Below are 115,343 nucleotides of genomic sequence, written 5' to 3' on the forward strand. Positions count from 1 at the left end.
AAAACGCGGCTCCTTCGAAACATTCACTACTCCTTGATCGGATAAAATATAGTCTATAATCTCAGCCCCAATTTCATTCGGTAAAAAATCAATCGTTGAAAAATCCAATAATTGACTGTACGGAAGATTTCCTTCTCCGATCATTCGATAATCCTTTTTATGAACGAAGCCCAACTCCTGTAATCCCTTAATTATTCCTGCAGCAGTATCATCAGCATTCGCATAGATGACCTCAGGAATCGATAGCTTTTTAAAGGTCTCCTTTGACCAATGATAGCCGCTCTCAAAGTCTTCGATACCTGTAAAAAAGTTCTTGCCTTCAATCACTTTTCCGAAATATTTTTCATAACATTCTGCTTTATCTTTCGCACTAGTACTTTGTGCAATAGCACGCTTATTTGTAAAAAGAACATTGGAAATCCCCTGTCCCGCTAAATCACTGAACAATTTTTCATACGCTTTTTTTCTATCAGGAAAAATCATCGGGATTTTAGACTGAGCGACTTTTTCGGTAGAAACAATTCGACCTTTTGATCTTAGCTTAGTCCAGTTAGACAAATTACTTGCCCGTGCTGTTAATACCAGACCATCTATCATTCTTCTCTCCAATAAGGTGTAATACTCATTTTCCGTCTTTTCATCATAATAAGTAGGCAAAAGTAAGACCTGATACCCCTTTTCCTTAGCATGAAATAGCAAACTATTCACTAACTGATCATAACAAGAACTGTTATACGGAAGGGTTACACCTAAAGTATAATTTTTTCCCATACTCAATTTGACCGCATTGCCGTTAACAACATAACCTGTTTCTTCAATCACCGCTTGAACTTTTTTTCTGATGTCTTCGGAAACATATTGATGATGGTTAAGCACTCTTGAAACAGTCGTTTTCGAAACACCAGATATTTCAGCAATATCACGAATATTTACCACAGCTATCCCCTCACTTCTCACACTTACAGTATAACTATAATTTATGGGACGCGTCCCATGTCAAGTATATTTCCACAAAAAAACATCGCAGCTATTTACATTAGTTCTGCGATGTCTCACAATCATTCTCTTTTCGCCCAGATGCATTACTACTAAACGATTCCCCCTTTAATCGCTATTCGTACAGCATCCGAACGATTCATAGCACCAAGGTCACTATAAATATTTTTGACGTGTGTTTTGACCGTGTTTTTAGAAATCTCACGTTTTTCTGCTATTTCATTAACCGAAAGACCATCGACAATATCTCTCAAGATCTCTCTGCGGCGAGCAGTTAATTGAACAGGGTTTCTTTCAATTGTTCGCTGCCTTCTAAGTTGCTTCACTCTTCTCGAAAAGCTATTTGCTTTCGTATAAATCACGTCTAGCCAAGCAAAATCTACTTGATCCGGATACTCTTTCCGAATGAGCTCAATCAGGTTACACGTATCTCTTCCATACTCAATATATGGGGTGATGATGTTGTTTCCATAAGTCATTTCGTATACAACCAACATATCTGATGCAGCCTCGGTCGTTTCTCCACGTTTAAAATAAGTAATTGCTCTCAAAAGTCTTACATAAACAGTATTTAACCAATGACCTTCATATGCTCGATAAGCTTGCTCCAAATAATTCAGCAGCGCAAGCGACTCCTCAAATTTCTCTATTTGAATTAAGTAACGTGACTGAGTAATGCCGTTTCGAGTAACTTCCCACTTAGAGGACTGCTCAAGACTGTTAATAACGATTCTTGTAGGCATCTCTTTTAAATCATTTAAACAAAGATGGATTAAACTCGTTAATCGTGCATAAAACCCATTGTATTGATAGAGTTCAAATTTATGAATCAAGTCATAAATAACTTTCGCTTGCTTCTTAGCCTCTACTACATTCCCCTGAAACAACGCAATTTTTACCAAATAATACCGAATGAGCATCTGTCCTTCATGTGCCTCTTCAAAATCATTTAAATAAAGCAATTCTAAAAACTTCACCCGCGCTGCTTCTAGGTCATGATGATAGTAATCAATTTCAGCGGCGCTTACCTTATCTATATGAATATTTTCCCCCCCATAAATCTTGGTATAATAAGGATTCGCTTTTTTAAAAAGTTGCTTTGTCTGTTCCAACTGATCTGTAGCCCCTTTTACATAGCGGGGAAGACGAACCCATGGAGCCCTTAAAATTACTGGTATCGGTTGCCCCCAGTATTGACTTCCTTTCGGTAAATAAGAACAAGCCAGTCGTAAATTTTCCAAATGATCCGCTTTTCCAGTGAGACGCGCAAACTGTGAAAGTAAAAAATGCGCCTCCCCTAAAATTTCAGTATCTGGTTTTTCCATTAGTTTAATTTGTGCAATTAAATCATTTAATGCGAGTTCAGCTCTCTCAGTTTCATTTAATAAACAAAGGAGGTAAATACGCAACAATTCAGCATTTGGATGATGCACAAAATAATCACTAGGTACCTCTGCCATATGATGATAAAGAAACTGTGCTTTAGAATAATCCGTAAATAGTGAAATCATCTCCCAAACAAGTTTAATAGCTAGATCATACTCTTTACATTGCAAAGAAAGCGGCAAAGCCTCCTCCAATTGTCCCCGCTGACTAAAAATCTCAGCACTAATTTTTAAGAATTCTCTTCGTTCTTCCTCAGCTAGTGAATGTTTCTGTTCATTCAAAAATTCGTTATAGGCATTATGAAGAGCCACGCTATTCGATTCAAATTCTTGGAAAATAAACGGATTATGGAGAATTACTTCCTTTTCGAAATCAGATAATTCTAAAGCACTAAAGATTTCTCGAGGAATTTTGTCCAATAAAGATAATTTGATCAAGGTACTTCTGATTCGTTTCGGATAATTCTCGTAAAACTGTGTATAAAACAGTTCTTTGATTGGTCTTAACGGATTTGGACTGGATAAGATTTTCTCTACAGACAAACTGTCATCGACAATGGTTGTCAACGGCAGCGGCCAACCATGCCAGCGATTATCGATCCTATTCAATTGTTCATCAGATAATTCGCAGCTATTCTCTTTGAATAGTTGCCTAGTCTCTTCTAACGTAAAACGAAGCTCCTGATCACCAATGTAGAAGAAATCAACATTACTTTGTTTACAAATGGTGGGTAGGTTGGTTTTTCGACTACTGATAATGATCAATGTTAGGCTAGAAAAATCCGCTTCAATCAGACTTTCATATAGAAATTGAATATGCTTGTTTTGTAAGATGCTATAGTCATCAATGACTAACACTCGCTTTTTATTTCCAAATTGTTCAATTAATTCAATCAGCTCTGCAATTTGACCCACTGTAGTAGGAACTTCTAATTGCAAAAACTTTTGCGACGTGGGCATAATTCTTACTAAAGATTTTATCAACTGCTTCCAGTTGAAAAATAGCCAGTTGTCCATTTGCCGCAAACGCAGCCAAGAATAGTCGAATGAATATTCCTTTAAAAATTGACGTACCAATACACTCTTTCCATAACCAGGTGCTGCTTCAATTAAAATCACTTGTTTTTTTATTCCTTTTTCGATTAAAGCATCTATTCTATTTTTGCGTCGATTTATCACACTCAAGAACCCACCTTTCCCTTGTTATATTTTAGCACAATAAAAAAGTAGAAATGAATCTTATCATGGACGAATTTATTTTTTTCTCGAATTAACTCGTTCTTTCTTACGATTGATATATAAGTAGGTACCGACAAAAAGTAGTCCAATCAGCCAAAAAGCAATAGCCTTCATTGTAAACGCCGCATGTTGCCCAAAGCCCCCCGTTGCAGGCAAATAGCCGCCTGCAGGTTTGTTTATAACACCTAAAAGACCGTTAAATTCGCCTTCCTCGATCAGTTCGAAAGGCGGCGGTAAACTGTTATTTTGTCCGCCGATTCCTGTCAAAGCATTATTTGCGATGTAACCATTCTCATCAAGTGTAAAACGCCATTGTCCCTGTGGTTTCGCATATCTGTCAGGAGCCTTTGTTTCAACTATTTGGAAGTGTTTTATTTCTTCACCTTCTTCATCATCATGAGGCACATAGAAGTCCACACGCCCATTATCCTGACTGGTTTGAGTATCGAGTAATTCCCATTTACCTCCAGCAATTGACTCTTGATTGACCAAATCACTTTCCGATGGGTCATTGGCGCCTTTCCATGCGTAAAGACTAAATTCAGCCCCCGCTAATCCCTGCTTACTGTCATTAAATTTAATAAAGCTAAAATCATAACCCTTAAATTGCCATCTTCCCACAAACGTTACATCTGCACCGTTGATTGTTTTATCATTCTCGTCCCAACCAAGAAATGCCCAAGCGCGACCATCTGCTGTCTTTACTTCATTCGGAACGGTATCATTAGCCACTACGTTACGATTATTTCCATATCCCCCCGTAGATTTTGGAAGCAGATCCTTTATCTCTTTAGGCAAATCTACATTTGGGTGTGTCGCATTTTCAAAGCGATAATGAGCTAAATAACGTTCTAGTTTCGGTTGTTCATTAGACTCAATACTGCCATCAGTAGCTCCCATCGAATCATTTGTATCCAAGATACCCGTAGCTGTCAATTCCGTTCCCTCTTTGACTTTTACTTTAATTTTTAACGTATGGGCCACCCCTTGCTCACAACCTCTTAAGTCCCAAGTAAGCTTTTGACCGTCAACTCTGACTTGACCGCCATCAGGAGAAAGTTCAAAATCTGCTTGTCCACCACTAAGAAGTTCGAATTCTTCAGACAGAACATCTTCGATCTGCACTTCTAACGGTTCCGCATGATTGATGACGTCATACAACACTTCTTTCATGATTCTTTCAAATGAGTCTGTATCTTCAGCGACATAGGCGGTTTGTCTGTCATAGGAGATATTCTTTAGAGCTTGTGTGGAAGTGTTATTATCTTTAGTATAGATTGCAATAGGATAAACATTTACCCCCATAGACCTTAGTGTATTGGCTTGTGAAATCCCGGTGAATTCTTCCGGATAGGGTAACCCGTCACTTAAGAAAATGACTACAGGCATACGCTCATTACTTGAATGCTGATCAAGTATATCTATTGCACCTTGAAGCCCAGCATTATAATTGGTTTGTCCAGTAGTGATATTTGGATGCTTAATTAAAAAATCTTTCACGACTTCCGTATTTTTAGTAAACCCGTTACTTCTAAATAGAGGCTCATTCAATCCTTCAAATCCTACCATCGCCACCTGATTATCATAGCCCGGTATAGTGCTATCGATAAGCATTTTCGAAGCGTCATAAACGATGTCATTTGTCAAAAAACCTCGTGGGTAGCTATGCGTGATTCCCTGCTCATCCTTTGTCGTCGCGGGAGCAGTCATAGATCCACTATAATCCATGACAAAAACGACATCTAAATTTGCTAAACGATCAAAATTATATCCATAATCTAAACGAATCTCTGCTGTTGTCCGTTCGTCATTCGTCCACTTTGCCGCCTTGTGGAGTAATGTTTTATCTTGACTGCTGTCTACCTTGCTTTCGTAATTTTTGGCTTCTTCAGGCACATCAATAGAGGATACCTGTAGGCTTGGAAGTTCTCCTGTCACACTCGCGATTTTTTTATGATGAACCTCTGAATAATATTTATTAGGGACAGCGAATGCTCCATACTCAATTGTCCTCACGCTTTCAGGAATTTTTAATATACTTGTAGTTAATCCAGCGCAATCATAAAAGGCCGTTTCTCCGATTGTTCGTAAACTGGATGGATTAGGAAATTTTAGTGAAGACAAATTTCCGCACCCGTGGAATGCATTTTTTTGAATCAAATTAAGCTTGTTACAATTAGTAAAATCGACACTTTGTAAATTATTGCATTCATAAAATGCACCATCCTCAATCATAGTCAAATTACTACCACTAGCAAAAGATAATTTTTTGATTGTAAAATTATCTTTAAATGCCTGATAATAAATATGAACAACGCTATAAATATCCCCGGCATGACTGACTGTAGCAGGTATCGTAACGTTCTCAAAAGAACTCCCATAAAACCCTCTTACACCCGCTTTTCCATCAGGCCAAACAGTGTATTTTATGCCCCCAACATCAATATCAGTAGCGGTACCCACAGCAAATGGAGAAATTTCATTTTTACTGCTTGCTTTCTCACTCTCCTCTTTGACTGATTCTTTTTTCGAACTCTCTTTCGGATCTGAAGAATCGTCATTCTCTATTTTTGACTGCTCTCTTTGAAGCTTAATCCCCTCTTTTGGTCCATTTACGCCCTTATCAGTCAAGGAGGTACTTGTTTTATTGTCTAGTAAATAGATACTCTCTGAACTTCCGGTAGTCGTTTTCTTAGCGAAGGCTTCAAACGGGAAAGAAAGCAATGTTTGTGCAGCAAGTAGCAGCGCTACCGCTACAAGAAAAGACTCAAAAAAACAGTTTCTCCTCTTTCTCTGATTCATTTTTCATCCCCTTCTTTCTAACATTTTTATTCCTTATCTAAGCACAGTATAAGAAAATAGTAATGTTAATCCTTCATCCTTTAAGGTGACAACCTATTACTTTTTCCGCGATAAGGCTTTATAACCGCCTTATTTAGCTATTCTTTTTTTTAAAATAAAAATTGATTTTTGAGTACAATGTAGTTCAAATGATAATTAAATTGTTTTTTTATATTGATAAATTAATATTCAGAAAGATTATCTTGTATGATATGCCAATAATGAACAGTCCCAATGGTGCCTAAAAGTAAAATTAGCTGCCTTAGCAGTTTAAACAATTCTTCTATTATACGTTATTATTTAATTGAATTTTTCGTCTAAATGCGTGTTCTAATAATCTAAAAGCAGAAGATCGAGCTATCTTATTTAGACAACTCGATCTTCTACTTAATGAGTTAAAGCAAGTCAAAAATTTTCTTAGACCTATTCATTTTTTCTATTAATTAACGGAGTTTTGTTTTAACGAAAATCTGAACTATTCGTTGTTTCTTTTTTTAAAATTTCATTATTAAGAAACTTTAACCAGAAAAGTCCTAATCTGTCATAGCAAAAAAATTTCATCAAGCAAGAATTAGATTCAGCGCTATTATTCATTCACTACTTTCCTACTAAACCCCTTACCATGACACTGACAGATAAATCTTAAGCACATCCAACTTAAATTGTTTATTTCTTTAAAATTATTTTCCAAACAGAAATACTCTGGTTCTCGCTTCACATAATAATCGTATCATTGAGCATAAAACAACAATCGTCATTTATGAAAGAAAAACTAAAATGCTTTTTTTTAAGACTTTTACCCATTTTAGAAATATTATGATAACAATGATGAGTTTCTACTGATCCACATATATTTTTTTTAAAAGGTGCATCATTCCTGAACTTCTACAAATATTATGTTCGAGAACAGTTCTCATTCTCATCTGTAATTTTTATCACAAACTCAACTTCATTTTTGATATACTTATTCTATATATATTAGATTTTATTGAATAGTCTCATGATCAACTAGAAGATTTGATAATGCAAAAGAAAGGAGGATTTAAAAACCTATGAGTACAGAAGTAGCATTTGAATTCATCGAAACGGAAAGTCAACATCAAGAATTTCAAACTTGCATTGAGGAATTAAAAGGACAGCGCGGCGCTCAAATGCCGGCTCTGCAAGAAGCACAAAGAATTTACGGGTATTTGCCAATCGAGATTTTGAAAAGGCTTTCTAGAGAGTTGGAGATACCGATGGAGGAACTCTACAGCACTGCAACCTTTTATGCACAGTTTACCTTCGTTCCAAAAGGGGAATACACGATTAGTGTATGCATGGGAACAGCCTGCTATGTCAAAGGAGCGGGAGATATCTTAGATTCGTACGCGACCGAATTAAAGATTGCACCAGGCGAAACGACGATTGATCGAAAATTTACTTTAGAATCGTGCCGCTGTATTGGAGCCTGTGGTTTAGCCCCCGTATTGACAGTTAACGAAGAAGTCTATGGACGTTTATCTAAGAAGAAAGCAGATAAAGTTCTAGTAACCTACCAGAAAAAAGAATAACTGTTGATTAATCCTCCCTCTTCCAAAGCTTTGATCACTGATTTAAATCAGCAATCAATAAAGAAGAGTTTTGGAAATTTGTTGTTGTCGGACAATGCCTCAAGAGTCAGGAGTAAAAAATATGAAAGATTGGAATGAGCTAAAAGATCTTCGAGACACTTACCGTCAAACAATTACGATGCGGTTAGAGACGGATCACACCGAAGATCATCAATATGAAAAAGAGATTCTTGTATGTGCCGGAACTGGTTGTATCTCATCTAAAAGCGGCGAATTTGTCGATGCTTTAAAAGAAGAGTTAACTAAAAATGATTTGATAGACAAGGTTAATATCGTAAAAACAGGCTGTTTTGGCTTGTGTGCACAAGGTCCAATTGTCATTATTTATCCAGAAGCTGTATTCTATCACCAAGTCCAACCAAAACACGCCAAAAAAATTGTTTCAGATCATATAATGAACGGAAAATTAGTTGAAAAACTACTCTATCATGATTCCGAAACGAAGGAAATCATCAACAAATTAATGGATACCCCCTTCTATCATAAGCAAAAACGGGTGGCTCTTCGCAACTGCGGACGGATCAATCCCGAAAGAATTGAAGAATATATTGCTTTTGACGGCTATCAAGCTTTAGCCACCGTTGTAAATGACTATTCTCGTGATGATGTATTAAGCACATTAGAAACTTCCGGGCTACGGGGACGTGGTGGCGCTGGATTTCCTACCTTCATGAAGTGGTCTTTTGCTAAAGCTAGTCAGTCAGATCAAAAATACGTCATCTGCAACGCGGATGAAGGAGACCCGGGAGCATTTATGGATCGGTCTGTATTAGAAGGAGATCCTCATGCGGTTATCGAGGCTATGGCAATCGCAGGTTATACGATTGGTGCAAACCAAGGTTATATTTATGTTCGAGCAGAATATCCGATTGCTGTAAACCGTTTGCGCATTGCCATCAAGCAGGCACGTGAAGAAGGTGTATTAGGCAAACACATTTTTGGTAGCGATTTCTCATTTGACTTAGACTTACGTTTAGGTGCTGGAGCATTTGTTTGCGGTGAAGAAACGGCGCTACTAGAAAGTATTGAAGGTCATCGCGGAGAACCTCGCCCACGACCTCCATTCCCTGCAGTAAAAGGTTTATTTGGAAAACCAACGATCGTAAATAACGTCGAAACATTGGCAAATATTCCTCAGATTATTCTTAAGGGACCAGAGTGGTTTGCTGGCTTCGGAACTGAGCAATCAAAAGGAACAAAAGTCTTCGCCTTGGGTGGTAAAATTCAAAATACAGGTCTAGTGGAAATTCCAATGGGAACGACTTTACGCGAAATCGTTGAAGATATCGGCGGCGGTATTCCTAATGGTAAGAAATTTAAAGCTGCCCAAACAGGCGGTCCCTCAGGTGGTTGTATTCCTGCCGAGCATTATGATGTTCCGATAGATTATGAAAACTTGAAGAAGATCGGTTCGATGATGGGCTCAGGCGGATTGATCGTCATGGATGAAGATAACTGTATGGTAGACATCGCCAAGTTCTTCTTGGAATTCACCGTAGAAGAAAGCTGCGGAAAATGTGTGCCGTGTAGGGTAGGAACGAAACGCCTGTTAGAGATTTTAGACAAGATCACAATGGGTAAGGCAACGCTGGATGATTTGGATAAGATGGAAGAACTTTGTCACCACATCCAAGAAAATTCACTATGTGGACTGGGACAAACAGCACCAAATCCAGTGCTCTCTACCCTGCGCTATTTCAGAGAGGAATACGAAGCCCATGTTTTAGAACGTCGTTGTCCATCTGGCGTTTGTAAAAACTTGATCCAATATCGAATTCTGCCAGATAAATGTACGGGCTGTAGAGCCTGTGCCAAAGGCTGCCCAGTAAGTGCAATCAGTGGTGAAGTGAAACAAGTTCATGAAATTGATCAGTCGATCTGTACGAAATGTGGCTTATGTATTGATACTTGTCGCTACGATGCGATTACGGTCATATAGGAGGTGGAGCAAGTGAAAGAAGTTATGATTACCATTAATGGAAAAATCTGTACTGCTCCAGAAGGATCGACGATTCTTGAAGCAGCACGTGTTAACAATATTGAAATACCTACCCTTTGTTTTTTAAAAGAAATCAACGAAATCGGCGCTTGTCGGATGTGCGTAGTGGAAGTCAAAGGCGCTCGTAGTTTGGTAACAGCTTGTGTCTATCCGATCAGTGAAGGCATGGATATCAAAACCAACTCGAAAAAAGTCTTTGAATCAAGAAAAACAACTCTTGAACTGATCCTCTCGACTCACGAACGAAAATGTCTCTCTTGTATCCGTAGTGGAAATTGTGAGCTGCAAAAATTATGTAAGGAATTTAACGTTGCTGATGAAGACTACTTCAACGGCGAAAACTGTGAATACGCGTTCGATGATAGTGCGGTGCATATGGTTCGCAACAACAATAAATGTATCCTCTGTCGACGTTGTGTCGCCGCTTGTTCCAAATGGCAGGCAGTCGGTGTGATCGGACCAAACAATCGTGGGTTTGAAACGCATATCGGTAGTGCCTACGAACAAAATCTGAGTGAAGTCCCTTGTATTTCTTGCGGACAATGCATCGTTGTTTGTCCGACAGGGGCAATCCATGAAAAAGATCAGACGCAGGAAGTTTGGGATGCCTTAGAAGATCCAACTAAACACGTGATCGTTCAAACTGCTCCTTCTATTCGAGTGACATTAGGTGAAGCATTTAATATGCCGATCGGTAGTAATGTGGAAGGCAAGATGGTCGCAGCTTTACGTCGAATCGGCTTCGATAGAGTCTTCGATACCAATGTAGCTGCTGACTTTACCATTATGGAAGAAGCCAATGAATTCTTAGAACGTGTTGGTAACAACGGTCCCTTCCCGATGTTCACTTCTTGCTCCCCAGGCTGGGTTAAGTATTGTGAGCACTATCATCCAGAGCTAATTCCGAACTTATCGACCTGTAAATCACCACAGCAAATGTTTGGTGCGTTAGCTAAAACTTGGTATGCGGAAAAAGAAGGCATTGATCCAAAAGATATTTTTGTTGTCGGTATTATGCCTTGTACCGCGAAAAAATTCGAGGTCACTCGTGAAGACGAAGCTGCTGCAGGCTACTCTGACTGTGATGTTGCGTTAACCACTCGCGAATTAGCACGTATGATTGATAAGGCTGGTATTCGTTTCGTAGAATTAGACGATGAAGCCTTTGACAATCCGTTAGATGAAGCAACAGGTGCTGGGTACATCTTTGGCGCGACTGGTGGTGTAATGGAAGCCGCTTTGAGAACAGCCGCTGAAACATTAGCTGGTCATTCCTTGGAACAGGTTGAATTTACTGAAGTTCGAGGAATGTCAGGTATCAAAGAAGCTACCTACGAAATGAGCGGTGCGACAATCAACGTTGCTGTCGCATCTGGAATCGGCAACGCGAAAAAATTATTAGAGCAGATCCAATCTGGTGAAAAATTCTATCACTTTGTTGAGATTATGGGTTGCCCTGGTGGTTGTATTAACGGTGGTGGACAACCCGTCCAACCTGCTTCCGTTCGCAACTTCGTTGATCTGAAAACCAAGCGAGCAGCAGCACTTTATGCTGAAGATAAAGGCAAAGGCTTACGTAAATCAAACGAAAGCCCCATTGTTCAAAAAATCTACCAAGAGTTCTTGGAAAAACCAGGTAGCCTAAAAGCGCATCACATTCTCCATACAAGCTACCGTGATCGCACAAAAGTAAAAGTTTAACCAATTAGACTATCGTCGATACTCGATGATAGTCTAATTTATTAATTAAATCCTTTCATTTCTGCTGTTATTTGCTTAAAGAAATCGTCGCTTAGTTTATAGCCCTGACCCCAAACCGTGATAATCGATTCTCCTTCGATTCCTTGATTGCTAAGTTTCTTTCTCAATAATTTTACTAGACAAGATAACTGGGATAAATTTGATGCATTGCTAGGACGGTTCCAGAGAAGTTCACACATCTTGTCTCTAGTAACCCCTCTATTAGGTTCTTGATATAAAATCTGTAAAAATCTAAGTTGTGTTGAATTTAAAGCTAAGCTACTCAAAGATCGCTTCTCAACCATTTCATTACTGAAACATACATTGTCTTCTGACAAATCGGTATATGCTGCAAGTTTTTCTCTCAAATCTTCTATTAGTATATCAGCAGTAAGCCACTCGCTAATCCCTCTTTCACTCCAAAATTGCCGTTCTTCTTCTGTGGGTTCTTTTCCCACTTTTCGAAAAATAGTTAATTCCTGATTTTGAAAATAATTTAATAAAAATGTCACTTCTTGATTAGTCAGAGTGTCGCTCAAAACAATGATCTTAAAAAATTCAGTTAAGGAAGCTGTTTTTGGTTGTTTAACGAGTTGATTTAAAAATTGATCAGAAAGAAAAACCTCGTGTCCTAATTGTCGAAAGAGCTCCTCGAAAAAACGTTCTCTATCAATGTATTTCGTAACAAATAATATCCGTTCCATTCCATTACTCCTTTAATAATAAATAGTTTTAGCCCTGCGCCTGTTTTACATACCTAATGTTTCTCTTTGTTAAAAATATAAGAAAGAAAAAAATAGCTTTCATCTTCTAATTGCTAGTCTCTACCCTCTTGTTTATTTATTAATGAATCAAAGCTAACAGATAAGTATTTAGTTATTTACAACAAACAATTAACTATAAATATATATATCATATAAAAATAAGTAGCTATTACGATTCCTTTTCTAATAATCCAAAAGAAGCCAAAGAAAGCTTTCATTATATGATTAATAAATGAGAAAAATAAAAAAAGAGTGTTCTGCTAAACACTCTTAATGTTTATTTTCTACAGACAGCAAGAGATCTTTGCATATTTTTAGAAGAAGAACTACTAAACAAGCAACTTTTCAGCTAAAAAAGTTTTCGTTTTTAATATCTCTTTTTATTTTCCGATATTTTTCATCCGCAATCTTCGTTAATGACTCTTGAATAAGTTCGTTATCCTTAAGACAATAGGCTTCGTTTAAATAGATAATCGGAATTTTCCTGGGTAAGAATGTTTTTGTTTGTACCGATAAGGCGATATCTGTAAGAATCAAATCTACTTCTTCAGAGAGATAATCAACTATTTCTAGATAAAAGTAGTTGCCAATCATTTGCAGTTTCGTGCTTATTAACCGTTCCGGCGTGCGATTACTGAGAATAAAAATACGAATTTTAGGGTGAAATAATTGGCGATCAAGTTCAAAGAATAGAATTTTATAATACGCCACACAAAAGTACTCAATATATTCGGATTCGGCTGTGTCCAAATTCTCGCTACATTTACTCATAAAAACTTGGTAAAATGTTCTTTCACGTTCTTTGTTCGCTGGAAAATCAAAAGGGTGATAAACAAAGAGATCAATAAGCTGCTGATGCAGAGCTTTTTGATAAATCAGCACTTGATAGAACACCCCCACTAATCGAGCAAATATTTTATCGCGTTCTTCAGTTGTCATTCTTCTCAAAGCAAATTTTTCAACCATATGTACTTTCTCTTTTACTCTATGTAGAAAATCAATTTTTTTCAGCTCCGGTGAGTTCTTAAAAAAATCAGAAAGATGTCCGTCATGATGACCAAGATCACAAGCAATGATACAGCTAATTGTGAATTTGGCTTCTCGTTTCAAAACGCTTGGATGAATCATCGCCATCTTTTTTTTAAGTAGCAACAAAAAATTATCATACATCCTCTTTTCTTGACTATTAGAGGGTGCCCAATAGTATTTATTATTAGGAATAGATCGTTTATTTGCTCGCAACAATGAAATTGCTAATCCATAATGAATACTGACAAATCGTGAAGAAAACTTTCGATATACCCCAATGTTCAGGCTCTCCAGCAAAGTTATTATTTCATGCGTGCTGATAAAGCGAAAGGGCCACTTATAGCCGCCGTAAACCTGCTGAAAGATTCCTGTATAGAATAAACGAATAGTTATTTCGTCTCCTAATAGTGACAATTTGCGGTCTGTTTTCAAGCGAAGATTTCTAGCATTAACATGGATAAATCGCTTTAAATAATCAAGTTCTTTTTTGACCATCGCATAGGTAGTATTTAGTTTCTTCGTGATTTCACATATTGTCCATTCTTTAGGTTCTAGAAACAGCGAAAATAGCTGAAAACGATAGGAATTTTCTAGATAATAGAGACGAAAAATTGTCGAGGAAAAATTCTTTTTTACATTCCAAACGACGCTCTTCTGTTCCGGCAGATCAATTAACTCCACGTGATCACTATACCCCAAATCAATAATGTCCAACTTGATATCAGTAATGATTTTTTTTACGGTTGGGTATGAAACATGGGACAGCTTTACTAATTCCATCAATTCAACGGGATGGTTTTGATTGATATGTAAATGTTCAAGTAATATAAAACGTTTTAAATAACGATTATCCATCAAATCGCGAATCATAAGCATCCACCCCCTTCAAACTAGAAAATTCATTCTTATCATATTCTACAAAAGATAAAGATATTATTTATTGCATTCTTTTCTTAATATTAGGAAAATAAATTTATTTCTAATCGATTTTACCTGTCAAACAACTGACTAAAGCGACTTCCACAAGATGATTTTTATCCAAATAATCTACTTTTCAAATTATCATTGTGTTTAGGTTACAACATTTTTCCTTTATAATTTGTTCATTTTTTTGTAATATACTTTGAAAAAAGACCATTTAAAAATAACGGTTATTATCCAAATTAAGAATTTTTTCTTCTAATTATTTCAGGAATAAAAGAGGCTGTACTGTTTTGCGTTGAAAATTATTATGATTACAGGAGTCTCAAACTGAATTTCTATCACTATTGAGCGTTCTGTGCTATTCTTCAAATAAATATGCTGATAAAAGGAGTACAAAATGGATTTTATCGTTGATAAACTGGATAAAAAGAAACTGCTCTTCATACAGACGATTTTTGAATCAGACCACCATATATGTACCTTAGAGACATTGTTGCACTCAGTTAATATCAATAATCAAACAGCTATCTCTATTTTTCATTCGATCCTTGAAGATATTCGCCTTACCGATCTGTCAGAATCGATTGATTTAAGCTACTCTCAAACAAATCGACTATTCAGATTACAGCTTTCTGATTCCTTCACTATTCAAAACTTTATGAACGTTTATATTCTAAGATCGACTAAATTTAAGTTAATCAAATCGTTGTTGACAACATCTTATGACACACTACAAGATGCAGCAGATAGTCTACATGTTTCGTATTCTCACGTTCGAAGGATGATTGCAGAATTAAACCTTTACTTTGAACCTATGGGTTTACGCATTCATTCACGTCGTAAAGTAAATCTGGATGGCAACGAGATCAGCTTAAGATTTTTTTATACCGCCTTATATCTGACGACTTATGGGATCGAATATTGGCCATTTGCTTCATTTAACTATTTGGAGTTGTCTGAACTCCTGGATGATTGTCCAACCGAAGTTTTCGAATCAAGATCACTAGACAAAAATGTTCTTACGCATTATTACCTTGCGATTCATCTTTTAAGAGAACGACAAGGTTTTAGCATTGATCAAGAGAAGACCTTGATTTCTCTTTACAAGCCGTTTTCACCTTCTCATCAAGAGGCTTTCCAACGTTTTTCCGTCTCTCTTGGAAAATACTTGCCTTATCATTCAGTGGAAAAGCTAAGGAAAGAAGCACAATTAATTTGTAGTAGTTTATTGGCTCTAGGCAGTTTTTCTTCTATAGAAACAGCCCCTGATTTTTTTCTTTTGGACGAGCAACTTAATAACCAACAATTCACTCATAAGGCATTGCGAATTATTGATCGAGTAAACCACCATTTATACATTCCGTTAACAACCAGAGAGCGTAATAAAATTCTCTACTCTGTTTTGTGCCTGCATTATCGAGTCGCCTATATTGGTAAACCACTAAATTATATTCAAACGCTTCTTCCGTACTATTCACATCAAGCAATTGATGCACGAAAAAGGCATAAAATTCAACACATTCAAGCACTCGTTGAGAACGAAATGAAATCAAATGAATTTGATTGGGGAAAAGACTTTTATGATTATCTTCTTTCACAATATTGCTTGATATATGATAAAAACATTGAATTCGAAAAACATACGGCACCCATTACAATCGCATTCCTATCAATCATTTCAAATCAGACGTTGCAAAATGATGTATGTCAATATTTCTCCTCTTATTTCAATTTGAATGTAGCAAATAGTCTCAACGACAATGTCGATATTATCATTAGTGAAGTTCCCGTTTCTGTTGATACGATCTCAGCTCTTCGTCTGCATCAACCGATTATCCATTGCCACCAAAAACTGGTTCAATCGGATTACGAAAAGATCACTGAAGCTTTAGCCAAAATTGCTAGGAAGAACTTTAAATCATCCAATGAGTAATTCTTATGATCATTCATGCAAAAAAATCCTCTCAGCTAGAAAATCTAATAAGATTTTCTAGCTGAGAGGATTTATGCTGAAATGACTAACCGACGATGATTAACTGACTCTTTGACGATTTAACGCTTTAGAAAGAACTGGAACAACTAAAATGGACAGCCCGCCACCGATCAACGCCGTGATTAATTGTGGAAAGGAGAAGGCACCTGAAACCATTGCCGCCTTAGGAGCGGGCATTTTTAAAAGGATTGGAACGACAAATTGAACTACTGATAAATAGAGCACGCCAAATTTACATATAGCACCAACTACTGTTGCCATTACAAAATTCGGAATCCCTTGCTTCTTATTCCTTCCCGCCATTAAATGCCAGACAGTCACAATTACTGCATTGCCGAGCATTACGCAGAATACAATTTGTGGAAACGCGGGGCCGATGCCAAACATAAATGCAAAAATTGGTGATAATAACGCAATTGATAGTCCACTGGCCAATCCACCAGTAGTCACAGCCACGATCAAAATTAGATTGACTAAAGAACCTGTAACTAAAGTATTTCCTAACCCCGATGTTACTGCTTGAACAACGATCAATAATGCCAACAAAACTCCTGTTTGTGTAACCCAAAGTGCTTTTCGATCCATATCTTCGGAACCTCTATTTGTTTAAGTGTTCACAAATAGTTATCCCTTCACTTCCTTTCTCATTTTTATTTAAATACTTATTTTACTAAAAATAAAATACGCAATCATCAATAAATGCTCTTTGTTTCTATATTAATTGTATCAGATTTGCCTCAAAGATAGAAAACCAATTTGACTCGTCTTTTATTATTTATTTGCATAGAGTATTTATATTTCCTGCTATACTTAATTAGCGGTTAAAAAAAGTGAACAACTTTTCCGCTGTCCACTTTGATCGTTATCTGATTAAATCAATCCCTGGATTTTCTAAAATCGTAAGGACCTGCTCTTTTGTCGTCAATGGGACATCTCCATGAATTGTATGAGCTAGCACAGCATTCATTGCCGCAAATTCGACTGTTTCCTTTAAATGCCAACTTTCGGCATATCCCGTTAATATTCCGGCAGCATAAGCATCTCCTGCGCCGATCCGATCTAGGATCGTCAACTCATGCTTCCTACTAACCACGTGTTCTTCTCGACTATAGAGAAACCCTTGTTGCTGTTTTTGAGTCTTTTCTGAGAATCGTTTTGTTCCTGCAAACCAATCAATCTGATACGTTTCCATGAACTGAAGAATCAGTTCATCTTCTGTATCCGTCTGTTCTAACTGAAGCAGATCCGTCAAATCGCGAACACTACCAAAAACAATATCACAATAAGGCAGAATTGCTTCATACTGCTCCTTCATAAAGGCAAGCTTATTCGGCTCAGTGTTTAGACTAGGGCGGAAATTAAAATCAAAACAAACCTTTTTTCCTGATGCTGCGGCTTTTCTCGCTAAGGCATGCGCCGCATCTCGAGTATTATCTGTCAAACTTAGAGAAATTCCACAAATTTGAATCAAATCTGCTGATGTAATGACCTTCTCAAAATCATAAGCTGTCTGATTGCTTAAACCAAAGGAACTGTGATGGCGATTTTGATAGGTCACTTGCGTTGGGCGGGCGCCATACCCATTTTCCGCGAAATAACTACCTATATGATGATGAGCGAACGTCAATAAATCCGTTTTGATCCCATATTTAGCTATTGCTGATTTCGCCACTTGTCCTAATCGATTTTCTGGCAGCACTGTTACTAATGATGTTTCATAGCCGAATTGTGCCAGGTTCGCCATAATGTTGACGCCTGTTCCTGTGTAATCCATCCGCAACTCATTCGTTTGATCCAGCAAAAGGTATTCTGGCGGCGATAACCGTAGCATCACTTCACCGAAAGCCGCAAATCTCATAGACAATCTCCCTTCTAAGGCATAAGTATTCTTTTATCATATGAAAATGTTTCAAATTTCGTTTCTCTGCGGATACTATTTGCAAATATAGAATTGACAAATTACTTCAACGCTTTCTTACACATTTCAAGTAATCCTTTGACATCTTCAGGTCGCGTATCTCCTGTTTCTGAATCAATGATTGAACTATACACATGAGGAATGATTCTTTTGACACCGGCATCTACCGCGATCTGCAGGATCTCTTCAAAATTCTCCAGATCAATACCACCGGTTGGCTCTAAATAAAAATCATACTTGGCACAGGCCTCCGCCACTGCTTTGAACTCTTCTTTATGAGCTAGCCCCTTCATAGGAAAATACTTGATCGAGCTGCCACCCATATCCTGCAATAATTTGATCGCTGTTTCAATGGGAACCACACCTTCTGCGCCTTGTGAACTCAATGGTCCAGTCGCGATATTTACATAACCGACTTTACCAGTTGGTGAAACCAAGCCGTTGATGACTGTTTCCGATTGACCTAATAACGCTCTTGAGGTTCCCACGCCAGTAAAGACTTGGTTGACATGCTGCGGCTGCAGCTCGCCTGAGATTCTTGAAACCATTTGACTTTGATTTGGATCCCCAGCACCAAGACCGACAGACAACGCATTATCCGTTGCCTCTTGATACTTTTTCATATCAGCAATCGCTTCTTCGTCGCTTTCATAATTTTTTGATAGCACACCTAAGACCACATGTCCCTCTGCAGCCTCGTAACAGGCTTTAGCATTTTCCACTGAGTTAGCCAAAACATTTAAACAGATGCGATCTTCTAAGTAATTCGGTTGTAATGACATTGTTTCATCTCCTCTTATTCCATAATATCGCGTAATCGCGTGACGATCATATCCATTTCCTTTGCGTTCACAGAACGGATATCAAATTCAATGATGCCATTGTTGGCTTGGTATTCTCTCGTATAAACAGCCGGCGATTCCTTTTTCAGCTCGGCGATCACTTCCTTCGCCGTATGGTCACCTGAAACTTGAACACTTGCACGATAAATATCGCGACCTGCACCATCTTGAACGACCTTCGCAGTTAAATTGTTGATCTGATTGACTGATTCAATAAACGGCGCTAATCTTGTCTGCATTGAAGCCCCAGCTTCACTGCCATTTGCTAAATAGTCCTCGATCGCCTGCGTAAAGCCCAAAATATTGTCCTTGCCAATCTTCATCGCTCTGCCAATCCCTTTGCTTTGAAGACGAACCCACGCGATTTTGTCTTTCTTGCCGACCACCAATCCAGCACTTGGTCCTTCGATCGCCTTTGCCCCTGAGTAGATTACCAAATCCGCCCCTGCTTTATAATAGAAGAATAAATCTTCCTCTGCAGCCGCATCTACGATCAACGGCAACTGATTTCTTTTTGCTACAGCGGCCGCTTCCTCTACAGTCAGCATGCTTTTTTGGACCGTATGATGGCTCTTGATGTAAAGAATCGCCGCGGTTTTTTCCGTGATCATCATTTCCAAATGGTCTGCTGAACACATGTTAGCATATCCTGCTTCCACGACTTTTCCGCCACCTTGTTCCACCATCACTTCAACAGGCGTCCCATAATCGACATTGTGTCCTTTGGGTAAAATAATCTCACGTTTTGTGATTCGACCCGTATAAGGATGGTAGGCATGATAGCTATCCCCTAGACCGATCACCGCCGCGACACTTTGCGCAATTCCTGCTGAGGCGGAGGAAACGATCTGTGCATCCTCTGCCTCTAATAGTCCAGCAATGTAAGCCCCCGTTTTTTCACTTAGGTCCGCCATCTCAAAAAAGTGCTCACCGCCAAAACGCTGTGCTGCGATTACCGATTCCGACACCTTTGAAACACCCAGAATTGTCATACGACCTGAAGCATTAATGACTTCCTTTAATCCAAGCTTGTCAAAATTAATTGTCATAGATTTGACCTCCAATGATCGTTTCTACAGGAATAATCTCCTGCTTTGCTTTACGTATATTCCCATTAGAATCAATCAATTCCTTTTCTGAATTCTTGATTGTAAAAATCGTCATATCCGCATCGTAACCAACAGCTAATTTCCCTTTATTTCTCAAATGGAAATTCTCGGCCGGTCTTTCGGTCACTTGCTTGATGATCTCTTCCCAAGAATACCCTACCACAAAGAGTTTTTCCATCGTCGTTGCTAGATCATATACGGGACCATTTTCTCTATTGCGAACATAAATATCTGAGCTAATTGAAGAGCTGGTCATTCCTTCACTCAACGCTTGTTTTGCCACCTCAAAGTTAAAACTGTCAGTTCCATGACCGATATCAAAAATAATTCCTTTATTGTAAGCTTCCCAGACAAAATCCTTGATTTGACGTTTTTCACGATCAAAAATACCATTGTCTTTCCCATTGAAGCAATGGGTCAACACATCGCCCTTATCCATCAGCTCCATGATTTCAGACAGTTCCGGCGGTGCAGAACCGACATGAACCATCAATGGCAGTTCACCATATTCCCTTTGGAAATTTTTTGCCAATCTAAGCGGCTCAATTCCGCTTGAACCAATCACTGTTTTACTCATTCGGGCTTTCAAACCAACAATGAACTCGGGAAATCTCTCAATTGCCGTTCTGACTGCGTCACGCTGAACTTTAGTCAGGTCAGCTAGTTCATCTTGTTCCACGATGCCCCATTTTGAGATGTTCAAAAGAGCATATACATTGGTCTTGGATTTGCTGGCTAACTCGCAAAAATCTCCAATATTTTCAGCTCCCGTCGTTCCGGCATCAATCACCGTTGTTACACCTCGCTTGACTCCCACTTCATCAGGATAATCATAATACAACGTCATCTTTTCATAGCAATGTACGTGATCATCGATCCAGCCTGCAGAAATGTATTGATCGTCATTTAGGTTCATCTCTCGACGGGATTCTTTAGAAATTTTATCGCTAATTTCAACTATTTTCCCATCAGAAATACCGATTTCGACCTTCTGTCCATCAATCGTTTTGCCGTTTCTTACAACTACATCCAACATTTTGCGTTCCTACTTTTCTGTAAATTTGAATTTTGACCAAGCATGAATAAAGGGTAATAAGATTTGTTCATCTGAAAGAATCTGCCCTACTTTGTTCTTACGGGAATCCTTGTGTGCCTCCAAAACGACCTGCAGCTCATTCTTGTATTTACCAAAGCCATCATTGCCGATCACGATATCTCCTGGTTGGAATTCAATCTCGTTGTCATGGGGCGGATTCGCCTCTTTGCTATATAATTTTCGAACATTCGTCGAGCGAACCATTTGATCCGTGATATCCCCTCGACGGTAATGCTGTTCATTTAGCACGATTTGTTTTTCAACTTCATTCACATTAGGTACAAATTCAATAGAAAGCTCAGTTTGATAGCGATCAACTTCACCCATCGCCCTTAACTCTTCTTCTGAAGCATACGCATTCCCGATAATCACATCATCGATTAGCTTCGTCGCAAATAAATGCTTTGTCGCAACTTCTACTGGCAAGTGACGATGCATCTCTAGAGTAGGCAAACCATCATTGATATCCCACGGACCGATCTCACCCACCTGAGAAGTTACGAAGGCTGCGGTTCTGATACCATGAGCTTTGAACCGCTCGCTACATTTTACAAAGAAATCAAATGGCAAAGCTGTCCCTTCCTGTGGGTAAAAATTATGACACCCATACAGGTACGGTGTATTCGCTTCGTAAGTCAAAATATTATCTAAATAGGCAACATCATTGCTCATGTTTAATTCAATCGCAACACCAAAGGGATTATACGTCAGCATTGCTTCCTTACTACCATCAAATCCCAAGTCTAAGCGAATCCCATCTGCACCCAACTCATGGAAGAAACTCATGTCGTCATAAGAGATTCCTAACTCTTCAAAAATATTCGGTGCAACATCTAAAATGGTTTCATAGCCTAAACCTTTTGCAAAGAAGATTAAATCCTTAAATTTCTTTTTCACCACTTCTTTGCCTTCTGTAACCTCTAACATACTCATAAAAATCCGACTGAATCCGTATTGATGAGCCATTTTGATATATGCTTTATCCTGATCAATATCACTATGATCGGGGTAGACTGAAATTCCTAATACACGTTTCATACACTTTTCCCTCGTTCCATTTCATCAAATTTTGAGCGATATTTGTAAGCAATCAGCGATGCCGCACACACAGTGACAGTCATAACTAAAAATGAAGCAATATGTAATATTATTCCCACTACAATCGCCACGATAATCGCTCCTAAAGAGCCCAATAAAATATATCTAAGCTTTAATTCCTCCAGCTTTTGCGGGAGCTTACCCTTCTCTAAATAGATATGACTCACGAAAAAGAGCAAGATAACATAAATCAAATTCATCCTATCACCGAAGAGGATAGTCACCCGACTACCCTCTCTATCCTTTCCTATATAAAGAAGAAATTAATTAGAAGTCACACCTTGTAATGTCGCTTCTTTTTTAGCCTGTTCTTCTGCTTCCAGCTCAGCCGCTTCACGAGCTAATTGTTGTTTTTCAAAGACCTTGAAGAATGGATAGTAGATGCCCATAGAGATCAAGAAGTTAACAATAACTAAGATCGCTGCGCCAATACTCCAGTCGGTACTCATCCAAGCAGCAATTGGCGCTGGGATCGTAAATCCATAACGAGCGACCATCATTGGGATTAAACCCGAAACAGTCAAGAAGTAAGATAAAGTCGTTGTGACCAATGGAGCGACGATAAATGGAATCCCAAGTAGTGGGTTCATAACGATCGGAGCTCCAAAGATCATCGGCTCATTAATGTTAAATAATCCTGGTAAGAAAGACAAACGACCTAAGCTCTTCAAGTATTTTGATTTCGAGAACATGAAGAAGACAACTAACGCTAACGTCGTTCCAGCTCCACCGATCCAGATAAACCATTGCAAGAATTGCTCAGTAAAAATATTTGGCATTGCTGTCGCACTAGCACCGTCAGCGAAAGCTTCCATATTTTCAGCGATGGACAATTCCCAAAACGGACGGATCACTGGTCCCATAATCGCTGGCCCATGAATCCCTAGAACCCAGAAGAAACAAATCAAGAATACAGTTAATAACCCACCAAACAGACTATTTCCTGCCAAGATATCTTTGAAAGGCATCAATAGGTTACTCAAGAAGCCGTTAATATCGAAACCAATCATGTGTCGAATTACCCAGAATAAAACAAGAATTGCCCCGCCAGGAATCAACGCCATAAATGAATTCGTTACTTCTGGAGGAACACCATCAGGCATTTTGATCGTAATGTTTTTTTCGATGAAAATGCGATAGATCTCAACAGAAATGATTGCCGTCACGATCGCTCCAAAAAGTGAAGCGGCACCTAGATTGGCAATGTTAATATAACGACCGGCATCAATTACACCCTCCACATTATCAAACACACGCAACGGTGGAGCCGCAGTGACTAGAAAAGCCATTACAGACAAAATACCGGCAGTCAGTGAATCTACCTTGTAACTTTTTGCTAGCTGTGATGCAATTCCAAAAGTTGCATATAATGCTAAGATACCAACAGTGTAACGAAAAGGAATGTCTAAAATTGCTAAATACGGTTCAATCATTGCCGCAATTGATGGGATTGGAAAATTTAGAAAAATAGTGAAAAATGATCCTACAATTGTCAACGGCATCGTTGCTACAATTCCCTTTCTGATTGCCATCATGTGTCGTTGAGTGCCAATCTTATTCGCGAAAGGCATCAGTTTTTGTTCAATTGCGCTTACAAGTCTATCCATTTTTTACCTCCGTTTATAACGTTATAATGTTTACAGTTGAATAATAGCATATTGACTTTTGTCTGTAAACGTTTTTCAAGAGATATTTTTTAAATAATGTATTTAAAAACGGAGAAATTAAGTTAATATTAATCGATAACTCTACATAAAGCCGCTAAAAAGCCTATTCGCAACTCTTTTATAAATTAATTATATTAAAAGCTGTGATGAGAAATTCATCACAGCTTCAGTATTACGTTTCGTATTCAATTTGATACGCATGATCCGAAGTATTATACAACGCTTCGGAATATTCAATAACCTTGTGATTGTAGTCATACGATTTACGAATTCTCTTCAAGGCGATTTTTTCAGTTGTTTGGAGCAGCCTTTGTTCTTCAGTATTTACCGTAATCGCAACAAAATCGTCGATAAAACGATCAATATCTAACCCATTTTGATACAGAATACGATAGAGCGATTCTTTTTCTAAATCTTCTTTCGTCACTCTTTCTAAACCAACGGGTAAGTAATGTTTGAAGTAGATATACGGCTTGCCCGCTAATAAGTACATTCGCTCAAAACAAATAGCTTCCGTGCCAAAATATTCAGAGGCCTTTTCATTTTCAGTCAGTTCAACCTTTTTAACAGCCAAGATTCTTTTTTCTACATTTAAATTCGAATTCTCTAAAATTTGGGTAAAGCTAATAGCCTTCGATAATTTATTATAAGGACGCTCGCTAAGAACCGTTGTTCCCTTTCCACTCTTCTTTTCCACGTACTCATCAGCGGCTAAAAGCTCTATCGCTTTTCTCACGGTGATCTTGCTGACATCAAAAAGCTTTTCTAACTCGGTTTCAGTCGGCAACATGGTTCCCACCGGATATTTACCAGAAAAGATATCTTCTTTGAGCTTTTCTGCAACTTCTAAATACAGTACTCGTGTCTTCTTCATACGTTCCACCTTTCCCAACGATTATCTTCAATAATTAGAATAGCATTTAGCCGAGCGTTTGCAAAGTTTGATTATGTACTCTTGGGAATTATCGTTCTTGATCGATCTTTCCGTAGATTACCTGTCCACTTTTTGATACTCTTTTGGTAGGACAAAATCAAATGGAGGAAAAAAATGAATTTACAGAATTTTAACTGGACACGCTTTCCAGAGAGCTACGAATTATTTAATAATGGCGTAGAAATCGTTACTAAACCGTACACGGATCTCTGGCAAAATACATACTATCATTTTCAGAATGACAATGCGCCTGTTTTTCAAATGGAAACGGATGAACTTTTTTTTAGCTTTGTTGTAAAAACAGACTTTGTTGAAAGCAAGCATCGGTTTGATCAATGCGGCATAGTGATGTATTTAGACAGTGAAAACTGGTTAAAAGCTTCCGTCGAATATGAAAACGGAGAATATCAACACTTAGGAAGCGTTGTTACTAATCATGGCTTCTCTGATTGGGCGACAACCGAAATTGACGCCGAAATCAGCTCTATGTGGTATCGCCTAAGCAGACGCAAAGACGATTATTGCATCGAATCCTCAGTTGACGGCAAAACCTTTCAACAAATGCGAATTTGTCACATGTTCAACGGTGCAGACAAAATTCGGTTTGGGATTTACGCCTGCTCACCAGAAGCTTCCTCCTTTAAAGCGATTTTTACAGAAATGCAGTTGCTGGATTGTCAATGGCCGGCACATGATGGACAACAGCCAGATTAGTCCAGAGTGAGCCTTTATAAATAATAAAGAGTAAAAAAGATCGCTTCAAAGGAGTAGTTTTTTATGGATACGAACATTCAAAAATATTTCGCCTTGGTGAAAACTGTCGAATTAGGCAGCTTCACTAAAGCAGCAAAAGCATTAAATTATTCTCAATCTGGTATTAGTAGAATGATTAACGATTTAGAACAGGAATGGGATATTGCACTTTTGGAAAGAAATCGTTCCGGGTTACGCTTAACCTCCGATGGAATGAATATTTTTCCTCTTGCAAAAAAGTTATGTGAAGAATATGACGCTGTGCAGCGTAGAGTAGAAGAATTGAGTGATATCAGTTCTGGAGTCATTAGAATTGGAACATTTTCAAGTGTAGCAACCCATTGGCTGCCGCAAGTGATCCATGATTTTCAGGTAACGTATCCAAACATAGCTTTTGAACTATTACTAGGTGATTATGATGAAATAGAGAAATGGATTATTACTGGCAGAGTAGATTTTGGATTTCTTCGCTTACCAACCCTTCCTGAGCTTCAAGTAATGTCCATAGAACAGGATGAATTGAAAGTAATCCTGCCTACTGAACATCCCTTGGCCGTATTAAATAAAATTGCTTTACAGGATCTTCAACAACTCCCTTTTATCCTTTTAGAGAAAGATGGGAATTCAGATGTAACGCGATTATTGAATAAATATAATTTTTCGCCCAATGTGCAGTACACCACTTGGGATGACTATGCCATCATGGCAATGGTAGAAAAAGGACTAGGTGTGAGCATTCTTCCTCATCTAATTCTGCAAAGACTTTCTTATGATATCGTAATTAGAGATTTAGATATTCCCGCTTTTCGAAAAATTGGTATTGCTTTCAAGGATAAACGTGTCTTATCTATGGCAAGTAAAAAATTTATCCAGGCATTCGACTCATTTATCCAGTAGTCAGTCAACCCTATAACAGTGAGAATCCTGCTAAAAATATCTGTCTCCTATTTTTAGTATTTTCGAGAACAAAAGAAAAAGCCCTTGATAAACAAGGGCTTTGATTCATCTGATAATAAAATATTAACGACGAATTTCTTTGATACTTGCGAAAGTCTTATAAAGACTGATATATCAACATTTTGAAAGGGACTGACTAAATCTTGACGACATAAATTGTTCCAATCACGATATTCATAATTCGCAAGAACCTTTTTCAGACAATCATAGGAAGATTATCTTCTGATCTCTTTGATACTTGCGAAATACTAATAAACGCTTATATATCAGCATTTTTTTTAAAAATTTTGACTACACTCTGACGAATATAGTAATTCTAGTTTATGCAAATTTAAGTACAATTAACTTTCTAAATCGCTAAATGCGTTTAGTGGTTTAAGCCGTTCATCGGCTGTTAAGTGACGATATATCTCAGAAGTTGATTTGTCAGCATGACCTAATCTTGCTTTTAAAACATCCCAACTACAATGATCAGCGACTAGACTAGCCATTGTGTGTCTAGTTAAATGAGTATGAAATGGTTTCGATATCCCACATCTTTTGACACAATTCTTGATATGATCGTTGACGTACTCTCTACGAAATGGAACTCCTCTTTTGCTAGGGTCTAAATAAACAAACAAGTAAGGTTCTTCAATGACAAAGTTTAAATTTGAACGCATCTCATCAAGAACATTTATGAGAGTTTTCAATTTCTCGATCACCAAAGGAGTGACTACGACTCGTCTAGCTGAACTAACACTTTTAGTCGTTTCAATTTTGAAATTGATTTGCTTACCTTTAACTGCTGTTTGTTTATAAAAAAGAACTTCATTTTTTTCGAAATCGATATCTTCTGGTTGCAATGCTAAAGCTTCACTGACGCGACATCCTGTATAAAACAGAACGTGAAAGAGAGTGGACAGGGTTAAATCCTCATGAACGATTGAATAATTCAACAACGTTCTCAATTCATCTAACGTCAAATACTTTTGATCTAAGCTTTCTAAAGACTGCTTCAAACCTTGTACAGTTTGTTGATATTTAGGAAGGCTGACACCCTCTAAAGGATTCTCACTTAACATTTTATTTTTGACACAGAACTTAAAAATCATATTCAGTGTTTGTTTAAAACTATAGAGTGAATTTTTAGCATATCCTTTATCCTTTAAATCGAATAAAAAATCAGTCATAAAATCTGAATCGAACGAATTAAGTTTTTTATCACCTATCCACAACGATAAAGTTTTAATTGATTCTTTTCTTTTGTCATAGGTGCTTTCTTTTTGTTCTCCCAATTCCTTATAGTGATAAAACCACATATCAGCTATTGAAGAGAACTGTTCATGACTACCAGCAATTTTACGTTTTTTCTCGTTAAGCTGTCTTAACTCCAAGTAGGCTAGTTGTGCTTCACGTTTCGTTTTAAATCCTCGTCTGGTAGTTCGGAAAGCATGAAAATACCAAGTAATCTTTCCAGAAGCATTAAGTTTTTTTTTGAATCTATCTTTTGTTTTCATTATTTCCTCCCAATATTTAGGGAGGTTGAGCTTAAAGCGATTTTATCGAAGTTTACTACATTAACCATTATACTATGATTTCCTCCGAAAATAAATTCTATAGAGAGCGAATTGCTCGCATTTTTTCTACGTATAGATCGTAGTTTTTGTTCCGATACCATTGCATAATATCTTCTTTCGAATAATGACCACGAATACCATACCAACATTTTGGAAAATCCGCTAAATTAATTAATCGATTTAATGTACTATCACTAACTTGGAATTCTTCCTTTAAGTTTTCATTAGTTAAAACCAAAGGTAGTCGACGTAGCGATAGAAGTTTGCCAGTATATTCTTCAATACTTTCCTGAATAATAGGAAACATCTCATTCTTAAAAAAGGTTTCAAATTTTTCATTATTCATTAAATACACCTCTTCTATGACTATTCTTTCTTTTTTTTGTAATCTGAAAGTTGCTTACCTTTTGAAATTTGGGCTTTTGAAATTTTTTATCTCCCCTACTATTTTTATATAAAAACCAAAAAGACCACTACAGTACCCTGAAAAACACTGTTTAACCACTGTAGTGGTATGCTATAATTATGATAGGAGGGAGATTAAAACCTATGTCTAGAGAGATTGCTGACATGAATATCATTCGTAAGATTTTGGATCAAACCACCGCAAAACAGCTTTCTGAAGCAACAAACATTAGTTTGAGTACTATCAAAAAATTGAAAAGCGGGGAACGTTCGATTGAAAAAATGAATCTTGCTGATGCAATTAAACTAACACAATATGGTGTTAGCCATTTATCAGCAGAAATTATTGTTTGGAAATCTTAGTTGACTTAAACAGATAGGACTATATGATTGGTTTCTAATGAAAGTCATTCATATAGTTTTTTACTTCCATTCATCTATTTAAGTAATTTACTTTTTGCTATTTTCTGGATTCTGCAGAAGTATTTTTATTTAATCTGTTTATCTGAACTAAACTCATTATGGCGATACCAATGAAGCCACCTGTAAAAAATAGTAATAATCCAATAATAACGTTCATAGTTACCTCCGAATTTTTTGTTTTCTATTTCATTTTTACTCTAATATTTCTTATATAACGTTAGGTTACCTTTTTGTTACCAAAGGTACATAGGAATCTCACCTCTCCACTATTCACGCCGAGCTTTACAGAAGTATCATTATCATCTCAAAAATCCTCGCAATCACTGTAACAATAAATTAGTGATTTGTCGCAATTGAGTTTCGCTCATCTTTTAAAAGATATCCTGGCGTCAATTCGACATGGGCTCCTTTTGAAATTAAACGTACCTAACGCTATTCTATTCAATTTTCAAAGATCAATTGTTTCTCACTTATTAAATAGTCTGTTGCTTCACTTTTGAAACTACTTTTTTTCAAATTTATTCAAATCAAATTTGCTAACGGCTATAATAAACTTTACTGACAATTCCTGGTAGCAATCTTCATCGATTCTATTCGAATATTTAGTAGCCAACTTTATTAACAAAGGTTCAAATTGTTTTATCAAAATTATCATTGCTTGTTCGTTACCACTTTTCGCCAAATTAATTAGGGTACGCATATTCTCCAAAATTATTTCCTCCCAGAAAATTCATTTTTTTGGAGGAGTAAGTGTCCCTAAATATTTTTACGAATCTTTTGAACTATTTTTCTCTTTCGTTTGGATACTGCTTGGCTTGAGATCCCAATCAAAGTTCCAATTTCTCTATCCGATTTTTTCAAAAAATATTTCATATACAAAATAGCTAGTTCTTCATCACTGAGATTAGTTAGACTATAATTCACTATTTCATATATTGATTTTTCTTCGAGAATCTCTTCTGGATTAAAAAAATTTTGTCTATCTAATCCCATAGAATTTTGTAATAACACCTCAGTTACAGATTCTTCATATGAAATCAAATGTGAATTATTGAACTTATTTTTATAGTACTTCCCTGCGTGATTCACCAAGCATAAATGAATGTACTTTATGAAGCTATAGGTTAACTCTTCTTCATTCAAAATTTCGCACCTGCTTTAGAAAAATTTAACAAGTAAGTTGTTATCTTCTATATTGCCAATAGCCTCTGTATGCTCTATATACTGGAATAGAGTCATCTTTATGCATTCTTGGCAAGATATTACATGTTAAATTTGAAGAAGTAAGATGTATCTCAAATTCACTAGTTAACCGTGAAATCAGTTCCTTATTACTTAAAGGAATTGGACTATTCTTTAAAATAAATACAACACTATTTGCAATTCTTTCAAAAGATACGTGATGTGCTGTTCTGTTTTTTCTAAAATAATTTGCCTCCTGAATTTCTTTTTCCTTTTTTAAAGTAGAAATTGATCTTTTCTTTTCGATTATTGGATTATTTCTATCATGCTCTTCATTAATGGTTGGTGTGTTGATCTTTCTAATTTGCTCCTTCAAATCAAAGTATAGTTTAGTCAATATTCTCCTTTCTTCGATTATTTCCCTCATCAAGTCATATAAAATTTTCTTTTCTTTCTCGATTGCCATACTAATCCTCCTTTCATTAGTTAAATAGTCTTTAAAATGGATTTTGAAACCTTGAAAATAAAAAATGGAACAGAGCAAAATAATTAGCACTGGAAGTCAATTGTTGAATTTAAAAATTATCGTTTATTATGAAAAAGCCCAAGGAACAATTAGATGTTCTTGGGCTTTTCTGAGTCTCTTTTTTGGTTATATATCAAAGTTAATAAACCTAGCAATAGAGCAATGATTAGGTATATTAAACTTATTTGATAAAAATCTAAATTATTTGTAAACCTTCCTAAAATATAACTTGGTATTGTCGCCTCTCCATATGAAATAAAACACTGATAAAACTCCAGCTTTTTCCTCTTCTTGGCATTTATTCAGTAAGACTTGTATAACATTAGAATAAGAGATATCCTGAGCTATTCCAGCAGCAATTGATTCGATTAAAAAAACGGGAATAATTTAACCAAGAAAGACAAATACATCATCATTATGCTTAGCATAAATATGAAAATCCCCATGTTTTAACACTTAATTTGATTGAATCTTTCACTTAACATACCAAAAAAGACTAGTAAGAACATTTGCAACTAGTCTTCATTTGGGATTTTCTGCATAATAATCTAGACTTTTCTGATACCAAATAGTTAATCATCTATTTTTTATTCAGAATAATTTTATATTTCCGGATATTAGCAAAACAACTCACAAAAAAACACTTGCTTTCTTTCTAGCTTTTTATAAACTACAAAGAATTGAAGAACTCTACATCAAGTATGAAGCTCCTCTGAGCAAGTGAAATTAAAATTTTTACCATTGAAAAATCATAGTTTTACATATTATATGATTAATTCTCTTAAACAATAACTAGGCTTGACCTTCCCATCCACCTCGTGTATTTACATTTGATGCGATAGCTAAGGATTCAAGATATCTGATTTCCTCTTCTGGTAAATTAAGATTTGACGATTGAACAGCATCTTCAATTTGTTCAACTTTTGTTACACCTAAAATAGGTGTAGTACCTCGCCCAATTGCCCATGCAGTCGCAACCTGTGCTGGAGAAACTTCATATTTTTTAGCAATATCGCCTAACCCATTTAAAAGCTCAGTCAATTTTGGAAAAAGGGGGTTATATGTCTTACCTCTATTAGAATTTACAGGTAATAAATTTTTTTCGTTATATTTCCCAGAAAGAGCGCCTTGTTCGAGAACCATATAAGAAAAGAATTGAATTTCGTTTTCTTTACAATAGTCCAGTAATCCCGATTCAATTGATTCTCTGTACAACAGACTAAAATGGTTCTGAACAGCAGATATTTGGATGCCGGAAGGTTTCAGTATCTCTTGTACTCTTTTTACTTGTTCCAGATTATGATTTGAGACGCCAATCCTTCCAACTTTTCCAGACTCCATAACATCAACTAAGTATGGAGTCCAACGTTCAATATCTGCAGAGTTATGAATCCAATAGATATCAATAAAGTCTGTGTCTAGTTTATTTAAACTTGTTTCAAGCATCTCAAGTACAGGATTTTCAGCATTATCATTTTGCATTCCTGGAGAGAACTTATCTGAAATGACAACATCTTTTCTATCATATTGAGCGATTAATTCACCTAGAATCCGTTCAGACTCTCCATTGGCATAAGCATAAGCAGTATCGAACAAGTTTAGGCCTTTTTCCATTGCTTTATCAAAAACATCTTTCAAATCATTAGTGTCCAATTCATTACCGAAAACAACATTTCCACCGGCAAAGCCACCAACTCCCCACGACCATGTTCCGATTGCAATTTTTGCTATATTTGACATATTTCATTCTCCTTCAATATCTAATAGTTTTTTTTAGATTCAGTACTAGAGCATAGACTTAATAAAAGGGGTAATCTACTCTGACTTCTTTCAAGCTTATTCTTGATTTTTTTAGTGACAACCAACCGTATAAGGATTTAACCTGAGTAAAAACAAATATGTGAACTCTACCTGCTCTTTATCTCTTATTACCTTTATGGAACTTTTAATGTTCTTCATGATTACTAGAGAGAACGTCAGCTCGATACCATCAATCTTTTCTGTATTTCTACTTTCATATAAGGTTTTATCTTACATAAGAATCTCAATCAATTTTTGTTCATGATATTTTTCTAGATTTCACATAGATTTTTTTTTCATCTTTGTAGTACTTCGATATTTTATAATCTAATCGGTCTAAGGTTAGTTTGATATCATTGATCTTATCTAACAGGTTTTGCCGTTCTTTCAACAAAATTTCTTTTCTATCTTGGTAGGTCTCCTCGCCTTCTAGGTAAAGAGCATTATATTCAATCAGGGAATCAATAGATAAACCAGCTTCGCGCATGCACTTGATAGTAAAAATCCAATCGATATCTGCTTCACAATAAACTCGAATTCCACTGGATGTTCTTTCGATTGGCGGTATTAATCCAATTGTTTCATAATACCGTAACGTTGTCGGAGTTAGATCTAGTTGTTTAGCTACTTGCGAAATATTCATAATGATTCTCTCCTTACTTTCTTATGGAAAAGAGCTCATTCAAAAATGAGCATGAATGTAATGACTTTCCTATTTAACTATGGCTCTTCCTAATGTCAACGATTTTCACACTAATGGTGTGAGACGAGTAAATTCTTCATTGAATAATTCGGATTTTGGTTGCGTTAACAGCATCTCAATTTATTTTGCTTTCTTTCATCCAATTATTGAAATAGTATCTTTAGCAATTGCCCAAGCACCAAAACCAAATTTGGCTTTTTTCAAATTATTTTGCATTTCATTCATAGTTAGATTTCTGCTTCTCACTCAATTAGTTTGAATTATGTCGATCGCTTTGAAGTAAGCCACCAACGCCAACATTATCTGCTTCATTTTCCTTAATAAAAATGTAAAACGCATCTGCTGGCAATCCGGTCACTTTTACTGCCGTTTCAGTAAACTCTTTAACAACTTGTCTTTTTTGTTCCTTTGATAATTTTCCAATTTCAAAATTAATAACAGGCATTTTATCACTCCTTATTCATAATCGTTTAAAAGTTCCATTTCGTCCCTTAATAAATATTCAACATATTCTTTAGCGAATTGGTCTAATACAGCATCCTCTATGCTAGAGGCTCCTGCCACTATAAACGGTTTTACAAAACGTGTTCCGATTAAATTACTTGTTGCTTGAAATGGCCGTAGTAAATCTGTTACGGTATATTTAAAATTTATATTATGAACATAACTATCCGATGGCGCACCAGGAGTTACAGCAATCAATAAATCCTTTCCATGCAATTTATCCCCTGTACTTCCGTATGCCCATCCGTATTCCAAAACAACATCTTCCCATTGTTTTAATAATGCAGGTGAACTGTACCAGTACATTGGAAATTGCAGAACAATGCGATCTACTGCCTCTAATTGACGTTTTTCTTCTTCAACATCGATATCAAAGTTAGGATATAATTGATACATATCTCGAACAATTATGCCTTCTTTTGTATTTGCTGCTTCCGCCAAATGGCGATTTACATTTGAATTTTGAATATTTGGGTGAAATACTAAAACTAGTGTTTTCATATTTAACTACCTTTCTTATAATTATTTATTTTGATCTTTTTTTATCATATGACGCAAGTAATCAATTCTCTGAAGTTTTTTCTCCTGTAAATGAATGTCTGCTAATTTTTTTTGCCGCTTGCTTGTTAAAATTCTAATTCTTTTTTCTTCACTATTTTTGTCTTCAAGTAGAAGACGCATATAAATTTCGATTTCATCATGAGAAAAATCTAAGTCATGTAGAGCCATGATAGTACTTAGGCGTTCTATATCCTGATCGTCGTATTGCCACTCTCCCATTACAATTTTGACAACATCACAAAGCCCCCATGATTCATATTCCTTCAAAATTTCAACGGGAATCTTATATAGACTACTCACCTCAGCTTGCTTCATCAATTATCCACCCTCCTCAAAAAAAAACTGTAGATGTCCTTTAGGAACATCTACAGTATGCATCCGAATCTCTATTATGTCTAATGCTTATTTTATTCATTGTGAAATGCTTTTTAAGTATTTCTTTGAAAAGTCAATAAATTTAGAAGTAGCAGGTGAAAAAACCTGATTGGACTTCCAAACTAATACGGAAGTTAATTTTAATTCGGGTTCTAAGGGAATAAATGTTAATCCCTCATATTGTGAGTGTAACTCCAATGATAAACCTAATCCTATATTTTTGCGCATCAGCATCGCGCTATTATATAGCAAATTATATGTGTTCACGATGTTCAACTCTTGTCCGAAATCCCCAAACCAGCTTTTCAACTCACTTCTCATTGATGAACTTTTTGAAACGATTAAAGGTTGATCTTTTAAGTCAACAGCAGTAATTGCAGAAAGTTTGGCCAATTTATTATTATCTGGTATTAAAACTCCCCATCGTTCAGATTGTGTCATCCTTAAGAAATCGTACTTCTCAATTTCAACAGGCTCGATTAATAGTCCCAAATCTAATAACCCTTGATCCATTTGAAACTTTATACCTTGAACATTGCCACTATACAGCTCAAACTCAACTTTAGGGTATTCTTCATGAAATTCTGCAATAATATCTGCTAACTGATCCATACTCTTCAATTCTCCTGCTCCGATTGCTACTTTTCCAGATAATTCCTCCCCAGCCCCAGAGAGTTCGTCTTTAATTATCTCTGAAAGCTGCATCATTTCTTGCGCACGTCTACGCAATAGGACTCCTTCCTCAGTCAATTCAATATTATGACTTTTTCTGTTGAAAAGCTTAACACCAAGCTCTTCTTCCAATTGCGCCATTTGCCGTGATAGTGTTGGTTGAGTAACGTGCAGAGCGTGGGCCGCTTTTGTTATGTTTTCTTCCCTAGCCACCATTAAAAAATAGCGTAATACTCTTAATTCCATTGGTCCACCTTCTATTTGAGTTATTAATTATGCTAACTGTTCACTTGACTTCCAGTTCACTCGAACTTGTATACTTATTATACATTAATATAGGAGGTATAAGAGATGAAAAAAGTTACAGCCGGAAAAGACCAATTAGGAGACTTTGCCCCTCAATTTGCTGCACTAAACGATGATATTCTGTTTGGTGAAGTTTGGGCGCGAGAGAATGAATTAGCTCCAAGAGATCGCTCTATTGTTACTATTACTGCATTAATTTCTGGATCAAATTTTGAACAATTACCTTTTCATTTGCAAAAAGCAAAGGATAATGGAGTGACCAAAGAGGAGGTCATTGAGATTATTACGCAACTAGCCTTTTACTCTGGATGGCCGAAAGCTTGGTCGGCATTTAATCTCGCAAAAAAAGTTTTTGAAGACTAAATGAAGTGAATAAAAGATTCTGCTACAGAACTCGCAGAATCTTTTATTTTGCAAAATTTAGATTAATTTTTCTTTTTATCTGTAAAATACTTCAGTTTGGTTACGATCCTGCACAGTTTTCCAATAGACTTCAGCAATATTGGCTGGATCAAAATGAGTATTCGATTTTATTCCACCGCAAATTGTTATAGTACTTACGAAAACATTTGAATTCTCAAATTCTTGCGCCAGTAAGAAAACTAATGAACGCAGTCCTGCCTTCCCAATTGACAAAGATGCCATACTTTTCTCAGGTGAAATAGATATACCTCCACCAGTAAACAATATATCTGAATTCATTTTTGGATCATTGTTTTTGTAAATAATCTGAGTTGATAATAACCCACTTGTTACATCCATTTGGAGAGTCTTTAAAAGTTTTGATTGAGTCAACTCCAGTATTCGATTTGGCTCCAAAAAGCCAATATTGTAAATAAAGAGATCAATATGTCCTTGATCCGCACATAACTTTTGAAAGACTTTTGATACAGATTCTGCACTGGCAGCATCTGCAATATAATAACTAGCCTTGATATTTTCTTTTAACAGATCATCACAATATTGTCTTAAAGATTCTCGAGAACGAGCAAGCAAAATTATTTCATAATTATTAGCGCCAAATTTTCTGGCTAGGCTCATACCTAGTCCTGGTCCAACTCCAAAAATGACCATTTTTTTCATTAGAAGACCTCCTTAACTTTCTTCAAGCCAAGTAGCAATTAGCTCATTTGCCTGATTTATGTCATTATCCGTAAGGCCTATTCCTTCACTGACTATTGAATTTTCAGCTAACTGCCCTATTTCAGAACTCGCTGTTCCAATACCACTACTTCCACTAGTAAAAAAGGGATGGATCGTTTTTCCATGTAGTTCATTCTCTGATAACCATTGTTGAACTGGTAATGAGCTAGAACCAAACCAGATCGGTGATCCAATAAAAATAGTGTCATATTTTTCTAAATCGATATCCATAGGCTGTAACTCAGGTAATTCTCCATCTTCTCTTTGTTGACTAACAACATCAGCAACTTCTGAGTAAACATCGGGATATTCCTCAACTGTTTCAATTGAGTACAAGTCCCCATTAGTTTGAGCTTGTATTTCATTTGCGACATCCTCTGTTGTTCCTGTTAATGAGTAATAAACTATTGCAACATTTCCATTGCTAGCATCATCACTAAGCATATTAGATTCTGCATTTTTCTCAAAACTACTGTGTGAATTTTCTGTTGAAGAATCTGAAATAGAGGTTTGATTATTTTGACTAGTAGTACTGCAACCTCCCAAAACAAATAGACCGATGATACTTATGCTACTTACTATTTTTCTCATTGATATCTCTCCTTCTATGTCCATTTTCCTGTTAAAATTTCCCCACGGTCAGTTGCTGGCTGTGGAGTTATTGATAATTCATTTAAAGCTCGATAAATTTCAGGCGTCATCTTAAAATCTATAGATTCAAGGCTTGGCTGTAATTGTTCAACATTTCGAGCACCTATAATTGGGGCAGTGATAGCCTCATTATATTTTACCCAAGCTACGGCTAAGGTTACTGGTGAAATCGCTAACTCCTCAGCATAAGCTATAAACCTTTTGGCAACCAATTGGTTTTCTTCTTGACTATACCGATCAGCATAGCGACCTTCTTCTGTCAAACGGCCAGTAGCTTCTTTATTTTTCAAATACTTTCCCGTTAACAAGCCTGCTCCTAATGGACTATAGCTGATAACTCCTAGATTTTGATCTTTAGCTAGAGGTAAAATTTCAACCTCTGCTTGACGTTTTACTAAGCTGTACATTGGTTCGATTATTTCAAAGCGAGTGAGAAATTCTTTGATTTGTATCCCTAAACCTTTAGCAATTTGCCAAGCAGCCCAATTACTTACTCCAGAGTAAAGAATTTTTCCATCTCTGATTAGTTGTTCTAATGCTAGCAAAGTCGTTTCGATAGGCGTATTAAGATCGTAATCATGAAGAAAATAGAAATCAATGTAGTCTGTGTTTAGCCTTTTCAATGATTGTTCAACATTTTGAATAATACTTTTTTTTGATAAACCAGACTGGTTTTTGTCTGGTCCCCCAGGCCAGAAAACCTTTGTAGTAATTACAAACTTATTCCGTTGTTTACCAACAAATTCTCCTAAAAATTTCTCGGATTGCCCACCACCGTAAACATTAGCAGAGTCAAAAAAATTAATCCCATAATCAACTGCTTTATCAAAAATCTTTTTTGATTCACTTTTGTCAGCAGTTGTTCCAAAAGACATCGTGCCAAGAGCCATTTCAGATACTTTGATGCCAGTTCTACCTACTGTTGTATATTCCATATCAGTCACTCCTTCATCAATTTAATCCATTCTACATCTTCCAGTGAACTCTAAGTCAAATTAATAATCAAAAACATCTTTGATTGAGCTTTCTAAGCCCAATCAAAGATGTTTTGACTATACTTTTACTTCTTTTTTTCCTATTGAGATATTTTCGCTATCCAAATTTTCTCCGTTAGAGCTAATAACTTGTTTGTACCAATAAAAGGACTTCTTCTTAGAACGCTCCAAGGTACCATTTCCTTTATCATCTCGATCAACATATATATATCCGTAACGTTTACTCATCTGGCCTGTACTAGCAGCAATCAAATCAATACAGCCCCACGAAGTGTAACCTAAAAGCTCTACACCATCAATTTCGATTGCATCATTCATTGCTTTTACATGCTCACGGAGGTATTCAATACGATATTCATCATCAATAAAGCCTGTTTCATCAGGCTGATCGATGGCTCCTAAACCATTTTCAACAACAAAAAGAGGTTTTTGATACCGATCATATAATTGATTTAAAGAATTTCTAAGACCTAACGGGTCAATTTGCCATCCCCATTCAGAGGATTTCAAATAGTCATTTTTGATTGAAGGAATAATATTCCCGGTAGCTTTTTCACTATCCTCTGGATGTGCACTAACTGTTCGAGAGCAATAATAAGAGAATGTAACAAAATCTACTGGTGAAGCAGCTAATATTTCTTCATCCTGTGGTCCCATAATAATATTCAGTTTTTCACGTTCAAACTTCTTCAAAGCATAGTTTGGATACTTTCCTCTTGCTTGAATATCAATAAAGAAGTACCCTTCACGATCTCGATTTATGGCTTCCTGATAATCTTCTGGACGACAAGTATAAGGATAGTGACTTCCCCCGGCAAGCATACAACCAACTAAATTGTTCTTATCTATGTCATGAGCAGCTTTTGTAACTAACGCACTTGCTACTAACTGATGATGGGCAGCTTGATAAATAATTTCTTGACGATTATCTTTTTTCTCAAAAACGATTCCCCCGCCTACAAAGGGCTGATGAACCAGAACATTAATTTCATTAATCGTTAACCAATAGCGAACCTTTCCTTTATATCTATTGAGAACCGTTTTGGCATAGTTAAGATATATTTCAATCAGCTTACGATTCTTCCAACCGCCATACTTCTTAATTAAACTTATAGGAACATCAAAATGAGCAATTGTTACCAAAGGTTCAATTCCATATTTATTGAGCTCATCAAAAACTTCATCGTAGAAATTTAACCCTGCTTCATTTGGTTCAGTATCTTCGCCTGTTGGAAAGATTCGTGACCAAGATAATGACATGCGAAAGACTTTAAACCCCATTTCAGCAAATAGCTTAATGTCTTCTTTATAATGGTGATACATATCAATGGCTTCTTTGGCAGGATAATAATAATCATCCTGCCAATCAAGCATCTCCTTTTCTCCTTTTTGCACAGCTAAGCGGTCTTCTCCAAAAGGTAAAACATCAATATTTGATAGGCCACGCCCATCTTCTAAGACACCACCTTCAACTTGGTTAGCAGCTACAGCACCGCCCCATAAAAAATCTTTACTAAATCCCATTTGAATCCTCCTAAACTCTTACTAATAAGACATCATCATTTTCTTTACATGAGCCTTTTGCTAAATTTTCAATTGTAGAGTATTGATGGGTATTAGTGATAACAACTGGAACCTGTGTGACATAGCCTTCTTCTCTTAATTTTGCTAAATCAAAAGTTACTAACAACTGCCCTTTAGTTACAGGCTGACCTGTCTCAACAAAAGCCTCAAAATACTTTCCATCAAGTTTCACTGTATCAATACCAATATGAATGAGTACCTCAACTCCGGTGTTTGAGAGAAGTCCTATTGCATGCTTAGTTGGAAAAATTGTTACTACTTCTCCGTCAAAAGGAGCTACTACACGTCCATCACTTGGTTCAATCGCAAAGCCTTTTCCCAATGCTTCCGATGAGAAAGCTTCGTCATTTACTTTACTTAAAGGCAAAATTTCTCCTTCAATTGGTGTCATAAGTGTTGTATCTTCTAGTGTAATTTCAACGCTTTCTGGAACAATAATGGTTTCATCGTCTTTTTCAAATCTAAAACTTAGAAAATAAGTAGCAACTCCGGTAACAACAGAAGCAATAACAATCGCGATTAGGATATTAATTAAGTTACCAATGTCTTCCCCGATGTACAATGGAATTGCGGGTAAACCACTTGATCCTGTAGCAAATCTAACTGTTCCAGTAAATCCTGCGTAGAAGCCACCAATACCTCCACCAATCATAGCTGCAATAAGTGGATATTTTTTAGGTAAAGCAATAGCGTACAAACCTGGCTCAGTAATGCCCATTAATGCGGTGATACCATTAGCCGAAGCAAGTTGTTTAGTGTCTTTTGATTTTGAACGAAGCCCTGCAACTAAAACTGCAATCCCTACTGAAATATTTGATACCATCACTCCAGGTCCCCAGATACCTTCATATCCAAGAGAAGCTACTTGCATTGTTCCTAGTGGAGCTACACTGTGGTGCAATCCAAACATTACCATAATAGGTAGAGTCGCTCCCACAATTGTTGGAGTAATCCAAGAACCAGAGTTTTGCAAAGTTTCAAAGGCCAAAGCTAAATATTCTCCAGCGTATGAACCAATAGGTCCTAAAATCAATAAACCCAATAACCCTGTTACAAAAATAGTAACCATCGGTACGAATATAATTTTCACTGCATTTGGAGTAATTTTCCGCATGAAACCTTCAATGTAACTTTGAGCAAAAACGATCAAAAGAATCGGAATTACAGATGTTCCATAAGATACTAGACGCATCGGAACTCCAAAAACGCTAACTGCATCGCCGGCTGCAACTAAAGCAGAGAAATTTGGGTGAAGCAAGATACCCGCTAGACCTACAGCTAAATAAGGGCTACATTTTAACTTTGTCGCTGCTGTATAAGCTAATAAAACTGGTAAGAAATAGAACACAGCATCTGCTATAAAACTGATAACATAGTATGTTTGTGATTCGTTCGAAACAATATTGAATAATACCAAGATGGCTAGCAATGCTTTAACCATTCCTGCACCAGATATTGCTGGAATAATAGGACTAAATGTTCCGGAAATAAAATCGATCAATTTGCTTAATAGATTTCGTGTATCTTTTTCTACAGCTTGAGTATCCTCAGTAGGACTAATGAACTTTACAACCTCTTCATAAACTTCTTCAACATGAGTACCAATAACTACTTGAAATTGTCCACCACTTTCGATAACATTGGCAACTCCATTTAGTTTTTTTATCCCTTCTTTATCGGCTTTGTTTTCGTCCTTTAAAACAAAACGCAATCTAGTTTGGCAGTGAGCTAACGTTGAAACATTATCGGAGCCACCCACTTTTGCAGCAATTGATTCTGCAAGCTTCTCGTACTTTTTACTCATTTTCCTTTCTCCTTTTGTAACTGATTTTGTTTTTCGTCTTGCTATGTATGTAATTTAACAGCAAAAGATAGCGGTTCCAAGCGAATATAAAGAAACTGAAACAAGTTTCAGTTTCTTCACTCTTTTTTTTGTTTTAGCTGAAACAAAGTAACGTTTTTGTTTTTACTCTGAAAGCTCAATTGCTTCTGAATGTCGTTGAATTTCCATCAAAGATGAAGAAGTGATTTTATTTTGTTCATACCTTTCAAAATCTAAAGAGAACACAATGCTATATAAGAGATTCAATAATAAGATAATCGATTGTTCAGTTGCGTAATTAGATATTTTTGAATACAATTTTTCTTTGCTTGAAATAAACAATGTAGTATCGGAATATTTAGTTAAAAGATTGTCTCCGGCACTAGTAATGCCTATGATTTTTACTTTTCTGTGAACTAAGTATTTTAGGTTTATTGTTGGTTCTCGGTGAACATTGTTACCTGAATATGAGATAATTATGGCAACATCATTCTCAGAAAGAGTTTGTGAGATAACTCCAGCTTCTCCAAGTTCAGCAAAAACAGCATTTTTTCCTATACCCAATAACTTTCGTTTAAAAATTCCTCCGTAATAATTATTGGGACTAGTCCCATAAATCGCTACTCGATGAGCCTTATGAACTAACTCTGCTGCTTCTTTTAAACTTTCCATATCTAATTGTTGAATAGTGTCTTCAATACTTTGCATTTGAAGACTTGTAATTTTTTCAACAATCTCTAAAGGATCGTCAGATTGTGTAAATGGGTAATTCGCATTAATGCTAAAGTATTCTACATCTCTCAAGTTGACTGTTTCATGAGAAAAAGCATATACAAACTCCTTCCAACCAGGGTACCCCATTAGTTTTGCAAATCTCGAAAGTGTGGGTTTAGATGTATAGGTTAATTTTGCCACGTCCTCCATTCTAAATTCAGTGATTTTATCTCTATTATTTAGCAGGAATTCTCCGACATTCCTCCTGGTCTCATTATTCTGTAGAGTTACCTCTTCTATTTTTTGGAAAATGTACATATTGATATTCTCCTTTAAACTTCATTTGATATAAAAATTTTCTTGTTAAAAATTAAGGTTAAAAAACCTAGTACTCCGAATCCAAACGCAATGAAAGTGAGCAAAATAGAAGGTTGAATACCCGAAGAAAAACTTTCAAATATCCTAATTACATACGGAGATAATGTTGACCCTAAATTGTAGGCTATCAAAACCACTGTTGTTCCAAATTTGCTACTCGCTTCATTTCCAGTCGTATACAGATGATTAAAATAGGGCATAATATTGCGGAACGAAAAACCTAGTCCTGCGGAACAAACAAGAGATACTCCAATAGAAGATGAGATAGTGGTAACAAATATACACATTCCTGCCGTGACAGCAGCCACTGGCACAATATAATTTTTCAATTGACCGTAAGTTCTTCCAAAAAAATTGCCGGCTATGAAAGCACCAATTGCAATTGCTGCAATCATATTGCTACCTTGAGTTGCATCGCCTATACCTTGCTGAATCAGCAAAGGTGTGATCTGAAGATTATAGATGATAAAAAATGTAACAATTATGAAAAGTAAAAAAGAAAGTTTTATCATCCTTTCTTTTGCATCCTTTGACACACTAGTTAAGTCTGGGATCGGTTCAGTTTGAAAGTTTTCTCTTTTATCAGGAACAAAAAGAAAAATTAATACAAAACCCATAAAAGCTAAACTATATACTACAAAAGATAATTGCCAAGATACTTTAACAATTTGTCCAACAGTAAAAGTCATTAATATCCCACCTAAACCTTCAAAAGCACTTTCTAAACCTAGTGCTCGTGCCTTCTTCAAAGGTTCTCGTCGATATAATAATCCTATCATCTGAATCACCAGACGATTAAACAGCCCTATCCCTATACCTAAAAGGCACCTAGACACAAACAGTATCAAAAAAGATTGATTATACCATGATGGGAGACTTCCAAAAACTCCAACCATTAATAAACCTGTTAGTATTGTTCTTTTCTTCCCAATTCTCTTCTCTACAATATTCGCTAAAAAAACACCTAATATCAAAAATAGAGATGGTATAGTAGTAAAAAGACTGATGTTAGTTGCAGAAATATTAGGAAATGCTTTACTTATTGCCGGAATATTTGCTGATATAGCGGGAGCAGAAGCAATGACAAGCGCAGCAGACAACAACCCTATTAACGGAAAACTCTTTTTGTTCATTTTACTCTCCTAAATAAGAAATTCTTCAATTTAGATTGTTTCATTTTTATTGGATATTACTCTCTTTTCAGGAATAAGCCTTCAAACAAAACGAAATTATCTATAGTAAATGTACTCGAAAATTCATAATACTGCCAATGCTTATTTCAATCTAATGAAATGCCTTTGAAGCATTGCATGGCAATTAGATAGTATACAAGCTTTGCTCAAATCCTATACAAATTCACAGCCTTCTTTGCTGACGTGAACATAGGCAACACAAAAGAGTGATCTACTTATATTTAATAAGTAGATCACTCTTTTGTGTTTACCAGATGTATACGAAATGTTTTTTATGCTTACTCTTTTATTGGCAAAGAATCTATCCAATCATTTATTATGTTTTCGACATCATTCATGTCTTCACGATAAATTCCTACTGGTTCAGCCAAAGTTGTGGACTCTGGTAACGCATCCCTTAGATCATCAATAGAACTTGCAAGTCCACCAGTACCGTGAGCACAAAATGGAATGACAATTTTATTAGAAAAATCATTTGATTCAACAAAAGAATGAATTGGCATGGGTAAATGATACCACCAATTTGGGAATCCCAAAAAAATGACTTCATATTGTTCAAAGTTTTCTACATTTCCGATTAACTCTGGACGCTCTTGATTTCTTAACTCAACATCAGCTTGATCTAAACATTCATCATAATCCGGCGAATAAAGATTTTTAGTACGTATCGAAAACTGATCACCAGCAATTCGGTTTTGAATTGCAGCAGCCATTATTTTTGTATTTCCTGGATCAAGAACACTAGCTGATGTAGTTGCATCAATATCAACCGAATCTGGATTCTCTACTGTGGTATTATCTGCCCAAGTAAAATAGGCAATCAGAACCTCAGAAGAGGTTACATTTGAAGGATCATTATCGCTTTCTGAGTTATCATTAATAGTAATTGAAAAATCAGTGTTCTCCTGATTACTAACACTCTCTTCTTGAGAACATGCGGTTAATGGCAGCAACATAGTAGTTAACAATAGTATAGCTCTTTTCATTCTCTTTTCCTCTTTCTTATCAGACTTTTTTTTAAATAGTTCCCCATTGTTGCAAAACAAATAAATAATGAAAAATACTCAATAAGGTGAACTATTGATGCTTTTGTTGAGTCGTGAAAAGAGAACTCTGTTAATCCCAAAAGATAGACATAAGTTTTGCTATTCACAAAAGTAAAAAATCCATATACCGTGATTCCTGCTATTATGAAATTCAATACTTTAAGATTTAGTTTTCTTTGTAAAAAACGAGATATTTGATCCCAATGAAAACCAAGATGGATGGCGGTTAGTAAATAAGTCCAGTAGGAAGCAATCATATGAGTTTTTCGAGCTAATCTCATCCCAGCTCTAACATCAAAAAAAGCAAAAAGGTGTCTCGACATATAAACACCTGTAAAAATCGTCAAAACCACACTGATAATCATGAATATATTCAGAATGGTCTGTACACATTTCAATAAATTGTACTGACCATTAAATATCCTTTTCCACCAAATTCTATTTAGTAGGTTATGATAAACAATCAGAATAAATACACTTACTCCAGCTATTTCGTGCATGATACCTTCAGTTATGTGAAATAGCATCAGTATTACAAAAAGAATAAAAAGTAGCAAATCAATTGCATATTTCTTCTTCACAAGCATACTCCTTTAAAATTGATACATCTTAGTTAAGAAAACTTTAGCAGTTAAAGTGAACTGGAAGTCAAGTACAAATATAAAATATCTCTTGTTGGTCAAAAAAAAAAAAATTATTCTTCTCTTGACTTCTAGTTCGCTCTAACTTATATCATAAAAAAAATTGATACAGGAGGACTGCAAATTATGAAAAAACAGTCTATAAACAAAAAAGATAGAATCATCATTATTTTTTCTTGCTTAATTGCTATAGCAATATTGGTGATAGTAATCAAAACAACGGGGTATAGCTCAGTTGCTCAGTCAAATACTACAAAATCAAACAAGAATGATGATAAATTAGAACTAGTGTCACCTTCTGATGAAACATCTAAAGAAACAAAAATTAAAGATAGAGTACAATTGGATGTACCATTATTAAATCAAATGGACTCACCTAGACTATACAATGGATGCGAAGTTACTAGTCTTGCTATGATTTTAAACTTTCATGGAATTTCTGTTTCAAAAAATCAGTTGGCCGATAAATTAGTAAGTGTTCCTGTCCAAGACTCTCAAGGTTATTATGGAAATCCCAACAAAGCTTTTGTCGGAGATATTACGGCGAATTATGGAGCGGGCTATTTTGTCTATCATGAGCCCATTTTTAATTTGGCAACGGAATTCGTTAATGATCAATTTGAAGTTATTGATTTGACCAATAAGAGCTTTGAAGAGATACAAAGAAATCTATCCAATGGAAACCCCGTTTGGGTTATCACCACCACCTCTTTCAGTCGCAATGGAACAAATACTATCTGGGAGACACGAGAAGGGGCTGTATCAGTATCGATGGTTGAACACAGCGTCGTTTTAACTGGATACACCGAAGAAAAAATCTATCTTAATGATCCATATGGCTACAAAAATTATGAGACAGACCTCGAAGATTTCATTGATTCATGGGATCAAATGGGCAATCAAGCAATCGTAATACAATAAAATGGACCAGATATCAAAAAAATAAGAGAACAAGATATCATTATATCTCGTTCTCTTAAATTCAAACCAGAATTCTCACGGGGATAAGTTTTCGATTAAATCACTAAATGACATTTATTTTAGAAAATTGCATGCATTGGCTATTCTTCTAAAATTTTCAACCTGTTCTTTATCCTGTATTAAATCATAGTATTTACTTAGTTCATAGATAACTGTAGAGAGGTATGTTTCGATAGCTAAATAGCATAAATAGGTAGGAAGGGTGCCATTTAATTTGAACGTAGAATCGTTTATCTCAAGATTTCCTATCGCCCCCATTGCATGAACATCGACAGAAGTTAATCCATAAAAAAAATGATATAACGGTTCATTCATCCCAACAGCTAACATCATATCTTTAAAATTATTGTACTTCCAGTTCAAAGAATACCATTTTTTATAGTATTTTTTCTTCTTACCTTTTCTTTGAAATGGAGGTGAAGAAAATAATTCACTCCACTTTTTTTCATAGTAACCAACATAGTCTTCTAAACTACTAGCTTCTGGAAGTTCTTTTCTCAGTACTTTTAATTCTGATTCTGTCAACGATAGTTTATAACTTGGATCAGTTTTGGGCATAGCTAATAATTTCTTCATGGATTGAATTTTTTGATTGTAAAAGTATGAAGTAGCTAGCTTTTCCGTATCCTCTAAGAGAATAAATCGTATACTGACATTCAATTCTAAAAATGCTCGTGTAAGTATACTTATTGATTCTTCTCTGTTTGATTCAGACAAAAGTTGAATAGTTTTTACTCTTTCAATCAGATTTTTTGTCATAGTTACTAAGACAATATCAACGAGTTCATTTCGGTCATTTTCATTAAGATAACCAATCAAATAATCATATGCCTTTTCTATTTCAGGGATAAATTCTTTTTTTAATCCCAATTTATCAAATTCCATCTTTTCACTCCTTTAAGCTATTACTATCATTTTTTGACAGAATACTATCATAATTCTTGATTAAATTCCCGTAATATCGATTCAAACATTACACCTATGTGAAAGTCACATAAAAAAGAACAATAGTTCCTAGAAAACAAATAAAACCAAGAAAAATGAAGATTGAAAAATACAGAGGTACTAATACTAACCTTTTTGTCTTTTTAAGTTTTACATAAAAGAAACACATCGCAAAAAATATCAATAACCATGCAACATAAGTATGCGTATGCATTTTCCTTTCCTCCTAAAGTTTGTCTTAGTTAAATTCTACCGCATATTTTCAAAAATGTATGCTTAAATCCCGGCTTTTATAATCCAATTTCCATCCATTTTATCAAGTGTCAATTCATAGTCAAAACTAAATATCGCCTTTGTCTCTGGATCAAGATACTCAGTGATTAATTTTACTTTCACACTCTCTTCCAACTTAAAAAAATGGATGGATTTTATGCCTGAAAAAATATATCCTTTTTGTATTTCACGAATTTCTTTGTCACTACTGATGTAATAAGCTAGTTCTGTTTTCTTAGCAGTCGGATAAACATTAAAGAATGTTTCAAGAAATATTTTAATCTCATCTTTGGTATTTTGACTAATTTCCATATCATCTTGGTTAACTTCATTTTTTTGTTCCAATTTATTGTATAAACTAGCCATTTGTGGGTTGGATGCAATCACTACATTTTTTTCATTATCGGTTTTCACACGAATGTAATAGGCGGATTCGATTTGTTGATTACTCTCTCCTTCAATCACTTGTTGAACAACAGAAAATAAAATTTTATACTCGTTCGATTTCATTTCTTCTATATTCCAGATACTAACATTTTGAACAATAGATTGTGTAGGAATATCTGAACGAATCATACCAGAATTGAGACTTTGTAAATCTTCATTCATGTATTTTTTTATCTTTTCAGTGCGTTGTTCCAAGTGCTCTTTAGTTGGTTCCCAGGCAAAATAAACTCTCGCAAATTCTTCGATATAGCTAGATACAAAGTGAGTATCCGTTAACTTTGTTTCAATTACTTTCTCTTCATGAATCGTGTGTTGATCAATCGCAGTAAAGTTTTTATAGACACCAAAAAGGACACTGCTAATCAACAATGTCCATAGTGTGATGGTGGTTACTTTTCGTAACCCAATCGATTTCACTTTTGTTTTCTTCATATAGATTCTCCTTCTAGTTTACTCTTCCAGCACCGATTAGATGTGCTTGCCAATAAGCTTCATTCAAGTCTGCATAGCCGATTGGATTGCCTGCATGATACATGCGATTATTACCAACATAAATTCCGATATGTGTCACATAATCTGAGGTCGCATAGGTGGAATGGAAAAAGATTAAGTCCCCTGGTTTCGCTTCACTTAAAGACAAATGTTGGGTGACGTTGTACTGCATTTGAGCCGTTCGAGGCAAGTTAATTCCTGCTTTGGCAAAACACCATTGCACGATCCCACTACAATCAAAGGAAGTTTGCGGATTACTGCCACCAAACACGTAAGGATAGCCGTGATATTTCAGGGCTTCATCCATGATCAGTTGGACAGTTTCATCATCAAATTTTGTCGTATTACTTGTTAGATAAGGTTCAACCAACTTCAATAGCGATAGGTAATCCTTTGATACAATCTCCAGATTTTCCCCCGCTCCACACCGTACGCGAGACTTTCACCTCATACGGCGTTCCATCAAAGTTATGTTTATAAATTATGTCGTTTCTTTAATTGACCATTAAAACACTGTTGTTTGCTTTTATTCGTAATTGATTGATTTTATCAATTTGAAGACTGGATAACTTAAATCGTTTCAAATAGTGAGTAATTATGGATAGATTTTTGGCATGGATTAACCGATGAATATCTTGATGAAGAATAATTAGATTCTGATATTTGTCAGAGCCACCTAAATACTTTGGAACAATATGATGGCAATGAATATCTAATATATCTAACATTTCACCTGTTATACCGCATTTCCCTCGCTGGGAACTATACTTAGAAATTCGATTATCAACGTATTCAATACTTCTTTTGATTTTTGATGTACCCATCATCTGGGTTAGACTTGCTGGGTTAAAATCAAGTGTCTTATGAATGAATTGACGTCCTTCTTTTGTATACTTATTTATACGAGAATTCAACGACATAACCTTTCGATGTTTTACATACCCTAAGGGTATGATGGGGTACTTCTGTAACCATCGAACTTGTTTGCTTTTTCCATAATACCTTTTGATGAAAAGATTAAAGATACTTCCCTCTTTTTTAGTGGGTAGCCTTCTATAAATAACCCGACTGATTAGTTGATTGATTCTTGCAAAATCGGCACTAACCTGTGTAGCGACCCGATAATAAAAGTGAATACCAATAACCATGGAATTGTATTTCCTTAACTCATCTAGTTGAGTATTTTGATTTATTGGCTTCATTAGCTTTTTCAGCTGATTTTTCAAGTTTTTACTGATTCTTTTTAGTGATTTTTTGCTCACATGTGACTCGACTACATATTTTCGCTCTTTGCGCATCAATTTTATTTCAAACCCTAAAAACTCCGAAGATTTCTTCTTTAAATTAATAATCTTAGATTTATCTTCATTAATTTCTAGGTTCAATCTGTCATGAAGCCATTGCTTTACTGCATGATAGATGGCATTGGCATGTCCTCTTTTCCTACAAAACAATTTGAAATCATCTGCATAACGAACAATGTATATTTCTTTTAAATTTGATTTCCGCAATTCTTTATACTTGTTCCCCTTGTCTAGGCCTTTACCTTCAGCAGTTCTATCCAGTACTCTTGCAGATTTACTTTTGCCAGGCATATCTTCCCATTGAGAAACTATCCACCAATCCAATTCATTTAGTACGATGTTGGAAAGTAGGGGAGAAAGAATTCCTCCCTGTGGCGTTCCTTTTTTAGGATGAAAAACCTTTTTATTTGGTAGAACAATAGGGGCACGAAGCATAGCTCTAATGATTCCAAGTAACCACTTGTCCTGAATACCTAGCGTCCACATTTGCTTAATTAACTTAGAGTGATTGACATTATCGAAGAAACCTTTAATGTCTATATCTACTACAAATTGCAGTTTGCTAATATTCATCAATCGGTAGCACTTAGCTATAGCGTGATGAGCAGAACGGTTTGGTCGAAAGCCATAACTGTTATTGTGAAATTTAGCTTCGCACACGGGTTCCAACACTTGAAAAATACATTGTTGAATCACTCTGTCCATAATAGTTGGGATTCCTAAAGGTCGTGTTTCTCCATTTGGTTTAGGAATTTCGACTCTTTTGACCGCTCTAGGTGAGTAGGAAGAAAGGCGTGCTTGGACTGTTTTAACAAATTCATTTTCTTCCATGGCTTCTATGTTTTTAATCGTCAATTTATCTACACCTGCGGTGTAACTGCCATGATTCTTCTTAATATTTCTGTAGGCTAGTTTGATGTTATTATCTTTCATCACAATGCTCATTAAATCAGTAAAAACCATCTTATTTTCACTTTTAAAATAGAGTTCATCAAAATCATCAGTCATGTCATAGTATTCCATGTGACGAAGTGTTTTATTGGTTTTAATTTCTTTCATAGCACTACCGCCTTTCTTAATGTTAAGGGCAAAAGGTAGTGTTTATTTAGTCATACTCGATTCTATGAATAACATTCTATATAAACATTGTTTCTTTGACTTGTGGCTATCCCTCCACTATATTTCTATAATTTCATAGGTACTGTGCCACTACTCTCACTGGCATAAACAAGCTTATTTATTCGTCTTGAACGATTCATAGGAATATAGTTTCCTCCACGTTGCCAGCTTTCCACGTTCCAATATTTCTATCTATTTCATATCTATTTTTAGGTGCTTACTTTGAGCCTGTTTATATCCAGTACCTGTAATACTGCATGGTTGTTCATATCTACGCATCTTACTTAACCACTACAAACATTCATTCCCACTGATTGTGGTAGAATCCGATACATTTCTATACCGTCCAGTTATAGACCCTTTCATTCGCAAGTTCGTCAGTTATTTTTCAAACATTCTCACCTTGAATAGTTTATAGACTCCCGATCTATCAGTTACACCATCCACCTCTGAATAGCTTTCGTACAACGGAATTGTTTACGGTAACTTTCAACCGACTTCACCGAGCTTCTAACAACCATTTAACTATCTTATGATTGCTAGTCGGAGTATTAGAGGAGCGTTTCAGGGCGTTACTCCATCATTCCACTTCTCGAAATATTAGTTCTCCTTCACTAAAATTTGATTCACGTTTTTTAGTATAAGTGCCTAACCTTTTCAGTTAGAAACGTGTCGCACCATAAAATTGATTGCCGTAGTTATAACGCCACCCACCATTGATCGGTACTGCCACTGGATTTGTATAGGTGACTCGTTTTCCACCAGATTTCTCCCTTGAAAAACTCTCCGCAAGTTCATAGGAGTACGTGCTCCCACGACTTGCGACATAATTGATAAATCCTCCACCAAAATTATAGGATTGAATAGCTGTGTTCACATCACACCCGTGTTGCTCAATCCCTCGGATCAACTCAGAAAAATACTTACAGCCCTGTTTGATCGAAGCCTCCGTATCTAATGAATTGGGCGGTAAGCCTAAACTTTCTGAACTTTGCATCACATCAGCAACCTTCCCTCCACTTTCCACTTGCATAATCGCAAGAATCGTTTTGACATGATCTGTAATGCCAAACTCCTGGCAGTACTTCTCTACTAAAGATTGATACTTTAGGACATCGGGAGATAGATTCAATCCAATCAGGTCATTTGAACTCGCATTACTTTGATCTTCCTCACCCATTAGGACGATTCCAGACAGCAATGAGCCTAAGAAAAGAAAGAAGATTAAAAAAGGAGCCGCTAATTTTAGGACACCTTTCATCGTCGTTTACTGCCTTTCCCTGACATGGTATTCTTTTTCTTTGTAGATAATCCTTTCTGGACAGTTGGTCGTTTCTGTTGATCCAAGGCTACTGTTCGCTTGATCCCTTGACTATTGTTTAACGGACGAGGCTTCTTATCAGAAACCGTCTTTCGATTGGATGTATCAATGGGTGGTAAAGGTTTAGATTCTCTGTTTCCCTTGTTTGTTTTTTTCGGCAATGGTTGACCGGATTTCTTTTCTTCGCTTCTTGGAGCAAGTGAGGGCACTCGTTTCTCTTTTGGCTGACGTTTTGGTTTTTCCAACGAACGAGTTGGCGCATTTCTTCGTTTAGAATTGCTTGTATTATCGAATTGTTTCTCTTTTGGCTCAATCAATGGAGAGGAAGAACTGCCTTTGAACTTCGCTTGTTTGTATTTTCTAGATGCCTCTTTTTTCAGTTGTTCTGCACTTTTTTCTTGGTTATTTATCCGATGATCCAATCGTTTATCCTTCGCTTTTGATTTATTTTCATCGGAAGATAGTTTGGATGGCAGTGTATTTGGTGTTCGTTGTTCTCGTTTTTTTGTCGACGGATTTTCGTTTTTCTCCGGCCGCTTGGGTTCTTTCTTCGTTTCCTCCGACTTTTTCTTACTACTTTCTTTTCTACTAAATCCTAACCCTTTCATGACCAATCCTCCTACGGCTAATTTCCGAATCGCCCGAGTGGCTGTTTGCTTCGGTCGACGCATGACACGACCACCAGTGCTTTGTGAATCGGCACTATTGAGGGCCATCATCCCCATCAAATCATTCAACTTAAAGTAAATACCGGCAAAGATCACAATTTGCATAAAAGCCACGACGAAAAAGGGTTGAGTTGCAGTTAAGCTATACACCATTGCAGAAAGTGAAAAAGAAATTGTTAGAACTAGCGTTATACCCGCTCGCATCATGATGACATTAAATAAGCGCATGATCGTTGTCTTCATCAAATGATTGAAGCTTGGGATCATAGAAAGTAAAAAGCTGATCGGCAGAAACACCGCAAAGATAATGAAAAGAACTTGTGAAAAAATCAAGATCCCTGTCAGTATAAATACAAAGATAGTAATCAGTATATTAAATAGAAAGATAAAAACCGTCACACCTAGTCGGTTAATAGTTTTTGTAATGGTCATATTGTCGTTTTCTCTATCGTTGATTTCTTCTTTGATAATCTCAACACGGTCTTTTCCTTTGTTGGCAAAAGGACTAGTAGATTCTAAGGCTTCCACCCGTTCTTCCCCCACCGTTTCAAGTTCAGAATCCCCATATTGCAAAATCATCCATGGCTGTTTCACTTGAATCTCAAATAATGAATCTCGGATCGCATCCACACTGCTCTTTCCACTTGTTTCTGAATTGGGCATGGTCATACTGGAACCGACATCTAAGGCTGCATTGCTGATATCAGCAGAAAATTCATTGATTCGCGAAATGTAACTGGTGGAATAAGCAATGAAAGAAGAAGACAACACAAAAATTGTGAAGAAACTGACCAGCGCCCCTGTGGCTTTAGTTGTTTCGCGCTTGATTAAGCCTGTATAGGTGACATAAATTCCCATAATCAGAATCAGTAAAAGCAATAGACCTGGATAAAAGCCTTTGGACATAAAACCTTGTTCGTTGATCCCTGCTAAGGTTTGAATGTTTCGACCAATCGCTTCAGTGGTATCACTGATAAAATCCAATGAATAGGCTTCGCTTACTAAATAGCCTGTTGCATTGGACAGATAGACACTAATTATCCAAACGAAATTTGTGATCGCATAGATGCCATACGTTACTGATTTACCAATTCCATCTCCCCAATTCCAAGGCAGCCAATCCCAACTAGAGTCTACAAAATAATCCAATTGATAGTTCTCTAATGGATACTTGGAATAGTTGTTACTTGTGTCAATTGTTTCATCGATTAATCCAGCCGCTTGCGAAGTAATAGAAATGACGGACAACAAAAAAAAGATACCGACGATTGCCAATAGTATCTTGATGAATCGCTTTTTCGTCATCTACTCACCTCCAAGTACAGGTGGTCTCGTATCAAAGGCATGGAAGAGATGTTCAAAGATGTAGTCAAATTGCACCACACCCGTTCTTCCCCAAATATCTTGGAAGAGGGCTTGTCCATTTTCTAAGTTCCGTAAACGGTTTTGGTTGCTTTCGTCCTCTTTATCCAATCCAAAGAATTCTAATGTATTCTTGATTTCATTGATATCCGTCGAACGGAAGGCAAATTTCATACCGATATTGTTCTTCATTTTTTCATCTAATAGATCATTCGCATTTTGAGTGACAAAATAAACACCTGCATTCATTGCTCGGCCTTCACGAACCAGTTTCATCGATAAGGTTTTTCCTTGTGCGACTTGAAGGACAGACCACGCTTCATCCAAGTCTACGATTTTAAAGATAGACGTATCTGAATGGATAAAGTCTAAGGCAAAGGTACTGATTACCATCAACATGGAAACACTTAACATTTCCATTGTGGTATATTCTTCCATTGTGGTATTGGCATCCGGTAAGATTAAATCTGCCACTTGGATCACATTCAATTGTTTATCCAAACTAATTGTATTGTCAATATTTCCATCACTGAATAATAGTTGAGCAAAATCATAATCTACAAAGGATTCAATATGATCAGCGATACTATTGGAAATCGAAGAATTCTCATTTCGTAGTTCTTCAATCACTCGCAATAATCCTCGTTGATCAGAATGCGCCACTGTCCGAATAGCTTTTCGAAGCGTTGGAAATTTCTCACCATCCCGTGAAGAAATACCTGTTAAAAAGGTCAAGGTATCAATCGCTAAGCTTTCGGAGTCTTTGACATTCTCCAAAATCACAAACGGATCGAGCAAGCCACGATTCTTTTCCTCACTCGTCAGATTGATAATATTGATTTCCTCTTCAATATGAACCAGGTCTTCTTTCCAGTTCCCTCGTTCACTTTTAGGATCAAGAATCACCGCTTTACCACCGAACAGCACGGCATAATAAACCAATAAATTATTGGAGAAGGACTTTCCACCACCAAGACTCCCTAAGAATGCCGCAGCTAATGCATTCGTGGTGGTACCTTTAATTCCTTGTGCCGCCAAGTCAGGTTGAATAAAGACATTCCGTCCAGTATCCACATTGAAGCCAACATAAATTCCTTCTCGCTCTCCCAAACTTTGGGTGGCACCAAATCCTAAAGATGAGATAAAATCACTGGTCACATACTGAATGTAATCATTCATGAATCGCTTGGCGGACGGAATAAACTCTCCTTGAAGTCCTAACATATCGCCAAATGGACGCACCAGTTTGACATTGAAATCATCGTAAAAATCTTTGACTTCATTACAGCGTTTCTTTAGTTCGTCTAAGGAGGGCGCTGATACACGAATCACATAACTCAGTTTGTACATGGATTCTTTGGTTTGATCCAATGTTGTTTCCAATTCATTCACCGAATCCAATGCTTCCACCACATTATTGGCGGTTTCATTGTCGCTTTCCCAGGCATGATTATCTAAATCTTTCAATTCTTTCTTTTTGTTTCGTACTGTTGATAAGGCTTTTCGGTTAGGGACAACCTCGACATTCATTGAGGTATCGATGGGAAAAGAGAATTGTTGTTGCTGGTAATAAAACAGTTCACTGTGAGGAAAATCTAGTTCACCGACAATCGAGTTGATAGTAAAATAGGAAACGTACATTTCACTGTCCTCATTCGTGATTTTCAAATAGCGTTGCTTTTGTTCAATCATACAGCGCGTCGGTTTGATTAGATCGTATTTCTTGATTCGTTTTTGTCCATTCAATTCTTCTGTAGGCAAATGAAATTCATAATCCTCATAAGCCATCCCATCTTTGCCATGTAGATGTTCTAGAATGTAACCGAAATCATCTTTGTCTAATGGACGAAAATGAAAACGACGTAACAGCTTATTCTTTAAAAGCCGCTCTAGCTTTTGGTATCGATCCACTTCATCCGCACTCATTTGGACAAAGTCGCCCATCAAGTTGGAATTAACGCCGTGGACAAAATCTTGAATTCCTAGAATAAACTCATTCCAATAATGCCTTAGATTGACTTCCTGATCATGCAGGATCAACTTAAATCCAATAAAAAAGCGATAATCTACTTGGTTCTCACCAATCAAATCGATTAATGCTTCTGTTTGTCCGTCGATATGTTGCAGGGCGGCTTCTTTTAGTTTTCCTTTGACTGTTGCTTTAGACCGTTCCTGGACCTCTTTAATACTGGATTCTGCACTTAATTGAAGCGCATGAATTTTTCCTTCCCGATATTGTGCAACCAATTGTCTAAAGTTGTCATGTACCTTGAATTTTTCTTCTGGGCTTAGAAACGAATAGTTGAAGGGAATCAACTCATAATAGGCAAAGCATTCGCCTTCATGATTAAACACTAGATTATTTTCGATATATTTAATTGGATAGTCCAAGCATTTCACTCCTTACATAGGTGACATTGACTTCCATGACAACCTTTTGTTCACTTACTTTTTTCTCACTATAGATCACTTTTGGGTTTGTGTAGTAGCGATAAATGGAGCGAATGAATCCCACTGGTTTTTTACCATCAAATGACTTCTGAGACATAAACCAAGCAGTAAAGCCTGGTATTCCTAAATACTTCAATAAAGCACCCTCGATCAAAGACAACGGCGGCACATTAGCAAGAAAAATCACGAAGAATAGGGACAACACAAACCACGTCATTTGGTTAAAAGTAATTGGAAATGGAAGCTTCAAATCATTGATAGCATAAATCACCTTTTCAACATTCCAAATACTGGTGTAGCTGCGAATCTTTTTCATGCTGCTTCCTCCTTATTCCAACGTGATCCAAACATCTTGTCGATTATCATCTAATTGACATCGATAAAGGATAAATGTATCGTAGCGAGCAATACCCTTTCTAAATTCCGGATAATTGACAGTATGAAACCAGACACCAAATTCTTTTTCCTCAAACAATTTTTCTGGTGTAAGGTAGTCACAATTTTCTTTCGCATCTGAAACAACCGTTTCAAACAGTTTTTTCTTGATGCTTTTCTTCAACAAAGGGAAGGACAATAAGTTGTCGATCTCCTCTGATAAACGTTCTGAATTTCTAATTTTGTAGTTGTACATGGGTTCCTCCTTGTAAAAAGGCAGACCGAGTAAACGATCTGCCTTCCATAGTAAAGTTATCCAGTGTATTCAAAGACGCCATGCGAGGTCACTAAATAATTGCCTTCAATTTCCATGTCTCTGCCAAGTGCGGCATAGTCAAAGTAGTTTCGTAAATTTTCGGGCAAGGCGCTCAACATGCCTGTTTCTTCAACATAGTATTCCGCTACGTCTCGCATGGATTCGCAATCGGAATAACAAATGATGTCATCGGCATGTTCCAATAGTTCCTCCATATCCTTGAACCAAAAACTGAGAATCTCTCCAAGTTCGTCATAGATAGGGGTTCCTTCAATTTCTTGAATCAAGTCATAGAGGTGATTCAACCGATCAATCGATTCATACTCGCTAATCGGGAAAGGTGCTTCGTAATCGTGAATGGCAAATTCTTCGTACTCTGCATTCAAGCCAATTTTTTCAGCTACTTCTTCTTCATCAATGGGAAAGGAGAACCACGCACCAACGAGTTCTCCTTCGTTGTATTTTCCCAAATTCGCAATGTAGACCTGCATACCACTTACACTCTTCGTCATTCTATCCACCAATCACGGTGTTAAAAATATTCAACAAGACATCTTTCACACCAGCAGTATTGAAGACGAGCCCGACTGCAATGGCCGCAACGATCAGGAAACCAATCAATTTGGAAAATTCACGTTTGAATCCCAAATAGACACCAATTACCGCAATCGCCAGTAAGACTAACGATTGGGCATTACTCGTAAACCAATTGAATAAATTGACACCAAAATTCATCAACATTCCTTCTTTCTTAAGATTAGCCTGTGGGAGTCTCCTTCATAAAATTTTGGTTTTTCTGCTCAGGTAAACCAACGACCTGCCAATTCTTTGTTTAGTTCTAAATAGAGCGCGAAAGATTCTAAGCGTTTCACCGCAACCATTAGCGGAACACGATCACAGTAGACCTTGAAATACGTTTTGCCCGTTGGCATACACCTCATTTTATAGAAACTGTAAACAGCTTCTTTTCCTTTCTCGTCTCTCTCTGCTTCAAAAAACAAGGTCGTAAACTTCCCAAGTGTTCGATAATAAACAGTAGTTTCAATCCCACATTGGAAGCCACTTTTTTTTAATCGCTTCGTTAGGTTACTTTCGAACACGATTCCTCCATTCTCTTAATTCAAGTTTCAACGTACGTCGAGCCTCCTGCATATAAGCTCGATAGATTCTATGTGATGGGTGCTCTTTTAGGAGAGCATTCCCTTTCACATCTAACAGGTAGCCAAATCCAATTTTCGTCATTCGCCAATCAAAATAATCACTTGGTGACCCATATCCCTCCATTTCAAAAAGTTGAAGGTAGGCCGGATCTTCTTCAATTCCTACTAGCTTTCCTTGGTAGCAATAGATATTGAACACATAACCATCCTTTTTTTCTTTAATACTGAAAAGAGGCTCATTCACTTTCATCAACCAACAGTTCCTTTATCATGAGGGTGTGTTGTTCAATCATCTTTTCATGCTTCTTACTTAAATTGGTCTCATTCAACAATTCATTGATTTTATTGGTGTTGTTTTCTCGATCAATCAGCAACAACATTTTCAACGTCGGTGCTACTTGTTTTCGTAACCAAGCCATCGTTTGGCTCAATTCGACAGGCTTCGGTGCCGTGGTCAGTTTCAATTTTTCTCGATTCTCTCCCATGAATTGTGCCCACATCGGGTCCATCTCCCAGTTGGCTTTCTTTTTGGTTTTTCCAACTTCTAAAAACACAATGTAGGCATGGATGATGTTGAAAATCGTTTGTTCACAGTTGCGATAGATTAATAAGTCCTGTATCGCATGATAAGCACGGTCATTTTTCAAGCGCAGTTCATAACGATTTTTGATCTCTGCTTCTTCTAAAGAAACGCCTTTTTTGATCATCTGTTCAATGTTCTTTTGATAAAAGCAGAAATAGATATCGCTTTTCAAAGAACCAATGTAAAGTGTCCGACCAATGAATAATTGTTCCGACTCATTTTCTAATTTTCCCGAACTGAGTTCTTGAAAAGAGCGAAACTTGGAAGTTAATTCTCTTCGCTCACATTTTTCAATCAGATAAGGAATGGACAGTATCCCGATTTTGTCATTAATCGCTAGATCAATGCGTTTGTAATGGACCTTTTCCTTTTCGCATTGCACAAAGAAATCAAACCAGCTTCGACCTTGTGCCACTAATAGACTTTCAAATTCCCGACACCCTTGTCCCTTCATCTCAATCAATGTCCCTTTTTCGTCCTCTTCAGGTGAAATCATGACTTGGATATGACTAAACACATATTTAGCAAGATAGCCATAAAAGGCATAATCTTCATACAGCATGTATGTCATCTTGATTTTCAAGAGATTCTCAATCACATGTTTGACATCGTGGGTATCGAATCGTAGGCGAACATAATCAAAAACCAATTCCAAATCCCGATTTGGATTTAGTCGTTCCACAGCAGCCATAATCGCTGCTTGCATCTTTTCCGATGGTTCATATTGATCCGTTTCAATCATACTGATATAGCGCCGAGAACAATTGCTTTCAACAGCTACTTGTTGTTGGGATACTCGATAGTCTTCACGTTTCTCTCGTAACCACTGTCCAAAATTCAACGTTTTCCTCCAAACAAAAAGGATGAGAAAAAATAAAGGCTTTTTTCTCATCCATCATTTCTAAGAAAGTACTTGATAATTCAAGCATCTTAGCGATTATTCAGTTGTGAATCAGGTATTTACTACCCCCCTAGTTAGATACTGGGGGTTTCTTCTTTGGGACGCGCAAGCGCGTCCCAAAGGCAAGCTGCCAGCTCGCCGCTAAGCACTAAGGTGCCGCGTCGGCTGTTGCTTGATTACAACACTCTTTTATGCAAAATTAACGTTCAATTGATAATAATCGTGAGCTATACATCATCAATCAGTCCGCTTTGGCCATTTGATGAAAATTCTAGGATAATGTCTTCTCTAGGTAAGAAATCTGGATAACCATTATTAATGACTATCAGTTGGATTTGATCTGGAAATTCTTCATCTAACTCTATAAAGTATCTGATAATTGAATTGTAGATTTCTTCATCTTGAAATTCTTCACTAGATGAAGAAATACCTAAATTTTTTCTTGGTGTGTCTATCATTAGTAAGTTTAAATGATTTCCTTGGTTATTAGTATTTTCAACTAATATTGAAAGATAGTAGGCCATGGTTATAAGGGTTACAGCACCTAGGCTTCCTAAATCATTATACTTTCTACCCCTAACATAGGGTAAATAATTTTTAGAATTGATATAAGCTCCTTCCAACTTAGGAAACCTAAAAATTCGTAGGATTTCTTCGAACTTAATTGATAGATTTTCCATGACTACCGATTTATCATTCAAAACAGCTTGCTCTTCAATTTGTTCTCTTAAACTACTTACTTCTTTACCTTTATCCATTAAAAGTAAAGCTAATCTATTCAATTCTTTAATAAACCTAAGACTATCATCAAGTTCATCTAACTCTTTATAATACTTTCCTAAATTCATATTAATTAAACTTATTTCTGAAACAAAAGGATTTACGTATTTCTCAGTTAATTCATTTAACAATCTTTCTTCCTGTAATATTTCTTGTGATAAAACATCAATTTCTTTAGAAATTTTTCTTCTTCTGTCAACTTCGAATAGTATATGTTTATCTAGCTCGTTCTTTTTCCTTACGATATTTTTCCGATCATTTTTTAAAACCAAAGTATTTTCAACAAGTTCCTCCATATTTCCTCCACAAAGGCTACAATCCCCATGGCTAATATGATTTTCAATCGGTTTTAAACAATTAGGACAAAGAACGAAACCATATTTATTTATCTCTTTGATACCCATAATCGTTGCGTCAATCTTTTCTATATCATTTTCATATTGATTAAAAAGTAAACGAAGCTTTTGGATATATTGATCTTGATCTTGAAGATCCTCCATGTGCTCTTTTTGCACTTTCTTTTTATCTAAAGTTGCCTTACTAAGATTGTTAACCTCACTTTTCGAGGTTTGTTTTTCAACGAGCTCTTTATTATTTAACAGTACCTTATTTAATTCAGAAATATGTTCTTCAATTTCAACTCTTCGTAATCTAACAGACTCAAAATTTTCAATACCAGAACCCTTAAGAAAATCATCAATACCTTCATATTTCAATTTTTCTTCTTTCAGCTCTTCTTGTTTCTTTTTCAGAGTAGCTTTCAATTCACCAAGTAAAGTATCGTAAAAATTGAAGATAATTTCAAATGTTGCCTTTTCTTTATTGAACACAGGCCAATTTTTTTCAGAAAGCATATCTTCACTATCAATCTTTGTTTGCTTCAAATAAGAGTACTTAAATAAATCTCTAAAACTGAAAGTTTGATTGGAAATTTTGACACCACTAAGACCTAACTTGGATAAAAGAAAATTTGAGAGTGATTTTTCATTACTAGGATCATCAACACTAAAGATTCCAAACTGTAAGAATTTTTGACTCTGATCATCAAAAATTTCAACTAAAACTGGCAGGGTAAATTCAAATAAGGTTCTTTTAATCCTATAAAGAGTACCTTCTAGTATAATTTCTAACTCAACATCAGTGCATTTTGAACCTACTTCAATATATGACTTATGTTTATCAGCTCCTAGAGCGTAATCAATCAACTCCAAAATAGTAGTTTTGCCAGTAGAAGTTGGGCCAGAAATAAAATTCAAACCCATCTTAAAATCAAACTCATAATCCTTTTCAATACCAACTAATCTAAAAGTTTTCAAAAATAGTTTCACATCAAAGAACTCCTTTTTCTCAACAGTATTTTGTCGATATCAGACATAATTGCTTTCTCACTAAGTTTAGATACATTCTTAATCACATACTTGCTTAATTCAGTAACTGTTTCAATATAAGGAGTATCCAAGTTTGAAACAAAAGATATCCCTTTCTCTGAAATATAGTAGCACTTTTTTTCTAAAGAAAAACTAATTAGATTTCTACTGAGCAGATCAACAAGTACTGCAGAATACAGTTTATAATTTGGCTTCCAATGAAAATAGGAATACTTAGTGTCGAAATCAAATTTAGGGTTATCTTGATTTATTAACTCTGGATATTTTAGGTAAAAATCGTAGAGTACTAATCGATTTTCAGAAGTGTTCTTTTTATGTTCTAGTCCAAGTGATTCTAAAAAAATTGATAGTCGAATAATTGTTAAATAGTATTCTTGAAAAGTGACTCCTTTTATAATCTCTTTCATTACCTGTTCTCCATGTATTCAATCAATTTTGTCATATAGTCTTCAATCCATCCAATTTTCTTATCGTTTGCTAGATGATGAAGAATACCCTTTTTTGATAATAATGTATATTCATTTGTCGAAGCCAAGGTTGTAGAATCTAAATCTTCAACTCTAGTATACATTTTGTTCAATAAGTTATTTCCATCAAATGGATGTTTGTGTTCACGATACTGTGTTTGCCAAAGTGAGAAAATTTTAGATTTCAAGTTATTGTAAACTCGTATTCCAGCGACCTCATCTTTGCTTATGCTTTCTTGTCTTGATATTTCTGCATTGAAGAATTCTACTTTGCAATCATTAATCCCAGTAACATTGGCACTCTCAAGCATTTTCACAAATATGAAGTCATTGTATTCTTCTTCCAGATTTTCAATATCGTCAATTCCATAAAGGATTTCTTCCATAACCTTTTGTCTCTGAGTAATTAACTCGGACAAAATAGCATCTAGTTGAATTCTTAGGTCGTCATCGAAAACTTGGGTATAAAGTTCATGTTTCTTCAGATTATTAATTAAATAGCTTCCATCACAAAGCTCAATCTTTACTCCTGTTTCTATTTCCTTCTCGTTTTTCCACTTAGACCACCAAAGCAATTCTTTTTCTGTCAAAACAGTTGGAAGGCATAAGTACCATTCAGAAACATCATATTTTTCGTTAACAGTTTTAAAAGATTTTCGTATTTGTTGTTTTTGAGAATCCTCAAGCTTCTCCAAAAAAAATTTACACTGGTAGACTTTTTCGATTTCGGGGATATCTCCAACAAGCACATCAATTCCACCATCACCTTGGGAAGGCTTGACTGTTTTGGCTTTTGGACCATGTTGACATTGGAATAGACTTACACATATCTTTTCAAAAATCTCTCTTGCACCAGCTTCACCATATTTAGCAACAAGATACTCAAAATTACGCTCCATTAGGACACCACTTTTCTGATTCTTTCTCATATAACTAACTTTATTTTATCATACTATTTTAAAATAGATAAAAACAAATCCGTTTTTATAACAGAAAATTGGTGGCGTTAAATAATTTCGTCTCATCAGAAAAAAGTTAGATTTGTTTGTCGTCTAAAATTTTTTTAGTTATTTCGAACAGTAAACTACTTAACTTTATTATTATTGATAGTGTTCATCTTTGCAATAAAATCATAATCCTTTGGTACTAATGGTGTATAAAATTCGCTGATCACACTATTTCCAGAATCCACATAACCTCTACCTCGAATTCTCTTTTGAAAAAAATCTTTATTCGTTTCGCCGAACATCATACCGTACCCGAGTTCACTCATCCTCCCTAATGCAACACGAAACATAAACTGATCTCGAATTCCATCACCAAGATATTTAGCATCTGGTCGCTGGCAGGACAAAATAATGAAAAATCCCATTTGACGCCCCAACATGACAATTTGCTTAATTTTACTCATGACTTCTGTATTCTCTCGACCAATCATATCCATAAAAGCCACGTATTCATCGAAAATTAAGAAGTATGGCTGCAAACCTAAATAAGCATAGTTTTCTCCAGTTTTATATCCTTCCATTTGTTTCATGGTCTCAGTGCGTGCCATCATTTTTTCATAGAACTCATTAAGAGCTCGTAGCATCTCTTCTTTTCGAAAATATACATTCGGTAGTACTACAGACAAATCAGCTAAGTCAGAATTTTTTGGATCAAGAATGTAAAGCTCTGCATTTGTACGTAATAACGTCTCAATCAAAGTCAAGATAAAATAAGATTTTCCTCCGCCGGTTCCACCAGCGATCAACATATGCGGTAGTGAATCATAGCTCCAATAAACATTTTTCATCAAGCGTAGGCTACCATTCCTAGCTTCAACATCAGAAATACTGATACGATTGGAAATGGTGTCATACAATAATGTGTAAACAACAAAAGAGTCTTCGAGTTCCTTTTCAACCAACTCACAATACAAACCACTTTCAAGTTTCTTTTCTAAGTGTAATAATTGATCTTGATAACTATTTAAAGAAATCTCAACTGAAATAATCAAATAACCATCAACCATTTTGTAAAACACTTTTGGGAAGTAAGTAATTCTTTCTTTTGATTGATTGGATGATAAATCTTTAAAGAAACCTTCTCGCTGAACGGTTTCAATCTCATACCAATGGTTCTGTAAAATCATTCTAGTAATTTTTTGACGATGTTTTTGTTGTCGATACCAGTCAGGAAAAATCACCATCAAACAATATGCCATACTAAGACATCCCAAAATGGAAAACAAACTAACAAATCCCAATTTTAACCAGTCCATTTGTTGTATCGTTTGACTCATTCGTTCCAATACTGGATCAGTGCTCCTCCAGAATGCTAAAATCTTCTCTTGGTAGACAGCAAACAATATCCCACAAAAAAATGGAAAAAGAATCCAGAAAAAGGAAGTGAACACTAAGTTTTTATCTTTTGGACGAATTCGTTTTCCTCTAATTTTGATGTGATGAATGGGGTTCAAACGTTGAAGCCAATTAGACATCCATCCAACCATCGTATTGCATCGCATCTTGGTAATCATCGTTTACACGATAAAAACGAAACATACGTCCTTTACCATCAATAGTGAGCTCTTCTCCTACAGAAATAATAAAGACTTCAATATCTGACTCTAATTCACCAAATTTCTCTAGAATATCGGATTCACTTCTCTGAAATTCCGTTTTTGTATAACGTCTATAATCATCTAAAAACTGATCAAACCAAATAATAGTTAATTTTCTCATTATCTAGTAAAGAGAGCGCCCAAACAAATAGGCTCTCTCTTTTCCCTTCATCTTATTTATTTTGGTGTTCGTTTTGGTTTGTAGTTAATTTTTTTGCAGGCAAGATATCTGCACACTTAATGTACCAATCCACATCGGCACCTCGAAAATTGGCATTCGCAACTGTATCAATAACTGGATCAACTAACACGACTTCTTCATTATAAGAGAACTCTTTTAGAGATACAGTGGATGGTACGCTGACCTGTATCATCTGTTGTTGACCAGAACTTTTTAAATCATATGTTCGTTCTTTGACAACTTCAGTGACTTCTCCATCGTCTCCTCGTTCAAAAACTTCGCGACGCAAAGCGGAAAACTTTAAAGTTCCAAAAGTTTTTTTATTATCGACTACAATTCCTTCAGCTAATCTCATAAATAATCACCTTCTTTCTTTAGGCTTTTACAATAGTATCTGCAGACAATACATAATTCGTAAACCCACTGTCCCCAATTCGATATCCTTCAGCTGTAATTCTAGGTTCAATCAATTTCACTTTCGTTTCATAGGGCAAATCAATGGCCCCTGCAATCGCTGGAATGATTACTTGAATCGAATCAGCTTTTTGAATAGAAGAGTATAAATTATACGTACGAGAAATCACTTTCTCACGCCCATCTTCTCTTCGTGTTAGAACAGAAGCTTCACCGGCGAATTCTAACGTGCCGAATGTTTTTTCCATATTTGGAATAATTTGTTTTAAATCCATATTAGGTTCCTCGCTTTATCATTTTTCTAAATCAAACCATCGTTTATTTTTTTCATAGGCAAATCGGACGAATAAAACGATTCTATTTTTTTCATGGGTTACTTTTCTCACATAAAAACTTCGAAACTTGGTTTGATTATTTCTAGTCATTTTTGGAGAAAAATAAGCCCATAACAGATCATTTTCTTGTATATGAACAGCCTTTTTCTCATTGAATAATCTTTTCGCTAATCGCCGTCTGTCTTCTGTTGCATAAGCAGCCGTTTGCAATGCTTTTCTTGTTTCCTTTAATAAATCAGCTGAATCTTTCAAAATGTCTTCCAATTCAGCCTTAATTGATTGTTCATCTGAAAATTCAATCTCATATAATCTTCCAATCCTTCTTTTCATCTGTCTTCCTCCCAAGGATTGAACGCTTTTTATCGTATTCAGCTAAAGTTGCCGATAGCAAATAATCATAAAAATCATTTTTAATTGGATGACTCACTCTATTACCCTCACTCTCAGGAAATTTCAGATAGTAGTTCCCATATTTGTTTTGACAAAGGCAAACGTTTTTTATGACAAGCTCATGATCTAACACAAATTCCCCAACCATTTTGATGATTGGGGAATCTGAGGTTTCCAGCGTCATATTTAGTTGTGTGAGATGCATTTATCCAATTGACCGTTTCTTTTTAAACCAATACAATGTACCTGTGATTGCTACTAAACTTACTCCTAATGCCATTAAGATTAGAGAAGATTCTTCTCCTGTTTGAGGTAATGACTTATTGCTTTCCACTTTCACTTCTGGTAATTCCTTCTTCCTATTTGTCATTTCGCATTTGACGATTTCGCCATTTTCTTTGATCTCAAATTCATGCAGAGAATCATCTAGTAAATAACCTTCTGGTGCATCAAATTCTTTGAAGAAATACTTGCCTTTTGGAAGTTTTTCAAAAGTAAACACACCTTTTTCATCTGTGCGACCTTCTACAATAACGTTTTTATCTGCATCTAAAATCTGAATACCTGTATTTGGTAGTAATTCACCAGTGCTGATATCCTTTTTAGTCAGTTCAAAAGAACCTTTGATTAGATTGTTCTTCACTTCAAAAAGAATCGTATCTTCTTTGTCATTTAACAATTCATTGTCTTTTTCATCAAAGGCTTTGACACCTTCTTTAGTAGAGACAATTTTAATGATTTGATTAGATAAAACAAACTGATCGCTAGAAGTTTTTGTTTCTTTCAAGTAGAAAGTTCCTACAGGAAGATTTTCTACGATTCCGATTGAATCTTTATTGATTGTAATCGTTTGAATGACCTCGCCTTTTTCATCTTCGAGAGTAAATAACGCATCTTTGGCATTGTCTTTGTACTCGAATAAGTAACCATTCTCTTTCAATGTTGCACGCTCATTGATTTTTTTGAACTTGAACTCATTTAAGTGCAATTCATTAACAATTGCAGTTCGAGCTATCTTAGAATTAATTTGCTTAGTTCCATAAAGTACTCGATCTTCCCAAACACCAATCTCTTGAACCTTTTTATTGTCTTTTGCTTCAAAAGTGAAATCGTACTCAGTTTCATCAAGAATATGTGACTCACCTGCATCTAGTTCTTTCAAATAGTAGTCACCTTCGGGCAATTGAATCTCAAATGTGGCAACACCATTTTCCACTTTAGCAAAAGATACTAAAGCATTTGCTGGCACGGAAATTTCATCGCTTAATATTTGTTCATTTCTAGTGAAAATCCCGAATACTTGCCCTTTTCCTTCGTTCCAGATGATAGTAGGAAGATTATTTTCCCAACCGTTAATCCCTTCTTGATTTTTATAAAGCTTGATTAGAAGTGATTGGAAATCATTTTGAACAGTTAAAGTTGTAGAAGTCAATTCAACTAGTTGACCGACATACTTAAGTTCGAATGGAATCGGTGTGTCGTCAATAACCAAGCCATTTGGAGCGCTTTTCTCAATCGCTTGATATTTACCCAAATAAAGCTCTGGTGTCATGAATTCGCCTTTTTCATCCGTTGTCATCGTTGCGACAACTTCACCTTTTTTAGCCCGAACGGTACCATCGTTAGTAACAATGTCTTCGGTAGCTTCAATATCAAAAGTAACGTCACCTATTGTTTTGTCATCAAAAATAAATTCATACATGTCCCCATATTCTGAATCCTTTTTCTCAACGCCAAGAGGTGTTTTGACATGTTTGGTTAGAAAGGCAACACCTTTTTGAGATTTATCCTTAAACTCGATTTCAATCAACCCACCATGAGAGCCATCGACTTTGAACGGAATAGGTTCTTTTGCTAAAACATATCCTGCTGGTGCTTGGACTTCGATTAATTCATATTTTCCGTAGGATAAAGCTTCTGAAAGAATTAAAAAGCCTTTCTCATTCGTTAAAAAAGTATCTGTTGTTCCTTCGTCATTCAGATTAGGCATAGTGACAAAATTCTTCGTCTGCAAATCTTTGATTTTGAAAGCCGCGTCACTTCGTGGAATTGTTTTTCCTGTTTCTTCATCCACCTTGACTACTTTTAATTTTTCTTCAATTACCTTGTTTTCAAGTGCGTAGTGATGTGTTTCATTTTGCGTTTTGACAGTCACTTTGAATTTTTCAACAGGTTTGTATCCTTCGGGTGTCTTAGTTTCTTCTACTGTATAAGTGTCATAAGGAAGATCAGTGAATTTCAAGTAACCCTCCACATCTGTTTTACCATTTGCAACAACTTGTTTAGTCGTATCACTTGTAACAGTAAACTCGACACCCTCAAGAGGTTTGATTTTTTCCTTATCCTTGTTCTTCCAATCGTAGTTACCAAATTTAATTAAATCGAAACCACCAGTAATTACTTTTTCTTTCGCAATTGTGCGTTGGGTAGCTACTGCTACAGTTTGTCCAGCATAAGAAATTTTGAAAGGTAGTTTTGTTTGATCCAATTGATAGCCCTCTGGTGCTGTTTTTTCAATCCAGTAATAATCATCCAGTGGAATGTTTTCAACTTTCGCTTCATTATCCTTGGTGGTGACAGTAGCAATCAACGCATCATTCGCGGCGCGTCTTAACTCATAAACAGCCCCATCAAGCGTAGCTGCGCCCTGTGGTTTTTCTCCTGTTTTTTCATCTTCTTTTCGGAGAATGGCTGCTCCTTTTTGCTCATTGTCAGTTGCTTTAATATCCGTATGAGAGATTTCAACGGATTGACCAGCATATTTTAGCTCAAAGTTAATTTTTTCAGGGTTTAACACATAACCTTCTGGTGCTTTTTCTTCTAAAGCATAATACGAACCTAGCTTAAGATTACCTAAGCTCGCTTTCCCCTCAGAATTGGTCGTCATACCTCCGATTCTTATTCCATCAAGGGTATACACGCCATATACGGCACCGTTCAATTTATAGTACTGGTTAAACATGTTAGAACCGTACTCACGACCTACTTTAGTCAAGTTTACCTGTCCTAATTGTTCTTTATTGTTCAAGATCACTTCGATAGTTTTGTTAGGTTCAATGACTACTTCTTTTAATTCACCTTTATTCACGTAACCGTTAGGAGCAGTTACTTCAGTGATTCTTACTTTCGTGCCAGCTTTGATATCATTGACTTGTGCAATTCCGTCGCCGTCAGTCACGATTTCTTTTGTTTGTCCTGCATATTCAAATTTTAGTTTAGCGTTAGGTAAGGCTTGACCAGAGTCTTGATCAATTTTTTTAGCCTTCACATGTCCATTCAAATTTACTTTGATATTAAGATTGAAAGAACCGCCATTCGCTAATTTGAAAGTGGCTACTTTTTGTTGAGAACCCTTTTGGTAGACAAAGCTTTGACCGATATTTTCATTGCTTGCGATACTATATCCGATCTTTCCATTTTCTTTCGAATCAGCTTTTGCCGTCAGCTTCAACGTATTTCCATTTTTCTCCACTTGTAGGTTTGCGCTATTTTCAACTAAATGTTGATACTTACTCAATACTCCAGCGCTATCCGTTAAAGTGATGGAATCACCTACATTTAATTCGATAGTTTGTCCATCAAAAGATGGTTTAGCATTGTGTCTACTCACTTTTGATAAAATTTCGTTTTTTAATCCAGCGTAGTTTGGAACATTTGTAGTAAGAAGCTGATCTCCTAACTCTTCCCAAACCATATGTTGAACAACCGTATAGTTCAAAGCAGTTGGATTTGTTTGATAACCGTAGTAAGCGATAAGTGATAATTTATCCCTTTCAGCTATGGTAAGTTCTGATGGTTCAAAACCACTACCCGGAGTCAAGTCTACGCCATGCTCAATACAAAAAGCAGTAATGCCATCAACCCTTTTCATAAATACAGAATCGTCTGTCCAATGCAAACCACCGAAGCGAGCAAGATGCCAAGTTGTCGTATAATTTGCAACTGGTACGTCTGTCACTGTAGCAGCTAATGCAGTGATGGGGGTAATTAAAAAAGCAGCTACAATTGTCATAAGACTAAAGATTGTAGCTGCTGTTTGCAGAGTTTTATTCATTTCTTTTCTCCCATTCTAAAGTTTAAATACCTTAACTCTTCATTATCAGTAGGAGATCGTATTTTCGTCTTCATAAATCAGCTCCATAAATATGACTTTGAGCGGCTCATTTTGAAGACTTTCACAAGTTTTATAGTTTGGAATAAAAAAAGAGCTAGAAATTTTATTCTAGCTCAGAAATCATTACGCATTTTGTTTTAAGTTTTTTGAGATTCGTTTTACCTTCATTTCTCTATAATTGAATCCGAGTATCTCCATTAATTCTTCCCATGATTTCCCAGTTTTTCTGACAATGGTTGATGGAGAGGGGATTTTCGAATTGTCGTACAACTTCTCAAATGAAGTTCTTGAAAGTGATGATTCTAATTCAAGTCTCTCTATTTCTTCCTTTAGTAAAGTCAGTAATTGGAATGTGTTCATATTTTCTTCGTGTTCGATTTTAAAGAAGAAGGAAATATCTTCAAATCTTTTTTTTAAAGTCGAAAGACTAGGTAGATTTTTTCCACCACTTATTTTTTCATATTTCCTTTGAGAACGAATATTATTGTCTGTGACAAAATCTGAAACGATCTTTTTAAGTTCACTATCATTATAAGAATCCCATTTATATCTTTCGTAAGTTTTCATACCTAAACTCAAAAGCATTTTGTCCCAAGAACCGAAACGCTTATTAATTAACCATAAACTCGGCACTTTCATGGTATCTTCACGCATTTTCGTTTGATAATCTCTTACTGTCTTAATATCGTACTTAGTGATGAAACTATTTAATAGTACAAGCAATTCTAAATCATTTTTTTCTTTCCAAACTATTCTTTTATCAGTTGATTTCATCTAGAACATCCTCTCGAAGTTTTGTAGAAACCGCGCTATTGCTCCATTTGGTCGCCCGTGATAAGTGAAATGGTATTTCTACCGGACAAGTGCAAGCCCAACCTCATAGCTGCACAATTCGGTAATCGTTTTGGTATTTTCCAGATTAAAAATGTCGTCAGTGATGCGACTTAATTTACCCCACGTTTGACGACACATGTCGTCAATTTGGGGAAATCAGGGAAAATATAGGAAAAAAAGCACCAAAAACTGATTATTTCGTCAAAAGAGCAAAAAGAAAAAGCCCTTGATACCAAGGACTTTCGCAGTTATCACTTCGATAAAGAATCTCAGAAAGCTTATCTCCTAATTTCTTTGATACGAGCTGCTTTTCCGTGTAATGCACGTAGATAATAAAGTTTCGCACGACGCACTTTACCATAACGGACTACTTCGATTTTGGCAACACGTGGTGTATGTAATGGGAAAGTACGTTCCACACCCACACCGTTAGAGATTTTACGTACAGTATAAGTTTCGCTGATGCCAGCTCCACGACGTTTGATAACAACGCCTTCGAATAACTGGATACGTTCGCGAGTTCCTTCGACAACTTTCGCGTGAACACGAACAGTGTCCCCAGGACGGAATGCTGGGATATCAGTACGTAATTGTTCTTGAGTTAGTTCTTGAATCAATGGATTCATTTTTATCATTCTCCTTATTCCAAACATTCATAGGACCCCTTGTCCCAGCGGAATATCGTATAATAGATGAGCTTTACACTCACCTGAATATTCTAACAGAGGAATATCTATCTGTAAAGATAAAATTCTTGTCAGTACGGGATTATTTCAATTTTCTCCGTGTTTTTATAAATTGATTCTCTGCTACATCAAATGTACCTTCACTAATATCTATCTCCAATCGGCGACTAAGAAACTCTTCTTTCGTGATATTAACTAAGTAATTGATTTCTTTTTCTTTCACTAAATAGTATTTACTAGAATCTCGCCAATGATCTTCTACTTCATGAATTCCGGGAAGCAAGAAAAAATCAACAATCTTTTCTTTTTTTGTCAATTTCCTTTTTCGATACAGTTCACAAATCGTTTCTGCATTTGGAAATTTCTCTAATACAATTTGATCTTCTAATAAAGCATTTCCCTTTGGCATAGTGTAGCTTGAATACTCAATAGGAATTTTGATCAAATGATTTTCAATCGATTCTTCGTCATTGACTAAATAATCGATACTCACATCAAAAACCTGAGCAATTCGTTTTAAATTTTCAATATCTGGTATACCGCGATTGGTTTCCCATTTGGCAATTGCTTGTCTAGAAACTTCTAATTTCTCAGCCAACTCTTTTTGTGATAAATGTTGTTCTGTCCGCAATCGCTTGATTTTTTTCCCACTTAACATTTGCTCTCCTCCCATTTTTTACTACTTTCATCATACAATCATTCAAATACTCTTGAAAAGAAACTCTTTGTGACAACTAGGTTACGCATCGTAACACACTTGATAGATCAATAAACCAGCCTGTATAGCAGATAAACTATTTTTCAATAGTCCTATAAAAAACTCTTCTTTCTCACTTAATTTTAGCTGAATGTATATTATGAAAAACAGAAAAAAAAGCCCTTTTGATCAAGGACTTTTCATTCACTATTGTTCTTCTTGTTTTATTTCTGCTAAAAGCTTTTCCATTTCGGGTGTTAAATCTACTTTTTCCAGCATATCAGGGCGACGTAGATACGTTCGCCTTAAGGATTCTTTCAGTTGCCACTCCTCAATTAAACGATGGTTGCCATTCATCAGAACCTCCGGAACCTTCATTCCCTCGAATTCAGCAGGACGAGTATATTGCGGATGTTCCAACAACCCGGTTGAATGAGAATCCGTTTGGGCCGACGTTTGGTTACCCAATACTTCCGGTAATAAGCGGACAGTCGCATCAATCATTACCACAGCTCCCAATTCACCGCCAGTCAAGACGTAATCCCCTAATGAAACTTCATCCGTCACTAATGAACGGATACGTTCATCGTAGCCTTCATAATGTCCGCAAATAAAAACTAATTGGTCCTCTTGTGAAAACTCTTCCGCCATTTTTTGGTTGAAGGGTTTTCCTGCAGGATCTAGTAAGATCACACGTTTTTTTTGATTACCGGTTTCTGCTTCGATGGCTTTTAAATTGTCATGGATAGGTTGCACCTTCAACAGCATGCCAGCACCACCACCGTAAGGATAGTCATCTACTTGCATATGTTTATTATTCGAATAGTCTCGAAAATCATGGACCTTGATCTCCAACAACTCTTTCTCAATCGCTTTACCAATAATCGATTCTCCTAAAGGGCCTTCAATCATTTTTGGAAAAAGTGTCAGCACATCAATCCGCATCGTCCAACAACCCTTCTGGAATTTCCACATGTACAGTGCCTTCGGTCAAATCAATCTCTTTGACTACTGATTCGATGTAAGGAATCAAGGCGTCTTTTTTTCCTTTGCGTTTAACTACCCAAACATCATTCGCTCCAGGAGATAAAATTTCAGTAATCATACCGATTTCTTGCTCCTTCTCATCCACAACTGTTAACCCGATAATCTCATGATAGTAGTACTCATGATCCCCTAATTCACTCAGTTGTTTTTCCGAGATTTTCAAAATACCATCGCGAAAAGGTTCGACGTCATTGATATTGGGATAGCCTTCAAAGCTAAGTAAATCAAAATTTTTATGCCGACGATAACTTGCAATCGTTAGCGGAAGAACATCCTGCTTATCGCGGAATAGAAAAAGCTGTTCTCCAACTTGATAACGTTCCTCCGTAAAATCAGTTGTAGAAATCACGCGGACCTCGCCACGAATTCCGTGAGTGTTGACGATTTTTCCAACTTTATAATAATTAGTCACGTAGTTTCCTCTTTCTGTTTCTTTTTATTTTGCCATTGAGACAGCCATCTTCAGGGCGCTCATTGAGTCAGCATTCATGATTGTATAGACTGTTTGATTATCTTGCCAAACCACACGATTGGCTTGATAATCGCCTTTTGCTACCCGCAATGAGATTTGTCCGACATCCTGCGGAACTGGCAAGAAAGCTTCCTCTAAATACTCAACAGTTTGTTTGGCTAATGGAACCGGATCTTCTTGTTCAAGATTATTTGCCTGTACAGCTAAGCTCCAATTGCCCTCTTTCCACATAATAAAACTAGAACCCGCACCAGCACTTCGATAACCAGTGATAGTATGCCCTAAATCAACCTGCTGACCATTTGGATCATACGTTTGTCCAACTTCATTTTGAGCCGTTTCTTTCGAATCAAAGGTACGGCGATGAAATTGTGCAATAGGTGTCTGCGTATTCAAAGACTGATCGTTAAAGGGAGTTTCTTCATTTACAACGTAATAGTTAACCTTCAAAAGCCCTTGCTCTTCAGAAGCGCTGATCCCAATTTTCTTCCCGCCGCTGATGGTTGACGGATCAGGAAAGCTATCATTGGGATAATTAGCCTTCAATTCATCAATAGCCGCCATCCCATGATTGCCATGAGTGGAATCTGTGCCAGATGAACTCGTTGTAGTCTTCGTGCCTGAAGTATCTGACGAATCCGTACGTGAATCGCTTTTTCCCGAACTCACTGTACTGGTTTTCTCAGTGGCAGCAGCAGTCGATTTCGTCGTGCTATCTTTTGAATCATTATTTCCTGAATTACATGCCGATAGAACAAACAATGCGCCTAATATAATAAAATATTTTTTCATGATGGAACACCTCCATCCTCAGTTTACCGTACTTCTAATGAAAAAACACTCGAATCAAACTGACTCGAGTGTCCTTACTTTATTTACCATCCACGATGTTGAGACGAACTTTTTTCGGTCCATTTGTTCGAACACTATACACGATCGTACGGATCGCTTTTGCTACTCGACCTTGTTTTCCGATAATTCTGCCGATATCTTCTGGTGCAACAGTTAAGTTGTACTCAAAAAATTCTTTGGATTCTTCAATCTCTAACTTCACTTCTTCAGGCTTTGTCACCAACGGGTGCACAATGGTCAACACAAGGTTAGTTAAATCTTGCATAATTGATCACCTTACTTCTTAGCGAATTTAGCGTCGTGGTGTTTTTGCATGATGCCTTCTTTAGAAAGAATGTTACGAACGGTATCAGAAGGTTGTGCACCTTTTTGTAACCAGTCTAAAACATTTTCTTCTTTTAATACGACTTCTGCAGGGTTTTTCAAAGGATTGTAAGTACCCACAGTTTCGATAAAACGTCCATCACGAGGAGAACGAGAATCAGCAACAACGATACGGTAGAAAGGTTTCTTTTTAGAACCCATACGTTTCAAGCGAATTTTAACTGCCATTGTATAACTACACCTCCATATAATTAATCACAAGATGTAGTCTAACACGCTTTTAGCTAGCTGTAAAGAGTTTTTTCTTTACAGCTCTATTTTTCTTTTGGAGCATATCTTTTGCGTCTTTTACTTATTTTTTGTAAGATAATAAATGTAGATAACAACAGCGATCTCAATGATCGAATTTAGGAGGAATTATGATGACAAAAACAATCGGTATTTTAGTCGGCAGTCTGCGTAAAGATTCTTACAACAAAATTGTAGCAAAACAATTTGCAGAATTACTGCCTGATGGCTTTGAAGCAAAATTTATTGAAATTGGCGATCTTCCATTTTACAATGAAGATCTTGAAGTGGAAGGCTCTGTTCCTGAAGCTTGGACACGTTTCCGTAACGACGTAAATAGCGTCGATGGATTATTCTTCGTTACTCCAGAGTATAACCGTTCTGTTCCAGCAGCGTTGAAAAATGCGTTAGATGTTGGTTCTCGTCCAATGGGCAGCAGTGTTTGGGGTGGTAAACCTGGTTTAGTTGTGACTGTATCCCCTGGTGGCCCTGGCGGTTTTGGTGCAAATCATGCATTACGTCAATCATTGGTTTTCCTAGATGTTCCTACTTTGCAACAACCAGAAGCTTACATCGGCGGCATTATGAACTTAGTCGACAATGACGGACATATCGCTGATGGCACCGTTGAATTCTTTAAAACAATCACAGATAAGTATATCGAATTCTTTAACAAATTAGTTAAATAGTTTCATTCAGAAGACTGTAGATATCATTCCTTCAATGGATGCTGTCTACAGTTTTTTTCGTTCATTTTTATGTCTCTTCCTGTGCTATACTTAATTAAAAATCAGATTGGAGAGAATTAGTTGACTATTACTATCAGACTCGAAGAAGAAAAAGATTATCGAACGGTCGAAGAAATCACGCGTGATGCTTTTTGGAATTTATACACACCTGGTGCTGAGGAACATTACCTTGCACACACGCTACGTAAGCATCCCGATTTTATTCCAGAACTGACCTTTGTCATTGAATTGGATGGAAAGATTATCGGCAGTATTTTTTATAGTAAGGCGAAAATTGTTGACGCAGATGGCAATGAATATCCCGTAATTTCTTTTGGTCCTGTTAGTATCGCGCCTGAATATCACCGACAAGGTTATGGTAGAAAGCTGATTGAACATTCTATTGCTGAAGCAAAGCGCTTGGGATATCAAGCGATTGTAATTGGTGGGTTCCCTTATCATTACCATACTTATGGATTTATCGGGACGAAGAAATATAACATTTCCATGCCCGACGGAAAGTTTTATACTGGTATAATGGCTTTACCATTAAAAGACGGCGCACTTGAACAACTTAGTGGGCATGTTTTCTTCTCAGAAGGAATGTATCCTGATCCGACTGGACTAGAAGCCTATGATCAAACCTTTCCCGAAAAAGAAAAGAAAGTCCTACCTTGTCAAGCAAAGTTTGAAGCTGCTGCAAGCGAAATCGATAAAAACGAGTATTAAGGCAAAACGCTCCTACTCTTTCCAATCGGAAAGGAATAGGAGCGTTCGCTTTTATTTTGTAAAGGAGTTTTCCATCAAGCTTGCTTTAAGTGCAATTGCGCAAACTGACCGAACTGTTCTGTTTCGATCAACTTTAGTTTTTGTTGGTTGGTTTGTGGTAAGAAAAGCGGAATGCCCTCGCCTAATAGTATTGGTACAATTTGAATCCACCACTCTTCAATTAAGCCAGCTTCAATCACCGGCTGCAATAGCGCACCACCACCTACCACCCAAATCGTTTTATCGGCTGGTAAAGTTTGAATGAAAGTTACAGGATTTTCACTGACTACTTGCAGATTGTCATCCACAGCAATATCCGAGTGACTAAAGATAAAATTTTCTTTTTCCGGATAAAGAATTCCTAACTGTGCATCACGTTTTACTACTTCATAGGTTCTTCGTCCCATCATTGTATAATCAATCGTTTGATAAAAAGCATCATAAGGGACTAATTCGCCACCTTCTTGATGATACAACCAATCTAAACCATCTTCCTTATCTGCTAAATACCCATCTAAACTCATCGCTCCGTAAAATACTGCACGTGCCATCCGCTGTCACCTCTTTCCTTATTTATTCTATCAATGACTAGACAGATACAATTTCCTTGCTTGTTTAAAGCATTCTCACTTCAAAGCATTAAGCTCTTCATGGCGAAAACACGCCGTCTCATGATCGTTTACAATCCCAACTGCCTGTAAAAATGCATAAATGGTTGTACTGCCGACAAATTTAAACCCACGTTTCTTTAAATCTTTCGCAATTTGATCTGATAATTCCGTTTTAGCAGGTACTTCGGAAGCATCCTTAATCTTATTATCCACTACCTGGTGATTTGTAAAGCCCCACAAATAATCAGAGAAATCGACACCTTCAGCTCGCATCTCTAATATTTTTTGTGCATTGTTAATCGCGGCTTCGATTTTCCGACGATTCCGAATAATTCCTGCATCCTGCATCAAAGACTCGATCTTTGCTTCATCAAACGCTGCAACCTTTTCAATCTCAAATTGTTCATAGGCGTTGTCAAAATTATCCATCTTATTCAAAATCGTTTGCCAGCTTAATCCGGCCTGATTCATATCCAAAACCAACTTTCGAAAAAGACGTTGATCATCGTATTCTGGCGTTCCCCATACCGTATCATGATACACCTGCATATTTTCATTATTTCCTGACCATTGACACCGATACATCCTCATCACTCCTGCTTTTAGATTTTAAAAAACGAACATACGCTCCCCTTTAGTATACCAGAAATTGAAAAAAAGTCATTGCTTAACCAAAGTGCACTATGTATACTAGTACACACAGAGACACGGAGGTGAGTGAATGGTTCGTATCGATAAAAATAGCAGTCGGGCCTACTACGAGCAATTAGTATTAGGAATCAAAGAAGATATCTTACAGGGCATTTTACAACCAGGTGACAAAATTCCTTCTGTTAGAGAAATGGCTAAACAGCTATTAATAAACCCGAACACCATCGGTAAAGCCTATAAGGTTTTGGAAACGGAAAAAGTTTTAGTCACGGTCAAAGGCAAAGGCACTTTTGTACGAGGGATTGAAGAAACACCTAGAGATGAAATCCGTGTCAAAGAACTGAAAGACACTCTGAATGATTTAGTCATCGAAGCGCGACATTTACAGATTACCCAAGAAGAATTGTTCGATTGGATCAAAGAAGCAGAAAAAACTTGGGAGGTTAACCCCTATGAGGATTAAAAATTTAACTAAAACGATTGAGAGTCAGTCCATTCTTAAAAGTATCGACTTTCAATTATTTGATAATGAAATCGTTGGTTTAGTTGGTCGAAATGGTTCTGGAAAGACCACCTTATTGCGCGTGATTGCTGGACAATATTTACCAGATAGAGGAGATATATTGATCGATCAAACATCGATTTATCAGCAACCAGAATTAAAACAGAAAATCTTTTTTATTGACGAAAAAGAAAACTTTTTCCGTCTCTATACTCTTAAAAAAATTGCGAGATTCTATCAACTAGCCTATCCAAAATTCGATTTTGTCTCATTTGAAAAATTAGTAGGAATGCATGATCTTCCATTAAATAAAAATTACCGCCAACTTTCTAAAGGGCAGCAAGCATTATTTCAAATTATTTTAGCTGTGTGCTCTAATGCGCAATATTTATTATTAGACGAACCTTTTGATGGCTTAGACATTATCGTGAAAAAAGAAGTGATTGGTTTACTGATGAGCCATTTAAGCGAAAATTCTTGTACGGCATTGATCTCTTCTCACAACTTACTGGAGCTAGAAAATTTGATTGATCGTGTATTGCTGCTAAAAGACCAATCGATCATCAAAGACTACTGTTTGGAAGATATGCGAGAAACAGCGAAAAAACTTCAGTTGGTCTTTAAAACAAAAAAAGTCCCTATGATAATCAAAGAAAATTCTAAAATGCTGGATTTTCAAGGTCGTGTCGTTACTGTTGTGTTCGAAAATTTCACAATAGAACTAGAAGCAGCCATCAAAGAATTTGATCCGTTAGTATATGAAGAATTGCCTTTAACTTTAGAAGATCTTTTCGAAGCCAACTTAAAACCACGTAGAAAGGAGATTTTGAAATGATCCGTGCTATTATGTTCGAGCGTTATAAGAAAGTATTGATCGCCGCGTGTCTACTGGTGATTGGTGTGGGTGTGTTTAACGCCTTAACTGAAAATAATCAATGGAAAATGATTTATCATGAACCTCATGCTAAAGAAAACTTTGAAAAAAATCGCGATGAAATCACCTATTGGGATGAAAAAATGGAAGAAAATGTTCACTATACTTCTTATCACCAGTTTCAAAAAGCTCAACTGAAATTTTATCACTCCAATTCAGACGACTTTGAAACACTTGGAGCCTCAAATTATTCTGAGAAAAATTTTTATTATTCAAATTTTTCAACCTATTTTAATGGTGCTTTATTGCTACTCGTTCCCTTACTAGGATTCCTGCTCTTCTTTATTGATCAAAAAACAGCTTTCAATCACTATCTTTTTTCATTAGGATGCACACGAAAGATTCTATTTCAGAGTAAAATCCTCTATGTCGCTCTTCCTTTTTTATTGGCGACCCTGATTAGTCAGTTTGTGTATGCCTTGCTGATCCATGCACTGATTCCAGCACCGTATATGAATGCGACCTTAGGACAATTAGTTACTTCCGTAATTAGTCATTTTTCATTACTCTTCTTTCTATTTTGTGCAAGTGCTTTTATTGGGTCTATGGTTGGAAATGTATTTTTTGGCCCCTTGACCTTATTGGTATTTCTCTTTTTGAGGAGTTGGCTGCCAAATGCGATCTATTCACTAAGTGACATTTTGACCTTACTAAAAGGGTCAAATCATTCCTTATTACCAAGAACTTTATTTGTTGACTCTGTTGGAAAAAATGGTGGCAATATGTTGGTGAATTGTATTTTAGTAGTTGTTGGTCTGCTTTTGATTTTTTGGGCCTATCAAAAATTCCAGACATTATCATTAGAGAACGACAATGCCTATTTGCTTCATAAAAAATCACGCTGGCCGATTTGGGGAATGATGACGCTGTTTACTTCCTTTGTCCTTATTTTTAATTTCTTTAATCCTTGGATGATATTTTTAACCAACCGAATGGGTGGAATTAAAATGTCGATTAGCCAACCGATTCTATCAACTGTCCTAGTTACTATAATAGTTGCCGGAATCTGCGGTCTTGTACTGTTTTTCGGCGAAGTGACGAAACATTTATCAAAGACTCTTAACAAGTTCAATCATCAAACGAGGTGATTCTATGATTGCTTTAGATATTTTATTTTCTCTTTATCGAATCGGATGTGTCTTTCTACCTTGTCTGATTTATCAATATTTTTCACTGAGAAAGAAACAGGAGAAAATTTTCATTTCATCAATGCTTTGGCGCTTTATTTTCTTGTTTTATCTCTATTTAGTGATTGATGTGACCGGTGTTGGTACATTGGAGGACCTTTTAAGCTATCCAGAATTGATTCGTCCCGAGGAAATCAATCTGGTTCCCTTTCAATCAGGCGTTGGTATGTTGAATTTTTTGAATATCATCATGTTTATACCGTTAGGCTTTTTATTGCCATTAATTTGGAAACAGTGTCGCAAACTTGCGGCGACAGTTTTATTGGGCTTCCAATTTTCATTGATGATCGAACTGCTCCAATTGTTTAATCGTCGAGCAACTGATATTGATGATTTATTAATGAACACGTTAGGCACATTTGTCGGTTTCCTAATTTGGCTGCTTTATCGCAAATTATTCGATAAAACCCCGAAAGAAATCCAGTCTTTCTCAAAACGAGAACCGCAGATTTATCTCGTTTTGAGTCTTGCCGGCGTCTTTTTCCTGTATCATTGGCGTTTCTTTTTGTAATTAGTTCTCTTAAACGAGAAAAATGGACCTTCTCTTTATAACTCTTCTCTTCGAATGAACATAAGGAATAAAAATCGCAAAAATAGCGTCTATCTCAACTCGAGACAGACGCTATTTTTTCTGTTATTATTTGCGTTTCTTTTTTCTCTTCTTGTTTTTCTTGACCATCCGGTTCATTGCCATCTTACCCATTTTTCCTTTGATGCCATTGCCAAACATTTGGTCCATTCCAGCAGGCATGCTGCCTTTACTCATTTGTTGCATCATCTTCCGGGATTCTTTGAATTGTTTGATCATGCGATTGACTTCGACAACTGAGTTTCCTGAACCAGCAGCGATCCGCCGACGACGGCTAGGATTTAATAAGTCTGGGTTTTCACGCTCAGCGGGAGTCATGGAATAAACCATCGCTTTTTTACGTTCGACATCCTTTGGATCAACCTTGACATTTTCAATCCCGGGCATTTGACTCATCCCTGGAATCATCTTCAGTAAATCTTCGATTGGTCCCATGCCCATCACTTGGTCCAGCTGCTCAATGAAATCATTGAAATCAAAGCTGTTTTCCTTCATCTTACGAGCAAGTTCTTCCGCTTTCTTTTCATCGTAATCTTGCTGGGCTTTTTCGATCAGCGTCAACATGTCACCCATACCTAAGATTCGGCTAGACATCCGATCTGGATGGAAGACTTCTAGGTCGGTTAGTTTTTCACCAGAACCGATAAATTTGATTGGTGCTCCCGTCACAGCACGGATTGAAAGTGCCGCACCACCACGAGTGTCACCATCCAATTTAGTAATCACGACCCCAGTAATTCCTAATTGTTCGTTAAAGCTTTGGGCCACGTTTACCGCATCTTGCCCCGTCATCGCATCAACAACTAATAGAATTTCATTTGGTTGGGCAATTTCTTTGATTTGTTTTAACTCATCCATTAACGCTTCATCAATATGCAAACGACCTGCCGTATCGATCAGCACATAATCATTTTTATTTTCACGGGCTTTTTCCATCCCTTGACGAACGATCTCAACAGGACTGACTTCTGTTCCCATATCAAAGACAGGCACATCTAATTGTTGGCCCAATACTTTTAATTGGTCGATAGCCGCTGGACGGTAAACGTCTCCTGCGATCATTAATGGACGGGCTTTTTCATTTTTGATCAATTGATTAGCAAGTTTTCCGGCAAAGGTTGTTTTACCTGCCCCCTGTAAACCTGCCATCATGATAACTGTTGGGATTTTTGGTGATTTCTCAATTCCAACTGCTTCAGATCCTAATGTTTTGGTTAATTCTTCATCCACAATCTTAACAATTTGTTGAGCTGGAGTTAGGCTATCCAAGACTTCTACACCCAAAGCACGTGTCCGCACTTCTTTGGTAAATTGCTTCACAACCTGCAAGTTAACATCGGCCTCTAATAAAGCGAGACGAATTTCTCGCATCATTTCAGTAATATCAGCTTCGGTAACCTTTCCTTTTTTACGTAGTTTCCCCATCGCAGCTTGTAGGCGCTGCGTCAAACTTTCAAATGCCATTGCTTATTTTCCTTTCTATTCATCTAAATCTTGTAGGCCGGTAATCGTTTCGGCTAAAAACTCATCCTTGGGATAATGCTCGGTCACGTACAGTGCCAGTTTATCTAATTGCTCTTCTCTTACAATATAATCAGAGAACAAATGGAGTTTACACTCGTAATCCTCTAATATTTTTTCTGTTCTTTTGATATTATCATAAACCGCCTGACGACTCACTTGATATTCCTCAGCAATTTCTCCCAAAGAAAAATCATCGGCGTAGTATAACTCCATATAATTCATTTGCTTCTCAGTTAATAGCGTCGCGTAAAATTCAAACAACGCATTCATGCGATTCGTTTTTTCGATCTCCATTACGTTATCCTCATTTCCTGCCAATTTTCTTCAGAGTAAACGGGTAAGCCTTGTTGAATAAAATATGCTGTTGCCACGCCCATTCCTTTGATCCGAGTACCGGAAAAGCTGCCATCATAGATCAAGCCGCTGCCACAAGAGGGACTTCTCTCTTTTAAAATTAAGCCCGAAATCTTCAGCTTTAGCATTTCCTCAAAGGCCTTGATCGCTCCTTGTTTAAAGGCTTCTGTCAAATCATTGCCTTCTTTATCTAGAACTCTTGCTCGTCCTTCCCACACATCGAAACCATCACCGCCCTGTATCTCAGCAGGATGTCGTGGTGTAGGTAATCCGCCCAACACTTCTGGACAAAGCATGATTGCTTGATTCGTATCAACTAGCTTTTTCAACTCTGGAATTTCATTTGATCCACCATCATAACGACAAGCTATGCCGCCTAAACAAGCACTGATCCCTAGCATTGTTATTTCTCCCATCAAATTAATAGAAAATAGGTGACAAAACCGCCTTCCCATTATACCATTTATTCAGGTATGGAAATAGTCTTAAACAAATGTTCTTATAAAAAAGGAGACACATATGAAACGTGTATTAGTTGTAGACGATGAGATTTCAATCGTAAAGTTATTGAGCTTTAATTTAGAAAAAGAAGGCTACGCTGTCACTACTGCTGAAGATGGCAAAGAAGGCTATGAATTGGCCTTAAACGAAAAGTTTGACTTCATCATTTTAGATGTGATGCTGCCATCAATGGATGGTTTAGAGATTGCCAAAAAACTCCGCCAAGAAAAAGTCGATACTCCAATTTTAATGCTAACCGCAAAGGATGATGCCATTGATCGGATTTTAGGTCTAGAAATTGGCGCGGATGACTACTTGACCAAACCATTTTCACCAAGGGAAGTTCTAGCTCGGATGAAGGCTATTTTTCGGAGAGTCGAACCTCGCCAAGAACCCGTTGAACATGAATTTTTGACTGCCGGTGATATCAAAGCAGATCTATCGAACTACCAAGTAACCGTGCGAGGTAAAAAGATCGAATTAACACCAAAGGAATTCGAACTATTGGTCTATTTTATGAAACGTAAAGAGCGCGTCATTGATCGCGATACGCTATTGGATCGAATTTGGCAATATGATTTTTCTGGGCAAAGCCGCATCGTGGATGTTCATGTATCACACCTGCGGGAAAAAATCGAAGTCGATCCTAAACATCCACAGTATCTGCAAACCGTTCGTGGTTTCGGTTATAAGTTCCAGGTGCCTGTTCAATGAAACGTAAACACCTAGATTATCTTGTCCCACTTTTGCTTATTTGTTTACTCTTTTTCGGCAGCTGGAAATTAGCCAATCATTTTTACACCAAAGAACTGCTGGAGCAACAAGAGGAGTTTTTAACCAGTAATGGTGAGCTTATGATTCATAGATTAGATCTTGATCAGCTTGATTCTGAAACGAATAAGAAAACTATCGAAACGTTTGCTAAAGAAGCCAATGATCGAATTACATTATTGGATGCTGCAGGCAAAATTATTTTTGATAGCTTTGAACCCCATCTTTCTGGAAGTCGCGAAAATCGACCTGAAGTGAAAATTGTTCTAAGCAGTAACAATGTAGGGTCTTCTGTTCGTTACAGTAACACATTAAAAACAGAGTTGTTATACACTGCGCAACCTATCAGATCTGATGATAAAACCGTTGGTATTTTGCGTGTAGCAAAAAGAACTTCCGCCTTTCAACCGAAAACGCGTAACTTCCAGCGAACAATTTTCGTTATTTTAATGCTTTTTTATGCCTTTATTTATTTGATCATTTGCTATTTGACCTATCAACGAAATCGGCCTATCGAGACTGTCTTACCCGTCTTGCAACGGATGTTGAAGGAACCGGAAAAAAGCAATTATGTCATGCAGAATTCACCGCAATGGCAAGAACTGTATGTCACAGTAAACCAAATTAGTGAACAATTAAATGAAACCTATGCTGCTTATACATCGACGGAAGAACAATTTTCGACGCTTTTCCATGAACTGACTATCGGTGTCTTCATCATTGATACCGAAGGACGATTTGTCATGATTAATCCTGCAATGGAAGAACTGTTGCAAATTGGCGGGGCCAGTCAGCATTATTACTGGCAAGTGATTGAAGACAATAAATTCATTCAGCTGATTCAACAAGTATTAGTCGATAAAAATCAAGTTCATCAGGAAATTTCAACAAAACTCCCAAGCTCGATGAACCTAGATATTCGTTTACGTTATATTGAAAACGAGAGTAAAGGCGATCAGATTATGGCCACTGTTTATGACTTGACTCATGTTCGCCGTTTAGAAAAAATCCAAAAAGATTTCGTTGGTAATGTCTCCCATGAACTGAAAACACCTGTTACTTCATTACTAGGATTCACCGAAACGCTATTAGACGGTGCGAAAGACGACCCTGAACTGACTGAAGAATTTTTGACGATCATGCAAAACGATGCGAAACGATTGCAGCGATTAATTCAAGATATTATCGAATTATCTAAAGATAGCGAGGATCTAGCTGAAGATCGACAAACGATTGAACTGAATTACTTCTTACAGCAACAAATCGAACTGTACCAACATTTGTTACAGCATAAAAACATCACCATCACGATTGATGGTGCAAAAAATTGTTTCTATCAAACTCGATTAACTTTCTTTCAACCGATTATCAAAAATCTTTTGGAAAATGCCATTCAATATTCGCCAGAAGAAAGCCAAATCGAAGTGAACTACCGCTTAACCGATCATTTAGAAATAACCGTAACTGATCATGGTATTGGAATATCAAAAAGCGATCAAAAACGAATTTTCGAACGTTTCTATCGAGTAGACAGAGCTCGCGCACGCCACTCCGGAGGGACTGGATTAGGTCTTGCCATCGTCAAGGAGTATAGCGAGATTCTCGGCGGTACAATCGAAGTCGAAAGCCATCCAAAACTAGGTTCAAGCTTTACAATCAAATTACCAAATAAATAATCTTTAATTATTGAAAATATTAAACAAAATAAAGTCGAACCTCGATATTACTTTACATTGTAAAGTAATATTGGGTTCGACTTTTCAATTGTTTCCTTTTATTGATTTATTACCTAACCTAATTAGGATAGTTATTTCACCGTTCCATCCGAAGAACGCTCTACCTTCATGGAAGTGATTGGCAGATAGCCCAATTCTTTAACTGGTCCATTTTGCACATCCTCACTAACCATGTATTCCAAGAAATCGGCTAAAGCTTTTTCAGGTTTGCCATTTGTATACATGTGTTCGTAAGACCAAATCGGCCATTTGTTTGTAGTGATATTTTTATCATTCGCTGTAACACCATCCAATTTTAATGGTTGAAGGCTGTCATCAACGTAGGAAAGAGCCAAATAACTAATTGATCCTGGTGTTTCTGCCACAATTTTTTTCACCGTTCCTGATGAATCCTGTTCTTGTGACTGGATTGGTTCTTTTCCATCTAAGCCCCATTTTTCAAAAGTCGCGCGTGTTCCACTACCGGAAGCACGGTTAACTACTTGGATTGCTTCATCTTTACCGCTAAGTTCTTTCCAGTTTTTGATTTTTCCTGTAAATATATCAATCAATTGTTGTTTAGTAATATCTTTTACACCCACATCTTTATTCACTACTGGAACAAAGCCTACGACAGCTACTTTGTGATCCACTAATTTGCTTGCATCTACACCCTCTTTTTCCTCAGCGAAAACATCGGAATTTCCAATTTCAACTGACCCGCTCTCAACTTGACTCAAACCAGTTCCGCTGCCGCCTCCTTGTACAGAAATTTGAACATTTGGATGATCTTGCGTATAGCTTTCTTGCGCTGCATCAACTAACGGTTGTAAAGCTGTTGAACCTACCGCTGTAATTTTTGCCGTATCCTCTTTGGCTGAACCCGAATCCTTCGTTGCATTTCCAGTACCACACCCTGCTAAAAGAATCCCTGAAAATGCGAATGCTAAAATAATTTTCTTCATCATGTACACTCCTCAATTTAGATGGTCAATTCATTTTTATAAGAAACCTACTAGCCGTTTTCAACCGCGTTCCTTATGTTTAGTACATCGTTACTTTACCAATGAAACGTAAATATCTGATTGAAGGGATGTAAATGAACCGTAAAGAACTGTAAATATTAGGTAAAGACAAAATCTCTTACTTTATGATAGTTTTGTTGTACAATACTTTTGCAATAAAAATTACAAATGAGAGAAGCGAATCAAAATGTTAGTGATTACTTATGAATTGAATGACTCAGAAAAAGAAAAAACGTATAAAAGTGCCAATGATTTTATTGCTGCACAATTAAAAGAAGTCCCTGACCTACCGGATTATTACCATGTTCAAAAAGCCACTGTTGATGGAAAAGAAATTGACTTAACGGATAAAACGATTAGTGGACTATTTAATTATTTGAATAATTAAACCGTTCCGATACCAACAAAAAAAACGATCAAACCTTTTCGATTTGATCGTTTTTCTTATTTTCCTAAATACACCGCTAAGCGATTCATCGCTTCCACTAAATTTTCCATCGATGCAGCATAGCTGATTCGGACATACCCTTCACCCTCTGGTCCAAAGGCAATTCCTGGGATAATTGCTAATTGATTTTTCTCTGCTAAGTCTATACAAAAAGCCATCGAATCCTGCTCATACTCAGCTGGAATCTTCGCAAAAATGTAGAACGCTCCTGATGGACGTGCCACCTCAAACCCCATTTTAGTCATTGCCTGATAGACATAATCCCTGCGTTCACGATATTCCTCTCGCATAACTTCTGCATCAGAAATCCCTTGTACTAATGCTCGAACCGCAGCTTTTTGCGAGATTGTTGAAGCCGCAGTGACTAGGTATTGATGGACTTTAATGATCTGCTCTACTAATTCAGCTGGAGCAAAAATAAATCCAATCCGCCAACCAGTCATTGCATGCGATTTTGATAACCCATTGATCACTATAGTCTGCTCACGTAGATATTTACCAAATGAAACGTGTTTTGTTTCATAATTCAATTCACTGTAGATTTCATCACTGATGACAAAAATCGGATACTTCTTCAATGTTTCACTCAACGCTGAGACTTCTGCCTCATTGTAAGCAACCCCCGTAGGATTCGAAGGTGAGGTGATGATAATTGCTTTCACCTTATCCCCGTGCTCTGCCATCGCCTGATCAATTTGCTCAGGCGTCAGAACAAAACCTGTATCTCGTGTATCGATATAGACTGGCTCTGCACCCGCTAATAGGATTAAAGGTTCGTACCCCGGATACGTTGGCGCCGGAAGCAGTACTTTATCTCCCACTTCCAGAATCGATAATAAACTTGCTGATAACGCTTCTGTTGCTCCTACCGTGACTAAAACTTCCGTAGTCGGTTGATAATTAATCGTATATTTTTCAGATAAAAAACGACTTGCTGCTTCTCGAACGTCAATTAGACCAGACATACCGGTATAATGACTGAAATTATCTTTGATCGCCTGTTGCCCTGCTTCTTTCACGTGCTCAGGGGTATTAAAATCCGGCTCTCCTAATGTCAATTTCAACATGTTAGGAATTCCAGAGACTTTTTCATCAAATTGACGAATCAATGAGACGGCGATTTCATAGACATTTTTGTTAAATCGATCTTGCAATTTATTCATATAACCCCTCCATTTCTAATCATATTATCACAAAAGTCCAGATAGTAAAGAAAAAATATTGGCTTTGCTATAGTCATTTGAAAAGAATCTCTCATTTTTCAGTAATTGTTGGATGCCTCTCTTTCATTTTTATGAATTATTATATCTAATAAAGCTTTCTTTTTTATTATCGAAAATGTAGATTCAAAATAAAAAAATTTCATTCCAAACAAGTAACGATTTATTGATAACAGTATAAAATAACTTTCATTATCCACTCTTTTTTTAATTTTATGTTGTATTGACTATTTATCAATCATAAAATAACCATACACGAAACAATGCTCGAGGTGATCTTAATGTTGAGAAAGAGAATAATTTTATCTCTACCTTTTATTTTCTATTTAATTCCTTACGTCCATTTGTGCTTAGCAATCGATTACCTGTTTGATTCAATCGTAGGCATCTTTCTATTCTTACTCCTTACAGTAATGATTGGTTTTTATGCAAAAGTTACTCGTCAGCTTTCTTTGCTGATCTTTGGTAATCTAATCAATATTCTATTGAGTTGCTCTTTAATTATTTTCAAGAGTCCATTAGTCAGTTTATATCACTCTTCTTCCCCATTTACAGCAGCCATACCGTTGATTTTTCTTTTTTTAATCACACAATTAACGGGAATTTTTTGGGGCTATATACTTCACAAAGAATCCGCTCTTTCAGTAAGTAAAGAAAAAGACAACTAAAAAACTTCGGATCGTTGAAAAATGATCCGAAGTTTTTATGTTAATTTTTTACCAGCCCTTTTTTTGGTTTGATCCAAATTTCTACCTTTGGATCGTCGGTCACATTCACATATTTTTGAACCAAGAATGGCGCCATATCCTCCATTCCAATTCCGTGCCCTTTGAGCCAAGTATCAAAAAAATAATTATTTGCTTTGTATAAAGCGTCTTCTACTAAATAGTTGAAATTCTCTGCTTCAAATGAACAGACATAATAGTTTCCAGCTTCGAGCTTGAACTGCGTGTACTCTGCTAAACGCTGATGATCGGAGCTTCCACCAACAAAATACTGAACCTTTCCGGGAACGATATCCTTCTTAAAGCAGTCGATTACCAATCCATCGGTTAATAAATTGGGGATAGACATTTTTTGTTTATGAAATTCATCCCATAGTTCTATCAGCGTATTAACGCCCACGCTGTTCATTTCCTTTGATTCAACTTGTCGGGAAATCCCTGTATAATATTCCGTCTCGACGATTGAGCGATAAGTAACTTCTAGTACCATATCATCCACTAACAATGGGACACTCTCATCTACCATTGTATAATAAAGCGATAAATCTGGTTTTAAAAAGTCTGTTAATAGCAGATCTTTTTTTCGATAGTCTTCTGGTGTCACACCATAAATTTCTTTAAACGCCCTTGTGAACGTTGCATGACTACTAAAGCCATATTCAAGTGCAATATCAGCAATCCGCCGATCCGTCATTTTCAGGAACGGTTTTGCATTTGCAACTCTTCTCGCTTTAATATACTCATTCACTGTTTTTCCGACTAAGCGATTAAACAATTTCTGAAAATAGTAGATTGATAAATATGAAACTTTCGCCAATTCTTCGATTGTTAATTTTTCTTTGATATTTTCTTCAGCATAATCTATTGAATTTTGAATCGCTTCCCAAGCGTGCATTCTATTCACTCCTTATCCATAGTTAAGAATATTAATAGTCCCTATAATCTTAACCCTTTATAATAAAAGTTTAGCATAAGATTTTAGCGCAAGCTTGTTTGATAATGCTGTTTTTTTAATACGCATCTTTTGACGGATAAACTCAATCAGAAGGGGCAGTCAATCTCTTGATGACTTGAGCATGGTCTTGCAAAAAATTATCGGTCTAACTCTTCTACTGGAGTAATTATTGGTTTGCCATCCTTATCCAATAAGGGGGTTAAGCCACCCGCATAACCAACTTTGTTGAACATATAGTTCACTCCTGTTTCACGATCAACAAAAATCATAATCGCATCTAGCTTTCCCTGAGAATACACTCTTACAAAACGATCTTTTGCCATTCTTCATTCCTTCTTTCTCTATTCGATGTAACGCTTTCATAAAATCTAAATCTAGCGTAGCATAATCAAACCCATCGAACAATTACTTATGATCATTATTCTTCAAAAAATCACAAAAAAAGAAATCTTTATGCAAAGATTTCTTTTAAATGTTTATATTTTTCTAACTGGAATCTGAATCTCCGTTAACCAATCCTCTTCACAGTCCTTATTCCAAATCCCATCAATATAATTTTCCCTAGCTGAGTCAATAATCTCATACCCATTATCTTCGACAAACTTGATTGCTGCAGCATAGGCCTTAGGAATGCCCTTATAAGAACCTTTGTGCATTGTACAGACTGCTTCGGGAACTTCATCGATTTGTTTAAACTTCAAATCACCGACAGCCTCTTTCATCTCAGTTACTGCTTCACATACTTCTATATCAATATTCTCTTCCTTGTATTCATTATCATGATAGATATTGAAGCAATATTCTGGAACCGCACAGACGCAACCCGCTTTCTCCATTTGTGCGCCCATTTCAGGAATCGTTGAAAATAGTGCATTAAAATTTGGAACAATTTTTCGCATGGAAGCGACTATTGCCTCAGGTAATTTTTTTATTACCATGTGATAATTATCTTCATTTTGTTGTAAATAGCCCTCAATTTGCGAAAGCATCGACATCCGATCAGAAATTTCTTTTAGTAACTGCTGCTTCTTTCGTTGTAAAATTCGTTGTTCACTCTCACCATCTTGGACCTGCTTAATTTCTTCAATGCTATAGCCAATTCGGCGAAGCGCTAATAACCGATGCAGTGGTTCTAACTGACTGGAGCTATAATAACGATAGCCATTATCTGGATCGATGAAGCGCGGCCGTAACAGCCCCACTTCATCGTAATAGCGCAATGTCTTAATCGTCACCTGATTCATCTTAGAGAACATTCCGATTCGATAGAGTTTTTCTTCAATTTTTTCGCATTCAGGTTCCATATGATCCTCCTCCCTTCTTAATCTATTCCCAACGGAAGAATTTTACCGCTAAACCAAATCCGAGAATCGTAATCATGACTAATAAAATCAACACAAATTGCGGATTCCCGATTGGTTGATCAAGACTGACACTTTTTAGTAACTTCACTCCTTGGGTCAAGGGAAGAATATTCGCTACTTTTTGCATGCCCTTCGGAAAAATTTCAAAAGGGATCACTGCTCCTGATAAAAAGAGCATAGGAAAATAGACAAGACTGCAAACTAGATTCGCAATCTTAATATTTTTACATACGCTGGCAATCAATAACCCTAAACTATACATCGCAATCATAACTAAAAAATAGCTTGCAATCAATAATCCCCAGTTTCCCTGCATCCTGTAATCAAGAAAGAGGATGGATACCAATGCGACGAGGCTCGCAGAGATTATCGCTGTGACCATAGCGACTAATACTTGCGTAGCGATCAAGTGCCCAGGTGAAGCGGGAGTCACGAAAAAGTGCTTCAATATTTTCTTATCACGATAGTCGCAGATCGTTAAGGGTATCCCCATGAATGCCGTGGCACAGATACCAACGACCAAGAGAGAGCTGAAACTGCTGTCCAAAAAGGTATAAGACATGTTTCCCGCCTGTTTATTTCCGGCAATCATACTCGTCAGTATCAAGACACCTAAGGGCATCCCGATTCCAAATAGAATACCGTCAATCGAACGAATCGCTAACTTCCCTTCAACTTTTGCCAAATTGATTACTTTACGCATCATTTTCCTCCCCTACGTACCAAAGATAAGCATCTTCCAAATTACTTTGAGAGCTCTCGGACAATAATTCTGGTATAGTTCCTTCAACAACCACATTTCCATTCTTAATGATGTAGATACGATCACATAGAACCTCAGCTTCCTCCATAAAATGTGTGGTCAAAAACATCGTTAAGTTTGTTTTCTTGAGCTTGAGCAAGGTCTGCCAAACATTTCTACGCGCCTCTGTATCTAACCCTGTTGTCAATTCATCTAAGAAAATAATCTCTGGATTAGGAATCAAAGCTAACACGATTGAAAGTTTTTGCTTTTCTCCACCTGACAGCTTCTCTACATATTGTTTTTCAAACCTTTCTAATTTAAATAATCTTAGAAGCTCACGATAATCCCTAGGTTGTTGGTACAAGCTGGCCAGTTCTCGACATAATTCATTTACGCGAATATTATTTTGATAACTAGAAGATTGCAATTGAACTCCAACCTTCTCAAAAACTTCCCGTCGCCGCTTTCTAGGATTCAATCCTAAAATTCTTGCTGATCCTTGATCGGGTCTTTTAATACCTAGAAGTGTTTCAATAGTGGTGGTCTTCCCTGCTCCATTAGGCCCCAACAGACCAAAAACTTCACCTTTGTTGATGGTGAAGGATAGTTGGTTGACGATTCTTTTACCGCCGATTTCTTTTGTTAAATGGTCAGCTACGATAGCTATACTCACGTATGATCCTCCCCTTTCATTAACAGAATACTGTCTCCTGTTAAGGGAGAGTCAACAGAAAGGTGATACTTTTATTGTGGCTTCACAATAAAAATTGTTCCTTCTTTTTGATACCCTTGCTTTTCATAGTAGGGGTCCACATCACTCATGACATACACCGTTTGGTCAAGAAAATCCTTGCATGCTTGTTCCATTAAATAGCGTCCATAGTTTTTTCCGCGACAATCTGCATCCACTAATAAATCATAGACATACATACCGAAGCCATCATCCTCACGACATCGTGCATACGCACAAATTTTTTCATTCTCAAACAGTAGATACGTGATAGAAGTCAATAATGCTTTTGAATACTTTTGCTTGTTCTCATCATTACAGTACTCTTCCCAATCAGGTTCTTTTTTCATCATTGTAAACAGTTCATCGGCATCCTCTTTTTGATAAGGACGGATATTCCATATTTCTTTCATTTAAAATCTCCTTTTTATATTATGATAGCAAACAGTCGAGAAAATACTAGAATAAAAATAAGGGACTGACCCAAAAGTCGTTTAGACTTTCGGATCAGTCCCTTTTCACAATTAAACGGCATCTCATAAGTAACGTCTGCGGATACTAAGCCAAAAACGCGCAAAGATTTGAGAAATACTGAGTAGATACCATTCTACAGCAGCTCCTACGCCACTATGTTTTTCAGGTAATTTCTTCCTATTCATTTACACTGTAGGCTTATAAGTCTGCTGCTGCTATTCAATGTTTAAAATATTCCCTTGTTGCTTGCTCGTCAGCTTGTAACTGTTGAATCAGCCCATCCACAGATTCGAAAGCCACCTGTCCCCGCAACATATGATACCAACGAACTTTCACTTTTTCACCATAAATTTCTTGATTAAAATCTAGAATATTTATTTCAACAGTTAACAGGCGATTTGTTCCAAAAGTATCATTATGTCCTATCGAACCCATTGCTGGATACCATTGATCCCCAATTTGGATTTGATTCACATAAACACCTTCTTTAGGTAATTTCATGTCCTCAGGTACTTGAATATTTGCAGTTGGATAACCAAGTTTTCTTCCTCGTGCCTCTCCATGAACCACAGTACCACTGATCTCATATATATAACCTAATAAGTGATTCGCCTCATCTAAACGTCCCTCAGATAATAGTCGACGAATTCGAGAAGAACTAATTTTTTCAGTTTCATACTCTTCAGTTTTTTTTGCCACAATCACCACTTCAAAACGATCTTTTGCGTATTTTGGTAATTTTTCAGCATCCGCCCTTTGATCTTTTCCAAAATTATAGTCAAAACCAGATACAGCAACACTAGCATGCAGGCCAACAATGTACTGATCAACAAACTCTTGCGGTTCTAACGCGGCAAATGATGAAGTGAAAGCTACTTCATACAGCAAATCCACTCCCAGCTTAGACATCCGTTCTTCTTTCTGTTTCAAAGTAGAAAGATATTGAATTGGTTTGCTTTGGACCTGTTGAAAGACAACCGCTGGATGCTGGTTGAAGGTCATAACAGCTAATTTTAACTTCTTTTCTTTCGCAATTTTTTTTCCAGTATTAATTACTTCTTGGTGTCCACGATGCACACCATCAAAAAATCCTAATACTAAAACACAATCTCCTGCAGGAATTTCTTCTGGTTTATAAGGATGCCGTAATTTAACAATTTCCATTAGTTCTAACTCCTAATTTATAGTCATGTATTTATTCTTTTAAAAAAAGATTGTTCTTCATGCCGGATATTCTCAAAAATAGGATACGTTGTCCAAACTCTAGCCTAACCGAAAAAGCTAATCAATATCATTTCGTATCACTTTGCTCGGCTTTAACAACCAGTCTTTTTCTGGATGGATCCCATAAAGGCTAACTAAATGATCTTTGTAGAAAAATGCAATTAACTCTCCCGGCATCTCTTTTATTCCAAAAGCCTTCATAGGTAAAAGCTGTCCGTTTTTCACCTTTTGCCAATCAGTGTCAGTCAAATCAATTCGAGGAAATTCTTTCATCGCCTCCTCAATTGGTTGCAATGCACGATCAATTTGATTTTGCTCCATTAACTCTTTGACTTGTGCTAAAGTGACTGCTTGTCCAACTGAGAATCCACCACTAGATAAGCGGGTCAAATCAGACATATGAGCGGGATAACCAAGAGCTTCTCCCAGATCTACAGCGAGTGTCCGAACATAAGTCCCTTTACCGCAGGTGACTTGAAATCGCCAACTTTGCGTTTTCGTTTTTTCATTATAGACCGGTGCCGTTGTCCGATAAAAACTTTCGATCAAAGCTTGTCGTTCAGGTCGTTCAACAGATTCACCAGCACGTGCGTATTCATATAAACGCTTTCCGTTAACCTTAACTGCTGAATACATTGGCGGCACTTGTTTGATCATTCCAACAAAGTTTGTCATCATTTGATCGATCTCAGTCTCAGTTAGAGGTTTGTCTACTGCTTTTTTCTCTACTACTTCACCACTTCGATCCTCTGTCGTTGTAGAAAAACCTAGCGTAATCTCCCCTTCGTAGATTTTTCCGCTCTCTTGTAAATATTCGATCACTTTGGTTCCTTTACCGATACAAATAGGTAAAATACCATCAACATCAGGGTCTAACGTACCTCCGTGACCAACTTTTTTGGTTTGTAAAATTTTTCGTAATTTAAAGACACAGTCATGACTCGTCATGCCGCGCTCCTTCCATAACGGCAAGATACCGTCCATCGCTGTTTCCTCATTTCTATTTATAATCAACGCTCCCATTATAGCATAGCTAATCTAAGAATTGATTAGCCAACTCTCTGAAAGTCTCTAACTAATTGATGAATAGTCCCACCTATTATTAGGCTAAAGAATAAAGAAAAACCGCCAAATAATGACGGTTTTAGTATTTCTTTTCTTTCGCCTTTTTCTTTTGTCGCTGACGATTAATCACAAATGAAATACTTGGATCTGAACGCTGCTGCATTGCATAAGATTCTAATTGATTGACTTGATCACGATAGTTATTTGCCGCGAAGTTAGAAATCTCTTCATTCACTTCGTATTTGTCAATAATTTTTCTTTCTAAATAAAATCCACGAATCAATTCTTTTGCGTAAAGCGGATCTTGCTGAATCAAATAAGTCCCAAACAATCCATGACCACTGACCTGATTCATCAAATTCTTTCGTTCATCTACAAAGAAATCGATTAAATCCTCATCATAAACATCACGTAGATTTTCCAAACTGTCTAATATAGCTTCACTGTTGCGAATAAAGATTTTTCGAAGTATGGAAATATCTTCATTATCAACCGTTTCTTTTCGCTTTTGACGTCGTTCCCAAAACATTTTCGGATGCATGACGACACGAATGATCCGTCGAACAAAAATTAGCCAAAAGCTAAGTAATGACAACATCTGTTTTGTAACCGACTCAGAAACATTTGAAATAAAACGCGAATATAAACGATAGGCGCCCGAATCAATTTGATGCCTTCGAAAACTTTCATCCAATCCATCTCGCTCAACTGAAATAATCAAGGCTTGAATTTCCTGAAATTCTTGTTGCGCGCTTTCTGGCATTGAATTATTGAAAAGCGTTTGGATTCGTCCTTGGTAATTTGCGATTACTGCAAGCAATGCAAATCGTTCTTTTTCATTCATTCTTTTCTTGTCTAGATCTTCATATAATTCATTAATGACTTCTCGCAGGATTAACATTCGCTTAGGATCGGTTAAAGGAACGACTTCGCCCTCAGATAAGATCGGTAATAGGATCATCCCGATAATCAGCGTTAAAAATGTTACACAAGCTGTAATAAAAAGTAGTAGCGATCGTTCGGGGAATTCTAAACCGTTGATTGTGGTTGGCAAAATAAAAATTGTTGCAATACTGACGGTCCCCTTAACACCGCCAAAAGTCAGCAATAAGCGATCTCTTAACTGTTCGTGGTTTCTCTTCCAACCTTGCGTCACGATATAAAATCCGCTGACAAATAGAAAACGTAACACGAATAGTAGCGCCGTTAGTAACAAGACAATTCCCAATAAATGAATATTGGAATAATTTCTACTATTCCAGACTGGTGAAAATACTTGAGAAAGTTCGATCCCTAAAAAGATAAAAACCAGAGCATTCAGCATAAAGCCGATTGTACTCCACGATATTTCTGTAACATTGGAGAGCTGCGCCTCAAATAAATTTACCCTTCGGAAGCCAGTTGCTTGCAACACTCCTGTTACAACAGCAGCAATAATTCCTGAGGCATGAAATAACTCAGCAATAAAATAAGCTGCGAATGGCAATATTAATTCAATCAGCAAATAAGCTGATACATCCTGAGCCGAGATCCGTTCAATAATTTTGATAATTTCATTTTTAACCCAAATAATTATTAATCCAACCAATACACCTACAATGCTTGATTCAAGTAAAGAGATCGAAGCATCCGCCGCAGAAAACTGTCCAGTTAACAATGCCGCTACGGCGAACTGAAAGGCTGTAACACCAGTCGCATCATTAATGAGCCCTTCTCCTTCTAAAACGTGCATAACTGATTCTGGGATGTTTAAGCGTTTGGCTAGCGAACTAACTGCTACAGCATCTGTTGGTCCTAAAGAAGCTCCAAAGGCCAAACAAGCCGCGATGGGAATAGCAGGTAAAATACTGTGCAGAACAAAACCTAATCCGAAAAGAGTAAAAATTACTCCACCAAAAGCTAGCAACAAGATTAAACCAAAATGTTTCAATATTGATGGAATATCTGCTGTCTCACCTTCTCTAAACAACAATGGTGCAATGATCATTACAAGAAAAACTTCTGGCTCAAAATGAATTGAACTACCAACTTCCGTAAAACCAAGAACAATTCCAATAATGATTTGAATCATAAAAATGGGAAAGGATGGAAACACTTTTGCTAAAACATTCGATAAGGTAATGGCAATGGCTAAAATGATGATAATCTCAATTAGGCCCATCCACTCACCTCTTGGAACAATTCTCTTTTGCCTTACATAATAGCTTTAAGAATTCTCTTTTTTTGCTGATGATTCGATCTTCTAACTCTGTTAGTTCTTTTGATTCACCATCTAATGAAAGCTGGGCACGTTTTGTTTCCATGCGCAACAAATCATGCTTCATTCGTTCTAGTTTACGAGAAGTCAACATATTGATTCTCTTTATTTTCTGTTTAACAGCTTTACGTTCTTCTGGACTAAGGTTATCAAACTCTTTGTGGAGCTCCTTCATCCGTTCTTCAAATTCTGTCGTCATTTTAGACTTTGCCTCCTTGAAAATATCCAGCAAAAGGACTTTTTACAAACTGCATACACTTTAACAGGATTTGCTCAATAATGCAAAAAAGAACCCGAAAATCTTTTCAGGTTCTAACGAATTTATTCTTTATTTAAGTCACGGATCATTTGATCAATCTTAGAACCATATTCAACTGATTCATCCAGTTCAAAAAATAATTCCGGTGTCTTATAAATTGACAAAGCTTGGCCTAGTTCACGACGAACCAATCCGCGTGCTTTGTTCAAACCTTCTTGCGCCTTTTCTTTATCTGAAGCTTTATCAGACAATAAGCTGTAATAAATGGTCGCTTGCTGCAAGTCTCCAGTGACGTGCACATCCGTGATATTCACGTCTTGAACTCGCGGATCACGAACTTTCTTCCGTAAGATGTCGTTGACTTCCTTTAAAATTTCTTGAGCAAGACGACGGTCGCGATAATTTGGCATAACGAATGCCTCCCTTGTTCATACTAGTGGATTTATTTTTCACACCGAGAGTTATTCCGCTACATATTAAAAATACATAGCGGAAAAGATAAATTATTTTGGTTTGATTTCTTCCATAACGAAGCCTTCGATTACGTCATCAACTTTGATGTCGTTAAAGTTTTCGATCATTGCACCACATTCATAGCCCATCTTAACTTCTTTCACATCATCTTTGAAACGCTTCAAGCTGGCAAGTTTTCCTTCAAGAATGACAATACCATCACGAATGATACGTACTCCGCTATCACGTTGGATAGATCCTTCATTAACGTAGCAGCCGGCGATTGTGCCAACTTTAGAAACCTTATACGTTTCACGTACAGTCATTTGACCAGTGATTTTTTCTTCGTATTCAGGATCAAGCATACCTTTCATCGCTGTTTCAATTTCTTCGATGGCTTTGTAGATAATTCGGTGTAAACGAATATCTACTTCTTCGGTTGATGCTTGTTGTTTCGCCTGTGGTGTAGGACGTACATTAAACCCAATAATGATCGCGTTACTTGCCGCAGCTAAAGTAACATCACTTTCGTTAATTGCACCTACAGCTGAATGGACAATTTTTACACGTACGCCTTCAACATCGATTTTCTTCAATGAAGCTGCTAAAGCTTCAGCAGAACCTTGTACGTCAGCTTTAATGATTACATTAACTTCCTTCAACTCACCTTCTTTAAGTGACTCGAACAAGTTATCTAGTGTTACACGTGCACTTGCACTGCGATGTTCAAGCAACGCACGTTTCGCACGTTCTTCCCCAGCAGCACGAGCTGTTTTTTCATCTTCAAAGATCGCAAAACGATCACCCGCTTGAGGAACATCATTCAATCCAGTAATTTCAACTGGTGTAGCCGGTCCAGCAGCTTTTTCACGACGACCAATATCATTCGTCATTACACGAACACGACCATAGGTGTTACCGACAACAATTGGATCACCGACTCTCATCGTACCTTGTTGAACAAGTAATGTTGCAACTGGTCCTTTTCCTTTATCCAAGCGAGCTTCAATAACTGTTCCGATTCCGTGTTGTGTTGGATCAGCTTTCAAATCTTCCACTTCAGCAACTAATAGAATCATCTCTAGCAATTCATCAATATTTTGGTTGAATTTCGCTGAAATCTCTACAAAGATTGTATCGCCGCCCCATGCTTCTGGAATTAATTCATATTCACTTAATTCTTGCATAACATGTTGAGGATTAGCACCTGGTTTATCAATTTTATTAACTGCCACGATGATCGGCACTTTCGCTGCTTTCGCATGATTAATAGCTTCGATTGTTTGTGGCATCACACCATCATCAGCCGCTACGACTAAGATCGTAATATCTGTAATACTTGCACCACGTGCCCGCATACTTGTAAATGCTGCGTGTCCTGGTGTATCCAAGAAAGTGATCGGTTTGCCGTCAATATCGATTTGGTAAGCACCAATATGCTGTGTGATACCGCCTGCTTCACCGCTCGTTACACGAGAATGACGTAAAGTATCTAATAATGTCGTTTTACCGTGGTCAACGTGTCCCATAATCGTTACAACTGGAGGACGAGATACTAAGTTTTCTTCATTCACATCTTCTACTTCGAAGAAACGATCAATATCTGCAATATCAATAGTTACTTTTTCTTGTGGCTCAATTCCGTAATCAGTAGCCAATAGCTCAATCGTATCTTTATCTAACGGTTGATTTTGGTTAACCATAACGCCCATCATAAATAACTTTTTGATGATTTCAGCTGGTTCGCGGTGAATCTTCTTCGCGATGTCTGCTACATTCATACCTTCAGTGTATTCTAAGACCTCTGGTAATTCACGGAATTTACGTGGTGGAACAGCAGGTTTGTTACTTTGTTGCTGTCTGCCCTTTTTACCTTTTTTATTAAATTTGTTTTTATTGCGATTTTGATTACCGCCAAAACTATTGTTCCGGTTTTGATTACCATAGTTGCTCTTACCACGGTTTTGGTTGCCGCCTTGATTCGAACCACTTTGATTTGAACGTTGCGCATTGTTTGCCGAACCTTGCGCTGGACGTTGGCCTTGGTTTTGACGTTGTGCATTATTTGAACTACTTTGTGCTGGACGTTGTTGTCCTTGGTTTTGGCGTTGCGCATTGTTTGCACTACCTTGTGCTGGACGTTGTCCTTGGTTTTGGCGTTGCGCATTGTTTGCACTACCTTGTGTCGGACGTTGTTGGCCTTGATTTTGGCGTTGTGCATTGTTTGTATTGCCTTGTGTCGGACGTTGTTGGCCTTGATTTTGGCGTTGTGCATTGTTTGCTGCACCTTGCGCTGGACGTTGGCCTTGATTTTGACGTTGCGCATTGTTTGCACTACCCTGTGCTGGACGTTGTTGTCCCTGGTTTTGGCGTTGTGCATTGTTTGTGTTGCCTTGTGTTGGACGTTGTTGTCCTTGGTTTGAACGGTTTACGTTCGCTGAGTTGTTTTGTCTATTATTTTGTGTCAAGTCTTTATTTCCTTTTCTATTCTGGAAATTTGGGTTGTTCTTTGAGCTCTTTCCATGGAATTTTGGTTTTTCGTGCTGGTTAGCTGATGGTTTTGCCTGAGTTGTTTGTTTCGGTTTGCTAGAAAAAGCTTTTTTCAATTTTGATTCATCGTCTCCAGATAATGAACCCATATGATTTTTTACATCAATCCCTAAAGTTTGTGCTTTTTCTACAACATCCTTACTTGATTGATTCACTTCTTTGGCAAATTCGTATACTCTTTTGTTTCCCATGCAATCACCTTCCTAACCTGTTATTAACGTCATAATTTTGTCAGCGAAACCTTGGTCTAAAACTCCGATTACTTTTCTCGGCTTACCAATTGCGCCTAAAATCTCCCCTTGAGTAAATTCGACAAAACATGTCGTTTGATAATACTTACTTTTATCTGATACTTTCTTTTGAGTGTTTTCACTCGCATCAGTAGTGACGATTACGAGACTCACTTTCCTTTTGCGAATCTCATTAATGGTCATTTCTTCTCCTGTGATCAGTTTGCCTGCACGCATTGCAAGGCCTAACATGTTCAAGGCCTTCTGTTTATTCATTGCCGAAGAGCTCTTTTCTGGCTTTTTGGTGTTTCACATAATCAAGTAGTTCTTGATAAAATTCATCACTTAAATCAATGCCGAGTGTACGGTCTAAAATGCGTTTTTTCCACGCTTCTTCAACCTCGGCTGGTTCTAGCGCGACATAGGCACCACGGCCCGGTTTCTTACCTGAAGGATCAATGGAAACCTCTCCTTCTTTGGACTTAGCGATGCGAATCAATTCTTTTTTGGGGAACATTTCACCGGAAACAACCGACTTTCGCAAAGGAACTTTTCTTTTTTTCATTTGCTGTCCTCCTAATAAATTATTGATCTGTTTGATCGGAAACAATATTTTCTTCATCTTCGATCATCGTATCCATTGTTACTTCTGCTTCTGATTCGATGTCTTCTACTTCCGTTTCGATTGCTTCTACTTCAGAAGTAATTTCTTCAACCTCAGTAACAATTTCTTCTACTTCTGACTCGTCATAGTTTTCATAAAAATCTTCCATATCCGATTCAGATTTGATATCAATCTTGTGAGCAGTTAGCTTAGCAGCTAATCGAGCATTTTGCCCCCGTTTACCGATAGCTAATGATAATTGGTAATCTGGTACGACAACCGTACAAACTTTTGGATTATCAATGTCAAAGATAACATCTTCAACTTGCGCAGGGTTTAAAGAGTTTGCGATAAATACCGCTGGATCTTCATCCCACTCAACAATATCCATATTTTCGCCTTTTAGTTCATTCACAATTGCCTGTACACGTTGTCCTTTAGGTCCCACACAGGTTCCGACTGGATCAATGTTAGGGTCAGTAGAACGAACAGCTACTTTCGCACGATCTCCAGCTTCGCGAGCTATGCTGACGATTTCTACAATTCCATCATAGACTTCTGGAATTTCTTGTTCAAATAAACGACGTAATAAATCTGGATGACTACGACTTACAAATACTTGAGGACCTTTTGACGTATTTTCTACTCGTGAAACATACACCTTAATACGGTCATGAGGTTTGTAGTGTTCATTTGGCATTTGGTCTTGTTTTGAAAGAACCGCTTCAATCTTACCCAAGTTTACATAGATATAACGATTATCTTGTCGTTCTACCACACCTTGCATGATGTCTTTTTCGTAGGCGCTGTATTCGTTGTAAATGATGCTGCGTTCAGCTTCACGTACACGCTGCAAGATGACTTGCTTCGCTGTTTGAGCAGCAATTCGACCGAAGTCTTTAGGTGTTACTTCGAAACGGATCGTATCTCCGATTTCATACGCTGGATTTATTTCCATTGCATCTTTCAGAGAAACTTCTAATTGCGAATCCATGACTTCTTCCGTAACTTCTTTCACGGCGTATACATGAATGTCACCTTTCTTCTCGTTGAATTCCACTTCAACATTTTGCGATTGACCATAATGGCGCTTGTAAGCAGAAACTAATGCTGCTTCTAATGCATCAATCACGATTTCTTTCGAAATACCTTTTTCTGCTTCTAGAGTATCCAACGCATTCAGCATTTCTTTACTCATGTTAACTTTCCTCCTAGTTCATACTAAAACATCTATTCTTAAAATTCGCTATGCCACCTATTTAAATAAATCACTATATATAAAGGCTAGCTCGTTATTAACGGATGAATTTTTTTACATAAAAATTCTTAAGAATCTCGTACGCATACCCTTTTACTAATTTGCTAACGCAAAAAGTAAAACTGACCAATCTATTTTTCAAAGAAAAATAAGTTTGATTTCACCATGTCTATTCTTCCACTATAATAATAGAAAATAGTTCACTTCAAAAAATGAAACGGACACCCTAACTAAGGATAATCCACGCTACTTTCCACTTAAAATTCGATGGCAAAACGCGCTTTGGCGATATTTTTACGTTCGAAAACCATATCTTTTGTTCGCGTTTTTATTTTAACAGTTAGTGTTAGTTCATCTTCAGTCAGATCTTTCAAAAAACCTTGATATTGTTTTTCGCCATCAATGTTTTGATAAAGAGAAATATTAATATATTCTCCCATTGCTTTTTGATAATCTTCTTCTTTTTTCAATGGACGTTCGGCCCCTGGTGAAGAAACTTCAAGGAAATACGCTTGTGGGATCGGATCAGGATCGATTGAATCCAGCTTTTCACTAAGCTTTTCACTAACAAAGGCACATTCTTCGATATCAATGCCGCCTTCTTTATCAATAAATACTCTTAAAAACCAACTTTTCCCCTCTTTGACAAATTCAACTTCAACTAACTCAAAATTCTGTTCATCCAAGATTGGTGTAACTAAGTCAGTCACTGTTTCGACTACACTGCTCAAACTGTCAGCCTCCTTTACTCCATTAAAAAGAGTGAGCGAAAAATCCGCTCACTCACCATCAGTCTATGATTACATTGTTATATTAACACAACTCTATTGAAAATTCAACCTTGTCATTTTCATGATGGAATTTCCTTTCATTTTTGTGCTGAATTTATCTTTTTCTTTACATATCAAATAATGAAAGTTGATTTTCATCTGGTAGATCTTTCAAGACACCATGAGTATCCATGTATTCAATCAAGGTTTTTGAAACTTTCCCACGTGAAGCCAAATCTTCTTTTGATAAAAAGATGCCATCTTTACGTGCTTCTACTATTTGTTTAGCTACGTTCAAACCAAGACCCGGTACAGCACGAAAAGGAGCAATCAACGTGTCTCCATCAATCACAAAATCTTGGGCATCTGATTTATATAGATCGATCATACCGAAATGGAAATCCCGTTCCAGCATTTCATTACACAATTCCAAAACTGTTAATTGATTCTTTTCTTTTGTAGAGGCGTCCATTCCTTTGTCTGTAATAGCCTTCATTGCGGCCTTCACCGCGTCTTTTCCTTTAGCCATCGCAACTAAATCAAAATCATCCGCTCGAACAGAAAAATAGGCACAATAATAAAGGATCGGGAAATATACTTTAAAATACGCCACCCGCAACGCCATCAACACATAAGCTGCCGCATGGGCTTTCGGGAACATGTATTTAATTTTCGAACAGGAATCAATGTACCAATCGGGTACATTATTCTCTTTCATCGCAGTTAGATACGTTTGACGTAAGTCATCGTCAATTTTATTCCATTGACCCTTACGAACAGTCTCCATGATTTTGAAGGCCATTCCGCTGTCTAAGCCCGCATGGATCAAATACACCATGATGTCATCCCGACAACCGATTACCTCTGCTAAATTCGCTTCACCGCGGCTAATTAATTCTTCGGCATTTCCTAACCAAACATCAGTACCGTGAGATAAACCAGAAATTTGTAATAGTTCAGCAAAAGTCGTAGGACTTGTTTCTTCTAACATCCCGCGAACAAAACGGGTACCAAACTCTGGAATTCCCAAAGTTCCAGTCTTCGAATAAATTTGATCAGCTTCTACACCTAAAACTTGTGGTCCAGCAAAAATCTTCATAACTTCTGGATCATCGGTTGGGATCGTTTTAGGATCAACACCCGATAATTCTTGCAACATGCGAATCACTGTCGGATCATCGTGTCCAAGAATATCAAGTTTCAAGACGTTATCATGAATCGAATGGAAATCAAAATGGGTCGTTTTCCATTCCGAATTTTGATCATCTGCCGGATACTGAATCGGTGTAAAGTCATAAACATCCATATAGTCCGGAATAACGATGATCCCCCCTGGATGCTGCCCCGTTGTTCGCTTAACTCCTGTGGCACCTTTTGCTAGACGATCAACTTCAGCATTTCTGAAATGCAAGTTATGATCCCGTTCATATCCCTTTACGAATCCATATGCTGTCTTATCTGCCACTGTACCGATCGTTCCGGCACGATACACATAGTCCTCACCAAATAGAACCTTGGTATAGTTATGAGCCTCTGCCTGATAGTCCCCTGAAAAGTTCAAATCAATATCGGGAACCTTGTCTCCGTGAAATCCTAAGAAAGTTTCAAATGGAATATCATGACCATCTTTGTTCAATCGAGCACCACATTTAGGGCAGGCTTTCTCCGGCATGTCGAAACCAGAACCATAAGAGCCATCTTCGAAGAACTCGGAGTACTGACATTCAGGACAATAATAATGTGGCGGTAATGGATTAACCTCTGTGATCCCGGTCATCGTAGCTACAAAACTCGAGCCAACGGATCCACGAGAACCTACTAAGTAGCCATCTTGATTACTCTTATGCACCAATTTCTGTGAAATTAAATAAATAACAGAGAAGCCATTACCGATGATCGAAGTTAATTCTTTCTCTAAACGTTTCTCAATAATGTCTGGCAATGGATCGCCGTAAAGTTCTCGTGCTTTATTGTAACTCAGAGTCTTGATTTCTTCCTCCGAACCAGGGATTTTTGGTGTATATAGATCATCTTTAACTGGAATAACCTCTTCACACGTGTCAACAATCGCATTGGGGCCATCCACGACAATCTCTTTTGCTAGCTCAGGACCTAAGAAACTAAAAGCTTGTAACATTTCATCTGTTGTACGGAAATGAACATCCGGTAAACTATGACGGTTCAACGGATTAGCTCCTCCCATCGAACTAATCAGAATTTTTCGGTAGATAGCATCTTCCTTGTTCAAATAATGAACATTACCCGTAGCGACAACCGTCTTATTTAAATCTTTACCAATTTGTATAAGATTCCGTAAAATATCTTCTAAATCCGCTTCGTTCTTTACTAATTCTTGCTCGATCAAAGGCGCATACACGGCCTTAGGCATTACCTCGATATAGTCATAAAAAGCGGCACGATTTTTCGCTTCTTCGACACCCTTTTGCATCATGGCTTCAAAAATTTCACCTTGTGAACAAGCAGAGCCTATCAAAAGATTTTCTCTTAATTTATTTAATTGCGAACGCGGAATTCGCGGTACTCGTTCAAAGTATTCTACATTTGACATAGAAATCAGTTTGAACAGGTCCTTTAAGCCTGCTTGATTCTTGGCTAAGATGGTTGCATGGAATGGACGAGCTCGTTTATACGAATCCCCTTCACCAACATGATCATTCAGCTGATCATGGTAATTCATTCCATGTTTTTCAATTGCCTCTTTGACAAATATCCAAGCCAAATGTCCAGTCGCTTCTGCATCATATACCGCGCGGTGATGCTGTTCCAGATTTACACCGAATTTCTTAGTCAAAACACCCAAGCCAAAACGTTTGAATTCAGGATATAAGAAACGAGCCAGTTCCAATGTATCGATGACTGGGTTTGGAGTTTCGGACATATCATGACGGACATATGTTGTATTAATGAAACCAATATCGAATGTTGCATTATGGGCGACTAAAATCGAGCCTTCGCAAAATTTTTCAAACAGCTCCATGACTTCTTTTTCTGGCTTTGATCCTCGCACCATTTCATCGGTAATTCCAGTTAAATTAATTGTTGTTTCAGACAACGGATGACCTGGATCGATAAATTCTTCAAAGGTATCAATGACATTCCCCTTGTGCATTTTAACTGCAGCCAATTCAATGATTGTGTCATAAACAGCAGATAAACCGGTAGTTTCTACGTCAAATACAACATAAGTAGCGTCTGTTAACGATTCATGTGCGTCGTTATAAGCAATCGGTACACCATCAGAAACAACATTTGCCTCAACACCATAAAGAATCTTCACACCTGCTTTTTTTCCTGCAGCGTGGGCTTCAGGAAATGACTGTGCGCCGCCATGATCTGTAATCGCGATCGCTCTATGTCCCCATTTTCCGGCTTGCGCTACTAAATCACTGGCACTGTTGATTGCATCCATCGTACTCATATTCGTATGCAAATGTAATTCCGAGCGTTTTTCTTTCGCTGTGTCCTGACGTTCTGGATGTTTCACCTCTTGAATGTCTTGCGCATTCATAACAAGATCTCGCATAAAGGTATCTTCTTGGACACTACCGCGAACGCGAATCCAACTATTATTTGCGATTGCTTCAAAAATCGCTTCATCTTTTTCGCCATTAGAAAATTTCTTCACAACAAAAGATGAAGTATAATCCGTCATTTTTAGAATTAGAATCTTCCTTTTCGATCGCAACTCACGGACTTCTTTGTCAAAGATAAATCCTTCAATTGTAATGCGTCGTTCCTCTTCAATAATATTTCCCATTGGAGTGATCGATTCATCCGCAGGTATATTGCGTCCCATTTGGATTGGTCCATCGAAATGAGCAGCACTTTCCTTCTGTTCTTTTTTCTTCGATTCATATTGAGCTAAACTTGCTGCTGCTTGTTCTTGCATTGCTTGCGCTTGTTCTTGTTTTCGCACTTCGAACTCTTGAAGCTTTTTATCCGCTTGCTCCTTGTCAACTTCAGGATCAATTCGTAAATGCGGAAAACCATATGAAACTAGATTGTCCTCAATTAATGGCAAATATTGCTGCTTTAAAAATGGAATCACCGTTTCATTGTCAATTAGCAAAACAATCCGTTTGTCTTGAATGACAGGTAAGGTTTTACTTAAAACTTGTTTGACCAGCGGCGTATCACAATCTTGTTCACTCAAAGCTAGTTGCCAATAATTTTGCAGAAGCTCTTCTTCAAACTGATTATCTTCTGGTATGATATGTAATTTCACTTTCGCGATCGATTGAAAAGCAATTTGTAGTTTTTGATGAAACGTATAAAACAATTTTGCCGACATAATTTGCGGTGTTTGAATAAAAAACTCCCACACACGCGACTTTTCATGAACAACTACTTCCTTGATCTCTGACGCTTGGATCACTGGATGTTGTTGCTCTATCTCAGCTAATTCAATTTGTCGTAATAAATTTTCGAATAATTCACGATTTTTAGACAAAATGACATCTCCTTCACTTTTTCAAGTATGTTCCAGTATACCTTTTTTTTTTTATGATTGCATTAGAAAAAGGATCGAAAAAATTTCGATCCTTTTTCTTTTAAAAGAAGAAACGCTGGATATCGTTCCACGTGACCAGAATCATCAATAACATGATAAATCCAAAACCAATCATAGTAATCATGCCTTCTTTATCTGGATCAAGCGGTTTTCCTCGAATCCCTTCAATCAGATTCAGCAAGATCTTGCCCCCATCAAAAGCAGGGATCGGCAATAGATTAACAATTCCTAAGTTAACTGAAAGTAATGCCATTAAATAAATAACTGTTTTGATTCCAGCACGAGATGCTTCAGCTGACATTTGATACATCATCACAGGACCACCTAGTTTATCTAAACTAAAGCCAGTAAAGAGAGAGCCTAATGCACCGAAAATTCTCTTAACCATATCCCAGGATTGTGTCAAACCACCTACGATTTTATCACCAAAGCCTGTTTTCATATAAGGTCCGACTCCGATTTGACCAACCTTTTCACCATTGCTTTTTATCGTCTTTGGTGTCATTTGAACAGTCTTCTCTTTACCATTCTGTTCTATAACTGCAGTCAGTTCTTTTCCTGGCTTTTTGGTAACTGTATTGGTCAGATCATCCCACGAAGAAATTTTCTTCCCATCAACTGATAGAATTGTATCATTAGCTTTTAAGCCGGCCACAGCCGCTGGACTATTTTCCTGTACCTCACCAATTTGATTTGTATCATAAACCGCGACACCACCCTGTAAAAAGGCCAACGCGATAAATAGTACGACAGTTAAAATAAAGTTGTTCATTGGTCCGGCGAAATTCGTCAAAATACGTGACCCTAACTTTGCCGATTGGAATTGTACATCCCGTGGTGCGATCCGAACTTCTGTCCCATTTTCTTCAATCACAGTAGCATTATGTTGAACTTTATAGGTTGTTTCTCGGCTTTCATCACCGTTGACATACCCTTTAATGACTAAATCATCAACAAGATCAGCAGAAATCAGTTCCATAGGAATACTATTAGGCAGCTGAACTTTTTTGCTGACATTGATTCGTTGTACCTCATTTTTCGGAGTCAGTTCAACCGATAATGGCATACCTGGACTCAATTCCGTCTCTTCGTCTTCAAGACCGGCCATTCGCACATAACCACCGATCGGTAACAGTCGTAATGTATAAGTTGTTCCATCTTTCCCCATATGAGCAATCAATTTTGGACCCATTCCGATCGAAAATTCTCGAACCAAAATTCCTGAACGTTTCGCAAAGAAAAAATGTCCAAATTCATGAACGATCACTAGGACACCAAAAACGATTAAAAACGTAATAATCGTACGCATAATTCTCCTACCTTCATTAGTTTCTTAGGGTTAGTTTATCATAGTCTGTCAACAAGTTATTCTTTTACTGATTATTTCATAGAAAATTTAAAAAAGCTCCGGGTTAAACCCAAAGCTAATTTACCTTCTATAACGTGGATTGCTTAAAGCTATTAGTTCAATCTTTTAATCCTAATAATCTGAAAACATCGCTTTCCCATGTTCCACTAGTTAAAACTAATCAAACATTCTTGCAATAATTATGGTTATGAAAAAGTATTACATTTCTTTTTAAAAGACTCCTAGCAAATGCATCATCGGAAAAACAAATAGCATACTGTCGAAACGATCCAAAATCCCGCCATGACCTGGTAAGATGTTACCAGAGTCCTTCACGTCATAATGTCGCTTGATCGCCGATTCTACTAAATCACCAAATTGACCAACTACTGAAAAAACAATTGTGAAGAGGATCATTGTCACCAGGTTATGTTGAAAAATTCCTGGTTGAACCAAGAAAAATACCACAGCTACAACAACGGCACTAGCAATCCCACCAAGTGCACCTTCAATTGTTTTGTTTGGAGAAATCTCTGGCCATAATTTGCGCTTACCAAATTGACGGCCCACCATGTAAGCCCCGATATCTGTCGCCCAGACAACAAAGAATGCAAAAAGTAAAATAGGCAAGCCTTCCGCTCGTGCGGTAACTAAATTTTGAAATCCTACCCCAACATATAGACTTGCCACTACAGGAAAGCCGGCTTCATCAATCGTATACGTATTTTTCGAAACGACTGAAAAACCTAAAATAATCATCACTGTTAAATAAAATAAAAGAAAATTACTATTCCCGCCACTTAAAAACGGCATCCACCGTTCTGCTGGTAAAACTAGGAAAGCTGCACCTAAAATCGAAAGCACGCCTTCAAAGCTTAGAATCGCAAGTCCTTTCATCCGAAATAATTCATAAACACCAATTCCTGCTAAAACTGCCGCTGCTATTTCAACCGCAATCCCACCGATATAGAGAATCGGAATAAAGATTGCCAATGCTACGACTGCAGTAATGACTCGCTGCCTCATGCTGTATCCTCCTTATTACTAACTCAAACACTCATTTTTCAAAGATAAATTTATTATTACGAATATTACTTTGTAGAGCTATCATCCTTATTCAGCCCACCAAAGCGTCTATTTCTTTGTTGGAATGAAGCAATAGCTGCTTCTAAATGATTTCCATCAAAATCTGGCCACAAAGCTTTGGTAAAATACAACTCACTATAAGCTAACTGCCAAAGTAAAAAGTTGCTAATTCGCTCTTCCCCGCTCGTACGTACTACAAGCTCCGGATCACGCAAATCTTTTGATAAAAAGCCTGTCATCAAATGATCTCCAACAATATCATCATTGATTTCTTCAACTGTAAGCTCATCTTCTTTAATTTTTTGAGCCATTTCCTGAATTGCCGTGATAATTTCAGCACGACTGCCGTAATTCAAGGCAAAGTTTAATACTAATCCATCATTTTGGGCAGTCTGTTCGATGGCGCGTTTCACCGCATCCTGTGTATGAGCAGGTAAATATTCTTCATAGCCCATCACGTGAACCTGAACATTTTCTTCAATCAATTCTGGTACAAAAGTATCAAAAAAATCAACAGGAAGTTGCATTAAAAAATTCACTTCTTCTTCTGGTCGCTTCCAGTTCTCAGTGGAGAAAGCATATAAGGTTAAAACCTTTACACCTAATCGATTTGCATGCTTGGTGACCTTTTTGACCGTTTCCATCCCTTCTTTATGTCCAGCAATTCTCGGCAAACGACGATTTTGCGCCCAACGACCGTTTCCATCCATGATAATTGCTATGTGCTTCGGAATAGCACCCTCAGGATCAAAAACGAAGGATGATTCTTCTGGTGTATATTTTTGTTTTTGTGGAAAAAAGCGCAACACCATATTTTTCCCTCCTTTATTTAAGATAACCAATTAAAAGTAATTATGAAAAGTCATCTGCCATTATAACAATAAATTCCTGTTATTCCTATGAAAATTAAACACCTTTAGGCTTTTTCAATGAATTATCTATTCTGCACATTGACAAAAGAAAAAGCCCGAAGATTTACTCTTCAGACTTTTAATCGTGAATTATACTTCTAATAATTCTTTTTCTTTTTCAGCGACAATCCCATCAATTGCTTTGATGTTATCATCTGTCAATGCTTGAATGTCTTTTTCCATATTGCGTAGATCATCTTCCGTAAGATCACCATTTTTTTGTTGTTTCTTGTAATCGTCCATCGCATCACGACGAATGTTACGAACAGCGATTTTTGCACCCTCTGATTCTTTTTTAACTTCTTTAGCTAATTCTTTCCGGCGTTCTTCCGTTAATTGAGGAATTACCAGGCGAATCACGTTGCCATCATTCGCTGGGTTCAAACCAATGTCGCTGGCTAAAATAGCCTTTTCTACATCGTTAATCATATTTTTATCAAATGGTGTGACCATTAATACTCGTGCCTCTGGAATCGTGATCGATGCCATTTGGTTAACAGGTGTTGGTACACCGTAATAATCAACTGTGATCCGGTCAAGTAAACTCGCATTTGCACGTCCAGCACGGATTTGACCTAGTTGACGTTGTAACGCTTCCTGAGCCTTTTTCATTTTGTCTTTTGCTTCATTCATTACTGCATCTGCCATGTTATTTCCCCCTTACCGTCGTCCCGATGTTTTCACCGAGTACAACTCGCTTAATATTTCCTGCTTCATTTAAATTAAAGACAACTAGTGGAATATCATTGTCCATACTCAATGAGCTTGCTGTCGAATCCATGACTTGCAATCCTTTAGCGATCACGTCTAAGTGAGTCAATTCTTCGTATTTCACAGCATTTTCATCAAGTTTTGGATCAGCCGAATAAACACCATCGACGTTATTTTTAGCCATCAAGATCACGTCAGCATTCACTTCCGCTGCTCTTAAGGCCGCTGTTGTATCTGTTGAGAAGTAAGGATTCCCTGTTCCGCCGGCAAAAATCACGATCCGGCCTTTTTCAAGGTGACGTTCCGCTTTACGACGAATGTATGGTTCAGCAATTTGACGCATTTCGATTGATGTTTGAACGCGCGTTGGTACATCGATATTTTCTAGTGCATCTTGTAAAGCTAACGCATTCATCACCGTTGCAAGCATTCCCATATAGTCCGCTTGCGCACGTTCCATTCCCATTTGTGCCCCGATTTGTCCACGCCAGATATTTCCACCACCAACAATTATCGCCATTTCAATTCCTAAATCATGAACTTCTTTTATTTCTTCCACGATTTCTGAAATTACAGGTGGATTAATACCGAACTTTTCGTCGCCGGCTAGGGCTTCTCCACTGAGTTTTAATACTACACGTTTATACTTTGGTTCATTCATCTCAATACCTCCACTGTCACTCTATTGATATTTTAGCATACTCTGTCTTTGAAGCCAGTCAAATTTGAATTTGCTTAAAAAAAGGGAGCGCACTTTTTATCGTGCGTTCCCGACTGTTTTTAGAAACAGGATTATTTTTTGATTTGGCTCATAACTTCTTCAACAAAGTTATCTTCGCGTTTTTCGATACCTTCGCCAACTTCGAAACGAACGAAGCTTGCAACTGTAGCACCTTTAGAAGATACATATTTT

The 115,343-nt window shown here is 37.0% G+C and carries 111 protein-coding genes and 2 pseudogenes (2 of these 113 only partly in view); 18 read left to right on the forward strand and 95 right to left on the reverse strand.

The features are described from left to right. From IGI44_RS10105 to IGI44_RS10115, 3 genes are all read right to left on the reverse strand, one after another. Positions 1-936, reverse strand: the 5' portion of a protein-coding gene (locus tag IGI44_RS10105; RefSeq protein ID WP_438787613.1) for a LacI family DNA-binding transcriptional regulator. The gene continues 12 nt to the left of window position 1, outside the view; only the first 936 of its 948 coding nucleotides appear in the window; it begins with the start codon at positions 934-936; its stop codon lies beyond the left edge, outside the window. 152 nt (positions 937-1,088) lie between these two features. Then, a complete protein-coding gene (locus IGI44_RS10110; RefSeq protein WP_438787614.1) occupies positions 1,089-3,560 on the reverse strand; it encodes a LuxR C-terminal-related transcriptional regulator in 2,472 nt (823 codons plus the stop codon). A gap of 75 nt (positions 3,561-3,635) precedes the next feature. Next, positions 3,636-6,422 carry a leucine-rich repeat protein gene (locus IGI44_RS10115; protein WP_438787615.1) on the reverse strand — a complete coding sequence of 929 codons (2,787 nt, stop codon included), beginning with the start codon at positions 6,420-6,422 and terminating at the stop codon, positions 3,636-3,638. Between the two features lie 1,091 nt (positions 6,423-7,513). On the opposite strand from IGI44_RS10115, the gene IGI44_RS10120 reads away from it, so the two are divergent. The 3 genes from IGI44_RS10120 (at position 7,514) to IGI44_RS10130 (ending at position 11,774) form a co-directional block, all read left to right on the forward strand. Further along, positions 7,514-8,014 carry an NADH-quinone oxidoreductase subunit NuoE family protein gene (locus IGI44_RS10120; protein ID WP_438787616.1) on the forward strand — a complete coding sequence of 167 codons (501 nt, stop codon included), beginning with the start codon at positions 7,514-7,516 and terminating at the stop codon, positions 8,012-8,014. 121 nt (positions 8,015-8,135) lie between these two features. Then, entirely contained in the window at positions 8,136-10,013 is a 1,878-nt protein-coding gene (gene nuoF / locus IGI44_RS10125; protein WP_438787617.1) for an NADH-quinone oxidoreductase subunit NuoF, read from the forward strand. A 12-nt stretch (positions 10,014-10,025) separates the two neighbouring features. Next, positions 10,026-11,774, forward strand: coding sequence for an NADH-dependent [FeFe] hydrogenase, group A6 (locus IGI44_RS10130; RefSeq protein WP_438787618.1), 1,749 nt, complete (start codon positions 10,026-10,028; stop codon positions 11,772-11,774). A gap of 41 nt (positions 11,775-11,815) precedes the next feature. Here IGI44_RS10130 and IGI44_RS10135 read toward each other — a convergent pair whose 3' ends face one another. Next, positions 11,816-12,517: a helix-turn-helix domain-containing protein gene (locus IGI44_RS10135; protein WP_438787619.1), complete on the reverse strand. Its 702-nt coding sequence runs from the start codon at positions 12,515-12,517 to the stop codon at positions 11,816-11,818. Positions 12,518-12,922: 405 nt separating this feature from the next. Then, entirely contained in the window at positions 12,923-14,476 is a 1,554-nt protein-coding gene (locus tag IGI44_RS10140) for a helix-turn-helix domain-containing protein (RefSeq protein ID WP_438787620.1), read from the reverse strand. A 451-nt stretch (positions 14,477-14,927) separates the two neighbouring features. Between IGI44_RS10140 and IGI44_RS10145 the strand changes: the two genes are divergently transcribed. After that, the gene (locus IGI44_RS10145) at positions 14,928-16,463 is read left to right on the forward strand and encodes a helix-turn-helix domain-containing protein (RefSeq protein ID WP_438787621.1); all 1,536 of its coding nucleotides are present in this window, start codon (positions 14,928-14,930) and stop codon (positions 16,461-16,463) included. Between the two features lie 99 nt (positions 16,464-16,562). Here IGI44_RS10145 and IGI44_RS10150 read toward each other — a convergent pair whose 3' ends face one another. From IGI44_RS10150 to IGI44_RS10190, 9 genes are all read right to left on the reverse strand, one after another. Next, a complete protein-coding gene (locus IGI44_RS10150; protein ID WP_438787622.1) occupies positions 16,563-17,108 on the reverse strand; it encodes an ECF transporter S component in 546 nt (181 codons plus the stop codon). Positions 17,109-17,385: 277 nt separating this feature from the next. Next, the gene (locus IGI44_RS10155; protein WP_438787623.1) at positions 17,386-18,381 is read right to left on the reverse strand and encodes a sugar kinase; all 996 of its coding nucleotides are present in this window, start codon (positions 18,379-18,381) and stop codon (positions 17,386-17,388) included. A 101-nt stretch (positions 18,382-18,482) separates the two neighbouring features. Continuing rightward, positions 18,483-19,223: a 2-dehydro-3-deoxy-phosphogluconate aldolase gene (gene dagF, locus IGI44_RS10160; protein ID WP_438787624.1), complete on the reverse strand. Its 741-nt coding sequence runs from the start codon at positions 19,221-19,223 to the stop codon at positions 18,483-18,485. 14 nt (positions 19,224-19,237) lie between these two features. Beyond that, entirely contained in the window at positions 19,238-20,332 is a 1,095-nt protein-coding gene (locus IGI44_RS10165; RefSeq protein ID WP_438787625.1) for a DgaE family pyridoxal phosphate-dependent ammonia lyase, read from the reverse strand. Beyond that, complete coding sequence (locus IGI44_RS10170) at positions 20,322-21,428, reverse strand: amidohydrolase/deacetylase family metallohydrolase (protein WP_438787626.1); 1,107 nt, start codon at positions 21,426-21,428, stop codon at positions 20,322-20,324. Before IGI44_RS10170 ends, IGI44_RS10165 begins: the two co-directional genes overlap by 11 nt. 9 nt (positions 21,429-21,437) lie before the next feature. Further along, complete coding sequence (locus IGI44_RS10175) at positions 21,438-22,526, reverse strand: DUF871 domain-containing protein (protein ID WP_438787627.1); 1,089 nt, start codon at positions 22,524-22,526, stop codon at positions 21,438-21,440. Further along, positions 22,523-22,786: a hypothetical protein gene (locus IGI44_RS10180; RefSeq protein WP_438787628.1), complete on the reverse strand. Its 264-nt coding sequence runs from the start codon at positions 22,784-22,786 to the stop codon at positions 22,523-22,525. The genes IGI44_RS10175 and IGI44_RS10180 overlap by 4 nt, the downstream gene beginning before the upstream one ends. Positions 22,787-22,849: 63 nt before the next feature. After that, positions 22,850-24,193 carry a PTS sugar transporter subunit IIC gene (locus IGI44_RS10185; protein WP_438787629.1) on the reverse strand — a complete coding sequence of 448 codons (1,344 nt, stop codon included), beginning with the start codon at positions 24,191-24,193 and terminating at the stop codon, positions 22,850-22,852. 232 nt (positions 24,194-24,425) lie between these two features. Then, positions 24,426-25,127, reverse strand: a complete 702-nt coding sequence (locus IGI44_RS10190) for a GntR family transcriptional regulator (protein WP_438787630.1) — start codon at positions 25,125-25,127, stop codon at positions 24,426-24,428. A gap of 174 nt (positions 25,128-25,301) precedes the next feature. Between IGI44_RS10190 and IGI44_RS10195 the strand changes: the two genes are divergently transcribed. Together IGI44_RS10195 and IGI44_RS10200 are read left to right on the forward strand one after the other, a co-directional pair. Further along, positions 25,302-25,901 carry a DUF1349 domain-containing protein gene (locus IGI44_RS10195; RefSeq protein ID WP_438787631.1) on the forward strand — a complete coding sequence of 200 codons (600 nt, stop codon included), beginning with the start codon at positions 25,302-25,304 and terminating at the stop codon, positions 25,899-25,901. Between the two features lie 63 nt (positions 25,902-25,964). Next, the gene (locus tag IGI44_RS10200) at positions 25,965-26,837 is read left to right on the forward strand and encodes a LysR family transcriptional regulator (RefSeq protein WP_438787632.1); all 873 of its coding nucleotides are present in this window, start codon (positions 25,965-25,967) and stop codon (positions 26,835-26,837) included. A gap of 401 nt (positions 26,838-27,238) precedes the next feature. Here the strand turns inward: IGI44_RS10200 and IGI44_RS10205 are convergent, their stop codons facing one another. Together IGI44_RS10205 and IGI44_RS10210 are read right to left on the reverse strand one after the other, a co-directional pair. Then, complete coding sequence (locus tag IGI44_RS10205; protein ID WP_438787633.1) at positions 27,239-28,396, reverse strand: tyrosine-type recombinase/integrase; 1,158 nt, start codon at positions 28,394-28,396, stop codon at positions 27,239-27,241. 97 nt (positions 28,397-28,493) lie between these two features. Beyond that, positions 28,494-28,763: a DNA-binding protein gene (locus IGI44_RS10210; RefSeq protein ID WP_438788962.1), complete on the reverse strand. Its 270-nt coding sequence runs from the start codon at positions 28,761-28,763 to the stop codon at positions 28,494-28,496. A gap of 242 nt (positions 28,764-29,005) precedes the next feature. Here IGI44_RS10210 and IGI44_RS10215 point away from each other — a divergent pair, with 242 nt between their 5' ends. Next, the gene (locus IGI44_RS10215) at positions 29,006-29,224 is read left to right on the forward strand and encodes a hypothetical protein (RefSeq protein WP_438787634.1); all 219 of its coding nucleotides are present in this window, start codon (positions 29,006-29,008) and stop codon (positions 29,222-29,224) included. A 562-nt stretch (positions 29,225-29,786) separates the two neighbouring features. On the opposite strand, the gene IGI44_RS10220 is transcribed toward IGI44_RS10215, so the two are convergent. The 9 genes from IGI44_RS10220 to IGI44_RS10260 all read right to left on the reverse strand — a co-directional run bounded on the left by IGI44_RS10220 (position 29,787) and on the right by IGI44_RS10260 (position 35,853). Further along, positions 29,787-29,984, reverse strand: a complete 198-nt coding sequence (locus tag IGI44_RS10220; protein ID WP_438788964.1) for a helix-turn-helix domain-containing protein — start codon at positions 29,982-29,984, stop codon at positions 29,787-29,789. Between the two features lie 56 nt (positions 29,985-30,040). Further along, positions 30,041-30,427, reverse strand: coding sequence for a sigma-70 family RNA polymerase sigma factor (locus IGI44_RS10225; RefSeq protein WP_438787635.1), 387 nt, complete (start codon positions 30,425-30,427; stop codon positions 30,041-30,043). Positions 30,428-30,467: 40 nt separating this feature from the next. Continuing rightward, positions 30,468-30,932 carry a hypothetical protein gene (locus IGI44_RS10230; RefSeq protein ID WP_438787636.1) on the reverse strand — a complete coding sequence of 155 codons (465 nt, stop codon included), beginning with the start codon at positions 30,930-30,932 and terminating at the stop codon, positions 30,468-30,470. Positions 30,933-31,784: 852 nt separating this feature from the next. Next, positions 31,785-32,732, reverse strand: coding sequence for an aldo/keto reductase (locus tag IGI44_RS10235; RefSeq protein WP_438787637.1), 948 nt, complete (start codon positions 32,730-32,732; stop codon positions 31,785-31,787). A 319-nt stretch (positions 32,733-33,051) separates the two neighbouring features. Continuing rightward, positions 33,052-33,435, reverse strand: coding sequence for a MerR family transcriptional regulator (locus IGI44_RS10240; protein ID WP_438787638.1), 384 nt, complete (start codon positions 33,433-33,435; stop codon positions 33,052-33,054). A gap of 310 nt (positions 33,436-33,745) precedes the next feature. Continuing rightward, positions 33,746-33,940 carry a 4-oxalocrotonate tautomerase DmpI gene (gene dmpI / locus IGI44_RS10245; protein WP_438787639.1) on the reverse strand — a complete coding sequence of 65 codons (195 nt, stop codon included), beginning with the start codon at positions 33,938-33,940 and terminating at the stop codon, positions 33,746-33,748. Between the two features lie 11 nt (positions 33,941-33,951). Continuing rightward, positions 33,952-34,500 carry an NAD(P)H-dependent oxidoreductase gene (locus IGI44_RS10250; RefSeq protein ID WP_438787640.1) on the reverse strand — a complete coding sequence of 183 codons (549 nt, stop codon included), beginning with the start codon at positions 34,498-34,500 and terminating at the stop codon, positions 33,952-33,954. A 21-nt stretch (positions 34,501-34,521) separates the two neighbouring features. Further along, positions 34,522-34,875, reverse strand: a complete 354-nt coding sequence (locus tag IGI44_RS10255; RefSeq protein WP_438788966.1) for a MerR family transcriptional regulator — start codon at positions 34,873-34,875, stop codon at positions 34,522-34,524. A gap of 96 nt (positions 34,876-34,971) precedes the next feature. Beyond that, positions 34,972-35,853: a LysR family transcriptional regulator gene (locus IGI44_RS10260; RefSeq protein ID WP_438787641.1), complete on the reverse strand. Its 882-nt coding sequence runs from the start codon at positions 35,851-35,853 to the stop codon at positions 34,972-34,974. Positions 35,854-35,958: 105 nt separating this feature from the next. Here IGI44_RS10260 and IGI44_RS10265 point away from each other — a divergent pair, with 105 nt between their 5' ends. Next, positions 35,959-36,276, forward strand: a complete 318-nt coding sequence (locus tag IGI44_RS10265) for a carboxymuconolactone decarboxylase family protein (RefSeq protein ID WP_438787642.1) — start codon at positions 35,959-35,961, stop codon at positions 36,274-36,276. A 75-nt stretch (positions 36,277-36,351) separates the two neighbouring features. Here IGI44_RS10265 and IGI44_RS10270 read toward each other — a convergent pair whose 3' ends face one another. From IGI44_RS10270 to IGI44_RS10310, 9 genes are all read right to left on the reverse strand, one after another. Continuing rightward, entirely contained in the window at positions 36,352-36,996 is a 645-nt protein-coding gene (locus IGI44_RS10270) for an SDR family NAD(P)-dependent oxidoreductase (protein ID WP_438787643.1), read from the reverse strand. Positions 36,997-37,008: 12 nt separating this feature from the next. Further along, positions 37,009-37,647: a flavodoxin gene (locus IGI44_RS10275; protein WP_438787644.1), complete on the reverse strand. Its 639-nt coding sequence runs from the start codon at positions 37,645-37,647 to the stop codon at positions 37,009-37,011. 14 nt (positions 37,648-37,661) lie between these two features. Then, entirely contained in the window at positions 37,662-38,642 is a 981-nt protein-coding gene (locus IGI44_RS10280) for an aldo/keto reductase (RefSeq protein ID WP_438787645.1), read from the reverse strand. 117 nt (positions 38,643-38,759) lie between these two features. Next, positions 38,760-40,226, reverse strand: a complete 1,467-nt coding sequence (locus tag IGI44_RS10285) for a 6-phospho-beta-glucosidase (protein ID WP_438787646.1) — start codon at positions 40,224-40,226, stop codon at positions 38,760-38,762. A gap of 10 nt (positions 40,227-40,236) precedes the next feature. Continuing rightward, the gene (locus IGI44_RS10290) at positions 40,237-42,090 is read right to left on the reverse strand and encodes a beta-glucoside-specific PTS transporter subunit IIABC (protein ID WP_438787647.1); all 1,854 of its coding nucleotides are present in this window, start codon (positions 42,088-42,090) and stop codon (positions 40,237-40,239) included. A 162-nt stretch (positions 42,091-42,252) separates the two neighbouring features. Continuing rightward, positions 42,253-43,140 (reverse strand): MurR/RpiR family transcriptional regulator, encoded by an 888-nt coding sequence (locus IGI44_RS10295; protein WP_438787648.1) that lies wholly within the window; start codon positions 43,138-43,140, stop codon positions 42,253-42,255. Between the two features lie 14 nt (positions 43,141-43,154). Further along, on the reverse strand, positions 43,155-44,333 hold the full coding sequence (locus tag IGI44_RS10300) for an MFS transporter (protein ID WP_438787649.1): 1,179 nt from the start codon (positions 44,331-44,333) through the stop codon (positions 43,155-43,157). 338 nt (positions 44,334-44,671) lie between these two features. Continuing rightward, positions 44,672-45,379 (reverse strand): flavodoxin, encoded by a 708-nt coding sequence (locus IGI44_RS10305; protein WP_438787650.1) that lies wholly within the window; start codon positions 45,377-45,379, stop codon positions 44,672-44,674. After that, positions 45,376-46,020: a DUF4405 domain-containing protein gene (locus IGI44_RS10310; protein WP_438787651.1), complete on the reverse strand. Its 645-nt coding sequence runs from the start codon at positions 46,018-46,020 to the stop codon at positions 45,376-45,378. The genes IGI44_RS10305 and IGI44_RS10310 overlap by 4 nt, the downstream gene beginning before the upstream one ends. Positions 46,021-46,206: 186 nt before the next feature. On the opposite strand from IGI44_RS10310, the gene IGI44_RS10315 reads away from it, so the two are divergent. Continuing rightward, positions 46,207-47,001, forward strand: coding sequence for a C39 family peptidase (locus IGI44_RS10315; RefSeq protein ID WP_438787652.1), 795 nt, complete (start codon positions 46,207-46,209; stop codon positions 46,999-47,001). A 114-nt stretch (positions 47,002-47,115) separates the two neighbouring features. Here the strand turns inward: IGI44_RS10315 and IGI44_RS10320 are convergent, their stop codons facing one another. The 31 genes and pseudogenes from IGI44_RS10320 to rpsP form a co-directional block, all read right to left on the reverse strand. Then, a complete protein-coding gene (locus IGI44_RS10320; RefSeq protein WP_438787653.1) occupies positions 47,116-47,946 on the reverse strand; it encodes a DUF5677 domain-containing protein in 831 nt (276 codons plus the stop codon). A gap of 336 nt (positions 47,947-48,282) precedes the next feature. Next, positions 48,283-49,158: a conjugal transfer protein gene (locus IGI44_RS10325; RefSeq protein WP_438787654.1), complete on the reverse strand. Its 876-nt coding sequence runs from the start codon at positions 49,156-49,158 to the stop codon at positions 48,283-48,285. Between the two features lie 13 nt (positions 49,159-49,171). Continuing rightward, positions 49,172-49,594 (reverse strand): annotated as a pseudogene (locus IGI44_RS10330) (C40 family peptidase); the annotation flags it as partial. A gap of 118 nt (positions 49,595-49,712) precedes the next feature. Then, entirely contained in the window at positions 49,713-51,581 is a 1,869-nt protein-coding gene (gene ltrA, locus IGI44_RS10335; RefSeq protein WP_438787655.1) for a group II intron reverse transcriptase/maturase, read from the reverse strand. Positions 51,582-52,320: 739 nt separating this feature from the next. After that, a pseudogene (locus IGI44_RS10340) lies at positions 52,321-52,902 on the reverse strand (lysozyme family protein); the annotation flags it as partial. Beyond that, positions 52,899-54,935 (reverse strand): CD3337/EF1877 family mobilome membrane protein, encoded by a 2,037-nt coding sequence (locus IGI44_RS10345; RefSeq protein WP_438787656.1) that lies wholly within the window; start codon positions 54,933-54,935, stop codon positions 52,899-52,901. The gene IGI44_RS10345 and the pseudogene IGI44_RS10340, both read right to left, overlap by 4 nt. After that, complete coding sequence (locus IGI44_RS10350) at positions 54,936-57,383, reverse strand: ATP-binding protein (RefSeq protein ID WP_438787657.1); 2,448 nt, start codon at positions 57,381-57,383, stop codon at positions 54,936-54,938. It abuts the gene before it with no gap. After that, a complete protein-coding gene (locus IGI44_RS10355) occupies positions 57,367-57,759 on the reverse strand; it encodes a conjugal transfer protein (RefSeq protein WP_438787658.1) in 393 nt (130 codons plus the stop codon). The genes IGI44_RS10350 and IGI44_RS10355 overlap by 17 nt, the downstream gene beginning before the upstream one ends. A gap of 12 nt (positions 57,760-57,771) precedes the next feature. Then, positions 57,772-58,074: a hypothetical protein gene (locus IGI44_RS10360; protein ID WP_438787659.1), complete on the reverse strand. Its 303-nt coding sequence runs from the start codon at positions 58,072-58,074 to the stop codon at positions 57,772-57,774. Between the two features lie 56 nt (positions 58,075-58,130). After that, complete coding sequence (locus IGI44_RS10365; RefSeq protein WP_438787660.1) at positions 58,131-58,646, reverse strand: antirestriction protein ArdA; 516 nt, start codon at positions 58,644-58,646, stop codon at positions 58,131-58,133. Position 58,647: 1 nt separating this feature from the next. After that, positions 58,648-58,869, reverse strand: a complete 222-nt coding sequence (locus tag IGI44_RS10370; RefSeq protein WP_207435002.1) for a hypothetical protein — start codon at positions 58,867-58,869, stop codon at positions 58,648-58,650. A 65-nt stretch (positions 58,870-58,934) separates the two neighbouring features. After that, on the reverse strand, positions 58,935-59,234 hold the full coding sequence (locus tag IGI44_RS10375; protein ID WP_438787661.1) for a hypothetical protein: 300 nt from the start codon (positions 59,232-59,234) through the stop codon (positions 58,935-58,937). Next, positions 59,221-59,544, reverse strand: a complete 324-nt coding sequence (locus tag IGI44_RS10380; protein ID WP_438787662.1) for a hypothetical protein — start codon at positions 59,542-59,544, stop codon at positions 59,221-59,223. Before IGI44_RS10380 ends, IGI44_RS10375 begins: the two co-directional genes overlap by 14 nt. Continuing rightward, on the reverse strand, positions 59,531-60,718 hold the full coding sequence (locus IGI44_RS10385) for a replication initiation factor domain-containing protein (protein WP_438787663.1): 1,188 nt from the start codon (positions 60,716-60,718) through the stop codon (positions 59,531-59,533). The genes IGI44_RS10380 and IGI44_RS10385 overlap by 14 nt, the downstream gene beginning before the upstream one ends. A 287-nt stretch (positions 60,719-61,005) precedes the next feature. Continuing rightward, positions 61,006-62,886 (reverse strand): AAA family ATPase, encoded by a 1,881-nt coding sequence (locus IGI44_RS10390; protein ID WP_438787664.1) that lies wholly within the window; start codon positions 62,884-62,886, stop codon positions 61,006-61,008. Next, on the reverse strand, positions 62,883-63,353 hold the full coding sequence (locus tag IGI44_RS10395; protein ID WP_438787665.1) for an ABC-three component system middle component 2: 471 nt from the start codon (positions 63,351-63,353) through the stop codon (positions 62,883-62,885). Before IGI44_RS10395 ends, IGI44_RS10390 begins: the two co-directional genes overlap by 4 nt. Then, positions 63,353-64,312 carry an ABC-three component system protein gene (locus tag IGI44_RS10400; RefSeq protein WP_438787666.1) on the reverse strand — a complete coding sequence of 320 codons (960 nt, stop codon included), beginning with the start codon at positions 64,310-64,312 and terminating at the stop codon, positions 63,353-63,355. The genes IGI44_RS10395 and IGI44_RS10400 overlap by 1 nt, the downstream gene beginning before the upstream one ends. Positions 64,313-64,497: 185 nt before the next feature. Then, positions 64,498-65,856 (reverse strand): FtsK/SpoIIIE domain-containing protein, encoded by a 1,359-nt coding sequence (locus IGI44_RS10405; protein WP_438788968.1) that lies wholly within the window; start codon positions 65,854-65,856, stop codon positions 64,498-64,500. A gap of 31 nt (positions 65,857-65,887) precedes the next feature. After that, entirely contained in the window at positions 65,888-66,139 is a 252-nt protein-coding gene (locus IGI44_RS10410) for a hypothetical protein (protein ID WP_438787667.1), read from the reverse strand. Positions 66,140-66,191: 52 nt separating this feature from the next. Beyond that, positions 66,192-66,554: a YdcP family protein gene (locus IGI44_RS10415; RefSeq protein ID WP_438787668.1), complete on the reverse strand. Its 363-nt coding sequence runs from the start codon at positions 66,552-66,554 to the stop codon at positions 66,192-66,194. Positions 66,555-66,573: 19 nt separating this feature from the next. Then, the gene (locus IGI44_RS10420) at positions 66,574-66,888 is read right to left on the reverse strand and encodes a YdcP family protein (RefSeq protein WP_438787669.1); all 315 of its coding nucleotides are present in this window, start codon (positions 66,886-66,888) and stop codon (positions 66,574-66,576) included. Between the two features lie 18 nt (positions 66,889-66,906). Continuing rightward, complete coding sequence (locus IGI44_RS10425) at positions 66,907-67,278, reverse strand: hypothetical protein (RefSeq protein WP_438787670.1); 372 nt, start codon at positions 67,276-67,278, stop codon at positions 66,907-66,909. 265 nt (positions 67,279-67,543) lie between these two features. Beyond that, entirely contained in the window at positions 67,544-71,392 is a 3,849-nt protein-coding gene (locus IGI44_RS10430; RefSeq protein WP_438787671.1) for a SpaA isopeptide-forming pilin-related protein, read from the reverse strand. 183 nt (positions 71,393-71,575) lie between these two features. After that, the gene (locus IGI44_RS10435) at positions 71,576-72,226 is read right to left on the reverse strand and encodes a hypothetical protein (protein ID WP_438787672.1); all 651 of its coding nucleotides are present in this window, start codon (positions 72,224-72,226) and stop codon (positions 71,576-71,578) included. A 338-nt stretch (positions 72,227-72,564) separates the two neighbouring features. After that, positions 72,565-72,912, reverse strand: a complete 348-nt coding sequence (gene rplS / locus IGI44_RS10440; protein WP_010746105.1) for a 50S ribosomal protein L19 — start codon at positions 72,910-72,912, stop codon at positions 72,565-72,567. A 142-nt stretch (positions 72,913-73,054) separates the two neighbouring features. After that, on the reverse strand, positions 73,055-73,630 hold the full coding sequence (locus tag IGI44_RS10445) for a helix-turn-helix domain-containing protein (RefSeq protein ID WP_438787673.1): 576 nt from the start codon (positions 73,628-73,630) through the stop codon (positions 73,055-73,057). Positions 73,631-73,876: 246 nt separating this feature from the next. Next, entirely contained in the window at positions 73,877-74,614 is a 738-nt protein-coding gene (trmD, locus tag IGI44_RS10450; protein ID WP_438788970.1) for a tRNA (guanosine(37)-N1)-methyltransferase TrmD, read from the reverse strand. Beyond that, on the reverse strand, positions 74,604-75,128 hold the full coding sequence (gene rimM, locus IGI44_RS10455; protein WP_438787674.1) for a ribosome maturation factor RimM: 525 nt from the start codon (positions 75,126-75,128) through the stop codon (positions 74,604-74,606). Before rimM ends, trmD begins: the two co-directional genes overlap by 11 nt. 24 nt (positions 75,129-75,152) lie before the next feature. Then, on the reverse strand, positions 75,153-75,980 hold the full coding sequence (locus IGI44_RS10460) for a membrane lipoprotein lipid attachment site-containing protein (RefSeq protein WP_438787675.1): 828 nt from the start codon (positions 75,978-75,980) through the stop codon (positions 75,153-75,155). A gap of 79 nt (positions 75,981-76,059) precedes the next feature. Further along, positions 76,060-76,305: a KH domain-containing protein gene (locus IGI44_RS10465; protein WP_438787676.1), complete on the reverse strand. Its 246-nt coding sequence runs from the start codon at positions 76,303-76,305 to the stop codon at positions 76,060-76,062. Positions 76,306-76,316: 11 nt separating this feature from the next. Next, positions 76,317-76,592 (reverse strand): 30S ribosomal protein S16, encoded by a 276-nt coding sequence (gene rpsP / locus IGI44_RS10470; protein WP_137619621.1) that lies wholly within the window; start codon positions 76,590-76,592, stop codon positions 76,317-76,319. A 194-nt stretch (positions 76,593-76,786) separates the two neighbouring features. On the opposite strand from rpsP, the gene IGI44_RS10475 reads away from it, so the two are divergent. Beyond that, entirely contained in the window at positions 76,787-77,341 is a 555-nt protein-coding gene (locus tag IGI44_RS10475; RefSeq protein ID WP_016180740.1) for an NADPH-dependent FMN reductase, read from the forward strand. Between the two features lie 120 nt (positions 77,342-77,461). Beyond that, entirely contained in the window at positions 77,462-78,109 is a 648-nt protein-coding gene (locus IGI44_RS10480; RefSeq protein ID WP_438787677.1) for a GNAT family N-acetyltransferase, read from the forward strand. A gap of 74 nt (positions 78,110-78,183) precedes the next feature. Here the strand turns inward: IGI44_RS10480 and IGI44_RS10485 are convergent, their stop codons facing one another. Then, the gene (locus tag IGI44_RS10485) at positions 78,184-78,699 is read right to left on the reverse strand and encodes a dihydrofolate reductase family protein (RefSeq protein ID WP_438787678.1); all 516 of its coding nucleotides are present in this window, start codon (positions 78,697-78,699) and stop codon (positions 78,184-78,186) included. A 75-nt stretch (positions 78,700-78,774) separates the two neighbouring features. Beyond that, the gene (locus tag IGI44_RS10490) at positions 78,775-79,344 is read right to left on the reverse strand and encodes a DNA-3-methyladenine glycosylase I (protein WP_438787679.1); all 570 of its coding nucleotides are present in this window, start codon (positions 79,342-79,344) and stop codon (positions 78,775-78,777) included. 136 nt (positions 79,345-79,480) lie between these two features. Here IGI44_RS10490 and IGI44_RS10495 point away from each other — a divergent pair, with 136 nt between their 5' ends. Genes IGI44_RS10495 through IGI44_RS10510 form a run of 4 tightly spaced genes read left to right on the forward strand, consistent with a single transcriptional unit; the run spans position 79,481 to position 82,544 of the window. Beyond that, positions 79,481-79,873, forward strand: coding sequence for a GntR family transcriptional regulator (locus IGI44_RS10495; RefSeq protein ID WP_438787680.1), 393 nt, complete (start codon positions 79,481-79,483; stop codon positions 79,871-79,873). Then, on the forward strand, positions 79,863-80,747 hold the full coding sequence (locus IGI44_RS10500; RefSeq protein ID WP_438787681.1) for an ATP-binding cassette domain-containing protein: 885 nt from the start codon (positions 79,863-79,865) through the stop codon (positions 80,745-80,747). The genes IGI44_RS10495 and IGI44_RS10500 overlap by 11 nt, the downstream gene beginning before the upstream one ends. Continuing rightward, complete coding sequence (locus IGI44_RS10505; protein ID WP_438787682.1) at positions 80,744-81,934, forward strand: ABC transporter permease; 1,191 nt, start codon at positions 80,744-80,746, stop codon at positions 81,932-81,934. Before IGI44_RS10500 ends, IGI44_RS10505 begins: the two co-directional genes overlap by 4 nt. Positions 81,935-81,938: 4 nt before the next feature. Next, entirely contained in the window at positions 81,939-82,544 is a 606-nt protein-coding gene (locus IGI44_RS10510; RefSeq protein WP_438787683.1) for a VanZ family protein, read from the forward strand. A 126-nt stretch (positions 82,545-82,670) separates the two neighbouring features. Here IGI44_RS10510 and ffh read toward each other — a convergent pair whose 3' ends face one another. Genes ffh through IGI44_RS10525 form a run of 3 tightly spaced genes read right to left on the reverse strand, consistent with a single transcriptional unit; the run spans position 82,671 to position 84,901 of the window. Next, positions 82,671-84,086, reverse strand: coding sequence for a signal recognition particle protein (ffh, locus tag IGI44_RS10515; RefSeq protein ID WP_438787684.1), 1,416 nt, complete (start codon positions 84,084-84,086; stop codon positions 82,671-82,673). A 15-nt stretch (positions 84,087-84,101) separates the two neighbouring features. Then, a complete protein-coding gene (locus IGI44_RS10520) occupies positions 84,102-84,440 on the reverse strand; it encodes a putative DNA-binding protein (RefSeq protein WP_438787685.1) in 339 nt (112 codons plus the stop codon). Continuing rightward, complete coding sequence (locus IGI44_RS10525) at positions 84,440-84,901, reverse strand: DUF523 domain-containing protein (RefSeq protein WP_438787686.1); 462 nt, start codon at positions 84,899-84,901, stop codon at positions 84,440-84,442. Before IGI44_RS10525 ends, IGI44_RS10520 begins: the two co-directional genes overlap by 1 nt. 118 nt (positions 84,902-85,019) lie before the next feature. Between IGI44_RS10525 and IGI44_RS10530 the strand changes: the two genes are divergently transcribed. Both IGI44_RS10530 and pnpS read left to right on the forward strand, forming a co-directional pair. Then, positions 85,020-85,715 carry a response regulator transcription factor gene (locus IGI44_RS10530; protein WP_438787687.1) on the forward strand — a complete coding sequence of 232 codons (696 nt, stop codon included), beginning with the start codon at positions 85,020-85,022 and terminating at the stop codon, positions 85,713-85,715. Beyond that, entirely contained in the window at positions 85,712-87,448 is a 1,737-nt protein-coding gene (pnpS, locus tag IGI44_RS10535) for a two-component system histidine kinase PnpS (RefSeq protein WP_438787688.1), read from the forward strand. Before IGI44_RS10530 ends, pnpS begins: the two co-directional genes overlap by 4 nt. Before the next feature lie 131 nt (positions 87,449-87,579). Here pnpS and IGI44_RS10540 read toward each other — a convergent pair whose 3' ends face one another. Beyond that, positions 87,580-88,452, reverse strand: coding sequence for a phosphate ABC transporter substrate-binding protein PstS family protein (locus tag IGI44_RS10540; RefSeq protein WP_438787689.1), 873 nt, complete (start codon positions 88,450-88,452; stop codon positions 87,580-87,582). 247 nt (positions 88,453-88,699) lie between these two features. On the opposite strand from IGI44_RS10540, the gene IGI44_RS10545 reads away from it, so the two are divergent. Next, the gene (locus IGI44_RS10545) at positions 88,700-88,900 is read left to right on the forward strand and encodes a DUF4649 family protein (RefSeq protein WP_438787690.1); all 201 of its coding nucleotides are present in this window, start codon (positions 88,700-88,702) and stop codon (positions 88,898-88,900) included. Between the two features lie 56 nt (positions 88,901-88,956). Here the strand turns inward: IGI44_RS10545 and IGI44_RS10550 are convergent, their stop codons facing one another. The 24 genes from IGI44_RS10550 to tsf all read right to left on the reverse strand — a co-directional run. Then, entirely contained in the window at positions 88,957-90,123 is a 1,167-nt protein-coding gene (locus tag IGI44_RS10550; protein ID WP_438787691.1) for a pyridoxal phosphate-dependent aminotransferase, read from the reverse strand. Between the two features lie 765 nt (positions 90,124-90,888). After that, on the reverse strand, positions 90,889-91,800 hold the full coding sequence (locus IGI44_RS10555) for a helix-turn-helix domain-containing protein (RefSeq protein WP_438787692.1): 912 nt from the start codon (positions 91,798-91,800) through the stop codon (positions 90,889-90,891). 197 nt (positions 91,801-91,997) lie between these two features. Further along, a complete protein-coding gene (locus IGI44_RS10560) occupies positions 91,998-92,183 on the reverse strand; it encodes a DUF6440 family protein (protein ID WP_438787693.1) in 186 nt (61 codons plus the stop codon). A gap of 153 nt (positions 92,184-92,336) precedes the next feature. After that, positions 92,337-93,164 carry a MerR family transcriptional regulator gene (locus IGI44_RS10565; protein ID WP_438787694.1) on the reverse strand — a complete coding sequence of 276 codons (828 nt, stop codon included), beginning with the start codon at positions 93,162-93,164 and terminating at the stop codon, positions 92,337-92,339. Between the two features lie 22 nt (positions 93,165-93,186). After that, positions 93,187-93,927, reverse strand: coding sequence for an ABC transporter permease (locus IGI44_RS10570; protein WP_438787695.1), 741 nt, complete (start codon positions 93,925-93,927; stop codon positions 93,187-93,189). Next, positions 93,920-94,642, reverse strand: coding sequence for an ABC transporter ATP-binding protein (locus IGI44_RS10575; protein WP_438787696.1), 723 nt, complete (start codon positions 94,640-94,642; stop codon positions 93,920-93,922). The genes IGI44_RS10570 and IGI44_RS10575 overlap by 8 nt, the downstream gene beginning before the upstream one ends. A gap of 71 nt (positions 94,643-94,713) precedes the next feature. Then, a complete protein-coding gene (locus IGI44_RS10580) occupies positions 94,714-95,112 on the reverse strand; it encodes a GNAT family N-acetyltransferase (RefSeq protein WP_438787697.1) in 399 nt (132 codons plus the stop codon). Between the two features lie 280 nt (positions 95,113-95,392). Continuing rightward, positions 95,393-96,337, reverse strand: a complete 945-nt coding sequence (gene ribF / locus IGI44_RS10585; protein ID WP_438787698.1) for a riboflavin biosynthesis protein RibF — start codon at positions 96,335-96,337, stop codon at positions 95,393-95,395. Positions 96,338-96,454: 117 nt separating this feature from the next. Further along, positions 96,455-97,381 (reverse strand): tRNA pseudouridine(55) synthase TruB, encoded by a 927-nt coding sequence (gene truB / locus IGI44_RS10590; RefSeq protein ID WP_438787699.1) that lies wholly within the window; start codon positions 97,379-97,381, stop codon positions 96,455-96,457. Between the two features lie 160 nt (positions 97,382-97,541). Beyond that, a complete protein-coding gene (locus IGI44_RS10595) occupies positions 97,542-99,623 on the reverse strand; it encodes a cation:proton antiporter (RefSeq protein WP_438787700.1) in 2,082 nt (693 codons plus the stop codon). 4 nt (positions 99,624-99,627) lie between these two features. Further along, on the reverse strand, positions 99,628-99,918 hold the full coding sequence (locus IGI44_RS10600; protein WP_438787701.1) for a hypothetical protein: 291 nt from the start codon (positions 99,916-99,918) through the stop codon (positions 99,628-99,630). Positions 99,919-100,040: 122 nt separating this feature from the next. Then, the gene (gene rbfA / locus IGI44_RS10605; RefSeq protein WP_438787702.1) at positions 100,041-100,388 is read right to left on the reverse strand and encodes a 30S ribosome-binding factor RbfA; all 348 of its coding nucleotides are present in this window, start codon (positions 100,386-100,388) and stop codon (positions 100,041-100,043) included. A gap of 93 nt (positions 100,389-100,481) precedes the next feature. Beyond that, positions 100,482-103,172, reverse strand: a complete 2,691-nt coding sequence (gene infB / locus IGI44_RS10610) for a translation initiation factor IF-2 (protein WP_438787703.1) — start codon at positions 103,170-103,172, stop codon at positions 100,482-100,484. A 12-nt stretch (positions 103,173-103,184) separates the two neighbouring features. Further along, complete coding sequence (locus IGI44_RS10615; protein ID WP_216410345.1) at positions 103,185-103,487, reverse strand: L7Ae/L30e/S12e/Gadd45 family ribosomal protein; 303 nt, start codon at positions 103,485-103,487, stop codon at positions 103,185-103,187. Further along, the gene (gene rnpM / locus IGI44_RS10620) at positions 103,480-103,776 is read right to left on the reverse strand and encodes an RNase P modulator RnpM (protein WP_438787704.1); all 297 of its coding nucleotides are present in this window, start codon (positions 103,774-103,776) and stop codon (positions 103,480-103,482) included. Before rnpM ends, IGI44_RS10615 begins: the two co-directional genes overlap by 8 nt. Positions 103,777-103,795: 19 nt before the next feature. Then, entirely contained in the window at positions 103,796-105,013 is a 1,218-nt protein-coding gene (gene nusA, locus IGI44_RS10625) for a transcription termination factor NusA (RefSeq protein WP_438787705.1), read from the reverse strand. A 317-nt stretch (positions 105,014-105,330) separates the two neighbouring features. Further along, on the reverse strand, positions 105,331-105,804 hold the full coding sequence (gene rimP / locus IGI44_RS10630; RefSeq protein ID WP_438787706.1) for a ribosome maturation factor RimP: 474 nt from the start codon (positions 105,802-105,804) through the stop codon (positions 105,331-105,333). A gap of 166 nt (positions 105,805-105,970) precedes the next feature. After that, positions 105,971-110,314 carry a PolC-type DNA polymerase III gene (locus tag IGI44_RS10635; RefSeq protein ID WP_438787707.1) on the reverse strand — a complete coding sequence of 1,448 codons (4,344 nt, stop codon included), beginning with the start codon at positions 110,312-110,314 and terminating at the stop codon, positions 105,971-105,973. Between the two features lie 100 nt (positions 110,315-110,414). Next, positions 110,415-111,683: an RIP metalloprotease RseP gene (gene rseP, locus IGI44_RS10640; RefSeq protein WP_438787708.1), complete on the reverse strand. Its 1,269-nt coding sequence runs from the start codon at positions 111,681-111,683 to the stop codon at positions 110,415-110,417. Between the two features lie 270 nt (positions 111,684-111,953). Next, positions 111,954-112,748 carry a phosphatidate cytidylyltransferase gene (locus tag IGI44_RS10645; RefSeq protein ID WP_438787709.1) on the reverse strand — a complete coding sequence of 265 codons (795 nt, stop codon included), beginning with the start codon at positions 112,746-112,748 and terminating at the stop codon, positions 111,954-111,956. A gap of 65 nt (positions 112,749-112,813) precedes the next feature. Continuing rightward, positions 112,814-113,617, reverse strand: a complete 804-nt coding sequence (locus IGI44_RS10650) for an isoprenyl transferase (RefSeq protein WP_438788972.1) — start codon at positions 113,615-113,617, stop codon at positions 112,814-112,816. A gap of 192 nt (positions 113,618-113,809) precedes the next feature. After that, complete coding sequence (gene frr / locus IGI44_RS10655; RefSeq protein ID WP_438787710.1) at positions 113,810-114,367, reverse strand: ribosome recycling factor; 558 nt, start codon at positions 114,365-114,367, stop codon at positions 113,810-113,812. A gap of 1 nt (position 114,368) precedes the next feature. Beyond that, a complete protein-coding gene (gene pyrH / locus IGI44_RS10660; protein ID WP_438787711.1) occupies positions 114,369-115,091 on the reverse strand; it encodes a UMP kinase in 723 nt (240 codons plus the stop codon). Between the two features lie 131 nt (positions 115,092-115,222). After that, positions 115,223-115,343 carry the final stretch of a translation elongation factor Ts gene (tsf, locus tag IGI44_RS10665; protein WP_438787712.1) on the reverse strand. It continues 764 nt past the right edge of the window, so the window shows 121 of its 885 coding nt (coding positions 765-885); the start codon falls outside the window, past its right edge — the gene reads right to left on this strand; the stop codon is at positions 115,223-115,225.

The sequence above is a fragment of the Enterococcus sp. DIV0756 genome (genome assembly GCF_051710745.1).
Lineage (GTDB): Bacteria > Bacillota > Bacilli > Lactobacillales > Enterococcaceae > Enterococcus_A.

Coding starts and splice junctions, on each gene's coding strand:
- IGI44_RS10115 (WP_438787615.1), bottom strand. CDS start 6,422: ATGAATCAGAGAAAGAGGAGAAACTGTTTTTTTGAGTCTTTTCTTGTA.
- IGI44_RS10120 (WP_438787616.1), top strand. CDS start 7,514: ATGAGTACAGAAGTAGCATTTGAATTCATCGAAACGGAAAGTCAACAT.
- nuoF (WP_438787617.1), top strand. CDS start 8,136: ATGAAAGATTGGAATGAGCTAAAAGATCTTCGAGACACTTACCGTCAA.
- IGI44_RS10135 (WP_438787619.1), bottom strand. CDS start 12,517: ATGGAACGGATATTATTTGTTACGAAATACATTGATAGAGAACGTTTT.
- IGI44_RS10140 (WP_438787620.1), bottom strand. CDS start 14,476: ATGATTCGCGATTTGATGGATAATCGTTATTTAAAACGTTTTATATTA.
- IGI44_RS10145 (WP_438787621.1), top strand. CDS start 14,928: ATGGATTTTATCGTTGATAAACTGGATAAAAAGAAACTGCTCTTCATA.
- IGI44_RS10150 (WP_438787622.1), bottom strand. CDS start 17,108: ATGGATCGAAAAGCACTTTGGGTTACACAAACAGGAGTTTTGTTGGCA.
- IGI44_RS10155 (WP_438787623.1), bottom strand. CDS start 18,381: ATGAGATTTGCGGCTTTCGGTGAAGTGATGCTACGGTTATCGCCGCCA.
- dagF (WP_438787624.1), bottom strand. CDS start 19,223: ATGTCATTACAACCGAATTACTTAGAAGATCGCATCTGTTTAAATGTT.
- IGI44_RS10165 (WP_438787625.1), bottom strand. CDS start 20,332: ATGACAATTAATTTTGACAAGCTTGGATTAAAGGAAGTCATTAATGCT.
- IGI44_RS10170 (WP_438787626.1), bottom strand. CDS start 21,428: ATGTTGGATGTAGTTGTAAGAAACGGCAAAACGATTGATGGACAGAAG.
- IGI44_RS10175 (WP_438787627.1), bottom strand. CDS start 22,526: ATGAAACGTGTATTAGGAATTTCAGTCTACCCCGATCATAGTGATATT.
- IGI44_RS10180 (WP_438787628.1), bottom strand. CDS start 22,786: ATGAATTTGATTTATGTTATCTTGCTCTTTTTCGTGAGTCATATCTAT.
- IGI44_RS10185 (WP_438787629.1), bottom strand. CDS start 24,193: ATGGATAGACTTGTAAGCGCAATTGAACAAAAACTGATGCCTTTCGCG.
- IGI44_RS10190 (WP_438787630.1), bottom strand. CDS start 25,127: ATGAAGAAGACACGAGTACTGTATTTAGAAGTTGCAGAAAAGCTCAAA.
- IGI44_RS10195 (WP_438787631.1), top strand. CDS start 25,302: ATGAATTTACAGAATTTTAACTGGACACGCTTTCCAGAGAGCTACGAA.
- IGI44_RS10200 (WP_438787632.1), top strand. CDS start 25,965: ATGGATACGAACATTCAAAAATATTTCGCCTTGGTGAAAACTGTCGAA.
- IGI44_RS10205 (WP_438787633.1), bottom strand. CDS start 28,396: ATGAAAACAAAAGATAGATTCAAAAAAAAACTTAATGCTTCTGGAAAG.
- IGI44_RS10210 (WP_438788962.1), bottom strand. CDS start 28,763: ATGTTTCCTATTATTCAGGAAAGTATTGAAGAATATACTGGCAAACTT.
- IGI44_RS10215 (WP_438787634.1), top strand. CDS start 29,006: ATGTCTAGAGAGATTGCTGACATGAATATCATTCGTAAGATTTTGGAT.
- IGI44_RS10220 (WP_438788964.1), bottom strand. CDS start 29,984: ATGCGTACCCTAATTAATTTGGCGAAAAGTGGTAACGAACAAGCAATG.
- IGI44_RS10230 (WP_438787636.1), bottom strand. CDS start 30,932: ATGGCAATCGAGAAAGAAAAGAAAATTTTATATGACTTGATGAGGGAA.
- IGI44_RS10235 (WP_438787637.1), bottom strand. CDS start 32,732: ATGTCAAATATAGCAAAAATTGCAATCGGAACATGGTCGTGGGGAGTT.
- IGI44_RS10240 (WP_438787638.1), bottom strand. CDS start 33,435: ATGAATATTTCGCAAGTAGCTAAACAACTAGATCTAACTCCGACAACG.
- dmpI (WP_438787639.1), bottom strand. CDS start 33,940: ATGCCTGTTATTAATTTTGAAATTGGAAAATTATCAAAGGAACAAAAA.
- IGI44_RS10250 (WP_438787640.1), bottom strand. CDS start 34,500: ATGAAAACACTAGTTTTAGTATTTCACCCAAATATTCAAAATTCAAAT.
- IGI44_RS10255 (WP_438788966.1), bottom strand. CDS start 34,875: ATGAAGCAAGCTGAGGTGAGTAGTCTATATAAGATTCCCGTTGAAATT.
- IGI44_RS10260 (WP_438787641.1), bottom strand. CDS start 35,853: ATGGAATTAAGAGTATTACGCTATTTTTTAATGGTGGCTAGGGAAGAA.
- IGI44_RS10265 (WP_438787642.1), top strand. CDS start 35,959: ATGAAAAAAGTTACAGCCGGAAAAGACCAATTAGGAGACTTTGCCCCT.
- IGI44_RS10270 (WP_438787643.1), bottom strand. CDS start 36,996: ATGAAAAAAATGGTCATTTTTGGAGTTGGACCAGGACTAGGTATGAGC.
- IGI44_RS10275 (WP_438787644.1), bottom strand. CDS start 37,647: ATGAGAAAAATAGTAAGTAGCATAAGTATCATCGGTCTATTTGTTTTG.
- IGI44_RS10280 (WP_438787645.1), bottom strand. CDS start 38,642: ATGGAATATACAACAGTAGGTAGAACTGGCATCAAAGTATCTGAAATG.
- IGI44_RS10285 (WP_438787646.1), bottom strand. CDS start 40,226: ATGGGATTTAGTAAAGATTTTTTATGGGGCGGTGCTGTAGCTGCTAAC.
- IGI44_RS10290 (WP_438787647.1), bottom strand. CDS start 42,090: ATGAGTAAAAAGTACGAGAAGCTTGCAGAATCAATTGCTGCAAAAGTG.
- IGI44_RS10295 (WP_438787648.1), bottom strand. CDS start 43,140: ATGTACATTTTCCAAAAAATAGAAGAGGTAACTCTACAGAATAATGAG.
- IGI44_RS10300 (WP_438787649.1), bottom strand. CDS start 44,333: ATGAACAAAAAGAGTTTTCCGTTAATAGGGTTGTTGTCTGCTGCGCTT.
- IGI44_RS10305 (WP_438787650.1), bottom strand. CDS start 45,379: ATGAAAAGAGCTATACTATTGTTAACTACTATGTTGCTGCCATTAACC.
- IGI44_RS10315 (WP_438787652.1), top strand. CDS start 46,207: ATGAAAAAACAGTCTATAAACAAAAAAGATAGAATCATCATTATTTTT.
- IGI44_RS10320 (WP_438787653.1), bottom strand. CDS start 47,946: ATGGAATTTGATAAATTGGGATTAAAAAAAGAATTTATCCCTGAAATA.
- IGI44_RS10325 (WP_438787654.1), bottom strand. CDS start 49,158: ATGAAGAAAACAAAAGTGAAATCGATTGGGTTACGAAAAGTAACCACC.
- ltrA (WP_438787655.1), bottom strand. CDS start 51,581: ATGAAAGAAATTAAAACCAATAAAACACTTCGTCACATGGAATACTAT.
- IGI44_RS10345 (WP_438787656.1), bottom strand. CDS start 54,935: ATGACGAAAAAGCGATTCATCAAGATACTATTGGCAATCGTCGGTATC.
- IGI44_RS10355 (WP_438787658.1), bottom strand. CDS start 57,759: ATGAAAAAGATTCGCAGCTACACCAGTATTTGGAATGTTGAAAAGGTG.
- IGI44_RS10360 (WP_438787659.1), bottom strand. CDS start 58,074: ATGTACAACTACAAAATTAGAAATTCAGAACGTTTATCAGAGGAGATC.
- IGI44_RS10365 (WP_438787660.1), bottom strand. CDS start 58,646: ATGACGAAGAGTGTAAGTGGTATGCAGGTCTACATTGCGAATTTGGGA.
- IGI44_RS10370 (WP_207435002.1), bottom strand. CDS start 58,869: ATGAATTTTGGTGTCAATTTATTCAATTGGTTTACGAGTAATGCCCAA.
- IGI44_RS10380 (WP_438787662.1), bottom strand. CDS start 59,544: ATGAAAGTGAATGAGCCTCTTTTCAGTATTAAAGAAAAAAAGGATGGT.
- IGI44_RS10395 (WP_438787665.1), bottom strand. CDS start 63,353: ATGAAAGAGATTATAAAAGGAGTCACTTTTCAAGAATACTATTTAACA.
- IGI44_RS10400 (WP_438787666.1), bottom strand. CDS start 64,312: ATGGAGCGTAATTTTGAGTATCTTGTTGCTAAATATGGTGAAGCTGGT.
- IGI44_RS10410 (WP_438787667.1), bottom strand. CDS start 66,139: ATGAGAAAATTAACTATTATTTGGTTTGATCAGTTTTTAGATGATTAT.
- IGI44_RS10415 (WP_438787668.1), bottom strand. CDS start 66,554: ATGAGATTAGCTGAAGGAATTGTAGTCGATAATAAAAAAACTTTTGGA.
- IGI44_RS10420 (WP_438787669.1), bottom strand. CDS start 66,888: ATGGATTTAAAACAAATTATTCCAAATATGGAAAAAACATTCGGCACG.
- IGI44_RS10425 (WP_438787670.1), bottom strand. CDS start 67,278: ATGAAAAGAAGGATTGGAAGATTATATGAGATTGAATTTTCAGATGAA.
- IGI44_RS10430 (WP_438787671.1), bottom strand. CDS start 71,392: ATGAATAAAACTCTGCAAACAGCAGCTACAATCTTTAGTCTTATGACA.
- IGI44_RS10435 (WP_438787672.1), bottom strand. CDS start 72,226: ATGAAATCAACTGATAAAAGAATAGTTTGGAAAGAAAAAAATGATTTA.
- rplS (WP_010746105.1), bottom strand. CDS start 72,912: ATGAATCCATTGATTCAAGAACTAACTCAAGAACAATTACGTACTGAT.
- IGI44_RS10445 (WP_438787673.1), bottom strand. CDS start 73,630: ATGTTAAGTGGGAAAAAAATCAAGCGATTGCGGACAGAACAACATTTA.
- trmD (WP_438788970.1), bottom strand. CDS start 74,614: ATGCGGATTGATGTGCTGACACTTTTTCCAAAAATGATTGAAGGCCCT.
- IGI44_RS10460 (WP_438787675.1), bottom strand. CDS start 75,980: ATGAAAAAATATTTTATTATATTAGGCGCATTGTTTGTTCTATCGGCA.
- IGI44_RS10465 (WP_438787676.1), bottom strand. CDS start 76,305: ATGCAAGATTTAACTAACCTTGTGTTGACCATTGTGCACCCGTTGGTG.
- rpsP (WP_137619621.1), bottom strand. CDS start 76,592: ATGGCAGTTAAAATTCGCTTGAAACGTATGGGTTCTAAAAAGAAACCT.
- IGI44_RS10475 (WP_016180740.1), top strand. CDS start 76,787: ATGACAAAAACAATCGGTATTTTAGTCGGCAGTCTGCGTAAAGATTCT.
- IGI44_RS10485 (WP_438787678.1), bottom strand. CDS start 78,699: ATGGCACGTGCAGTATTTTACGGAGCGATGAGTTTAGATGGGTATTTA.
- IGI44_RS10490 (WP_438787679.1), bottom strand. CDS start 79,344: ATGTATCGGTGTCAATGGTCAGGAAATAATGAAAATATGCAGGTGTAT.
- IGI44_RS10495 (WP_438787680.1), top strand. CDS start 79,481: ATGGTTCGTATCGATAAAAATAGCAGTCGGGCCTACTACGAGCAATTA.
- IGI44_RS10500 (WP_438787681.1), top strand. CDS start 79,863: ATGAGGATTAAAAATTTAACTAAAACGATTGAGAGTCAGTCCATTCTT.
- IGI44_RS10505 (WP_438787682.1), top strand. CDS start 80,744: ATGATCCGTGCTATTATGTTCGAGCGTTATAAGAAAGTATTGATCGCC.
- IGI44_RS10510 (WP_438787683.1), top strand. CDS start 81,939: ATGATTGCTTTAGATATTTTATTTTCTCTTTATCGAATCGGATGTGTC.
- ffh (WP_438787684.1), bottom strand. CDS start 84,086: ATGGCATTTGAAAGTTTGACGCAGCGCCTACAAGCTGCGATGGGGAAA.
- IGI44_RS10520 (WP_438787685.1), bottom strand. CDS start 84,440: ATGGAGATCGAAAAAACGAATCGCATGAATGCGTTGTTTGAATTTTAC.
- IGI44_RS10525 (WP_438787686.1), bottom strand. CDS start 84,901: ATGCTAGGGATCAGTGCTTGTTTAGGCGGCATAGCTTGTCGTTATGAT.
- IGI44_RS10530 (WP_438787687.1), top strand. CDS start 85,020: ATGAAACGTGTATTAGTTGTAGACGATGAGATTTCAATCGTAAAGTTA.
- pnpS (WP_438787688.1), top strand. CDS start 85,712: ATGAAACGTAAACACCTAGATTATCTTGTCCCACTTTTGCTTATTTGT.
- IGI44_RS10540 (WP_438787689.1), bottom strand. CDS start 88,452: ATGAAGAAAATTATTTTAGCATTCGCATTTTCAGGGATTCTTTTAGCA.
- IGI44_RS10545 (WP_438787690.1), top strand. CDS start 88,700: ATGTTAGTGATTACTTATGAATTGAATGACTCAGAAAAAGAAAAAACG.
- IGI44_RS10550 (WP_438787691.1), bottom strand. CDS start 90,123: ATGAATAAATTGCAAGATCGATTTAACAAAAATGTCTATGAAATCGCC.
- IGI44_RS10555 (WP_438787692.1), bottom strand. CDS start 91,800: ATGCACGCTTGGGAAGCGATTCAAAATTCAATAGATTATGCTGAAGAA.
- IGI44_RS10560 (WP_438787693.1), bottom strand. CDS start 92,183: ATGGCAAAAGATCGTTTTGTAAGAGTGTATTCTCAGGGAAAGCTAGAT.
- IGI44_RS10565 (WP_438787694.1), bottom strand. CDS start 93,164: ATGGAACCTGAATGCGAAAAAATTGAAGAAAAACTCTATCGAATCGGA.
- IGI44_RS10570 (WP_438787695.1), bottom strand. CDS start 93,927: ATGCGTAAAGTAATCAATTTGGCAAAAGTTGAAGGGAAGTTAGCGATT.
- IGI44_RS10580 (WP_438787697.1), bottom strand. CDS start 95,112: ATGAAAGAAATATGGAATATCCGTCCTTATCAAAAAGAGGATGCCGAT.
- ribF (WP_438787698.1), bottom strand. CDS start 96,337: ATGGAAATTGTTAAATTACGGCATCCTTATAAACCAGAAGAAATTCCT.
- truB (WP_438787699.1), bottom strand. CDS start 97,381: ATGGACGGTATCTTGCCGTTATGGAAGGAGCGCGGCATGACGAGTCAT.
- IGI44_RS10595 (WP_438787700.1), bottom strand. CDS start 99,623: ATGGGCCTAATTGAGATTATCATCATTTTAGCCATTGCCATTACCTTA.
- IGI44_RS10600 (WP_438787701.1), bottom strand. CDS start 99,918: ATGACGACAGAATTTGAAGAACGGATGAAGGAGCTCCACAAAGAGTTT.
- rbfA (WP_438787702.1), bottom strand. CDS start 100,388: ATGCCAAATTATCGCGACCGTCGTCTTGCTCAAGAAATTTTAAAGGAA.
- infB (WP_438787703.1), bottom strand. CDS start 103,172: ATGGGAAACAAAAGAGTATACGAATTTGCCAAAGAAGTGAATCAATCA.
- IGI44_RS10615 (WP_216410345.1), bottom strand. CDS start 103,487: ATGAATAAACAGAAGGCCTTGAACATGTTAGGCCTTGCAATGCGTGCA.
- rnpM (WP_438787704.1), bottom strand. CDS start 103,776: ATGAAAAAAAGAAAAGTTCCTTTGCGAAAGTCGGTTGTTTCCGGTGAA.
- nusA (WP_438787705.1), bottom strand. CDS start 105,013: ATGAGTAAAGAAATGCTGAATGCGTTGGATACTCTAGAAGCAGAAAAA.
- rseP (WP_438787708.1), bottom strand. CDS start 111,683: ATGCGTACGATTATTACGTTTTTAATCGTTTTTGGTGTCCTAGTGATC.
- IGI44_RS10645 (WP_438787709.1), bottom strand. CDS start 112,748: ATGAGGCAGCGAGTCATTACTGCAGTCGTAGCATTGGCAATCTTTATT.
- frr (WP_438787710.1), bottom strand. CDS start 114,367: ATGGCAGATGCAGTAATGAATGAAGCAAAAGACAAAATGAAAAAGGCT.
- pyrH (WP_438787711.1), bottom strand. CDS start 115,091: ATGAATGAACCAAAGTATAAACGTGTAGTATTAAAACTCAGTGGAGAA.